This is a genomic window from Glycomyces endophyticus, from assembly GCF_039531525.1.
Taxonomy (GTDB): Bacteria; Actinomycetota; Actinomycetes; order Mycobacteriales; family Micromonosporaceae; genus Glycomyces; species Glycomyces endophyticus.
In genome coordinates, this window is the sequence record NZ_BAAAQF010000011.1 from 1 (window position 1) to 114,611 (window position 114,611).

The 114,611-nt window shown below is 72.4% G+C and carries 96 protein-coding genes, 1 tRNA gene and 3 pseudogenes; 53 read left to right on the forward strand and 47 right to left on the reverse strand.

Annotation, left to right across the window (positions count from 1 at the left end; translation table 11 throughout):
- Positions 1–18: 18 nt before the first annotated feature.
- Positions 19–1,470, reverse strand: a complete 1,452-nt coding sequence (gene dacB, locus ABD419_RS15785) for a D-alanyl-D-alanine carboxypeptidase/D-alanyl-D-alanine endopeptidase (RefSeq protein ID WP_344488049.1) — start codon at positions 1,468–1,470, stop codon at positions 19–21.
- 55 nt (positions 1,471–1,525) lie between these two features.
- On the opposite strand from dacB, the gene ABD419_RS15790 reads away from it, so the two are divergent.
- The gene (locus tag ABD419_RS15790; protein ID WP_091048710.1) at positions 1,526–2,023 is read left to right on the forward strand and encodes an inorganic diphosphatase; all 498 of its coding nucleotides are present in this window, start codon (positions 1,526–1,528) and stop codon (positions 2,021–2,023) included.
- A 235-nt stretch (positions 2,024–2,258) separates the two neighbouring features.
- Here the strand turns inward: ABD419_RS15790 and ABD419_RS15795 are convergent, their stop codons facing one another.
- Positions 2,259–3,002 carry a YaaA family protein gene (locus ABD419_RS15795; RefSeq protein WP_344488051.1) on the reverse strand — a complete coding sequence of 248 codons (744 nt, stop codon included), beginning with the start codon at positions 3,000–3,002 and terminating at the stop codon, positions 2,259–2,261.
- Between the two features lie 431 nt (positions 3,003–3,433).
- Between ABD419_RS15795 and ABD419_RS15800 the strand changes: the two genes are divergently transcribed.
- The 3 genes from ABD419_RS15800 (at position 3,434) to ABD419_RS15810 (ending at position 4,405) form a co-directional block, all read left to right on the forward strand.
- A tRNA-Lys gene (locus ABD419_RS15800) sits at positions 3,434–3,508 on the forward strand.
- 270 nt (positions 3,509–3,778) lie between these two features.
- Positions 3,779–3,997, forward strand: a complete 219-nt coding sequence (locus ABD419_RS15805) for a hypothetical protein (RefSeq protein WP_344488053.1) — start codon at positions 3,779–3,781, stop codon at positions 3,995–3,997.
- A gap of 192 nt (positions 3,998–4,189) precedes the next feature.
- Positions 4,190–4,405, forward strand: a complete 216-nt coding sequence (locus ABD419_RS15810; protein WP_091048617.1) for a hypothetical protein — start codon at positions 4,190–4,192, stop codon at positions 4,403–4,405.
- 94 nt (positions 4,406–4,499) lie between these two features.
- Here the strand turns inward: ABD419_RS15810 and ABD419_RS15815 are convergent, their stop codons facing one another.
- The 3 genes from ABD419_RS15815 to acs all read right to left on the reverse strand — a co-directional run bounded on the left by ABD419_RS15815 (position 4,500) and on the right by acs (position 8,840).
- A complete protein-coding gene (locus ABD419_RS15815) occupies positions 4,500–5,642 on the reverse strand; it encodes an amidohydrolase (RefSeq protein WP_344488056.1) in 1,143 nt (380 codons plus the stop codon).
- A gap of 228 nt (positions 5,643–5,870) precedes the next feature.
- Positions 5,871–6,791 (reverse strand): alpha/beta fold hydrolase, encoded by a 921-nt coding sequence (locus ABD419_RS15820; protein ID WP_344488058.1) that lies wholly within the window; start codon positions 6,789–6,791, stop codon positions 5,871–5,873.
- Positions 6,792–6,881: 90 nt separating this feature from the next.
- Positions 6,882–8,840, reverse strand: coding sequence for an acetate--CoA ligase (gene acs / locus ABD419_RS15825; RefSeq protein WP_344488060.1), 1,959 nt, complete (start codon positions 8,838–8,840; stop codon positions 6,882–6,884).
- A 328-nt stretch (positions 8,841–9,168) separates the two neighbouring features.
- Here acs and ABD419_RS15830 point away from each other — a divergent pair, with 328 nt between their 5' ends.
- Positions 9,169–9,921: an oxidoreductase gene (locus tag ABD419_RS15830; protein WP_344488062.1), complete on the forward strand. Its 753-nt coding sequence runs from the start codon at positions 9,169–9,171 to the stop codon at positions 9,919–9,921.
- On the opposite strand, the gene ABD419_RS15835 is transcribed toward ABD419_RS15830, so the two are convergent.
- From ABD419_RS15835 to mqnE, 3 genes are read right to left on the reverse strand one after another with little or no spacing between them, the layout of a single operon-like run.
- A complete protein-coding gene (locus tag ABD419_RS15835; protein WP_344488064.1) occupies positions 9,918–10,163 on the reverse strand; it encodes a DUF4229 domain-containing protein in 246 nt (81 codons plus the stop codon). The two genes, ABD419_RS15830 and ABD419_RS15835, sit on opposite strands and share 4 nt — an antisense overlap.
- Positions 10,160–10,534: a hypothetical protein gene (locus ABD419_RS15840; protein WP_344488066.1), complete on the reverse strand. Its 375-nt coding sequence runs from the start codon at positions 10,532–10,534 to the stop codon at positions 10,160–10,162. The genes ABD419_RS15835 and ABD419_RS15840 overlap by 4 nt, the downstream gene beginning before the upstream one ends.
- Before the next feature lie 35 nt (positions 10,535–10,569).
- Positions 10,570–11,745 carry an aminofutalosine synthase MqnE gene (gene mqnE / locus ABD419_RS15845; RefSeq protein WP_344488068.1) on the reverse strand — a complete coding sequence of 392 codons (1,176 nt, stop codon included), beginning with the start codon at positions 11,743–11,745 and terminating at the stop codon, positions 10,570–10,572.
- A 307-nt stretch (positions 11,746–12,052) separates the two neighbouring features.
- On the opposite strand from mqnE, the gene ABD419_RS15850 reads away from it, so the two are divergent.
- The 6 genes from ABD419_RS15850 (at position 12,053) to mqnC (ending at position 19,441) form a co-directional block, all read left to right on the forward strand.
- Positions 12,053–13,435, forward strand: a complete 1,383-nt coding sequence (locus ABD419_RS15850; RefSeq protein WP_344488070.1) for a C40 family peptidase — start codon at positions 12,053–12,055, stop codon at positions 13,433–13,435.
- A gap of 107 nt (positions 13,436–13,542) precedes the next feature.
- Positions 13,543–15,906, forward strand: coding sequence for a zinc ribbon domain-containing protein (locus ABD419_RS15855; protein ID WP_344488072.1), 2,364 nt, complete (start codon positions 13,543–13,545; stop codon positions 15,904–15,906).
- Between the two features lie 199 nt (positions 15,907–16,105).
- The gene (locus ABD419_RS15860) at positions 16,106–16,402 is read left to right on the forward strand and encodes an HPr family phosphocarrier protein (protein WP_344488074.1); all 297 of its coding nucleotides are present in this window, start codon (positions 16,106–16,108) and stop codon (positions 16,400–16,402) included.
- 125 nt (positions 16,403–16,527) lie between these two features.
- Positions 16,528–17,343 (forward strand): menaquinone biosynthetic enzyme MqnA/MqnD family protein, encoded by an 816-nt coding sequence (locus ABD419_RS15865; protein WP_425556083.1) that lies wholly within the window; start codon positions 16,528–16,530, stop codon positions 17,341–17,343.
- Positions 17,344–17,407: 64 nt separating this feature from the next.
- The gene (locus ABD419_RS15870) at positions 17,408–18,178 is read left to right on the forward strand and encodes an FAD-binding oxidoreductase (RefSeq protein WP_344488078.1); all 771 of its coding nucleotides are present in this window, start codon (positions 17,408–17,410) and stop codon (positions 18,176–18,178) included.
- Positions 18,179–18,289: 111 nt separating this feature from the next.
- Positions 18,290–19,441, forward strand: coding sequence for a cyclic dehypoxanthinyl futalosine synthase (gene mqnC / locus ABD419_RS15875; RefSeq protein WP_344488080.1), 1,152 nt, complete (start codon positions 18,290–18,292; stop codon positions 19,439–19,441).
- A gap of 99 nt (positions 19,442–19,540) precedes the next feature.
- Here the strand turns inward: mqnC and ABD419_RS15880 are convergent, their stop codons facing one another.
- The 4 genes from ABD419_RS15880 to ABD419_RS15895 all read right to left on the reverse strand — a co-directional run bounded on the left by ABD419_RS15880 (position 19,541) and on the right by ABD419_RS15895 (position 24,899).
- Positions 19,541–20,782: a trypsin-like serine peptidase gene (locus tag ABD419_RS15880; protein WP_344488082.1), complete on the reverse strand. Its 1,242-nt coding sequence runs from the start codon at positions 20,780–20,782 to the stop codon at positions 19,541–19,543.
- A gap of 280 nt (positions 20,783–21,062) precedes the next feature.
- Positions 21,063–22,862, reverse strand: coding sequence for a potassium channel family protein (locus ABD419_RS15885; RefSeq protein WP_344488084.1), 1,800 nt, complete (start codon positions 22,860–22,862; stop codon positions 21,063–21,065).
- A 63-nt stretch (positions 22,863–22,925) separates the two neighbouring features.
- The gene (locus ABD419_RS15890; RefSeq protein WP_344488086.1) at positions 22,926–23,951 is read right to left on the reverse strand and encodes a GNAT family N-acetyltransferase; all 1,026 of its coding nucleotides are present in this window, start codon (positions 23,949–23,951) and stop codon (positions 22,926–22,928) included.
- Between the two features lie 72 nt (positions 23,952–24,023).
- On the reverse strand, positions 24,024–24,899 hold the full coding sequence (locus tag ABD419_RS15895) for a lytic transglycosylase domain-containing protein (RefSeq protein WP_344488088.1): 876 nt from the start codon (positions 24,897–24,899) through the stop codon (positions 24,024–24,026).
- A gap of 812 nt (positions 24,900–25,711) precedes the next feature.
- Here ABD419_RS15895 and ABD419_RS15900 point away from each other — a divergent pair.
- The 8 genes from ABD419_RS15900 (at position 25,712) to ccsB (ending at position 33,440) form a co-directional block, all read left to right on the forward strand.
- A complete protein-coding gene (locus tag ABD419_RS15900) occupies positions 25,712–27,349 on the forward strand; it encodes an adenylate/guanylate cyclase domain-containing protein (RefSeq protein WP_344488089.1) in 1,638 nt (545 codons plus the stop codon).
- On the forward strand, positions 27,346–28,650 hold the full coding sequence (gene hemL, locus ABD419_RS15905; protein WP_344488091.1) for a glutamate-1-semialdehyde 2,1-aminomutase: 1,305 nt from the start codon (positions 27,346–27,348) through the stop codon (positions 28,648–28,650). Before ABD419_RS15900 ends, hemL begins: the two co-directional genes overlap by 4 nt.
- On the forward strand, positions 28,647–29,300 hold the full coding sequence (locus ABD419_RS15910; RefSeq protein ID WP_344488093.1) for a histidine phosphatase family protein: 654 nt from the start codon (positions 28,647–28,649) through the stop codon (positions 29,298–29,300). The genes hemL and ABD419_RS15910 overlap by 4 nt, the downstream gene beginning before the upstream one ends.
- A 23-nt stretch (positions 29,301–29,323) precedes the next feature.
- Positions 29,324–29,893, forward strand: a complete 570-nt coding sequence (locus ABD419_RS15915; RefSeq protein WP_344488094.1) for a TlpA family protein disulfide reductase — start codon at positions 29,324–29,326, stop codon at positions 29,891–29,893.
- Between the two features lie 64 nt (positions 29,894–29,957).
- A complete protein-coding gene (locus tag ABD419_RS15920) occupies positions 29,958–30,122 on the forward strand; it encodes a hypothetical protein (protein ID WP_344488096.1) in 165 nt (54 codons plus the stop codon).
- Entirely contained in the window at positions 30,119–30,871 is a 753-nt protein-coding gene (locus ABD419_RS15925; RefSeq protein ID WP_344488098.1) for a cytochrome c biogenesis CcdA family protein, read from the forward strand. Before ABD419_RS15920 ends, ABD419_RS15925 begins: the two co-directional genes overlap by 4 nt.
- On the forward strand, positions 30,868–32,451 hold the full coding sequence (gene resB, locus ABD419_RS15930) for a cytochrome c biogenesis protein ResB (protein ID WP_344488100.1): 1,584 nt from the start codon (positions 30,868–30,870) through the stop codon (positions 32,449–32,451). Before ABD419_RS15925 ends, resB begins: the two co-directional genes overlap by 4 nt.
- Positions 32,448–33,440, forward strand: a complete 993-nt coding sequence (gene ccsB, locus ABD419_RS15935) for a c-type cytochrome biogenesis protein CcsB (RefSeq protein WP_344488102.1) — start codon at positions 32,448–32,450, stop codon at positions 33,438–33,440. Before resB ends, ccsB begins: the two co-directional genes overlap by 4 nt.
- Positions 33,441–33,587: 147 nt before the next feature.
- Here the strand turns inward: ccsB and ABD419_RS15940 are convergent, their stop codons facing one another.
- From ABD419_RS15940 to ABD419_RS15960, 5 genes are all read right to left on the reverse strand, one after another.
- The gene (locus ABD419_RS15940; RefSeq protein WP_344488103.1) at positions 33,588–35,210 is read right to left on the reverse strand and encodes a hypothetical protein; all 1,623 of its coding nucleotides are present in this window, start codon (positions 35,208–35,210) and stop codon (positions 33,588–33,590) included.
- Positions 35,211–35,212: 2 nt separating this feature from the next.
- Positions 35,213–35,920: a hypothetical protein gene (locus tag ABD419_RS15945; RefSeq protein WP_344488105.1), complete on the reverse strand. Its 708-nt coding sequence runs from the start codon at positions 35,918–35,920 to the stop codon at positions 35,213–35,215.
- Between the two features lie 11 nt (positions 35,921–35,931).
- A complete protein-coding gene (locus ABD419_RS15950) occupies positions 35,932–36,261 on the reverse strand; it encodes a hypothetical protein (protein ID WP_344488107.1) in 330 nt (109 codons plus the stop codon).
- Positions 36,262–36,456: 195 nt separating this feature from the next.
- Positions 36,457–37,521 (reverse strand): MHYT domain-containing protein, encoded by a 1,065-nt coding sequence (locus ABD419_RS15955; protein ID WP_344488109.1) that lies wholly within the window; start codon positions 37,519–37,521, stop codon positions 36,457–36,459.
- A 78-nt stretch (positions 37,522–37,599) separates the two neighbouring features.
- The gene (locus ABD419_RS15960) at positions 37,600–38,403 is read right to left on the reverse strand and encodes an MHYT domain-containing protein (protein WP_344488111.1); all 804 of its coding nucleotides are present in this window, start codon (positions 38,401–38,403) and stop codon (positions 37,600–37,602) included.
- Positions 38,404–39,039: 636 nt separating this feature from the next.
- Between ABD419_RS15960 and ABD419_RS15965 the strand changes: the two genes are divergently transcribed.
- The 4 genes from ABD419_RS15965 (at position 39,040) to ABD419_RS15980 (ending at position 43,806) form a co-directional block, all read left to right on the forward strand.
- Positions 39,040–42,174 (forward strand): sensor histidine kinase, encoded by a 3,135-nt coding sequence (locus tag ABD419_RS15965; protein WP_344488113.1) that lies wholly within the window; start codon positions 39,040–39,042, stop codon positions 42,172–42,174.
- Between the two features lie 45 nt (positions 42,175–42,219).
- Positions 42,220–42,618 carry a roadblock/LC7 domain-containing protein gene (locus ABD419_RS15970; protein ID WP_030161947.1) on the forward strand — a complete coding sequence of 133 codons (399 nt, stop codon included), beginning with the start codon at positions 42,220–42,222 and terminating at the stop codon, positions 42,616–42,618.
- Between the two features lie 216 nt (positions 42,619–42,834).
- Positions 42,835–43,212: a DUF742 domain-containing protein gene (locus tag ABD419_RS15975; RefSeq protein WP_344488264.1), complete on the forward strand. Its 378-nt coding sequence runs from the start codon at positions 42,835–42,837 to the stop codon at positions 43,210–43,212.
- A 6-nt stretch (positions 43,213–43,218) separates the two neighbouring features.
- The gene (locus tag ABD419_RS15980; protein ID WP_344488115.1) at positions 43,219–43,806 is read left to right on the forward strand and encodes a GTP-binding protein; all 588 of its coding nucleotides are present in this window, start codon (positions 43,219–43,221) and stop codon (positions 43,804–43,806) included.
- Positions 43,807–44,184: 378 nt separating this feature from the next.
- Here the strand turns inward: ABD419_RS15980 and ABD419_RS15985 are convergent, their stop codons facing one another.
- From ABD419_RS15985 to deoC, 8 genes are all read right to left on the reverse strand, one after another.
- Positions 44,185–45,720: an HNH endonuclease signature motif containing protein gene (locus ABD419_RS15985; protein WP_344488117.1), complete on the reverse strand. Its 1,536-nt coding sequence runs from the start codon at positions 45,718–45,720 to the stop codon at positions 44,185–44,187.
- Positions 45,717–46,199 (reverse strand): hypothetical protein, encoded by a 483-nt coding sequence (locus ABD419_RS15990; protein WP_344488119.1) that lies wholly within the window; start codon positions 46,197–46,199, stop codon positions 45,717–45,719. Before ABD419_RS15990 ends, ABD419_RS15985 begins: the two co-directional genes overlap by 4 nt.
- Positions 46,200–46,622: 423 nt before the next feature.
- Positions 46,623–47,048, reverse strand: a complete 426-nt coding sequence (locus ABD419_RS15995; protein WP_091048495.1) for a roadblock/LC7 domain-containing protein — start codon at positions 47,046–47,048, stop codon at positions 46,623–46,625.
- Positions 47,045–48,592, reverse strand: coding sequence for a hypothetical protein (locus ABD419_RS16000; RefSeq protein ID WP_344488124.1), 1,548 nt, complete (start codon positions 48,590–48,592; stop codon positions 47,045–47,047). Before ABD419_RS16000 ends, ABD419_RS15995 begins: the two co-directional genes overlap by 4 nt.
- Before the next feature lie 311 nt (positions 48,593–48,903).
- Entirely contained in the window at positions 48,904–49,752 is an 849-nt protein-coding gene (locus ABD419_RS16005) for a DNA primase (RefSeq protein ID WP_344488125.1), read from the reverse strand.
- A gap of 141 nt (positions 49,753–49,893) precedes the next feature.
- Entirely contained in the window at positions 49,894–50,769 is an 876-nt protein-coding gene (locus tag ABD419_RS16010; protein ID WP_344488126.1) for an aldehyde dehydrogenase family protein, read from the reverse strand.
- Positions 50,762–52,186 (reverse strand): aldehyde dehydrogenase family protein, encoded by a 1,425-nt coding sequence (locus ABD419_RS16015; RefSeq protein WP_344488127.1) that lies wholly within the window; start codon positions 52,184–52,186, stop codon positions 50,762–50,764. Before ABD419_RS16015 ends, ABD419_RS16010 begins: the two co-directional genes overlap by 8 nt.
- A 2-nt stretch (positions 52,187–52,188) precedes the next feature.
- A complete protein-coding gene (deoC, locus tag ABD419_RS16020) occupies positions 52,189–53,103 on the reverse strand; it encodes a deoxyribose-phosphate aldolase (protein WP_344488128.1) in 915 nt (304 codons plus the stop codon).
- 94 nt (positions 53,104–53,197) lie between these two features.
- Between deoC and upp the strand changes: the two genes are divergently transcribed.
- Positions 53,198–53,830, forward strand: coding sequence for a uracil phosphoribosyltransferase (gene upp, locus ABD419_RS16025; protein WP_344488130.1), 633 nt, complete (start codon positions 53,198–53,200; stop codon positions 53,828–53,830).
- 58 nt (positions 53,831–53,888) lie between these two features.
- On the opposite strand, the gene ABD419_RS16030 is transcribed toward upp, so the two are convergent.
- Together ABD419_RS16030 and ABD419_RS16035 are read right to left on the reverse strand one after the other, a co-directional pair.
- On the reverse strand, positions 53,889–55,547 hold the full coding sequence (locus ABD419_RS16030; RefSeq protein ID WP_344488131.1) for a phospho-sugar mutase: 1,659 nt from the start codon (positions 55,545–55,547) through the stop codon (positions 53,889–53,891).
- 56 nt (positions 55,548–55,603) lie between these two features.
- Positions 55,604–57,571: a serine/threonine-protein kinase gene (locus ABD419_RS16035; RefSeq protein WP_344488132.1), complete on the reverse strand. Its 1,968-nt coding sequence runs from the start codon at positions 57,569–57,571 to the stop codon at positions 55,604–55,606.
- Positions 57,572–57,784: 213 nt separating this feature from the next.
- Here ABD419_RS16035 and ABD419_RS16040 point away from each other — a divergent pair, with 213 nt between their 5' ends.
- Both ABD419_RS16040 and ABD419_RS16045 read left to right on the forward strand, forming a co-directional pair.
- A complete protein-coding gene (locus ABD419_RS16040) occupies positions 57,785–59,371 on the forward strand; it encodes an acyl-CoA mutase large subunit family protein (protein ID WP_344488134.1) in 1,587 nt (528 codons plus the stop codon).
- Between the two features lie 536 nt (positions 59,372–59,907).
- On the forward strand, positions 59,908–61,098 hold the full coding sequence (locus ABD419_RS16045; protein WP_344488136.1) for an amidohydrolase: 1,191 nt from the start codon (positions 59,908–59,910) through the stop codon (positions 61,096–61,098).
- 254 nt (positions 61,099–61,352) lie between these two features.
- On the opposite strand, the gene ABD419_RS16050 is transcribed toward ABD419_RS16045, so the two are convergent.
- Positions 61,353–61,796, reverse strand: a complete 444-nt coding sequence (locus tag ABD419_RS16050) for a gamma-glutamylcyclotransferase family protein (RefSeq protein ID WP_091048462.1) — start codon at positions 61,794–61,796, stop codon at positions 61,353–61,355.
- A 59-nt stretch (positions 61,797–61,855) separates the two neighbouring features.
- Here ABD419_RS16050 and ABD419_RS16055 point away from each other — a divergent pair.
- Positions 61,856–63,244, forward strand: a pseudogene (locus ABD419_RS16055) (NAD(P)H-quinone dehydrogenase); the annotation flags it as partial.
- Between the two features lie 61 nt (positions 63,245–63,305).
- On the opposite strand, the gene ABD419_RS16060 reads toward ABD419_RS16055, so the two are convergent.
- From ABD419_RS16060 to ABD419_RS16070, 3 genes are all read right to left on the reverse strand, one after another.
- Positions 63,306–64,313, reverse strand: coding sequence for an L-type lectin family protein (locus tag ABD419_RS16060; protein ID WP_486327379.1), 1,008 nt, complete (start codon positions 64,311–64,313; stop codon positions 63,306–63,308).
- Positions 64,314–64,486: 173 nt separating this feature from the next.
- Positions 64,487–65,242 (reverse strand): ABC transporter permease, encoded by a 756-nt coding sequence (locus tag ABD419_RS16065; RefSeq protein ID WP_344488139.1) that lies wholly within the window; start codon positions 65,240–65,242, stop codon positions 64,487–64,489.
- Positions 65,239–65,970 (reverse strand): ABC transporter ATP-binding protein, encoded by a 732-nt coding sequence (locus ABD419_RS16070; RefSeq protein ID WP_344488141.1) that lies wholly within the window; start codon positions 65,968–65,970, stop codon positions 65,239–65,241. Before ABD419_RS16070 ends, ABD419_RS16065 begins: the two co-directional genes overlap by 4 nt.
- Positions 65,971–66,079: 109 nt before the next feature.
- Here ABD419_RS16070 and ABD419_RS16075 point away from each other — a divergent pair, with 109 nt between their 5' ends.
- Positions 66,080–66,940: a sensor histidine kinase gene (locus ABD419_RS16075; RefSeq protein WP_344488143.1), complete on the forward strand. Its 861-nt coding sequence runs from the start codon at positions 66,080–66,082 to the stop codon at positions 66,938–66,940.
- Entirely contained in the window at positions 66,937–67,569 is a 633-nt protein-coding gene (locus tag ABD419_RS16080) for a response regulator (protein ID WP_344488145.1), read from the forward strand. Before ABD419_RS16075 ends, ABD419_RS16080 begins: the two co-directional genes overlap by 4 nt.
- Before the next feature lie 535 nt (positions 67,570–68,104).
- On the opposite strand, the gene ABD419_RS16085 is transcribed toward ABD419_RS16080, so the two are convergent.
- From ABD419_RS16085 to ABD419_RS16095, 4 genes and pseudogenes are all read right to left on the reverse strand, one after another.
- The gene (locus ABD419_RS16085) at positions 68,105–69,541 is read right to left on the reverse strand and encodes a GuaB1 family IMP dehydrogenase-related protein (RefSeq protein ID WP_344488147.1); all 1,437 of its coding nucleotides are present in this window, start codon (positions 69,539–69,541) and stop codon (positions 68,105–68,107) included.
- A gap of 209 nt (positions 69,542–69,750) precedes the next feature.
- A pseudogene (locus ABD419_RS24975) lies at positions 69,751–69,975 on the reverse strand (acyl-CoA carboxylase biotin carboxyl carrier protein subunit); the annotation flags it as partial.
- A 65-nt stretch (positions 69,976–70,040) separates the two neighbouring features.
- Positions 70,041–71,493 (reverse strand): annotated as a pseudogene (locus ABD419_RS16090) (acetyl-CoA carboxylase biotin carboxylase subunit); the annotation flags it as partial.
- Between the two features lie 192 nt (positions 71,494–71,685).
- Positions 71,686–72,357, reverse strand: coding sequence for a PadR family transcriptional regulator (locus ABD419_RS16095; RefSeq protein WP_344488151.1), 672 nt, complete (start codon positions 72,355–72,357; stop codon positions 71,686–71,688).
- Between the two features lie 122 nt (positions 72,358–72,479).
- On the opposite strand from ABD419_RS16095, the gene ABD419_RS16100 reads away from it, so the two are divergent.
- Positions 72,480–73,475, forward strand: coding sequence for an ATP-binding cassette domain-containing protein (locus ABD419_RS16100; RefSeq protein ID WP_344488153.1), 996 nt, complete (start codon positions 72,480–72,482; stop codon positions 73,473–73,475).
- Positions 73,476–73,477: 2 nt separating this feature from the next.
- Entirely contained in the window at positions 73,478–74,239 is a 762-nt protein-coding gene (locus tag ABD419_RS16105; protein WP_344488155.1) for an ABC transporter permease, read from the forward strand.
- A 238-nt stretch (positions 74,240–74,477) separates the two neighbouring features.
- Here ABD419_RS16105 and ABD419_RS16110 read toward each other — a convergent pair whose 3' ends face one another.
- Positions 74,478–75,824 (reverse strand): nucleotide sugar dehydrogenase, encoded by a 1,347-nt coding sequence (locus tag ABD419_RS16110; protein WP_425556081.1) that lies wholly within the window; start codon positions 75,822–75,824, stop codon positions 74,478–74,480.
- 272 nt (positions 75,825–76,096) lie between these two features.
- Here ABD419_RS16110 and ABD419_RS16115 point away from each other — a divergent pair, with 272 nt between their 5' ends.
- Positions 76,097–77,251, forward strand: coding sequence for a glycosyltransferase family 2 protein (locus tag ABD419_RS16115; protein WP_344488159.1), 1,155 nt, complete (start codon positions 76,097–76,099; stop codon positions 77,249–77,251).
- Here the strand turns inward: ABD419_RS16115 and ABD419_RS16120 are convergent.
- Genes ABD419_RS16120 through ABD419_RS16130 form a run of 3 tightly spaced genes read right to left on the reverse strand, consistent with a single transcriptional unit; the run spans position 77,165 to position 80,109 of the window.
- Entirely contained in the window at positions 77,165–78,592 is a 1,428-nt protein-coding gene (locus tag ABD419_RS16120) for a glycosyltransferase family 2 protein (protein WP_344488161.1), read from the reverse strand. The genes ABD419_RS16115 and ABD419_RS16120 overlap by 87 nt on opposite strands.
- 18 nt (positions 78,593–78,610) lie before the next feature.
- Complete coding sequence (locus ABD419_RS16125) at positions 78,611–79,207, reverse strand: hypothetical protein (RefSeq protein ID WP_344488163.1); 597 nt, start codon at positions 79,205–79,207, stop codon at positions 78,611–78,613.
- The gene (locus ABD419_RS16130; protein ID WP_344488165.1) at positions 79,201–80,109 is read right to left on the reverse strand and encodes a glycosyltransferase family 2 protein; all 909 of its coding nucleotides are present in this window, start codon (positions 80,107–80,109) and stop codon (positions 79,201–79,203) included. The genes ABD419_RS16125 and ABD419_RS16130 overlap by 7 nt, the downstream gene beginning before the upstream one ends.
- A gap of 163 nt (positions 80,110–80,272) precedes the next feature.
- On the opposite strand from ABD419_RS16130, the gene ABD419_RS16135 reads away from it, so the two are divergent.
- The 5 genes from ABD419_RS16135 to ABD419_RS16155 all read left to right on the forward strand — a co-directional run bounded on the left by ABD419_RS16135 (position 80,273) and on the right by ABD419_RS16155 (position 86,649).
- Positions 80,273–82,735 (forward strand): glycosyltransferase, encoded by a 2,463-nt coding sequence (locus ABD419_RS16135; protein ID WP_344488167.1) that lies wholly within the window; start codon positions 80,273–80,275, stop codon positions 82,733–82,735.
- 14 nt (positions 82,736–82,749) lie between these two features.
- On the forward strand, positions 82,750–83,082 hold the full coding sequence (locus ABD419_RS16140; RefSeq protein ID WP_344488168.1) for a hypothetical protein: 333 nt from the start codon (positions 82,750–82,752) through the stop codon (positions 83,080–83,082).
- Between the two features lie 142 nt (positions 83,083–83,224).
- Positions 83,225–84,085: an ABC transporter ATP-binding protein gene (locus ABD419_RS16145; protein ID WP_344488170.1), complete on the forward strand. Its 861-nt coding sequence runs from the start codon at positions 83,225–83,227 to the stop codon at positions 84,083–84,085.
- Complete coding sequence (locus ABD419_RS16150; protein WP_344488172.1) at positions 84,082–86,088, forward strand: CDP-alcohol phosphatidyltransferase family protein; 2,007 nt, start codon at positions 84,082–84,084, stop codon at positions 86,086–86,088. The genes ABD419_RS16145 and ABD419_RS16150 overlap by 4 nt, the downstream gene beginning before the upstream one ends.
- A 117-nt stretch (positions 86,089–86,205) precedes the next feature.
- Positions 86,206–86,649: a hypothetical protein gene (locus ABD419_RS16155; protein ID WP_344488174.1), complete on the forward strand. Its 444-nt coding sequence runs from the start codon at positions 86,206–86,208 to the stop codon at positions 86,647–86,649.
- Here ABD419_RS16155 and ABD419_RS16160 read toward each other — a convergent pair.
- The gene (locus ABD419_RS16160) at positions 86,646–87,533 is read right to left on the reverse strand and encodes a polysaccharide deacetylase family protein (protein WP_344488176.1); all 888 of its coding nucleotides are present in this window, start codon (positions 87,531–87,533) and stop codon (positions 86,646–86,648) included. The two genes, ABD419_RS16155 and ABD419_RS16160, sit on opposite strands and share 4 nt — an antisense overlap.
- Before the next feature lie 53 nt (positions 87,534–87,586).
- Between ABD419_RS16160 and ABD419_RS16165 the strand changes: the two genes are divergently transcribed.
- Together ABD419_RS16165 and ABD419_RS16170 are read left to right on the forward strand one after the other, a co-directional pair.
- The gene (locus tag ABD419_RS16165; RefSeq protein ID WP_344488178.1) at positions 87,587–88,186 is read left to right on the forward strand and encodes a UbiX family flavin prenyltransferase; all 600 of its coding nucleotides are present in this window, start codon (positions 87,587–87,589) and stop codon (positions 88,184–88,186) included.
- Between the two features lie 3 nt (positions 88,187–88,189).
- The gene (locus ABD419_RS16170; protein WP_344488180.1) at positions 88,190–88,441 is read left to right on the forward strand and encodes a hypothetical protein; all 252 of its coding nucleotides are present in this window, start codon (positions 88,190–88,192) and stop codon (positions 88,439–88,441) included.
- A gap of 103 nt (positions 88,442–88,544) precedes the next feature.
- On the opposite strand, the gene ABD419_RS16175 is transcribed toward ABD419_RS16170, so the two are convergent.
- Positions 88,545–89,939: a UDP-glucose dehydrogenase family protein gene (locus tag ABD419_RS16175; protein ID WP_344488182.1), complete on the reverse strand. Its 1,395-nt coding sequence runs from the start codon at positions 89,937–89,939 to the stop codon at positions 88,545–88,547.
- Positions 89,940–90,233: 294 nt separating this feature from the next.
- Between ABD419_RS16175 and ABD419_RS16180 the strand changes: the two genes are divergently transcribed.
- Positions 90,234–91,400: an acyl-CoA dehydrogenase family protein gene (locus tag ABD419_RS16180; protein WP_344488184.1), complete on the forward strand. Its 1,167-nt coding sequence runs from the start codon at positions 90,234–90,236 to the stop codon at positions 91,398–91,400.
- Between the two features lie 261 nt (positions 91,401–91,661).
- Here the strand turns inward: ABD419_RS16180 and ABD419_RS16185 are convergent, their stop codons facing one another.
- Together ABD419_RS16185 and ABD419_RS16190 are read right to left on the reverse strand one after the other, a co-directional pair.
- Positions 91,662–91,859, reverse strand: coding sequence for a hypothetical protein (locus tag ABD419_RS16185; protein ID WP_344488186.1), 198 nt, complete (start codon positions 91,857–91,859; stop codon positions 91,662–91,664).
- A gap of 111 nt (positions 91,860–91,970) precedes the next feature.
- On the reverse strand, positions 91,971–92,864 hold the full coding sequence (locus tag ABD419_RS16190; RefSeq protein ID WP_344488188.1) for a sulfite exporter TauE/SafE family protein: 894 nt from the start codon (positions 92,862–92,864) through the stop codon (positions 91,971–91,973).
- Positions 92,865–93,130: 266 nt separating this feature from the next.
- Here ABD419_RS16190 and mdh point away from each other — a divergent pair, with 266 nt between their 5' ends.
- From mdh to ABD419_RS16205, 3 genes are all read left to right on the forward strand, one after another.
- A complete protein-coding gene (gene mdh, locus ABD419_RS16195; protein ID WP_344488189.1) occupies positions 93,131–94,081 on the forward strand; it encodes a malate dehydrogenase in 951 nt (316 codons plus the stop codon).
- Positions 94,082–94,203: 122 nt separating this feature from the next.
- Positions 94,204–94,977, forward strand: a complete 774-nt coding sequence (locus tag ABD419_RS16200; protein WP_344488191.1) for a phosphatase PAP2 family protein — start codon at positions 94,204–94,206, stop codon at positions 94,975–94,977.
- A 37-nt stretch (positions 94,978–95,014) separates the two neighbouring features.
- On the forward strand, positions 95,015–96,250 hold the full coding sequence (locus tag ABD419_RS16205; protein WP_344488193.1) for an APC family permease: 1,236 nt from the start codon (positions 95,015–95,017) through the stop codon (positions 96,248–96,250).
- Between the two features lie 6 nt (positions 96,251–96,256).
- Here the strand turns inward: ABD419_RS16205 and ABD419_RS16210 are convergent, their stop codons facing one another.
- Positions 96,257–96,631, reverse strand: coding sequence for a DUF3263 domain-containing protein (locus tag ABD419_RS16210; RefSeq protein WP_344488195.1), 375 nt, complete (start codon positions 96,629–96,631; stop codon positions 96,257–96,259).
- Between the two features lie 15 nt (positions 96,632–96,646).
- A complete protein-coding gene (locus tag ABD419_RS16215) occupies positions 96,647–97,432 on the reverse strand; it encodes an HAD-IIA family hydrolase (protein ID WP_344488197.1) in 786 nt (261 codons plus the stop codon).
- Positions 97,433–97,583: 151 nt separating this feature from the next.
- Between ABD419_RS16215 and ABD419_RS16220 the strand changes: the two genes are divergently transcribed.
- On the forward strand, positions 97,584–98,174 hold the full coding sequence (locus ABD419_RS16220; protein WP_344488199.1) for a nitrobindin family protein: 591 nt from the start codon (positions 97,584–97,586) through the stop codon (positions 98,172–98,174).
- Here the strand turns inward: ABD419_RS16220 and ABD419_RS16225 are convergent.
- A complete protein-coding gene (locus ABD419_RS16225; RefSeq protein ID WP_344488201.1) occupies positions 98,171–100,489 on the reverse strand; it encodes a DEAD/DEAH box helicase in 2,319 nt (772 codons plus the stop codon). The genes ABD419_RS16220 and ABD419_RS16225 overlap by 4 nt on opposite strands.
- 144 nt (positions 100,490–100,633) lie before the next feature.
- On the opposite strand from ABD419_RS16225, the gene ABD419_RS16230 reads away from it, so the two are divergent.
- From ABD419_RS16230 to ABD419_RS16270, 9 genes are all read left to right on the forward strand, one after another.
- Positions 100,634–100,987, forward strand: coding sequence for an STAS domain-containing protein (locus ABD419_RS16230; protein WP_344488203.1), 354 nt, complete (start codon positions 100,634–100,636; stop codon positions 100,985–100,987).
- A gap of 101 nt (positions 100,988–101,088) precedes the next feature.
- On the forward strand, positions 101,089–101,505 hold the full coding sequence (locus tag ABD419_RS16235; RefSeq protein ID WP_425556082.1) for an ATP-binding protein: 417 nt from the start codon (positions 101,089–101,091) through the stop codon (positions 101,503–101,505).
- Positions 101,506–101,704: 199 nt separating this feature from the next.
- The gene (locus tag ABD419_RS16240; RefSeq protein WP_344488207.1) at positions 101,705–104,038 is read left to right on the forward strand and encodes a sodium-translocating pyrophosphatase; all 2,334 of its coding nucleotides are present in this window, start codon (positions 101,705–101,707) and stop codon (positions 104,036–104,038) included.
- 132 nt (positions 104,039–104,170) lie between these two features.
- Complete coding sequence (gene topA / locus ABD419_RS16245) at positions 104,171–106,924, forward strand: type I DNA topoisomerase (protein WP_344488209.1); 2,754 nt, start codon at positions 104,171–104,173, stop codon at positions 106,922–106,924.
- Positions 106,925–107,193: 269 nt separating this feature from the next.
- A complete protein-coding gene (locus ABD419_RS16250) occupies positions 107,194–108,363 on the forward strand; it encodes a glycosyltransferase family 4 protein (RefSeq protein ID WP_344488211.1) in 1,170 nt (389 codons plus the stop codon).
- 41 nt (positions 108,364–108,404) lie between these two features.
- Positions 108,405–109,157, forward strand: a complete 753-nt coding sequence (locus ABD419_RS16255; protein WP_344488213.1) for an IspD/TarI family cytidylyltransferase — start codon at positions 108,405–108,407, stop codon at positions 109,155–109,157.
- Between the two features lie 156 nt (positions 109,158–109,313).
- Entirely contained in the window at positions 109,314–110,009 is a 696-nt protein-coding gene (locus tag ABD419_RS16260) for a phosphocholine cytidylyltransferase family protein (protein WP_344488215.1), read from the forward strand.
- A 77-nt stretch (positions 110,010–110,086) separates the two neighbouring features.
- On the forward strand, positions 110,087–111,796 hold the full coding sequence (locus tag ABD419_RS16265) for a CDP-glycerol glycerophosphotransferase family protein (protein WP_344488217.1): 1,710 nt from the start codon (positions 110,087–110,089) through the stop codon (positions 111,794–111,796).
- 171 nt (positions 111,797–111,967) lie between these two features.
- Positions 111,968–113,653: a CDP-glycerol glycerophosphotransferase family protein gene (locus tag ABD419_RS16270; protein ID WP_344488219.1), complete on the forward strand. Its 1,686-nt coding sequence runs from the start codon at positions 111,968–111,970 to the stop codon at positions 113,651–113,653.
- A 51-nt stretch (positions 113,654–113,704) separates the two neighbouring features.
- On the opposite strand, the gene ABD419_RS16275 is transcribed toward ABD419_RS16270, so the two are convergent.
- Positions 113,705–114,514, reverse strand: coding sequence for a DUF3109 family protein (locus ABD419_RS16275; RefSeq protein WP_344488221.1), 810 nt, complete (start codon positions 114,512–114,514; stop codon positions 113,705–113,707).
- Positions 114,515–114,611: the final 97 nt, after the last annotated feature.

Below are 114,611 nucleotides of genomic sequence, written 5' to 3' on the forward strand. Positions count from 1 at the left end.
GGGGGGATCCCCTCGCTGCTAACAGCCGCACTGGGCCACGGCGGTCGAGATCTCGTCGAGCGCCGTCTCCACCGCCGTCTCGCCGGTCGTCGCGCCGTTGCTGAGGATCGAGAACACCAGCTGCCTGCCGTCGGCGGTGGTGAGCGTCCCGGTCAGCGAACTGACCCCGGAGAGCGTGCCGGTCTTGGCCCGCACCACGCCCTTGCCTGCCTCCGCCGTGCCGAAGCGGTCGTCGAGCGTCCCCGAGTACCCCGCGACCGGGAGCGACTCGAAGACCGAGGACGACGACGAGGACGCGGCGCCGAGGAGCAGCGCCGTGAACGCGTTCGCGGTCATCCGGTTGGTCGGCGACAGGCCCGAGCCGTCGTAGAACACGAGCCCGGTGTTGTCGACCCCGAGGCTCGCCAGGGTCGCGAGGTGCACCGTGGACATGGCCGCCCACGTCATCGCGCCCTCGACGACGAGCGCGGTCTGGAGTGCGACGGCGTCCGAGAGAAGGTTGTCGGAGGTGAGGATGAACGAGTCGACGAGCGCCGCCATCGGCGCCGAGTAGACCGTGGCGAGCTCGGCCGCGCCCGCCTCGGCGGTCCCGGCGGCGACCGTCGCGCCGCCGAGGAGCTCGGCGAACTGGTCGGCGGCGGCCTGCGCGGGGTCGGTGTAGTGCTCGGCGTACTTGGCCGTGTTGTCCTTGCGGCCGCCGTCGACCATGATCGGCGCCATCGGCGCGGTCATGTAGACGAGGTCCTCGGCGGGCACGCCTTCGGCCTTCGGGTTGTCGGTGAACGCGCTCGTGTCCAGGTAGACGGTGTTCGGCGCGGTCCCGCCGCGGGCTTCGAGCACGAGGTCGGCGAGCTCCTGGAGGCTCGCGCCCTCGGCGTACTCGTCGTAGTAGCCCTCGCCGTCGACGGTGAGCGTGACGTCGCCTCCGGCGACGAGCACGACGCTGTCCTCGGTCGGGCCCTCGACCACCGTGGTCGGGATCCGGTACTCGGCGCCGAGGTGCTCCAGGGCCGCCACGGCCGTGACCACCTTCATCGAGGAGGCGGGCGCGAGCGGCGTGGTGCCCTCCTGCTCGTACAGGACGTCGCCGGTCAGGGCGTCAGCGAACGACGCCGAGGTGCTGCCGTTGAGCCGTGAGTCGGCGAGCAGGTTCGGCAGGACCGAGGCCAGGTCCGGGACCGTCGCGTCGGCGTTCGAGCTGGCCAGCACCGGTGCCGGCTCGGCCGGCGGGTACGCCTCGGGAGTGGTGAGCGTGCCCGTGCGCGGAGCCGCGACCGCCGAGATCTGCCACACCAGGCCGCCCGCGGCGGCTACGGTGACCAGGACGGCGAGGGCCGCGAGCACGCCGGTCAGCACCCGGCGGCGGCGCCGCGGGCCCGGCTTCGGAGACCCGGCCGCGCCGGGCGCGGCGGGCCGGGCGTGTGGCGTACTACTCGCGACCTTGGGGTCGGCGTTGTCGCTGAGGGACATGCACAGAGACTAGGCCATTGAGAGCACTGCACAGGAGCCTGGAGGAGGTCGGCCGATGGAGTTCGACGTGACCGTCGAGATCCCCAAGGGGAGCGCCAACAAGTACGAGATCGACCACGAGACCGGTCGCATCCGCCTGGACCGGACGCTGTTCACCGCCACGGTGTACCCGGCCGACTACGGTTTCATCGACGACACCCTGGGCCAGGACGGCGACCCGCTCGACGCCCTGGTGCTGGTCGAGCCCACCTTCCCCGGCTGCGTCATCCGCGCCCGCGCGATCGGCATGTTCCGCATGCGCGACGAGAAGGGCGTGGACGACAAGGTCCTCTGCGTCCCCGCCGAGGACCCCCGCAAGGACCGCTTCAAGGACATCGCCGACGTCCCCGAGTTCGACCGCCTCGAGATCCAGCACTTCTTCACGGTGTACAAGGACCTCGAACCGGGCAAGAGCGTCGAGGGCGCCACCTGGACCGGCCGCGCAGAAGCCGAGGAAGAGGTCCGCCGCTCCTTCGAGCGCGCGAAGGCCGCCGGCTACCACTCGAACCACTAGACGACACGACGGCGGGGCGGTGCGGGCACATGCTCGCACCGCCCCGCCGTCGTTCGCTGCACGGACCTTCGCCTTCAGGTCCCCTTCAGCCACCCCGGTGCACCCTCGGTACCGGGGCCCTGCCTACTACACCCGAGGGTAGGTCGGGTCCTGCTTCAGGCGGGCTTCAGCTTCGTGCGGGCATCATCGGCACCGGGGGTGCTGCTTACTGCACGCGAGGGTAGCTTTCGGCCGGTCAGGCGTTCACGATGTCGAGGAGCCACGGCTTGGATCGGGTGGCGGGCTCGGAGAGCTCGACCTTCCAGCCCTGGCCGGCGAGGAAGTCACCGAGGTCGGCCGCGGACTCCGGGCGGGCGCCGCCCGCGAGGAGGGCCCGGGCGACCTCGCCGCGGGTCGCCTTAGCCATGTGGGTGACGACGCTGCGCTTGCCGTCGGCGTCCTCCTTGAACACGCGCACGGAGACGCCGCGGTCCTTCGGGCCCCACACCTGCGCGTACGCGCCAGAGCGGAGGTCGACCACGAGCTCGTCGCGCGCGCCGAGCACCTCGGCGACGGCCGGACGCCACAGCTTCGCCAGCGCCTCGGTGTCGGGGAGCCGCGCGCTCATCGGCATCCGGTACGGCGGCACCCGGTCGGAGGGCCGCAGCAGCCCCCACAGCGGCGAAGCGATGAGCACCTGCTCGCCGTCGGGCAGGTCCCCGAGGCCGAGCCGGTCGTAGAGGACGCCGTTGTAGAGCTCCCAGGCGGCGAGGGTCGGGGCGCTGCGCAGCGCCCGGTTCGCCTGGACGTAATGCCGCTGGGTCGCAGGGAGTTTCAGCGTCCGCGCGGCGGCCTCCTCGTCGGCGCACAGCTCGACGAGCCGGTCGACCAGGAGTTCGCGGATGGGGTTCAGCGCCGGTGAGGAGAGTCGCCCGAGGTCGAGGGAGGGACCGTCGCCTTGGACGGCCTTCCCCTCTGACGGCGGCAGCAGTATGAGCACAGCAGGCGAGTCTACCTGCCCGTCCGCCTGGTGCCGCCGGGGCCGCACCCGCGCGCCCGACCTCCCGGGTTTTCACCCGACCGGGGGTGCACGGCGCCACCGCGATCCGCTATAGTACATATGTTCGATTCCAGCGGGAGCGGGCCCGCCCCCACCGAGGGCTACGTGTGACGCGGGAGTCGAATAGGCGCGGCGGCGGTTCTCCGCGACTGCCGCCGCGCCGTCCAAGCGGCTGGGTCGAGCCCACACCGACCGCCGCGGGTTCCACCGCCACCGGCCCGGCGGTGGAACTTGCCCGAAACCTGCGGCAGCGGATGCGGATCACGCCTCCACCCATCCTGCCGCACCCCTCCGACAATCCGAGTGCCGCAGGCCATCCGGGCCCCGCCACCTGCGCACCGTCCGCTCTGATGCGGTAAGGTCGCGCGCAAGGGCCTCTAGCTCAATGGCAGAGCTGCGGACTTTTAATCCGTAGGTTCTCGGTTCGAGTCCGAGGGGGCCCACCAGACATCCAGTGCACACGGGCGCGGCACGCCGGGCGAGCCCGGGCTCCCGCCCGGTACGGCACCGGAGTGCAGCGGCTGCCCCGACTCTCCGCGCCGGGCCGTTGCACGGCCTCCAAAGTGACGCTGTCGGCGACGCTGAAGTCCGCCAGCGGTTCTCGTTGAGATTCTGGGCTCGGGCGGTCGACGGCCGTTTGATTCAGGCGGTTGTCGCGGGGTTCCATGCGGATGGCTTGTGGCAAGGGGCGGTGGGGGAGAGCGAGTGGGATTCGCGTGCTGGTGCGCGATCACGGCGGGTACCTGATCGACCGGGGCGCCGCGATGATCGTGCTGTCGCTCGGCATGGAGGAGCGGCTCCAGGTCGATCCGGCCACGGTCGTGCTGCTCGACCCCCTCGGCGTGCCCTACCGGGCGGCGCAGACGCTGGAGGCCGCTGCGATCTACAACGCCGCCGAAGTCCCGGTGGGCGGGCTGTTCCACTCGACGTGCTGACCGTGGCGCCTGTGAGCTGGGACATGATCGGCACCTTGGTGTTCACGAGGCTTGCCCGAGGGTTTGCTGGGGCGTAATGAGCCGGTGACAAGCGCCGGGAAGAGTGGGGTTCGAGGCCGCCGGGGGACCGGAGGGGCCTCATGCCGCACCGGCGCGGCACGCATCTCGCATCACCGCCCGGAAGGAAACACCATGGACCCGTACGCGTTTCTCGCAGTGCAACTGATCAAGTCCGAGGCCGGCTCCGCGCTGCCCGACGCTCCGGTCGTTCCAGACCGGCCGTCGCTGATGGACCGCATCGTCGGGGGCTTCACCGCCGCCCGCCACGGCTTCCTCGCCCGCGAACTGCGGGTGCGCGGCGAAGCCGCCGTGCTGCCCGCGCGGGCCGACGTCCGCCGCGCCGCGTAGCGCGGATCGAGCAGAAGGGCGGGGAGCGGATGCCCCCCAGCCCCTCGCCGTCCGGGGCGGCGGTCGTGCCTCCACGCCGCCGTCCCGGGCTCGACTAGCCGACCCGCACGCCGTCGATGTACGCGCGCTCCACCGTGGAGTAGTAGTCGAGCGGGTCGCCCGACCAGACGCAGAAGTCCGCGTCCTTGCCCGCATCGAGGGACCCGAGGCGGTCGGCGACGCCGAGGACCTCCGCCGGGTTGATCGTGACGGACCGCAGCGCGGTGTCGCGGTCCAGGCCCGCCTTCACGCACTCCATGACCTGCACGATCAGGTACTGGATCGGGACGACGGGGTGGTCGGTCATGATGACGAGCTTGACGCCGGCCTCGGCCATCCGGACCGCGTTCTCGGGGAACCGCTTCGCGGTCTCGACCTTCGCGCGGGCGGTGAGCAGCGGCCCGAACAGGACCGGGATGCCCTTCTCCGCGATGACGTCGCCGAGCAGGTGCGCCTCGGTGCCGTGGTCGAGGACCAGCTCGTAGCCGAACTCGTCGGCGACGCGGATCGCGGTCGCGATGTCGTCGGCGCGGTGGCAGTGCTGGCGCCACGGGATCTCGCGGTTCAGGACCTTCACGAGGTTCTCGAGCTTCAGGTCCCGGTCGGGGCTCTCGGCGTCGCGGTGCTTCTCCGCGGCGATGAACGCCGACCGGAGCACGCCCGCGGTCCCCATGCGGGTCTTGGGGGTCTGGCCCTTCTCGCCGTACACGCGCTTCGGGTTCTCGCCCAGCGCCGACTTGATGCCGGCGGGGGAGCGGACCACGAGGTCGTCGACGCGGTTGCTCCCGGCGGTCTTCACCACGACGCACTCGCCGCCGATGACGTTGCCCGAACCGGGGTTGACGCAGGCGGTGAGCACGCCGCCGCGGATCGCGTCGGCGAAGCCCGGCTCGGTCGGGTTGATGCCGTCCAGGGCCCGCACGTGCGCGGTGTTCGGGTCGGTCATCTCGTTGGTGTCGTCGCCGGCCCAGCCCTCGCCGGTCTCGTGCACGCCCAGGTGCGTGTGGGCGTCGATGAGGCCCGGGACGATCCACTTGCCGGCCGCGTCGATCCGCTCGACGCCGTCCGGCACCGCCAGGTCCGGGCCGCCGACGGCGCTGATGCGGCCGTCCTCGACGATGACGACGCCCTGCTCGATCGGAGCCGACGTGATGGGGACGATGGTCGCGCCGGTGAGCGCGAACGCGGCATGGGACATGGACCCGCCTTCGGATTCGACAGCAGCTTGCCGCCCAATCCTGCCCCAGGAACTAGCCGAGCGACTAGTTGTTGACCGTATTGTGACCGGGGCTCGGGACGCTTGCAGCTGCCTTGTCTTCGGCGCGGTGACCGGGGCTCGGGACGCGTGCGGCCACCTCGTCTTCGGCACGGTGACCGGGGCTCGGGACGCTTGCCCGGTGGCCTCCGCCGGCACTGCGACCCGTACTCAGGACGCCCACCGGATGATCTCCTTCGTCACCGCCTCCGGCGCCTCCTGCTGCGGGAAGTGCCCGACCCCGTCGAGGAGCTTCCACTCGTACCGCCCCTGCACGTACCGGCCCGAGCCCTGCGCCGTCCGCGGCAGCACGCACGAGTCGAGCGCGCCGTGCAGCTGGAGGACCGGCACCGGCGTCGGCCGCTGGAGCAGCTTCACGAACCGCCGCCCCGCCAGGCCCACCGACGTGCGGAACGGCCACCGGAACGCCTCCAGCGCGCAGAACGCCGCCTGCGGGATCTGGATGACGTCGCGGCACGCCCGCACGTACTCCTGGAAGTCCCGCGAACCCCGCCAGCCCGGCCCCGACCACGAGTACATGAGGTCGGCGACCTTCCGCGCGTCCCAAGCGGTCAGCCGGTGCTCGTAGCGCGGCATCTGGAACGCGAACAGGTGCCGGGACGCCGACAGCTGCCCCTTCGGGTCGACCGCGAGCGCCGCGCGCTGGCGCAGCGGGTGCGCCGCCCCGAGGACCACGAGGGACTTGAACTGCCTGGGGTGGAACGCCGCCGCCGCGAACGCGAGGATGCCGCCGAGGTCGTGGCCGACGACCGTCGCCTCCCGCTCGCCCAGGGCCCGCACGAGCCCGACCACGTCGGCCGCCATCGTGTACGCGTCGTACCCGTTCGGCGGCTTGTCCGACGCCCCGTAGCCGCGCAGGTCGGCGGCGACGACGCGGAACCCGGCGTCGACGAGCGCCGGCATCTGGTGCCGCCACGCCCACCAGAACTCGGGGAAGCCGTGCAGGAGCAGGATCAGGGGGCCTTCTCCGGCCTCGGCCACGTGGAAGCGCGAGCCGTTGGCGTCGACTTGCCGGTGCGTCCAGGGGCCCTGCTTGAGGGCGGCGCTGTCGGCGAAGGTCTTGCGGGTCACGCGCACAGCGTACGAGGTCGGGCCCGCGCGTCGCGGACCCGACCTCGTCACGTGTCGCCTGCGGCTTCGGCCTGATCCGCAGGACCGGCCCTAGTCCTCTTTGCCCGCCTGCAGACCGGACTTGATGCGGCTCATGACGGTGTTGTCGGCGAGCGTGGTCACGTCGCCGATCTCGCGGTCCTCGGCGATGTCGCGCAGGAGCCGCCGCATGATCTTGCCCGAGCGGGTCTTCGGCAGCTCCGCCACGACGATGACCTGGCGGGGCTTCGCGATGGGCCCCAAGGTCTTCGCGACATGCTGACGCAGCTCCGCGAGGTGCTCGGGGCTCGACTCGGCCTGGCCGCGCAGGATCACGAACGCGACGATGCCCTGGCCCGTCACCGGGTCCGAGGCCCCCACGACCGCCGCCTCGGCGACCGTGGCGTGGCTGACGAGCGCCGACTCGACCTCCGTGGTGGAGATGTTGTGCCCGGAGACGAGCATGATGTCGTCGACGCGGCCCAGGAGCCACAGGTCGCCGTCGGCGTCCTTCTTCGCGCCGTCGCCGGCGAAGTACATGCCGTCGAAATGCGCCCAGTACGTGTCCAGGAACCGCTGGTCGTCGCCCCAGATCGTGCGGAGCATCGACGGCCACGGCTCGCGGATCGTCAGGAACCCGCCGCCGCCGTCCGGCACCGACTCGCCCTGCTCGTCGACGACGTCGACGCTGATGCCCGGGAGCGGCCGCTGCGCCGAGCCCGGCTTCGTCGCGGTGACGCCCGGCAGCGGCGACACCATGATCGCCCCCGTCTCGGTCTGCCACCACGTGTCCACGACCGGGGTCGTGCCGCCGCCGATGTGCTCGCGGTACCAGACCCACGCCTCGGGGTTGATCGGCTCGCCGACCGACCCGAGGACCCGCAGGCTCGACAGGTCGAACCGCGCGGGGACGTCGTCGCCCCACTTCATGAACGTGCGGATCGCCGTCGGCGCGGTGTACAGGATCGTCACCCCGTACTTCTGCACGATCTCCCAGAACCGGCCGGTGTGCGGCGTGTCCGGCGTGCCCTCGTACATGACCTGGGTGGCGCCGTTCGACAGCGGCCCGTAGACGATGTACGAGTGCCCGGTGACCCAGCCGATGTCGGCGGTGCACCAGTACACGTCCGTCTCCGGCTTCAGGTCGAACACCGCGTGGTGCGTGTACGACGCCTGCGTCAGGTACCCGCCGGAGGTGTGCAGGATGCCCTTCGGCTTCCCCGTCGTCCCCGACGTGTACAGGATGAACAGCGGGTGCTCGGCGTCGAACGGCTGCGCGGTGTGCTCCGCGGACGCGCCGCCGACGGCGTCCTCCCACTTCACGTCCCGGTCGCTCCACGCGACCTCCTGGCCGGTGCGGGTGACCACCAGGACCTTCTCCACGGACGGGCACGACTCCAGCGCCTCGTCCACGGTCGGCTTGAGCGCCAGCGGCTTGCCGCGGCGGAACCCGCCGTCGGCGCAGATCACCAGCTTCGCGCCCGCGTCGTCGATGCGGCTCGACAGCGCGGCCGCGCTGAACCCGCCGAACACCACCGAGTGCGGGGCGCCGATGCGCGCGCACGCGAGCATCGCCACCGCGGCCTCGGGGATCATCGGCATGTAGACGACGACCCGGTCGCCCGCCTCCACGCCGAGGTCCGTGAGCGCGTTCGCGGCCCGCTTGACCTCGTCGAGCAGCTCGGCGTACGTGACGGCGCGCGTGTCGCCGGGCTCGCCCTCGAAGTGGATCGCGACCCGGTCGCCCAGGCCGTGCTCCACGTGCCGGTCGAGGCAGTTCGCGGCGACGTTGAGCTCGCCGCCGGTGAACCACTTCGCGAACGGGGGGTCGTCCCAGTCCAGGACCCGGTCCCAGTCCTTCGACCAGTCGAGCCTGCGGGCCTGCGTCTCCCAGAACGCGAGGCGGTCGGCGGCGGCCTCGTCGTAGGCGGCCGCGGTGACGTTCGCCGACTTCGAGAACTCGGAGGACGGCGGGAAGGTCCGCTCCTCCGACAGGAGATTGGCAAGCGTCTCTTGCGGGGTTTCTGCCACGGGTATTGGCTCCTTACAGATCTACGCGCCGATGCGCTGCTGTGAGGCGGGTCTATGTCGCGTAACACTACCGCGAACCAGCCGACACGGAACGTGCCCCTGAGGCGGCACCGGCATCTGGGAACACCCCGCGCCGAACGGCTCGCGAGCGGCCGCCGGGCGGCCGCCGAGTGGTCGGATTCGCCCGACTCGGGGACCCAGGGGCGCCGATTCGAGAGGTATCGTCGGACCGGTGCATCCCTGCGTCCTGGTTTACGATTCTGTGACTGCCCTCTAGCCCGCCCGGTGCGCCGTTTGCGTGCTCCGCACTAAAGGTAAGGTTCCGCCCGTGGATCCTCTCGCGCCTCTCCTCGAGCTCTCCGAGGTCGCCGACGCCCTCGAGAACGCCCGAGCCAACGTCGACCGCATGCTCTGGCACGAGGCCCTGCGCGGCGGGGAGAAACTCGTCGAGACCGAGGTGGGCCTGCACAGCGCCTCCGCGACCCTGGCCCTGGACGGGTACGACTGCGACGTCGAGCGGCTCCGCGAGGGCGACTTCGACGACCCGGTCGTCTCCGGCGTCCTCGCCGTCACCGATGCCCTGCCGTCGCTCGCCGACGTGTGGCCGGTCTCTCCCCGGTACGTCCTCGCGAAGCTCCACCTGCTCGCCACCCGCGACCTCCCCGACGCCGGCGTCGACTTCGAGCCCGGCCGCATCGAGGTCGACGACAACGGCTCGGCCCGCATCAACGCCCTGTGCGCGCTCGTGACCAACCCCACGAAGGAGATCCCGGCCGCGATGGCCGCCGCCGTCGTCCACGGCGAGCTCCTGTCCGTGCGGCCCTTCCCGGTCGCCAACAACGTGGTCGCCCGCGCCGCCGCCCGGCTCGCGCTGGCGAGCAAGGGCCTCGACCCGAAGCTGCTCATCACCGTCGACGCCGGGCACCTGGAGCGCCAGCCGGAGTACGTGGGCGCGCAGCGGGCGTGGTCGACCGGCACGCCCGACGGCGTGCGGTCCTGGCTCAAGCACTACGGCAAGGCCCTCGAAGCGGGCGCGGCCGAGACGCTGCAGATCTGCTCGGAGCTGATGAAGGACGCTTAGGCGTCGTCGCCCGCGAGCTCGGCCCGCAGCCGCCGCTTCTCGTCCTGGCGGCGCTTCACCGCGCCGTCGATGTGCGCGATCATCGCCTCGCGCTGCTTCTTGAGCAGCACGAACCCCAGGACCATCGACACGAGGATGCCCACTGCGAGCGCGAGCAGCGCGTTGATGAAGAACATGAGGGGCACCGCGACGACGGCGACGAGCGCCAGGCGGGCGAGGTAGAACTTCCAGACCGGGTTCATGCGACCCGCTCCTCTCCGAACGTGCGGGCCCCTGCGAACCACAGGGGCGCGTAGACGAGTGCGGCGGTGAGCCCGCCGAGGCCGCCGGTGAGCATCGGCGGCCAGGTCGGGGGCAGGAGCACGCCGACGGCGAGCCCCGCCCCGAGGCCGAGGACGACCCCGGTGAGCATGACGCCCCAGCGGGCGGCGCCGCCGTAGCGCCGGAACTGCTCGGTGAACGCCCACACGGTCGGCAGCGCCGCGATCCACCCGGAGGTCTCGCCGAACGGCCGGCCGCTGGGGAACACGAACAGCAGGTCGATGACGGCGAGGACGACCGCGCCCATGACGAAGTAGGCGAGTGCGGTCCCGATGAGCTGCCCCAGCGTCATCGGGGCCCTCGGCCCGTCCGGCTTCGCCTGGACCACTAGAACTTCACCGACTGCGGCGCCGCACGGCGCTCGGCGATCGTCTGGGGGCCGTCGTACTCGCGCACGACCTCGTAGCGGGTGTTCCGCTCCACGGGCTGGAAGCCGGCGTCGCGGATGAGCTCCAGGAGGTCGTCGCGGGTCATCTTGTCGGGGGTGCCGTAGTCGTCGGCGTCGTGGGTGATCTTGTACTCGACCACGGAGCCGTCGAGGTCGTCGGCGCCGAACGACAGCGACAGCTGCGCGACGTCGAGGCCGTGCATGACCCAGAAGCACTTGACGTGGTCGAAGTTGTCGAGCAGGAGCCGCGAGACCGCGAACACCTTGAGCGACTCGGCCGGGCTCGCCATGGTGGTGCGGGCCTGCAGCCTGTTGCGGATCTTCCCGTCCTTCGCGTCGTGGAAGTCGTGCTGGTAGCGCAGGGGGATGAACACGGCGAAGCCGCCGGTCTCGTCCTGCATCTCGCGCAGGCGCAGCACGTGGTCGACGCGGTGGCGGGGCTCCTCGATGTGGCCGTACAGCATCGTCGCGGGCGTCCGCAGGCCCTTCTGGTGGGCGAGGCGGTGGATGCGCGACCAGTCCTCCCAGTGGCAGTCGTGGTCGACGATGTGCTGGCGGACCTCCCAGTCGAAGATCTCGGCGCCGCCGCCGGTGAGCGACTCCAGGCCGGCCTCGATGAGCTCGTCGAGGATCGCGTCGGCGGTGAGCCCGGAGATCTTCTCGAACCACTGGACCTCGGTCGCGGTGAACGCCTTCAGGTTCACCTCGGGGAGGGTCTCCTTGAGCGCCTTGAGGACCCGCGGGTAGTAGCGCCACGGGAGGGTCGGGTGGAGGCCGTTGACGATGTGGAGCTCGGTGGGGGCGTCGCCGCGCATCTGCTCGGCGAGGGCCACGGCCTGCTCGACGCGCATCGTGTACGCGTCGGTCTCGCCGGGCTTGCGCTGGAACGAGCAGTACGCGCAGGACGCGGAGCACACGTTGGTGAGGTTCAGGTGCCGGTTGACGTTGAACATGGTCCGCTCGCCGTTCTTGGCGGTGCGCACCCCGTGCGCGAGGCGGCCGAGCCAGGCGAGGTCGTCGACCTCGTACAGGCCCACGCCGTCCTCGAAGGTCAGCCGCTCGCCGGCCGCGAGCTTCTCCTCGATGCCGGCCTTGAACTCAGCCTGGTCGTCCATGGCGCTCCTGACGTAGTCGGTTCCCCGCCAGCGTAGCCCCGCCGCCGCACCGGCGCCTGCGGGCGGTTTGCGCGTGTGAGGCCGTGAACGCGCGACGCGCGGGGCCGCCGCGGCGCGGGGGACGGGACCGGACGTGCACGGAGCGCCCGGCGGGCCGGACGGCCGGGAGCCCTCCGGTCCAAGTCACTTGGCGGGTGCGACATCGAGTGTCGCCCAACACGATCCGTGCCCGCGGGCAACCACGGATGCGAGGGTTGCGTGTCTTCGGTACAGTATCCGTGGCTTCCCCCACAGAAGGACACCTCACATGCGCGTTTCACGGTTCGGTGCCCGCGTGATCGCCGCCGCAGGTGCGGCGGCCGTCGTCTTCGGCGGGGCGCTGCCCGCATTCGCCCAGCCGGGCGTGACGGTCCCCGACGACGGCGGACGGCCCCTCGGCGGAGCCGGCGACGACACCCCGGTCACCAATCCCGAGACGGCCGACGGCCCCCTCGGCGACCGGATCACCGCCGCCCAGATCGACCTCGCGCAGCTCGCCGAGGAGACCACCGCCGCGCAGGACGAGTGGCTCGCCCGCGAGGACCGCCTCACCGGCGCCCAGACCTCCTGGGCCGCGTCCACGACCGAGCTCCAGACCGCGCAGGACGCCCTCGACTACGCCGCCGGCGAGGCCTACGCCGACACCGCCGGCGTCCCCGACACCGAGCTCCCCGACCTCTCCGGGCTCACCCCGCTCGGGAACGAGTGGGACCTGCCCGCGCTCTCCGCCGACCTCGACGAGGCCGCGACCGCCGAGTCCGTGGCCCGCGCCGCCTACGACGCCGCCGTCCTCTCCGCCGACCGCGCCGAGACCCGCTACCTCGCCCTCGACACCGAGTTCGACGCCGCGCAGACCGCCCTGAACACGCTCATCGCCGACAACCGGGAGGCCCTGGAGCAGCTCGAGCGCGAGCGCGAGGCCGCCGCGGCCGAGTACTCCGGCGACTTCTCCTCCGAGGTCGACGGCTGGGACGCCGCCCCCGCCGCCAAGAAGGCCGTCGAGTACGCGCTCGCCCAGCTCGGCGACCCGTACATCTGGGGCCACGAGGGACCGGACTCCTTCGACTGCTCCGGCCTGGTCCAGTCCGCGTACGCCTACGCGGGCGTGACCCTCCCGCGCGTCGCCGCCGACCAGTACAACGCCACCCGCGACAAGCCCGTCGACGTCGAGAAGCTCCTCCCCGGCGACCTCCTGTACTGGTGGGACGACCCGGGCAACTGGCGGTCCGTCTACCACACCGGCATGTACCTGGGCGACGGCAAGATGATCCAGGCCCCCCGATCGGGCGACGTCGTCAAGATCAGCTCCATCTGGTTCGAGAACTTCGCCGGGGCGCACCGCGTGGTCGACGCGATCCAGACCGACCCCGACGCCGAGGACCCGACGCAGACGCCGGACGACGACCCGACCACGACGCCCGACGACGACCCCACGACCACGCCGGACGACGACCCCACCACGACGCCCGACGACGACCCCACGTCAGAGGACCCGGACCCCACGCCGACCGAGTCCGAGGAGCCGTCGGAGGAGCCCACGCCGTCCCCCACGGACGACCCGCAGACCCCCACCGACGACGAGGGCGAGTCGCCGTCCGAGACGCTCGCCGACACCGCCGCGGCCGTCCTGACGCGCCAGACCGAGGCCTGAGGGGCGTCGCCGACTAGTGGGAACGCGTGCACGCGCCGCGACGGGTTGATGGCACGATGGATATCGAGGTGCCCGATTGACGACGCTCCAGCCCCGAGGAGGCTTCCGTGGACGGAAACAGCTGTAGCTCCTGCGGTCAGCGACTGACGTCCGGGCAGCGCCGCTGCCCCCAGTGCGGCGCCCCCCTGCCGCCCCCCGCCGGGGGCTTCGCGGCCGAGTCGCCGTACCCGCCGCCGGCCGCGTCCTACGGCGCGCCGTCGTACGCGCCCCCCGGGTCGCCCCAGGCCTACGGCGCCGCCGCCGTGCCGCAGTACGCCCCGCCCGGCGAGCCCCAGGGCTACGCCCCGCCCCCCGAACCCCAGTACGCGCCCCCGGGCGCCTACCAGCCGACCGCGCCGCCCGCCCCGCCCCCGAACCAGGGCTACGCCGCCGTCCCCCCGCCGAACCAGCCCGGGTACGGCGCCCCGCAGCAGTGGGGCCCGCCGCAGGGCTCCGCGCCCGCGCACCAGCAGGGCCAGGCCGCCGTGCCCCAGTACGGCGCCGCCCCGGTCCAGCCCCCGCAGCCGCCCGCGTACGGCGCCGCCCAGGTGCCCGCGTCCTACCCGCCGCCGCAGCCGCAGGGCCAGTACCCGCCCTACCAGCCGCCGCAGCCGCCCCCGCCGCCCTACCAGTCGGCCCCGCAGTACCCGGCGCACTCGCTGCCGCCGGTCGCCGCCGCCCCGCCGACGGTCCCACCGGTCTCCCCGCCGCCCTCCTTCGCGGCCCCGCCCGCGAACCCGCCGTTCGCCGAGCCGCCCGCCGCGTCCTCGCCCGTCACCGGCCCGCCCTACGCGGCCCCGCCCGCGAGCAGCGCCTTCAGCCTGCCCTCGGCCGACTCCGGCATGTTCGCGGCGCCGGGAGCGAACCAGGGGCAGAGCGCTGGAGCGGCCCCCGTGCACAGCGCCCCGCCCGCGGCCCCCGCCGCGCCCGACCTGCCGCCGCCGGTCCCCGACGGCACCCAGATCCTGCGCCGCCAGCCGGCCGTCCCCGCGACCGAGGCCCCGTTCGCCGACCCCGGCCCGACCGCGCCCGCCGTCCCCGACGCGGCCCCGCCGGGATTCAGCGTGCCCTCCTCCGAGAGCAGCCCCGGTGCGGCCTACGCGCCCCTGGCCGAGCCCGCCGTCGCCTTCGGCGCGCCCGCCGCCGAACCGGTGGCGCCCGCGGTGCCCGACGCGGCCCCGCCCGGGTTCAGCGTGCCCTCCTCCGAGAGCAGCCCCGGCGCGGCCTACGCGCCCCCGGCCGAGCCGGCCGTCTCTTTCAGCGCCCCCGCGTTCAGCGTCCCCGCCGCCGAGCCCGAGCCCTACCGCGCGCCGTCCTTCGCCGCCGAGCCCGCGCCGCCCGCCGCGCCCGTCCCGGCCGAGTCCGCCGAGGACGACGACGAGGACGCCGCCTGGGACACCCTCCCCGACCCCGAGGACCCCGACGAGGACTTCGAGATCGGCGACGACGACGAGGCGGCGCTGGCCGGCCTCGGCGACGAGGTCCCCGGCGAGTCCCTGCCGCCGGCCCCGCCCGGCGCGCCCGGCCTCGCCGAGGACGGCGAGGCGCCCGAGAGCGTCGTCGAACCCGTCCTCGAGGAGGCTCTCGCGGTCGCCGCGGTCGTGGAGGCCCCGAGTCCCGGCGCGGCCCTCGTGGAGGGCGCCGACGCCGCGGCCGACGTCGTCGAAGCGGTCGGCCTCGCCGTGCCCGACGTCCCCGAGCCGGTGATCGACCTGGGCGCCAAGGCGTTCAGCGAGACCACCATCGAGGAGGCCACCGCCGCCGCGTCCGCCGCGCTGGAGGACGGGGCCACCGTCAACGAGCGCACCGAGCGGCCCTTCGCCGCGCCGGAGCCGGTCCCGTATCCCGAGCCGACCCCGCCGCAGCCGACGCCGCCCGCCCCCGACCCCCTGCCGCCGGCCCCGGAGCCGACGCCCGTCCCCGCGCCGGAACCGGTCCCGCACCCCGAGCCGACCCCGCCGCAGCGCCCCGAGCCCGGCCCGGCGCCCTCGCCCGTGGCCGACCCGGAGCCGCTGCCGCGCCCGGAGCCCACGCCGCCGCCGTCCTACCGGTACACCGACGACAGCCCGTTCTCCGACGCCGCCCCCTGGGACGACCCGGCCCCGGCGCCCGCGCCGGAGCCACCCGCGGTCTCCACCCCGCCGATCGAGGCGCCCGTGGAGGGCCCCGGGACCGAGGCCGAGTCGTCGCGCAAGAAGATCGTGAACGCGCCCGACATCAGCCTCTTCGAGGAGCCCACGACCAAGACCGGCGCCCACAAGCCGCCGCCCGCCTCGTGGCCTCCTCCCGCCGAGGAGGAAGAGGAGGGCTACCGGCCCGGCCGCGCCCGCGTCCGGAACCTCCTCGACCGCTCCGAGCTGCCCGAGCACATCCCGCTCCCGCGCCCCACTGTCTACGGTGCCAAGCCCGAGGAGGGCGAAAACCAGGGCTGAGTGCTCGGCTTACGGCGCCAAGCCCGAGAAGGGCGAGGACCGGACCTGACCGCTCTGTACCGCTTCCCGCTGCAATAGCCCGAAAACGCGCCGCCGTCCCCGCGGCCGGTCCATCCTGTCCTGGAGGGCCGCCGCGGCGGCCCGGCGGCGGCGACCACCGAGGTCCGGGCGCCGCGCGAACCGGGGGAGGGTGAGCAGCATGGCCGAGCGCCGTGTGAAAGTGACCACAGAGGTCGGGATCCAGGCGAGGCCCGCGACGGTCTTCGTCGAGACCGCCGCCGAGTCGTCGGGCGAGATCGCCATCGCGAAGGCCGGGGACGGCGGGCACGACGCCAAGTCGATCCTCCAGGTCCTCGTACTGGACGTGCGTCCCGGCGACGAGATCGTCCTGACCGGCGACGACGAGGACGTCCTCGACCGGCTCGTCGACCTCGTCACCGCCGAGACCGCCGACGCGGAGGGCGGGAAGGACCTCGCCGACATCGACGAGCGCTGACGGCCGTGACGCCGGCGACGCCGCCCCCCTCTCGGGACGGTCCTAGGACCCGGAGGGGGGATACCGTCGGGACTGTGAACAACGCGCGACGCCCGAGGGTCGGCCACATCGCCTTCCTCAACTGCATGCCCATCTACTGGGGACTGGCCCGGACGGGCGCGCTGCTCGAGTTCGACCTGCGCCGCGACGCGCCCGACGAGCTCAGCCGCCAGCTCGTCGAAGGCGACCTCGACATCGGCCCGATCACCCTCGTCGAGTACCTCCGCCACAGCGACGAGCTGCTCCTCATCCCCGACCCCGCGGTCGCCGCCGACGGCCCCGTCCTCAGCGTCAACCTCGTCACCCGGGGCCCGCTCGCCGACCTCCCCGCCGAACCGCGCGTCTCCCTCGCCTCGTTCTCGCGCACCGGCGTCCTCCTCGGCCGGATGCTCCTCGAGGAGCGCTACGGGCGCCGGCCCGAGTACCGGGTCACCGCCCCCGACCTCGACACCGCGCTCGTCGACGCCGACGCCGCCGTGCTCATCGGCGACGAGGCCCTCCACGCCTTCCACGAGCACGGCCACGGCAGCCCCCGAGGCCTCCACGTGCTCGACCTCGCCGCCGAGTGGAAGGACTGGACCGGCCTGCCCATGGTCTTCGCCGTCTGGGCCGTCCGCCGCGACTACGCCCAGGCCCACCCCGGGCTCGTCAAGGACGTCCACCTCGCGTTCCGCGACTCCGTGCGCCTCAGCCGCGAGGAGATCGACGCCGTCGTCGCCTCCGCCGCCCGCTGGGAGCCGTTCGCGCCCGCCGCGCTCGCCGAGTACTTCGACCGCCTCCAGTTCGGCCTCAGTGAGCGGCACCTCGCCGGCCTGCGGGAATTCGCCTCCCGCGCCGCCCGTTACACGGAAGTGAAGGACCTTTCGCCCGAAGGGCCCGAATTCTTCGACAGCGACCGCTGACCGGCGCCGCCGACCGCCGGCGCGCCCGCCGGACACCCCGATCGAGACAGGGAAGGACCGCCTCGTGGCCATCGAGCTGAAGCAGCCCCGCAAGTCCCGCCCCGCGTGGCACAAGCTCACCGTCAGCGGCGTGCGGGCCCTCACCGCCGACGCCGTCGAGGTCACCCTCGCCGTGCCCGAGCACCTGCGGCCCGCGTTCGACTTCAAACCCGGCCAGCACCTCACGTTCCAGCGCGTCGAGGCCGACGGCTCCGAGGTCCGCCGCTCCTACTCCCTCGCCTCCACTCCGCGCGAACTCGCCGCGGCCGGCACCCTCCGCCTCGGCATCCGCTCGATCCCCGAGGGCACCTTCTCCGGGTACGCGAACCGCAGGCTCCTGCCCGGCGACGTCCTCGAAGTCCTCCCGCCGCTCGGCCACTTCTGCACCGACATCCGGCCCGACCGCCACTACGGCTCCGTCGTCGCCGGCTCCGGGATCACCCCGATCATCGCGATCGCCACCGCCGCCCTCGAAGCCGGCGCCGTCGTCACCCTCCTGTACTCCAACCGCACCGAGGACAGCACCATGTTCGCCGCCGAACTGCGCGAACTCGAACGCGTCCACGGCGACCGCCTCCGCCTCCACCACGTGCGCACCCGCGCCGACGGCCCCACGCCGCTGCTCACCGGCCGCCTCACGCCCGAGCGGCTCCGGCAGGTCCTCGGCACCGCCGTCGACGCCGGCGAGGTCGACGAGTGGTTCCTCTGCGGCCCGTACGAGATGGTCCTCGGCGTCAAGGAGGTCCTCGAGGCCGCCGGGACCGGCGAGATCCACACCGAGCTGTACACGGTCTAGCGGAGCGCCGGGGCCCCAGCGGGCCTTTGCGAGGTTCACCGGGGAGTAACCCACGAGTCATCCGCTCGGCCGCACTGTCCCGGAGGGCCCTCTGGCGGATACGCTTCGTGCATGGCCGAGATTGACGACGTCCTCGCCCGCGCCGCCGACGGCGGCGCCATCAGCGCCGAGGAAGCCCTGCTGCTCTACACCGAAGCGCCCTTCCACCCCCTCGCCGAGGCCGCCGACGCGGCCCGGCGGCGCGTCATCGGCGACAACATCGTCACCTACATCATCGACCGCAACATCAACTACACGAACGTGTGCGTCACCGCGTGCAAGTTCTGCGCCTTCTACCGCGCCCCCAAGCACGACGAGGGCTGGGCCCACCCGATGGAGGAGGTCCTGCGCCGCTGCGGCGAGGCGGTGGGCCTCGGCGCCACCCAGGTCATGCTCCAGGGCGGCCACCACCCCGACTTCGGCGTCGAGTACTACGAGGAGCTGTTCTCCTCGGTCAAGGCCGCGTACCCCGAGCTGATGATCCACTCGATCGGCCCCTCGGAGATCGCGCACATGTCGAAGGTCTCCGGCGTGGAGATCGGCGAGGCCATCGGCCGCATCAAGGCCGCCGGGCTCGACTCGATCGCCGGCGCCGGCGCCGAGATGCTCCCGGCCCGCCCGCGCACCGCGCTCGCGCCGCTCAAGGAGTCCGGCGAGCGCTGGCTGGAGATCATGGAGGCCGCGCACCTCCAGGGCCTGGAGTCCACCGCGACGATGATGATGGGCACCGGCGAGACCGCGGCCGAGCGCATCGAGCACCTGCGGATGATCCGCGACGTGCAGGACCGCACCGGCGGCTTCCGCTCGTTCATCCCGTGGACGTACCAGCCCGAGAACAACCACCTCAAGGGCCGCACGCAGGCGACGACCCTGGAGTACCTGCGGCTGCTGGCGACCGCGCGGCTGTTCTTCCACAACGTGAAGCACCTCCAGTCGTCGTGGCTGACGACCGGCAAGGCCTCCGGGCAGCTGAGCATGCACCTCGGCGTCGACGACCTCGGCTCGATCATGCTGGAGGAGAACGTGATCTCCTCGGCCGGCGCCCGCCACCAGTCGCGCCTCTCGGAGCTCATCGGGCTCATCCGCTCCGCCGACCGCGTGCCGGCGCAGCGCAACACGCTGTACGAGCGCATGTCCGTCCACTGGACCCCCGAGGACGACCCGACCGACGACCGCATCCGCTCGCACTTCTCGACGATCGTCGCCGAGCTCCAGGTCAAGTAGGGTCCGCCGGGAATGTGAACGGCGTACATGACATGACGGCGGGGGGGGGGGGGGGCGGNCCGCCGCCGTTTCGCGAGTCCCGGGGCGGGGTCGCAGTCCCTAGATCAGGTGGCCGATCTCGGCGCGGATCAGCTGGGCGTTGACGCCGGAGTTCGGGCAGCCGCCGAAGTGGTGGAGCGCGACGACCTCGTGGGTGTCGCGGGAGATCACCGGGGACCCGGAGGACCCGAACTCGGTGTCGCAGAAGTACGAGACGTCGCTGCCGGCGACGTACCCGTCGTAGACGGGGTCCTTGACCACGCAGTTGCCGCCGTCGACCGACGACTCCATCGCGATCTCCGTGGGCCGGCCCGCCGGGTGCTGCGGGATGTAGATCGCCTCGCCGGCCGCGGCCGCGCGGTCGGACAGCTCCAGGTACCCGAACTGGTCGATCCGCGAGAAGTCCTCGACGCTGAACAACGTGTAGTCCAAGGGCTTCGAAGTCTTCAGGACCTGCTGCCCGGCGACCTTCACGGGGATGTTCGCGGTGTCCGCGCCGCAGGTGACGCAGTCGTACCCGAACCACACCTCGGTCTGCTTCGCCTCCCACGTCTCGGTGAAGCAGTGGTGGTTCGTCAGCAGCCGGTTCTCCTCGCCCACCCGGAACGCCGTGCACAGCACGGTCCCGTCGATGAGCAGCCGCGCCACCGGCTCCGCGTGCTCCACGACCTCCGGATACGAGGTCCGGTAGCAGGCGGAGCGGCGCTTCTCGTCGCCCGAGCACAGGCTCTCCTCGGGGCGCGCCGCGTCGGCCCGCTCGGCCGCGAGGGCGTCGACGACGTCAGCGGCGAAGCCGTACGCGGCCCGGTCGATGACCACGCCGAGCGCGTCGGAGACCGGGCTCGACTCGGCCCGGTGCAGCTCCACGACCGCGGTGTCGCCGGTGATCGAGGTCGCCCAGCCGTCCACCAGGGACTCCTCGTACCGGTACGACTCGGTCCCTTCAGGGTTCGACACCGTGACGTAGTCGCCCGCGTTCAGCAGCAGCCGCTCGAAGTGGACCTTCACGTACCCGGCGTCGGGGCCCGAGACCGTGACCGCGTCCTGCGCGTCGGCGTACGACAGGGACTCGGTGAGCTCCTTGACCTCGCCCACGTCGACCAGGCCCAGCAGCGAGTCGTCCACCGGGAGGATCTCGGCGGCGCCCGCCAGGACCTCGGTCACCGGGTCGTCGGCGAACGCCGTGGGGACCACCACCGCCGCACCGCCGAGGGCCAGCGCCCCCGCGCTCGCCGCCAGGACGGCCTTGCGGCGCCGCCGCTTCCCGTGCTCCGCCCGCGGTCTCCGCTCGCTCGCCGCCACTGCCGGCCCCTTCCGTGAGAGATGCTTCCACGGTTGAAACGAGCGAGCGGTCCGGAAGTTGCGCGCCGTCGCACGAACCGGCGAGGGTCACAGATGGTGTGGTGTGGTGTGGTCATGAACCGGTGGGGGTCACAGGCGGTGCAGCGCGGTGCGGTGCGGTCCGGAAGTTGCGCGCCCTCGCACGAACCGGCGAGAGTCACACGCGGCGCGGTGCAGTGCAGCGCGGTCCGGCGCCGGCCCGGCCCGGCCCGGTGCGCCGCCGCAAGGCTTTCAGTGAGCCCTAGTCGAGCACGTGCCGGTGCGTGCCGGCCGCGGCCGGGTCGCGCGGCTGGCAGAACTCCCGGATCTCGTTGAGGCCCCTGCGGGTCACCAGCATCAGGAGGGTGTCGCCGCAGATGATCTGGAACCCGTCGTCGGGGTTCCACCGGATGCTCCCGGAGGCTCGGCGCACCGCGAGCAGCCGCCGCGAGCCCGGGGCCGCGGCCTTGTGCGCGGGGACGTCGTCGAGCCACGCGCTCTCCTCGACGGTGACCTCGGCGATGTACGCGATCTGCCCGCGCACGGGGATGGTCTCCAGGATCTCGTCGTCGGTGAGCTCCCGCGCGAACGAGCCCGCCGCGACCTGCGGGGCGCTGTACGAGGAGTGCTGCGACGCCTCGTGCAGCGACCGGTTCTTGTTCAGGTTGCGCCGGATCAGGGACGCGAACTCGGGGTCGTAGATCCGCATGACCGTGCGCAGGTCCGGCCTGCACTCCAGGCCCGACAGGGCCGCCTCCAGGTTCGCCGAGTCCTGCTTCGCCATCGCCACCAGCGACCGCGAGTACTTCACCTCGGCCTCCTCGAGCGTCCCGGGCCGGCTCGCGTCGCCGAGGAGGACCTGCGCGCCCGCGGCCCGGGCCGCCCGCACGCCGATCGCCTCGCGGTCCTTCTCGATCGCGACCACCGGGATGCGCCGCTCCCGCAGCGTCTCCACCACGCGGGTCCCCATGTTGCCCAGGCCGACCACGATCACGTGGTCGCGGACCGCGCGCACCATGCGGCCCTCCGCGAGCGCGTACCGGCGCTCGACGACGGCCTGCACGATCGCGCCGGTGACGACCGGGATGAGCAGCGCGCCCGAGACGACCACGACGACGTGCGTCAGGCGCAGCTCCCAGTGGTCGGTCGTGTCCGGGTCGGCGCCGCCGGCGGCCATCATCGCGAGCATGTAGAGCGCGTCCCAGAAGTCGCCGTCGGTCTTGCGGGCCGCGTTGAGGCTGTTGACGGTCAGGAGGGTCGTCATGCCGCCGAGCATCACCGCCATGAGGACGGCCGCGGCCATCCACAGGCCCCTGCTGAACGTGCGCCGCAGCGTGTGGAGGGACTGCCGGAACCATCCGGCGGCGGCCTCCAGCATGGGCCCGACCCAGCGGCGGGCGGCGACCGGTTCCAGGCACAGCAGCCGGACGGCCTCGTCGGCGTCGACGGGGATCATGTCGACGCCGAACTCGTTGCCGGCGGCGACGACCCACTGCGCCTGGGCGCGCGGGTCGGCGGCGCGCGCGAGGTACAGGCGCCGCCCCCAGATGTCGATGTCGCCGGGCGGGATCTGCTCCAGGGCGGCGGCCGCGTACGTGCGGGCGACCATGTCGGCGTCGGACTTCACGAACACGCCGTCGTCGCCGAGGAGTTTCTGCATGTGGTCGCGCAGGCCGCGGTTGTACATGCGGATGACGAGGCGGGGGAGGGTCTCGTCGCCGAGGTAGTGGGACATCTCGCGGATCTTCAGCGCGAGGTGCAGGTTGCCGACGTCGTTCTGGTCCATGAGGGCCACGGCGTACGCGTCGGTGAGCCCGGCCTCGCGGATGGTGTCGGCGCCGACCTGCTGGGCCTCCAGGACCGACAGGCGCCGGTTCTCCTGGGAGGCGCGGCGGATCTCGTCGCGCTGGCCGCCGGGTCCGGTGGGGATGACGGCGATGACGTGGAACGCGAAGTTGTCGATGAGGTTCTTGATGAACCTGAGGGTGAGTCCGTTGTTGCCCACGACGATCACGCGCCGGTCGGGGCGCGCGTCCTCGAACCTGGCCTGCCGGGGGTGCATGACTCTCAGTGTAAAGAAGATTCGCAAACGGTTGCGGTACCGCGGGTCGCGGCGCGGCCCGGGTCAGGCCGGGCGGGTGAGGCGGGCGAGGAGCTTGTCGACGTCGGCCTCGTAGTCGTACCAGTCGACGTCGTGGACGAAGCCGAGCTCGCCGTTGATCCAGCGGACGTCGTCGGCGGTGTCGAGGGTCCAGGTCTGGACGTCGACGAGCTGGGGTTCGGCGCGGCGCAGCTCGGTGAGGAGGCGGGCCTTCATGGTCATGGCGAGCCCGTAGGAGCGGTGGGCGGGCGCGACGACGGTGTCGTACTGGTCGGCGCGGGTGGGCCGCTGCGCGGAGACGACGAGCTCGGTGAGGCCGACGACGTTCCCGTACGGTTCGGAGACGGCGACGGCGATGTGCGAGCGCATCCCGCGGGAGGCGAGGGTCTGGAACGAGTCGCGCAGGCCCGGGGCGTAGGCGGAGCCGCGCCATTCGGGCACGAACGCGACGTTCCCGGGCGCGGAGCGCAGGTTGGCCTTGACGTCGGCGTAGGAGTCCATGAGGCGGTCGGGGACGCCGCCGGCGTGGTATTCGAGGCGGTACCCGGCGGCGAGGCGCCCGGCGGCGTGCTCGATCTTCTCCCAGTCGATCTCGGCCCAGCGGAGGAGGTGGCGCTGCTCGACGGTGGAGCGGGCGAAGCCGTGCCGGTCGTAGAAGCCGACCGCGGGCGTGGTGGCGATGACCTCGACGGAGAGGGTCCGGCAGCCGCCGGCCTTGGCGCATTCGGCGACGGCGCGGAGCAGGCGGGTGCCGACGCCCTTGCCGCGCGCGGAGGGGCGGGTGGACATCTCGACGACGCCGGTGCCGGCCTGCTCGCCGCCGAACAGGATGAGGGCGGCGTGGCCGACGAGGTCGCCGTCGGCGTCGCGGTCGAGGAACAGGTGCCGCCGGTCCTCGGGCAGGGTCGCGGTCAGGTACTCGCGGAGCGAGTCGGTGCGCCAGCGGGGCTCGGCCGGCATGTCCGCGGCGGTCATGTCGTTGAGCACCGAGCACCAGTCGCGGAGGTCGTCGTCCGTCATCTCGCCGGGAGCGAGCTGCTTCAGGGGCATCTCTTATCCTTACCCGAAATCGTCACCGAACGGAACCCCCTGTTCACAGATCGCAGTGATCGGGGGGCGCCCTCAGGCGGTGCTCGCGCGGCCGTACTGGTCGGCGCGGTCGAACACCTTCTGCACGTAGTCGTCCCTGGGGTTGTAGGAGTGGACGGCGGCCTGCCAGCCGGCCGGGGTCGTGAGGTCGCGGCCGCCGTGGCAGAGGTAGTTCGCGGCGGCGGTGACCGCGTCGTCGATGTCGTCGGGGTTGAACAGGCCGTCCTTGTCGCCGTCGGCCTTCCAGGACTCCCAGGTGCTGGGGAGGAACTGCATGGGGCCCATCTCGTCGTAGCCGGAGCCGCGGATGGGGGTGACGGTGGTGCCGTCGGCCTGGATCCGGTTGCCGTTCGTGGTGCCGTGGGTGGTCTCGGTGGCGCCGATGCCGGCGAGGGTGGTCCAGGAGAGGTGGCAGCCGGGGTTCTCGACCGCGGAGACGAGCTCGGCGCGGCCGTAGGCGACGAGGGCCCGCTCGGGGATGCCGAGGGCGGCGAGGTCGCGCGCCCACGAGTCGAGGTCGGTGGCGCCGGCGGGCGTGGTGGTGGTGTCGCCGGGGGCGGCGGTGCCGACCTCCTCGATCGGGTCGGTCTCGGCGGGGCGGCCCCCGTCGGGCGCGTCCTCGGGGGTGAGGACGAGCGGGGCCTCCTCTGCCTCGGGCTCCGGCTCGGTGCCGAAGGACCAGGCGGGCCCGGCGCCGGGGACCACGAGCCATCCGGCGGCGAGCGCGCCCGCGACCGCGAGGGCCGTGAGGGACGCCTGGACTCCGAGGCGGCCCGCCGGGGCCCGCAGGGCGCGGCCGGCGGCGCCGAGGCCCCGTCGGGCGGCGCGTGCGGCGGCGCGGGCGCCCCTGCCGGCGGCCTTGAGGGCGCGCCAGGGGAGGAGGGCGATGCGGCGGAGGAGGTGCGGCACGGGAGCGGGTCGTCCTTTCTCGATCGGGGCGGCCCGATCGGGGGGCGGGAGTGCGCGCGGTGCTGGTGCGGCGGCGCGTCGGAGCGCCCAGTATGCACCCGGACGCCGGCGGGTGCGCGCCGCCGTGGCGGGACCGCGCTGAATGCGAGTATTCCCTAGTTTCGTTCCCGCGGGCAACGCCTGACGGGGAACAATTCTGTCGGCAGCCCGCTACCAGCGGGCGCTCGGATCGTTCCCTATAGCGGATCGGTGGTTGCCACGAGCAAACCCGCGTCGAGAAGGGCTCACGTCCGCGGAAGGGCAGGAGACACGGCCATGCGGAGTGCCAGTTCCCATCACGGCAGGTAACCGACTGAGATGGGGGTGACACTGTGAGGCCGCTGGGCAATTGTGCCCGCGCACCAGCGCGCCACAGCCCGGCATACGGGGGCTGAACGAAAGTTGACCGACACGTGGATACGACAACGGCATCGCACGCCGCACTCACCTCTCTTGAGCCGCTCGCGAATGAGACATCGGAATATCGGTATGCGTCCTTTATGGCCGGACCCCCGGGAGGTCCCGGCGGCGACGGCGCCCCTGGGACCTTTATGGCCGGACCCCCGGGAGGTCCCGGCGGCGACGGCGCCCCTGGGACCTTTATGGCCGGACCCCCGGGAGGTCCCGGCGGCGACGGCGCGCCTGGGACCTTTATGGCTGGACATCAGGGAGGCCTCGGCGGCGACGGCGCCACTAGGCCGTTTGCGGCCGGCCCTCAGGGAGGCCCCGGCGGCGCCGCCGGAGCGCGGCGGGAGCCGCTGCCCGCCGGAGACGTGACGTTCCTGTTCACCGACATCGAGGGCTCGACGCGCCTGGCCTCCGGGCTCGGCGCCGAGCGCTACCGGGTCGTCCTGCACCGCCACCGGGCCCTGGTCCGCGAGGTCCTGCGGGACGCCGGCGGCGTCGAGGTCGACACCGAGGGCGACTCGTTCTTCGTGGCCTTCCACGACGCGGCCGCGGCCTGCGCCGCCGCGGTCGGCATACAGGCCGCCCTCCACGGCTCGGACTGGCCCGAACAGGACGGCGCCCCGCTGCGCCCACCCGTCCGCATGGGACTGCACACCGGCGAGGCCTGGCCCTCCGCGGGCGGGTACGCCACCCCGGAGGTGCACCGGACCGCCCGGATCTGCTCCGCCGCGCACGGCGACCAGATCCTGGCGTCCGCCGACTTCGCCGCCGCCGCGGGGCTGCCGCCGGACGCGATGCGCCGCCTGGGCGACTTCGAACTGCGCGGGCTGCCCGGCGCCACCGAACTGGTCCAGATCACCGCGCCCGGACTGCCCTGGGACTTCCCGCCGCCGCGGGTCCGCCCGCGCCGCCACAACCTCCCGCACGCGCTGAAGCCCCCGGTGGAGCGGCCCGAGGACGCGCGCGAACTGGACCGGGCCTTCGCCGTCGGCCGCATGGTCGCCCTCAGCGGACTCCCCGGCTGCGGCAAGACCACGTTCGCGAAGGCCTGGGCCCGCAAGCGCCTGTCCTGCTACGAGCACGGCGTCTGGTACTCCGACGCCGGACCCGACCTCGGCCGGGCCCTGCTCGACGCCCTGGACCTGCGCTCGGAGCCGCTGCGCGCCCCGATCGACACCGTCATCGAGCACTTCCGCGACCGCCGCGCCCTCCTCGTCGTCGACGGCACCGACCAGCTCGGCGCCGAACGCCGCAACGACCTGCTCGTGCTCCTGGAGTCCTGCCCCGACCTGCACCTCCTCGCGGTCGGCCGTCGGCCCCTGGACCTGCCCGGGGCCGTCAAGCGCGCCCTCGACCCGCCCGCCGAAAGCGTCGGCGCCGCCATGCTCGCCGGGTTCTGCGCCGACCGGGGCGCGCCGTGGACCGCCGCCGACTGCCGCGGCCTCGCCGCCGCCGTCGAGAACTTCCCGCCCGCGCTCCTCGCGCTCGCCGACCTCGTCGCGCTCGCGTCGCCCCAGGCCGCCCTGCGGCGCCTGCGCGACGACCCGGTCGCCGTCCTCGACGCGGGCGGGCGCTTCCGGGAGGCCATCGACGCGGCCGTCGCCGCGATCTCCGGCCCCGCCCGCGCGGTCCTGCTCGAACTCGCCGCCCGCGAGCACGGCGCCAGCGTCGACGAGGTCCTCGACCTGTGCCGCCAGCGCGACGGCAGCCTCGAAGCACTCGTCGAGCTCGTCGACGCCGCGCTCGTGGTCATCGAGCGGCCCGCGATGGACCAGGCCGTGTACCGGGTCCCCGCGCCGCTGCGCTGGCTCCTCGCCGGCCCCGACCCGGAGACCGCGCCCGCGCCGATCGCCGCCCGGTTCGCCGACCGGCTGGTCCGCCCGGTCGCCTTCGAGCCGCCGCGGCTGCGCGCGGTCGCCTTACGCGGACGCGGCGCCGGGCTGCACGCCCGCCGCCGCCGCTCCCGCGCGCCCCGCGTCGCGTGTGCGATGCTGAGGCCGTGACTGACAGGCAACCGGAGCGCTCCGACCGCTCCCGCTCGAAGGCCGCCGCCGAACGGGCGGCCCGTGTCATCCCCGGCGGCGTGAACTCGCCGGTCCGGGCCTTCCGCGGCGTCGGCGGGACGCCCGTGTTCATCGCGGAGGCCTCCGGCGCCCGCATGACCGACGTCGACGGCAACACGTACATCGACCTCGTCGGCTCCTGGGGGCCGCTCATCCTCGGGCACGCCCACCCCGCGGTCGTCGACGCCCTCGCGCAGGCCGCCGCCCGCGGCACCTCGTACGGGGCGCCCACCACCGCCGAGATCGAGCTCGCCGAGCTCATCGTCGAGCGCACCCCCTGCGAGATGGTCCGCCTCGTGTCCTCGGGCACCGAGGCCACCATGAGCGCGGTCCGCCTCGCCCGCGCCGCGACCGGCCGCGACAAGGTGATCAAGTTCGCCGGCTGCTACCACGGCCACGCCGACTACTTCCTCGCCGAGGCCGGCTCCGGCGTCGCGACCCTCGGCCACCCCGACTCGCCCGGCGTCCCCGCCGCCGCCGCGGCCGACACGATCGTCGTGCCCTACAACGACATCAACGCCGTCGAGGCCGCGTTCGCCGCGCACCCCGGGCGGATCGGCGCGGTCATCACCGAGGCCGTCCCCGGGAACATGGGCGCGATCGAGCCGCTCGACGGGTTCAACGAGAAGCTGTACGCCGTCGCGCACGCCCGCGGCGCGCTCCTCATCTCCGACGAGGTCATGACCGGCTTCCGCGTCGCCCCCGGCGGCCTCGCCGCGCCCGCCGACCTGTACACGTACGGGAAGGTCATGGGCGGCGGCCTGCCCGCCGCCGCGTTCGGCGGCCGCGCCGACCTCATGTCGCGGATCAGCCCCGCCGGCCCCGTCTACCAGGCCGGGACGCTCTCGGGGAACCCGCTCGCGGTCGCCGCCGGGCTCGCCACCCTGCGGCTGTGCGACGACGCGGTCTACCGGACGCTCGACGACACGGCCGCCGAGCTCCAGCGGATGGCCGGCGCCGCCCTCGCCAAGGCCGGCGTCCCCCACTACGTGTCCGCGCCCTCGAACCTGTTCTCGGTGTTCTTCTCCGAAGGGCCCGTCACCGACTTCGCCGAGGCGAAGGCCCAGGACTCGGCCGCGCACGGCGCGTTCTTCCACGCCATGCTCGACCAGGGCGTCTACCTGCCGCCGAGCGCGTTCGAATGCTGGTTCACCTCCGCCGCGATCGACGAGGAAGCCCTGTCACACATCGAACAGGCGCTGGAACCGGCCGCCGAAGCCGCGGCTAAGGTGCGCTCATGAGCGGCTCCAAGACCATCGTCCACCTGCTGCGCCACGGCGAGGTCCACAACCCGGACGGCATCCTCTACGGGCGCCTCCCCGGCTACGGCCTGTCCGAGCTCGGCAGGGAGATGGCACTCGCCGCCGCCGAGCGCCTCGCCAAGCGCGACGTCGTGCACGTCGGCTCCTCCCCGCTGCAGCGCGCCCAGGAGACCGCCGAGCCCGTCGCCGCCTCGCACCGCCTCCACGCCGCCACCTACGACGGCATCGTCGAGGCCGGGAACTCCTTCGAGGGCCTCAAGGTCGGCGTCGGCGACGGCGCCCTCCGCGAACCCCGCTACTGGTGGCGCCTGCGCGACCCCTTCCGCCCCTCCTGGGGCGAGGCCTACCTCGACATCGCGCGCCGCATGATGGACGCCCTCGACAAGGCCCGCGCCGCCGCCGACGGCGCCGAAGCGGTCCTCGTCTCCCACCAGCTGCCCATCTGGACGGTCCGCCGCTTCGCCGAGCGCAAGCGCCTCTGGCACGACCCGCGCAACCGCCAGTGCTCCCTCGCGTCGATCACCAGCTTCGTCTACGAAGGCGAGTCGCTCGCCCGCATCGAGTACTCCGAACCGGCCGCGCACCTCGTGCTCAAGTCGGCGACGGCCCGGCGGGCCAAGGGCGCCTGACCGTGGGGCTCCGGCGGAGGACCGTGCTGGCCGCGGCGCCCCTGCTCGCCCTCGCGGCGTGCAGCGACACCGGGCAGGACAGCAACCGCGTCAACGAGATCAACCGCGACCGGTACGTCTCCGGCGACGGCTCGAACTACCGGTGGGAGGACCCCGCCGACCGCTTCGACGCCCCCCGCCTCACCGGCGACGACCTCCACGGGAACCCGATCGACACCGACGACTGGGCCGGCAGCGTCCTCGTCGTCAACTTCTGGGGCGCCTGGTGCCCGCCCTGCGTCGCCGAGGCCCCCTACCTCGTCGAGGCCGCCGCCGCCTTCGAAGGGCAGCCCGTCCAGTTCGTGGGCGTCGACATCCGCGACAACCTCGACGCCGCCAAGCAGTTCGAGGAGCGCTGGGGTGTCCCGTACCCGTCCATCAGCGACGAGGCCGGCCGCATCGCCGACCAGTTCATCGACTTCGGGCTCTCCCCGACCAACATCCCCGCGACGATCGTCGTCGACGCCGAGCACCGCGTCTTCTCCATCTGGCGCGACCGGTTCTACGACACCGAGACGATCGTCGCCGACGTGACGAAAGCCCTGGAGACCTGATGCGCGACCGGTTCTACGACACCGAGACGATCGTCGCCGACGTGACCAAAGCCCTGGAGACCTGATGCGCACGCCGTCCGACCCCACCATCCGCAAGGCCGCCAAGGGCGCCGTCATGGCCGGCACCGCCGCGCTCACCGCCGTGGCCGTCGGCGCGCTCGTCAAGCGCCGCCTCGACAACCCCTCCCGCAAGCAGCTCGAGCCCCGCGCCCGCGAGGAGGCCGAGTGAACCCCGCCGAGACCGCCGCCTCCGGCCCGCTCCTCCTCGCCTTCGGCGTCGCCGCCCTCGCCGGACTCGTCTCCTTCGCGTCCCCCTGCACCCTCCCCCTCATGCCCGGGTACGTCTCCTACGTCACCGGCATGAGCGGCACCGAACTCGACCGCGACGCCCGCGCCGACCGCCGCACCGGACGCGTCCTCACCGGCGCCCTCCTCTTCGTCGCCGGCTTCACCGCCGTCTACACCGTCGTCGTCTTCGCGCTCCAGAGCGCCGGACGCGCCCTCCTCCAGAACACCGGCGCCCTCGAGACCGCCGCCGGCGTCGTCATGATCGCCATGGGCCTCATGTTCATCGGCCTCATCCCCACCCGCGGCGGCTACGCCCCCAAATGGCGCCCCGCCGTCGGCCTCGCCGGCGCCCCCCTCTTCGGCGCCGTCTTCGCCCTCTCCTGGATCCCCTGCTCCTCACCGGTCCTCGCCGCCATCACCAGCCTCGCCGTCATCCAGGACGGCACCGCCCGCGGCATCGGTCTCATGATCGCCTACTGCGCCGGACTCGGCCTGCCCTTCGTGCTCTTCGCCGTCGGCATGCACCGCCTCGCCCGCGCCCTCGACTTCCTCAAACGCCACGGCCGCGCCATCGCCGTCGCCGGCGGCGCCATGCTCATCGCCGTCGGCCTCATGCTCGCCACCGGCGCCTGGGGCGAGTTCACCAACTGGCTGCGCGCCACCGCCGGCACCGGAACGAGCATCCTGTGACCGCCACGACCACGACACCGCGCAAACCCAAGGCCGCCAAGCGCCTCCGCACCTTCTGGCGCCGCTGGTGGCACCAGCTCACCGCCATGCGCACCGCGCTCATCCTCCTCCTCGCGCTCGCCCTCGCCGCCATCCCCGGCTCGACGTTCCCCCAGCGGTCCATCAGCACCGTCGACGTCGCCGGCTACTTCGACGAGCACCCCGACCTCGCCCCCTGGCTCGACCGCCTGTGGGCCTTCGACGTCTACACCTCGCCGTGGTTCTCCGCGATCTACCTGCTCCTCATGATCAGCCTCGTCGGCTGCATCGTCCCGCGCCTCGGCGTCCACTGGAAGGCCCTCCGCGCCGAGGTCCCCGACGCCCCCGCCCGCATGTCGATCCTCCCGTACCACCGCGTCCTCGACGGCCCCGCCAACCAGGGCCGCGCCCGCGCCGTCCTCAAGCAGAAGCGCTGGCGCACCGCCGTCCGCGAGCACGACGACGGCACCGTCGTCATCGCCGCCGAGAAGGGCTACCTGCGCGAGAGCGGGAACCTCGTCTTCCACACCAGCGTCATCTTCATCCTCGTCGGCGTCGCCGCCGGCAGCCTCATGAGCTGGTACGGCAACCGCATCCTCTCCGAGGACAAGTCCTACTGCAACAACCTCCAGCAGTACGACGAGTACGGTCTCGGCGCCTGGGTCGACGAGACCGAGCTCCCGCGGTTCTGCCTCACCCTCGACGCCTTCGACGCCGAGTTCACCGACGGCGGGCCCACCGCGTACGACGCCGACATCGCCTACGACATCGACGGCGACACCGGCGACTACGACCTCCAGGTCAACCACCCGCTGAACATCGACGGCACCAACGTCTTCCTCATCGGCCACGGCTACACCGCCGTCGTCACCTACACCGACCGCTACGGGCAGACCCAGACCCTCCACCAGGAGTTCCTGGCCATGGACGCCGCCCTGAACTCCGAGGGCGCCTTCAAGTTCCCCGACGCGAACGTCGACCCCGCCACCGGCGCCGTCGACGAGAACGCCGAAGTCGGCTTCGACGCCATCCTCGTCCCCACCTTCGACGACTCCACCGCGATGCTCCTCGGCACCGAGCCCGAACTGAACAACCCGGTCCTCGCCCTCACCGCGTACACCGGCGACCTCGGCCTCGGCGACGGCGACCCCGAGTCCGTGTACGCCGTCAACGAGGAGCAGATCGCCTCCGGCGCACTGGAGCAGGTCAACGACGAGGTCGAGGTCATCGGCGTTGGCGACAGCTTCACCCTCCCCGACGGCAGCAGCCTCGCCTTCGACGGCGTCGAGCAGTACGCCGTCCTCCAGGTCCGCCACGACCCGGGCGGCCCCGTCGTCCTCGCCGGCGCGGTCCTCCTCCTGCTCGGCCTCCTGCCCGGGCTCGCCGTGCGCCGCAGGCGCTACTGGATCCGGTGGAACCCCGACGGCACCGTCGAGACCGCCGGCCTCAACCGCAACGACTTCGACGGCCTCGACGAGGAGTGCGACGAGCTCACCGCCGCCATCGCACCCGACTCCGCGCCGCCGGGAACCCACACCGACAAGTCCGGGAGCGACCAATGACCGGTGCCGAAGCCGCGAACGCTCTGTTCGTCGCCACGATCCTCGTCTACGCGGCGGCGATGTTCGCCTACGCCGTCGAATACGCCTTCGACAAGCGGGCGCCCAAGCGCGCCAAGGCCCTCGTCACCGCCGGCGGCACCGCCGACGACGACACCGGGGCAGAAGTCACCGGGACCGGCGCCGAAGCCCCCTCGCCCGCCGAGGCCCCCATCAGCCCCGCCGCCGCCCGCGGCGCCGGCCGGCTCGGCCTCGTCCTCACCTACCTCGGCACCGCCGCCCTCGCCGCCAGCATCGTCGTCCGCGTCGTCTACACCGGGCGCTGGCCGTGGGGCAACATGTTCGAGTACACGGTGGGCGTCGCCCTCGCGGGCATGGCGACCTGGCTGGTCCTCGTCACCCGCGGCGCCGTCCCCCGCCGCCTCGGCCTGTTCGCGACGTTCGCGGTCACGATGGTCCTCGGCACCTCGGTCCGCGTCTACACCGAGGCCGGGCCCCTGGTCCCGGCTCTGGACTCGTACTGGATCATCATCCACGTCACGGCCGCGATCGCCGCCTCCGGCATCCTCATGATCGGCTGCGTCTTCGCGATCCTGCACCTGCTCAAGCGCAGCCATGACCGCCGCGTCTCCGACGGCAAGCGGGTCCGCTTCCCGCTCAGCATCGCCGAGCGGCTCCCGGACGCGACCGCGCTGGAGCGCATGACGTTCAAGATCCACGTGTTCGCGTTCCCGCTGCTGACCTTCGGCATCATCGCCGGCTCGGTCTGGGCCCACCTCGCGTGGGGCCGCTACTGGGCGTGGGACCCCAAGGAGGTCTGGGCGTTCATCGCCTGGGTCGTTTACGCCGCCTACCTGCACGCCCGCGTCTCCGGCCGGTCCGCGAAGGCGAACGCGCCGTGGATCGCGATCCTCGGCTACGCGGTCATGCTCTTCAACCTCACCGCCGTCAACCTGGTCTTCTCCGGGCTCCACTCCTACGCCGGAGTCTGACGGACCCGCTGCCTCACCGCCGTCAACCTGGTCTTCTCCGGGCTCCACTCGTACGGTCCACTGCTACGCCGGAGTCTGACGACCCGCTGCACGCGGATCGGGCCCCTCGCACCTGCGTGCGAGGGGCCCGATCGCCGTCTCACGCGGTCACGCCAGCGGGTCGTCCTCGTCGTCGAAGCGCGCCAGGCCCCAGACGTCCTCGTCCTCGGTCAGCCAGGACTCCTTGCCCTCGCCGTCCTGGTCGCTCCCGCCGCCGGGCCGTCCACCGGCGCCGCCCATCATCCCGGCCCCGCCGACACCGGCGGTCTTGCCGAACAGCCCCTGGCCCTTCCCGAGCCCGGCGCCGCCCCTGGCCCCGCCGACCCCGCCGGCGCCTCGCCCGGCACCGGCCCCCGCACCGGCCGCGGGACCGAACAGCCCCATGCCGCCGCCGCCGCGGCCGCCGCCGTCGCCGCCGCGGATCTCGGGCGCGCCGCCGCCGGCACCGCCTCCGGGCAGCCCGCCGCCGCCGAGTCCGCCGCCCGCCAGACCACCGGACACCTCCTCGTCCCCGCCGGTCGTCGGCGTCCACGAGTTCCCGCCCGCACCGGTCGACCCGCCGCCGAACGGCGTCGTCGTCGCGGGCGGGGTCAGCCCGGCGGAACCGGAGCTCGACGGCATCCCGCTGAAGTCCCCGCCGCTCGGCGGCGAGTACCCGCCCCCGTCGAGGTCCTGGCCCGACTCGCGGAAGGTGGTGTCCTGCACGGTCTCGACGGTGGGGGAGAATTCGGACGCGGCGATCTCGGCGTCCTCCCAGCGGGCCAGGACGGTGTCGTTCTGCTCGGCCGCGCGGGCCTGGTAGTCCTGGGAGCCGGAGTCGTAGTCGCGCTTGGCCCGGGTGTCGCCGTCCTGGGTGGCGAGCTGCTCGGCCTGCGGCCGCAACTCCTCCTCCGTGGCGTCCGGGTACTCGCGCTTGAGCCGCGAGAGGTGGCGCTCGGTTTGGTCCGTGACGTACTGGCCCAGTTCGTTGGCGTAGTCGCCGTCGAACCCGCCCAGCTCCATCGCGCGGTTCGCCGAGTCGTCTTCGCCGTCCCACGAGCATCCGTCGGTGACCTCGCAGTCCCCCTCCTTGAAGGGGACCCGGTGGTGCACGGTCGGGTCGGAGAACAGGCCGCCCTCGTCCTCCACCCAGTACTGCGGTGCGGGGTAGGGGAGCTCGTACGACTCGCCGCCCTGCAGCGCGAAGATCTCCTCGGCCTTGTACTCCAGGAGCCCGATGAGCCCGGAGGTGTTGTCGCCGATGTCGGTCTGGATCTGCGCGCAGTTGGTGAAGACCGTCTCCATCTGCTCGGCGAAGGCGTCGAAGTCGCTGCCCTGCCAACCGTTCGACAGCTCGGTGAGCCGCTGGTCGAGGATCTTGGCGACGGCCTCGCTCTCATCGACGGCGAACAGCCGGTTGAACTCGGCCCAGTGGCGGGAGATCTCCCGGAGTGCGAGCTTGTCCTCGTTCTGCGGTCGGACCTGCGCGACCAGTCCCCGGACCTCTTCCGGTGTGGGAGCGGCGGTCCCGGCCGCGACGCAGGTGAACCGCTGCACCTGTCCGATCACGGGGATCGCAGAGACGAGCTTGATCCAGGCCTCTTCGAAGGTGGTGTCCGTGTTGGTGCAGCTCGAGTTCGAGCACGGTGTCCGGCTGCGGTAGACCGCGTCGGCGGAGGCGTCCTGGCCGTCGATCTCGTTCTGGCCGGTCACGCCCCCGTAGGCCTCACCGGCGAATTCGATGTCGCCCATGGTCACTGCACCTCCGCTATCTCGGCGTTCACGGTCTGCTCGACTTCCGGCGCATAGGTCCCCGCGAACCATTCCGCGAGCTCGCCGCTGGTGAAGGAGTACGCGGGCTCGCCGTCCTCCTCGCCGAAGTTCTGGTCGTAGTTCAGCTGGATGTGGAGGACCCACTGGCCGCTCTGGCCGATGGCCTCCAGGTAGTGGGCGCCGGCGCTGCCGGTCCACCCGTACAGGGCGCTCTGGTCCCAGTTCCCCGCGAGTTCGGACTCGGTGTAGCCCTCCTCCGCGGAGCCGGCGGCCTGGGCGCTGCCTGCGCGCGACTCGAAGGCCGTGGCGGCCGCGTCGGCGCTCTCGGTGGGCACGAGCTTGACCTTGAGTTCGCCACCGCCGCCGAGGTTGACGTAGTCGCCGGAGCTGGTGATGTTGAGCAGGCTGCCGCAGCCGATGGCGTCCGGGTCGAAGGTGTTGCCGAGTTCGGACGGACCCGGTTCGCCCCCTTCGGCATTGGTGCCGCCCCAGCCTTCGATGCCCATCTCGTCGGTGATCGGCTGGAGGTTGCCGAGCACCTCGCACACGTTCCACGTGGACATCTCGGTGTAGACCGGGTCCGATGCGGCGTCGTCCGCCCCGGCGTCGGCGCTGTCGGCGGCGTTGCAAGCGGACAGCAGGAGTCCGGCCGCGGCCGCGGCGGTGCAGGTCTTGGCGATTCGGTTCATGGTGAGGGGTCCTAGCTCTCGATGTCGGCGCCGGGCGCGCTGAGGATGTTGACGTTCAGCTCCTCGGACTCCAAGTGGAGGCCGAGGGCGTCGTTGAGCGTCACGATCGCACCGTACAAGTCCTGCCGGAGCTTCTGGAGGTTGTTCCACACCTCTTCATGCGCGCGTCCGTAGTCGGCCCTCGCCTGCTGCGAGGACTCGAGCAGCCCGAATCCGGGCTCGTAGCCGAGGTCGTTGCCGGGCTGCAGCGCCTCGGTCAACGTCGTCACGTGGTTGAGCCGGTTCACCAGCTCGTCGCGGAAGGCTTCCAGGTATGCGGGATCGAGGATCCGTTGGGCCACGACGGGACCTCCGGGGTAAATCGGGATTTTTGACTCGGAACATCATGGTATCGGTTCGTCACCATGCGTGCGGTACACCGGAAGTCGGCCGCGCCGTGTCGACGTTGTGTAGCGGCCCATATATATAAGGTATGCGGGAACGGCCCCCGTCCGTGTCGGACGGGGGCCGTTTCGGCTGCTTGCCGGGTGCGAGGGTCAGTGGCCCCGCGTGTTCCGCGTGACGTCGTACCGCTCGGCGGTGGCGTCGAGGTCCGCCTGCTGGAAGGAGTGCTGGGTGCGGGGGTGGTCGGGGACGATGCGGGGGAGGTCGTCCTGGCCCTGGGGGGCCGGGACGGGTGCCGGGCGCTGGTCCGGGACGTAGCCGGTGCCGCGCTCGGAGCGGTTGCGGACGCGGCCGGGGGCGCGGGCGGCGCGCTGCTGCTGGGGCCGCATGCGGTCCACGGGGATCGCGCCGGTCGCGGTCGGGAGGACCTCTTCGTCCTCGACGTGGATGCCGAGCTGCTCGCGGCGGCTCACGGTCTTCGGCGTGGTTCCCATGAGCGCGAACAGGAGCACGATGATGCCGAGCGTGGCGACGCCGAGGATCGGGAGGATGAGCATGATCGGGTCGATGCCCTCGACGGTGTCGCGGCCCCGGTTGTAGAGGGTGACGCGGACGCCGGCCATGCCCGTGTAGTGCATGCCGCACACCGCGATCGCCATGACGACGCCCGCGGCGGTGTGCCACTTCCAGCCGTCGAGGAACATGCCGCAGAAGAGCGCGGCGGTCGCGGCGACGACGGCGATCGCCACGGAGGCGACGAAGTAGGTGCGGTCGTGGCTGATGTGGCCGGAGACGTTGATGGCGGCCATGCCCGAGTAGTGCATGACGACCACGCCGAGGCCGGTGAGCGGGCCCGCGATGAGGATCTTGCCGACGGTGCCGCGGCTGCCGGTGCCGGCGACCAGGAGGCCGAAGAACACCGAGCCGACGGAGGCGACCAGGGACAGGAAGGTGGTGAGCGGGTCGTACGCGATGTCGGAGTCGAGCACCTTGAACCCGATCATCGCGGTGAAGTGCATCATCCAGATCGCGGTGGCGCCCAGCGAGAACGAGGCGAGGGCGATCCACCGGACGCGCTTCCGGGCCGACTTGACCGTGCCGTCCTGCCGGCGGGCCTGGGTCATGCACATCAGCGCCAGGATCGAGCCCGCGAAGGCGAATCCGAACGACATGATGGGGTTGATCCACCCGTAAGTGAAATGACTCACATGTTCCATCAGTGGTCTTCCTCCTCAGGCAGGTGCCCGTATCCGGAATGTGGCGCGGTCGATCTGCGCGATTCGAAACTTATACGACTACTGTCCGGCGGCATCCGCAAGACGGACAGTTGCACTAGGACGGTCATTTCGGTCGAGTCGGTCCAGGTTCGGCGACGCGAGCACGCCGAAGACCATGCCGACGATGGCGATGAGCGCCAGGATCAGGATGGGCAGCAGCAGGATCAGCGGGTTGATGCCCGAGACGTCGGCGTTCGCGACGCCTTCGATGCGCACCGCCGACATGCCCGTGTAGTGCATGCCGACGACCGCGACGCTCATGACGCCCGACGCCAGGGCCATCGAGCCCCGCCGGTCGACCACCGCCGTGAAGCGCAGGGCCACCGTCGAGGCGACGACCGCGACGGCGGCGGAGGCCGCGACGAGGGCCGGGTCGTAGACGACCCGGCCGCCCGTCGCGACCGCCGCCATGCCGGTGTAGTGCATCCCGACCACACCCGCGCCGCAGAGCAGTCCGCCGAGGAGCAGGCGCGGCCAGCCAGCGCGCTTGCCCCCCGACACGAACAGCCCCGTTCCCACCGCGAGCACCGCGAGCCCGAACGACAGGGCGGTGAGCGCGGGGTCGTACGCGATGTCCGCACCGGTGACGGTGAAGCCGATCATCGCGATGAAGTGCATCATCCAGATGCCGATCCCGCCGATGGCCAAGGCGGCCATGAGGATCCAGCGGAGGCGACCGCCGCCGGTGGCGGCGGCGCGGGCGTAGCGGGACGCCGTCAGGCCGAGGAAGGACCCGGCCGCGGCGAAGGCGAGGCCCATCGCGGGGTTGAGCCAGCCGTACGTGAAGTGGTGGTGCTCGAGGGTGACCGCTAGCGGGTCCATGGGGCTTCCTCCTGCCGGGCGTCGTAGGACAACCGTGCCCGAGCGGGGGGCGCCGACCGTCGCACAGGATGTGCGAGTTGTCCCGGACGCGGCCGCCGTATCGCGGGATCTGTCCGGAACGCGCGCCCGTCCGGAGGCGCCCGCGGAACGGACCAAGACCGCGAATCGGGCACTACCCAACGTGCGCGACCTGCGCCGTTCGGTGGCGGTGCGTTTCGTCTGAGGAGGTGACGGCCGTTTGGATCGAGGCTCATCGGCCGAGTAGTCGGACTTCTCAGCCGGACGGCCGAATACCAAGTAGGCGTGTGTCCGAAAGATCAGCGTTTCTTGAGATTCGCCCTGTAACACGGTGCGATACGGGGCCGCTTTCAGTACTCCGGTACGCCCCTGGATTTCAACGCCGTCTTTCGTCATGATGGAATCTGCTGGGCTTCACATGCCGCCCCCGCCGCCCCCGGCGGCAGGACGGCAGCCGGCGCGCGCCGTCGGCCCGAGACCGAGCCCGGCCCGGCACGGGCCCGTCGGTCTGACACAGAGGACCACCCCAGGAGGCTAGACAAGGTGAGCAAGCGCAGCTCGAACCGTGCGGGTTCAGCGGCTCGACGAGGACCGCTCGGCCTGCCCCGCATCGCCGACATGCGAATCCGGTCCAAGCTGGGACTGATCCTCCTCGTGCCCCTCGTCGTCCTGGTCGCCGTCGCAGGCCTGCGCCTGTACGACCTGGCCGACCGGGTGTTCGAGTCGGCCGACATGGTGGACCTGGTGGACTTCAACGCCGTCACGGCGGAACTCCGCTACGACCTCCAGGTCGAGCGGTCCCTCCTCGTCACCAACCTGCGGCTCGGCGAGGACCACGTCGAAGGCATCGACGAGGCCGACTACGACGAGTCCGCCGTGGCCGCCCAGCAGGCCGCCACCGACGAGGCCCTCGACCAGTTCAACACCAAGGCCGAGGCCCTGCCCGACGTCTCGGACGACATCTCGAACCGCATCGACGCCGTGCAGACGAACTACGAGAGCCTGCTCCAGATCCGCCAGGCCGCCGCCGACAACCCCGACGGCGTCTCCATCGACGCGACCTCCCGCGTCTACCAGCGGCTCGTCGACGAGCTCGTGACGATCACCGACATCTCCTCGCGCATCGTCAACGACCCCGAGATCGCCCGGAACCTCCAGGCCATCGCCGCCGCCACCACCGTCCTCGAGACGCTGGAGGAGGAGCGCGCGATCGCGATCAACGTCGGCAACGAGAAGCGGTTCATCAACAACACGCGCTGGCAGAACTTCATCGGCTACGCGAAGCTCCGCGAGAACGCCGCCGACGAGTTCAAGACCGTGGCCGACCGCGACGAGCAGCTCGCGTTCTTCTTCAGCCCCGGCGGCCTGAACACCGCCGAGGCCGAGGCGGCCCTGACGTTCGAGAACCAGGCCGTCAACTCCGGCACCACGCAGCCGCTGCAGGTCAACGCGGCCGTCATCGACTCGTACAACGCGATCCTCCAGAACGGCCTGGAGTACGTCAACAGCGAGTCCGAGGAAGTCCTCGACGACGCGACCGCCGACCTGAACCGGCAGATCTTCCAGCTCCTGCTCGAAGCCGTGCTCATCCTCGCGGCGTTCGTCATCGCGACCGTGATCGCCCTGCTCATCGCCCGCAACATGGCGACCGGGCTGCGGCGCCTGCGCGAGGGCGCGCTGGACGTGGCGCACGTGTCCCTGCCCCAGGCGGTGGCCCAGATGCGCGACGCGGAGAGCATCGGCAACCGGACCCCGGACGAGGTCGCCGCCGACACCGGCGCGGTCATCGACATCGACCAGCGCGACGAGATCGGCAACGTGGCGCACTCGTTCAACATCGTCCACACCGAGGCCATCCGCATCGCGGCCGAGCAGGCCGCCCTGCGCGCCAACGTCTCGCAGATGTTCATCAACCTGGCCCGCCGCTCCCAGAACCTGGTCGACCGGCTCATCGGCCACCTCGACCACCTGGAGCGCGGCGAGGAGAACCCGGACCGCCTGGCCGAGCTGTTCCAGCTCGACCACCTCGCGACCCGCATGCGCCGCAACGACGAGAACCTCCTGGTGCTCGCCGGCGCGGACTCCACCCGCCAGGAGCGCTACCCGGCCCCGATCGGCGACATCCTGCAGGCCGCCCAGTCCGAGGTCGAGCAGTACACCCGCATCGACTTCGGCAGCCTGGAGGCCGAGCGGGAGATCCGCCCGGCCGCCGTCAACGACCTCGTGCACCTCATCGCCGAGCTCATGGACAACGCGACCGCGTTCTCCCCGCCGGAGTCCCCGGTGCTGGTCGAGGCCGAGCAGATGCGCACGGCCGGCAGCCCGAACGGCGCCATCCGGGTCCGCATCAACGACGTCGGCATCGGCATGCCGCCGGCGCAGATCGAGGACATCAACCGGCAGCTGTCGGAGTCCGCTGACGCCATCGACCTCGCGTCCTCGCGCATGATGGGCCTGGTCGTGGTCGCGCGCCTCGCGAAGCGCCACGAGGTCCACGTCGAACTGCGCCCGGGCGAGCAGCGCGGCACCGTCGCCGAGGTGATCCTGGGCGACGCGGTCCTGACCGAGCCGAAGCTCCCCGAGCGCGGCCTGCGCAGCGGCATCCCGCTGGAGGGGGCCAACGGCACCCGCGGCGAGCTGCTGTCCGGCATGGAGGCCACCGGCGCGCTGCCGCGGGTCCCCGAGAGCCCGGCCGGCCTGTTCGACACCGCGGCGCCCCAGGCCCCGCACTCCCCGCCGCCGCCGCAGCCCACGCCGCCCGCGTGGCAGCCGAGCGCGCCGCAGATGCCGTCGCGCCCGAACGTGCCGCCGGTCGTCGAGCCGGTCACCGGCGAGTACTCGGTGCACCGCCCGCAGCAGACGCAGGCCTTCCCGCAGGCGCAGCCGTTCCCGCAGCAGCGCCCCGCCGAGGAGGAGCCGGGCTTCATGTTCCGGCCGGGCGGCCTCGCCGACGAGCGCAAGGCCAACGGCAAGGTCATGGAGGTGACCGGGGAGATCGTCTCCTCCGAGCACGTCGCCCTGCCGAAGATCCAGCTGGAGGCGTGGACCCCGGAGCCCGAGGCGGCCCCGCCGTCCTGGCCCGACGTCGCCGCGGCCCCGTCCGGCACGGAGGCGCCGCGCGCCGCCCGCCGCGACCGGGTGTCGGCCGTCGACGCCACCACCGAGCTCCCGATCTTCCGCGAGGTGGAGTCCGCCTGGTTCAAGGCGGTCACCCCCGCGCCGAAGAAGGTCGAGGACGAGGCGGCCAAGGTCGAGGACTCGCCCGAGTCCTCCTTCCGGGCGGCCCCGCCCGCACCTGCAGAGGTGGCGGAGGCTACGCCGCCGCGCTACGCTGACCAGTCAGGTGCGGCCGAGTCCCCCGCCCCGTCTTGGGACGCGGCGCCGACCTCCCCTCCGCAGCCCACGGAAGGCCCGACCATGCAGAGCACCCCCGCCGCCGACGAGTCGCCGGCCGCCTCGGGTCTCGAACGACGCCGCCTGACCTCCCCTGAGTCCGACACCGGGTCCTACGCGTGGCGCACCGCCGCCGACGACGGGTGGTCCCGTGTCGACGACGCCTTCGCCGAGACCATCGAGGAGACGACCACGGTCGGCCTCCCGAAGCGCCGCCCCATGGAACGCCTCGTTCCCGGCGCGGTGGAGGAATCTCAGGAGACCGTCAGCGCGCAGAAGCGCAACCCCGAGGGCATTCGGGGCCTGCTGTCGGCCTATCACCGTGGGGTGCAGCGAGGACGTGGCAATGACGGCAACTGAGTCGCTGATCCGCAACACGGCAGACGCTACTAAGGAGCGCAAACGATGAGCACTGGTGGAACCTCGGTCCAGGACCTGGGCTGGCTGCTGGCCGGCTTCGCCGAACGCGTGCCCGGCGTGGCCCACGCCGTCGCGGTCAGCGCCGACGGTCTGCTGCTGGCGTCCTCCCGGGACCTGCCTAGGGACCGCGCCGACCAGCTGTCGGCGGTGACCTCGGGTCTGGTGAGCCTGACCCAGGGCGCGTCCCGCTGCTTCGAGGGCGGCGCCGTCCTCCAGACGGTGGTCGAGATGGACCGTGGATTCCTGTTCCTGATGTCCATCAGCGACGGCTCGTCGTTCGCGGTGCTGGCGTCGAAGAACTGCGACGTGGGCCAGGTCGGCTACGAGATGGCCCTCCTGGTCGACCGGGTCGGCCAGGCCCTGACGCCTTCGGCCCGAAGCTGATCCGGGCCGCTTCCGGTGCGCGCTTGGCGCAACGGGTTGCGGCACGGTAGGCTCCATTCGAGCGGAACGCAGCACGAGTGGGACGAACTGAACAAGAACCCCTCCGTCGCATCCCCAGGCGACGGGCCGGTGCCTCCCCGGGCACGCGGTACATGGATAACTGACAAGACTGCGGCACAAGGATTGTGGGATCAAGTGCCGTGGTTGGAGGTAACAATGGTCCTCGGTGGTGATGAGCCTACTGGCTCACTCGTCAGACCGTACGCGGTCACGCGCGGCCGCACGCGGCCCCAATTGGAGATCGCCCTCGAAGCGCTGGTGGAGACCACCGCGCGCGGCAGGTCCGGGCAGTTCCTCGGCGGCAGGGAGCAGAAGGTGATCGTCGACCTGTGCGGCGGCCGCCTGCAGTCCCTGGCCGAGATCGCCGCACGCATGGAGGTGCCGCTCGGCGTCGCCCGCGTGCTGGTCGCCGACATGGCGGCCGACGGTTTGTTGGCAGTGCACGAACCCACCGGTTTCGACGCGGACGGCGTGGACGGATCGGTCGGAACCGAGCTCCTTGAGCGCGTTCTCAGTGGACTCAGGAGGCTATAGACCCTAATGAACTCACCCGCAGACACCTCTCGTGTGACCTCTGCCAAGATCGTCATCGCCGGTGGCTTCGGCGTCGGCAAGACGACCTTGGTCGGCTCGGTCTCCGAGATCACCCCGTTGACGACCGAGGCGATCATGACCTCCGCCTCTGAGGGCGTCGACGACAACAACCTGGTGCCCGACAAGGCCACGACCACGGTCGCGATGGACTTCGGCCGCATCACGATCGACCAGGACCTGATCCTGTACCTGTTCGGCACCCCGGGCCAGACCCGATTCTGGTTCATGTGGGACGAGCTGGTGCGCGGCGCGATCGGCGCCATCGTCCTGGTCGACACGCGCCGCCTCGCCGACTGCTTCTCGGTCATCGACTTCTTCGAGCACCGGAAGCTCCCGTACCTGGTGGCCGTGAACTGCTTCGACGGCAAGCAGCTCCACGAGATCCAGGACATCCGCGACGCGCTCCAGATCTCGCAGGACGTGCCCGTGACGTACACGGACGCGCGGAACCGCGAGTCCACCAAGCAGGTCCTCATCAAGCTCGTCGAGTACGTGCTGTCGATGCGGCGCACCCGCACCGTCGGCGTCCACTAGTTGCCCACAGACGGACGCACGACGACAACCGAGACCCGCGCCCGTGCGCGGTGACCGTCTAGGCTGACCCGAACCACCTGGACCATAGCGAAGGCCCGAGGCGAACGCCTCGGGCCTTTTGCTGTGCAGGGCGGATTCCCGGGTAGGGCCGGTCCTGTGTATCCGGACCCGGATCCGGATCCGAGTTCACGGGCTTCTGCGCTGTGCGGGTGCTGGTTCCGAGGCGACGAGGGCGGGTGGGTCTAGGGGCGGCGCTCTCGGCTTTCCGCGCTGCGTGAGTGCAGGTCTTGAGGCAGCGAAGGCGGGTGGGTCTCAGGGGGCGTTCTCGGCCTTCTGCACTGCGCGGTTGCGGGTCCTGAGGCAGCGAAGGCCGGCGCACTAGGGGCGGCGTCTTCGGCTTTCCGCGCTGCGTGAGTGCAGGTCTTGAGGCAGCGAAGGCGGGTGCGTCTCGGGGCGGCGTATCAGGTTCTCGCCTCGCTCCGGTGCAGGTGCTGCGGCGACGAAGACGGGGTAATTCCGGGCGGGACATTCGGCCTTCTGCGCTGTGCGGGTGCAGGTCTTGAGGCGGCGAGGATGAGGTGGGTGGTGAAGCGGGCTGGTACGCCGGGCCTGGGCGTGGTGGAGGGCCGGACCTGATGGGGCCCGAGCTGGGAGGCATTGCATGTGCGGGCCTTCCCTTCCCCCGCCCCGGCCGGTCCGGAGCGGGCGGCCTAAGAAGGGCGGGTCGCCGAGGTCCTCGGGATCGACCGGTCGCGCCGTCGATTCGGCAGGGCCGGGCGCTTCAGGTGGTGCCGCCTTCCCCGAGGCCTCGGGTGCTGTGGTCTCGCCTTGCGCCTTCGGTGGTGCGAATCTGTCTCGGCATCTGGCTCTCGCCGCTCTGACCGCATCCAGGGCCCGCTGCCTCTCGGCCGCTTCGGCTCTGGCATCGAGGTCCGGCTTCAGCACCTCGGACCATTCGGATCGGTAGAGCCCGGTCGGGAACACATCCCAGTCGGAGCCCTGGTTCTCGGCGTCGAGGTCGGCATCGCTGCGCCAGTCCGCGCATCCGCACTGCCCGGCATCCTCGTCTGCGATCGGAAGGTGATCGTGGTGGGTGATCACCGCCCGGCCGGGGCCGGTCTTCTCGACGGTCCAGCCAGTAGTGTGGATGCGGCCGTGGTGGAAGCGGCACAGCAGGATCAGGTTGCCGGCGTTGGTCTCGCCGCCGTCCGCCCAGTGCACGATGTGGTGCGCCTCGGTCCAGGCCACCGGCCGCGAACAACCGCTCCAAGCGCACCCTTCGCGCTGTTCGAGTTCGAGCTTTCTGCGCAGTGCGACGCCCGGGAGTCGGGCGGCGTGGCCGAGTTCGAGGGCTTCGCCTGTGCCGTAGTCGAAGACCGAGGGGATGATGCCGGCCTCGCAGGCGAGGAGACGGGCCTTGGCGATGCTGATCGGCTGGCCCTCCAGCAGCGGCATGCGGTCGGGGGTGTCGCCTCGCTGCGGTTCGGCATTGTCCGCGCCGGTCTCGGGGCGGCCCTGCAAGGTCTCGATGTCCACGACCAGGTCGAGCGTGGCGGTGTGGCCGTGCCGCTTGGCCGCTTCGGAGGAGGAGCCGTACCCCGCGAGAAGCTGGTGCAGGGCTTCGGCGTGGCGGTTCGGTGCAGCGGGCAGGATCCCGTCGGCATCGGTCTGGTCCTGGCGGGGTGGGGGAGTCGCGGTCTTCAGGTACTTGTCCAGCAGCAGGCCGGTGTCCCAGGCGAGTTCTCCGGAGAGGGCCCACATGCCGGTGCCGGTCTCGGCCAGTTCGATCCACTGGAGGGACTGCTGACCGAGGGCGTCGAGGAGTTCGTCCTCCTCGGCGAGGTGGGCGGCGAGGGAGTCCAGGTGGCGCTGGAGGTCTTTGAAGGGTGCGTGGGCGCAGTACTGGGCGATCAAGTCTTCCGGTGTCGCGCAGAGAGTGTCGGGGTCGAAGGGGGGGCGACGGGCTCCCTGAACGGTGTCCGGGCGAACAGGCGCATCGCCGGGGTGCGGTCCAACTGCCGCACCGCGTAGGCGACCTGGTCGATCCTCGCCCGCCCCGACACCGCCGCCTCTGTCAGGGCCCGGAACTTCGAAGAGAGGCGCGCGATGGCAGCGATGTCCGAAGCGGTGCGATGGGTGAAGTCGAACTGGGAGAGCAGGAGGTCGCGCAAGGCGGAGTATCCGAACGCGGTGCGGTGGAGGTTCGCCTCCTTCATCGCGATGACTGCCGACAGCACCTGCGAATGCTGGGCGTTGATGAGATCGGCGGCGGACTCCAGAGTGGTCCTGATGGCCGTGGCTTGGTCGTGGACACCGCCGGTGCGGGAGGCGAGGCGTGCGGGAGTGGGGGAGGGGATCGGGGTGGTGATCCGGTGGGCGGTGGTGGTGTCCATGGGGGTGGCCTCCCTTCTCGCTGTTCTCGAATGTCTTGCTGTTTTCCGTGTTTCTGTTCGAAGGTTGTGACTCAATTGTGACTGATGGTGATGGGGGTGCCAACACTCTGAAGAGTGAACTTTGATGAGGATGATTCGCCCCGGTCCCGAGTCGAACTCCAAGGCCGCCAACGCAACCCGAGTTCCCTGCCGCCTCTTCGTCGCCGCCGCACTGACCTCGCCCCGTCGACACCCGCGAGTCGGCAACGGAAGCCGAGTCCCAATCCCATCCCCGTCGCTGCCGCTCTGACCCAGACGCCACCCACACCGCAAAGCCGCCAACGCAATTCACGCCACAACGCAAGCCCCCGTTCCAAGCGGCAACGCAAAGGCCCCGAGGCGCACACCCCGGGGCCGTGCACGCGTTTGCTTCGAAGACCCGCCTCAGACGACCTTCGGGATCGAGCCGGTGTTCGTCAGGGCCTCGTTCAGCAGCGGCCCTACCTGCATCGTGAACTGGCCCAGCTCGTACCCGAGCTGCTCGCGGTCGCACTGCGACACCGCCAGGAGCGTCAGGCAGATCTGCGGCCCGACCGGGGCGGCCAGGAGCACGCCCTCGGCCATCTCGACGATGACCTGCTGCGCGGGGCCGTGGTCCATGGAGCGGCCGGCGCCCTCGCCGATCGACAGGAGGCCGGACCCGATGCCCGCCAACTGGTCGGCGCGCTCCTTCGGGAGTCCGGCGGACACGGCGAGCGGCAGGCCGTCGACGCTCACCAGGACCGCGTGCGACAGTCCCGGGGTGCGCGCCACGAGCGAGCCGAGCAGCATGCTCAGCGAGCGCTCGTAGACGCCGAGGTTGGCGCTCATCGGGTCGCCATCCTCTCCGTCCGAGAGGCCATGCCGGGACGCCCGCCGCGGGCGCGGCCCCAGCCCCGGAAGTAACCGGCGGTGTTCTGCGCCAGCAGCTCCGGGTCCCGGTCGATCGGTTCGTCGAAGCGCGGGTGCTCGTCGGCGACGACCGCGCCGGGGACGAGGTTCGCCTGCGGCTTGCGCCGCGGCAGGCCGGCCGCCGTGGTCGGCGCCTCGGTCTGGGGGGACTCGGTGGCCGAGCGGGCGGAGCGCCAGCCGTCGTCGCCGGGAAGGTTCCACGACTCCGCTTCGGGCTCTTCGCTCTCGGGCCGCTTGAACCAGGCGCTCTTGGCCTGGCCGAAGATCAGGAGGCCGTCTTCGTCGGCGGCGAGGCTCGCCACGTCGACGATGCTGACGTCCTCTTTGGGCTGCCACGGGTGGCGGCGCGGCTCCTCGGTGTGGGGGAGCTCGGCCGGCTCGGCGCGGCGGCGCCGGATGGACCTGGTGTGCCCGCCCTCGCCGTCGACCGGCTGCTGCATCGACGGGGACGAGAACGAGTCCGAGACGATCTGCGTCGCTTCGAGGTCGGGCAGGACCGAGTGCAGCTGCGAGGCCGGGTCCAGGGCCCGCAGGCTCTGGCGGTCGGGCAGGTCGCCGGGGAGGCGGACCGTCCGGTGCGTGTCGGTGTCGTGCCCGCGGCCGCGGCGGCGGGCGGCCGCGGAGCGGTCCTCCTGCTGCGGGGGCTCGTGGTGCGGCTGCTGCGGGAGGTGGGGCGCCGCCTCGGGCTTGGGCCGCTTGGCCTGGAGCAGGCCGATGAGCCCCTCCAGCGAGCGGTCCCACGCGGAGACCGCGTCGGCCGTCGCGGAGACGGACGGGGCCACCGACGGGTCGTCCCCGCCGCCGATCTCCCGGATCGCCTCGGTGAGCGCGCCGGCCATCGCGGCGACCTGGCCGGGGTCGGCCACGGTCGCGAGGTCGGCGGCGAGCTCCTCGGTCGAGATGGACTGGAGGGCCCCGGGCTGGGGGAGGCGGGTGAGGATCGCGACGGCGTTGGCCTCGCTCGGGTCGTCCCAGGCGGCCAGCGCCGCGGGGAAGACCGCGCGCAGGAGGCACGTGAGGGCCTCTGCCGCGTCGTGGCGGGCCCTGGCGGCCGAGGCCACCGTGTCCAGGATCGGGCGCAGAGCGGCGACCTCAGGGCGCGCGGCGACCGGCGGCCCGGCGACCTCACCGGTGGCGAGGCCGCGCGCGATCGCGATCGCGTCGTCGAGGGCGTCCTTGGAGCGGGAGGCGGGTATGCCGGCGCGGACCACGAGCTGCCCGGCGGCGGCGGCGAACTCGGCGAGCTGGACGACGTCGCCGTCGACCGCGACCGAGACCGACTGGCCGGGGGCCGACCTCGCGAGGAGGCTGTTGAGGCGGACCCAGCCGCGCGGATCGTCGCCGAACGTGTCGGTGGCGATGAGGCTGCCGCCCGCGGCGACGAGGGCGACGGCGCACGCGGTGTCGCCGTGCCCGGCCCCGGACACCTGCTGGTCGGTGGTGATGCCGCAGAACACTTGCACCCGCGGAGCTCCTCTCGTAGGGCGCGCAGCCGGCGCTGTCCCCTGTCGCCGGGGCTGGAGCCCGGCCCGTTTTTACCAGTCCGTTATCAGTTTTCCGCAGAATACTCGGTTCTGCAAGCGGACGCCCAGTCCGGGTTCTCCTACGGAGCGAAGGTCATAGCACGCATACCCGTCAATTCGCTGGCGGTCCCGACCTGGCCGTTCTCTTGTGGAATAACGCAGCGGAGCCGCCGCGGAACAGACGCGGCGGCACCGGAATTCGGACTCGGCGGCCCATGCTCGATGGGCTGTTCGGTGGATTGACCGGAGTGCTAGCCCCGCCATTCCACGTGGTCGTTGATCTTCGCGATGACGCCGCGCCAGGCGATGGCGGCCTGCTGCGCGTCGTTGCGCTTCAGGCGCCGCTTCGCGAACTTCCCCTTGAGGCCGCCGTCGACGACGACGCGGAACGTCTCGTCGAGGTCGTCCAGGGGGGAGCCGGAGGCGAGGGCGGCGACGATCGAGTCGTTCTTGAGCGCGTACCCGAGGTCGCGGCCGACCTCGGCGGCCTTGATGAGCAGCTCGGGCTCCCAGCCCTCGTGGCCACCGCGGAGGTTCGCGACGACGAGGTCGAGCTCGTAGATGTCGTTCTCGTCACAGACGATGTCGTCCTCGGCCACGCGCTCCTGGAGGTCGGCGTACTCGTCGATCGCGGCGAGGTCGTGGTCGTCGTGCTCCCTGACGTACGCGACGAGGGCGGCCGGCTCGCGGAACACGAGCAGCTTCCCCTTGCGGGTCAGGAAGACCGGGACCTCCTCGGGCTCGGCGTCGAGGGCGTCCTCCTCTTCGTCCGCGGCCTCGGGCTCCTCGTCGGCGAAGTCGGCCGGGTCGGGCTCGGCGGCGTCCGGGTCTTCGGGAAGCACGGTCTCGGCGTCGTCGGCGATGTCGGGGCGCTCGTCGGCGTCGTCCGCGACCTCGTCCTCGGCCTCGTCGGGCGTGTCGGCGTCGTCGTCGCCGGCCTCGTCCGCCTTCGCGCCCGGCAGGGTGTCCGACATCCGGTAGGCGCGCAGGGTGTACCCCGAGTCCTTGCCCAGGTGGAGCTCGACCGGGTCGACCCCGGTCTCGTTCCAGAGCTTCTCGGTCCCGGCGTCGCGCTCCGGCGCGTCAGATTCGGCCGCCATGTCGCGTCCCTCCCGTAAGTCGTCTAGCTGGGGAACAGCCTACGACCCGGGTGCGCGGCGCATCGCATCCGGTGCGCGCTTTCCCTGCGGGCGGCGCGAAGGGCCCTGCCGCCGCGGCGGCAGGGCCCTTCGTTTCGACAGCTAGTAGGCCCCGCCCGCGCCCGCGGCCATGCCGGCCGGGTGCCACACGGTCTTGTACTCGGTCCACTGCCGCAGCAGGTCGAGGGAGGTCCCGTCCCTGCCGGGGCGGCGGACGACCTTGAGCGTCCCGGCGGCGGCGGCCTCGAGCTCGGCGGCCAGCGCCGCGTCGGCGACGCCGCCCAGGTCGATCCCGTCGACGTCGGCGTGGGACGCGAGGTGCGGCGCGACCTCGGCGGCCTTGCCGCTCAACAGGTTCACCACCCCGCCGGGCAGGTCGGAGGTCGCCAGGACCTCGCCGAGGCTGAGCGCCGGCAGCGGCTTCGCCTCGCTGGCGAGGACCACCACGGTGTTGCCGGTGGCGATCGCGGGCGCGAACGCCTCGACCAGGCCCAGGAGCGGGTCGTCCTGGGGTGCGACGACGGCGACGACGCCGAGCGGTTCGGGCGTGGTGTGGTTGAAGTACGGCCCGGCGACGGGGTTCGCCCCGCCGAGGACGGCGGTGTACTTGTCGGTCCAGCCCGCATAGTGCACGAGCCGGTCGATCGCCTGCTCGACGGTGCCGAGCGCCTCATGCGGGTCGCCCGCGGTGGCGTCGGCGAGCTCCTCGGCGAACTGGCCGGCGCGGCCCTCGAGCATCTCGGCGGCCCGGTACAGGATCTGCCCGCGCAGGTACGCGGTCTGCCCGGCCCACGGCCGCTGCGCCTTGCGGGCGGCGGCGACGGCGTCGCGAGCGTCCTTGCGGCTGGCGAGCGCGGCGTTCGCCAGCTCGGTCCCGTCGGGGCTGGCCACCGGGTAGCTCCTTCCGGACTCCGAGCGGGGGAACTTCCCGCCCACGTACAGCTTGTAGGTCTTCTTGACCCGCAGTCGGTCAGACATCGAGGTACGCCTCCAGTCCCTGGCGGCCGCCCTCGCGGCCGTATCCGGACTCCTTCAGGCCGCCGAAGGGGCTGGCGGCGTCGAACCGGTTGAACGTGTTGGCCCACACCACGCCCGCGCGCAGCCGCTCGGCCGCCCACAGGATCTTGGAGCCCTTCTCGGTCCACACCCCGGCGGACAGCCCGTAGGGGGTGTTGTTGGCCTTGGCGATCGCCTCGTCGGGGGTGCGGAACGTGAGGACGCTGAGCACCGGCCCGAAGATCTCCTCCTGCGCGATCCGCATGGACTGCTGGACGCCGGTGAACACGGTGGGGCGGAACCAGAACCCCTGCTCGGGCAGGTCGCAGGCGGGCTGCCACACGTCGGCGCCCTCGCCGCGGCCGGCCTCGGTGAGCGCGGTGATGCGCTCGAGCTGCTCGGCGGAGTTGATGGCGCCGACGTCGGTGTTCTTGTCGAGCGGGTCGCCCACGCGGAGGGTCTCGACGCGGGCCTTGAGCCGCTCCAGGACCTCGTCGGCGACGGACTCCTGCACGAGGAGGCGGGAGCCGGCGCAGCACACGTGCCCCTGGTTGAAGAAGATCCCGTTGACGACGCCCTCGACGGCCTGGTCGATCGGCGCGTCGTCGAAGACGATGTTGGCGGCCTTGCCGCCCAGTTCGAGCGTGACCTTCTTCTTCGAGCCGGCGACGGCCTTCGCGATGGCGCGGCCGACGGCGGTCGAGCCGGTGAAGGCGACCTTGTCGACGTCGGCGTCGACGACGGCGGCGCCCGCGGCGCCCGCGCCGGGGAGGATGTTGACGACGCCCGGGGGCAGGTCGGCCACCTGGCACAGCTCGGCGAACATGAGCGCGGTCAGCGGCGTGGTCTCGGCGGGCTTGAGCACCACCGTGTTCCCGCACGCGAGCGCGGGCGCGATCTTCCACGCCAGCATGAGGAGCGGGAAGTTCCAGGGGATGACCTGGCCGACGACGCCGAGCGGGCGCGGGTCGGGCCCGTGGCCCGCGAAGGCGAGCTTGTCGGCCCAGCCCGCGTGGTAGAAGAAGTGCTGCGCCGCGGTCGGCACGTCGAAGTCGCGGGTCTCCTTGATGGGCTTGCCGTTGTCGAGGGACTCGGCGACGGCGAACTCGCGGGCCCGCTCCTGGAGGAGCCGGGCGATGCGGAACAGGTACTTGCCGCGCTCGGTGCCGCTCATCGGCCCCCACACGGTCTCCTGGGCGCGGCGGGCCGCGGCGACGGCCTTCGCGACGTCGGCCCCGCCCGCCTCGGCGACGGTGAACAGGGTCTCCTCGGTGGAGGGGTTCACGGACTTGAAGACGGCGCCGTCCTCGGCGTCGACGAACTCGCCGCCGATGAACAGGCCGTAGTGCTCCTTGATGGAGGGCCGCACCGACTCGGGCGCGGGGGCGTACTCGAACATGGCTAGTCCACCGTCACGTAGTCGGGGCCGGAGTAGTGGCCGGTCTTGAGCTTCTGGCGCTGCATGAGCAGGTCGTTGAGGAGGCTGGATGCGCCGAAGCGGAACCACTCGTTCGACAGCCAGTCGTCGCCGAGGGTCTCGTTCACGGTGACCAGGTACTTGATCGCGTCCTTCGTATTGCGGATGCCGCCGGCGGGCTTGACGCCGACCTGGACGCCGGTGGCGGCCCGGAAGTCGCGCACGGCCTGCATCATCAGCAGGGTCACCGGGAGGGTCGCGTTGACGCCGACCTTGCCGGTGGAGGTCTTGATGAAGTCGGCGCCGGCCCACATCGCGAGCCAGGACGCCCGGCGGACCGCGTCGTAGGTGGCGAGCTCGCCGGTCTCGAGGATGACCTTGAGCCGGGCGTCGCCGGCGGCGGCCTTGACGGCCTTGATCTCGTGGAAGACCCGTTCGAGGTCCCCGGCGAGGAACGCGCCCCGGTTGACGACCATGTCGATCTCGTCGGCGCCGGCCCGCACCGCGGCCTCGGTGTCGGCGAGCCGCACGTCGAGGGGGACCTGCCCGGCGGGGAAGCCGGTGGCGACGGAGGCGACCAGCACGCCGGAGCCGGCGAGGGCCTCCTTCGCGGCGGCGACCATGGAGGGGTAGACGCAGACCGCGGCGGTCGCGGGCGCGTCGCCGTCGGGCCGCCGCGCCTTCGCGGCGAGGGACCGCACCTTGCCGGGGGTGTCGGCGCCCTCGAGCGTGGTGAGGTCGATCATGCTGATGGCGAGGTCGATCACCTGCGCCTTCGACGTCGTCTTGACCGAGCGGGTCGAGAGCCCCGCCGCGCGCGCCTCGAGGCCGACCGCGTCGACGCCCGGGAGGGCGCGGACGAGGGAGGCGGCCTCGGCGCCGCTCAGAATTGATCCCATGACCCGATCGTATCCGTATCTGCGAGACCGCTCAATCAGACTGTGGTGACCGGCTCACATTACCGCGGCGAACTGGGCGTTAAGGTTATGAACCGTGGATGTCAAGATCGTCGAACACCCGCTCGCCGCCGAACGGCTCACCGCCATGCGCGACGAGCGCTCGGACTCACCGCGCTTCCGGGCCGCCCTGCACGAGCTCACCATGATGCTCGTCTACGAGGCCACGCGCGACGTGGCCGTAGCCGAATACGAGATCCGGACCCCGGTCGCGCCCGCCAAGGGCTACCGCCTGGGGAACCCGCCGGTCCTCGTCCCCGTCCTGCGCGCCGGCCTCGGCATGGCCGACGCCGCCCAGGCCATGATCCCCGACGCGTCGATGGGCTTCGTCGGCCTCGCCCGCGACGAGGAGACCCACGAGCCCTACGCCTACATGGAGTCGCTCCCCGACGACCTGGCCGACCGCCACGTCATCGTCCTCGACCCCATGGTCGCCACCGGCGGCTCGCTCCTGCGCTGCTGCGAGATGATCGCCGCCCGCGGCTGCACCGACATCGACCTCGTCTCCGTCCTCTGCGCCCCCGACGGGATCGCGAAGCTCGCGGACTCCGGGATCGCCATGCGCATGACCACCGCGGCCGTCGACCCGGTCCTCAACGACAAGGCCTACATCGTCCCCGGCCTCGGCGACGCCGGCGACCGCCAGTTCGGCGCCTACCGGCGGTTCTGACCTCGACGCTGAAGGGGGCCGGGCGCATCGCGCCCGGCCCCCCGCTCGTCGGGCCCGCCTAGTGCGGGACGCCGAGGACCGCGGCGATCTCGGCCTTCAGGGCCTCGACGCTCGCGCGGGCGCGCTCGCGCGCCGCCTGCAGGTCCCCGCCGACGTCCTCGCGGACCTCGAGGTACGCCTTCAGTTTCGGCTCGGTGCCCGACGGCCGGGCCACCACGCGCGCGTTCGCCGTGGTGATCGTGACGACGTCCGCCTCCGGCAGCCGGTCCAGGTAGTCCACCACCGGCTCGTCCAGCAGCGACGCGGGACGGTTGGCGCGCAGGCGCTTCATGCACGCCGCGATCTCCGCGAGGTCCTCCACGCGCACCGACAGCTGCCCCGTCTCGTACACCCCGAACTCCTCGGCCAGCTCGTCGAGCCGGTCCTGGAGCGTCGCGAAGCGCGCCGCCTGGCCCGCCGCGATCTCGGCGACGACCAGCGCCGCGGAGATCCCGTCCTTGTCGCGCAGGAACTCCGGCGCCACGCAGTACCCGAGCGCCTCCTCGAACGCGAACGCGAGGTCGGGGCTGGTGCGCGCCAGCCACTTGAAGCCCGTGAGGGTCTCCATGTACGCGAAGCCGCGCGCGGCGCACATGGCCTTCAGCTGCGTCGTGGACACGATCGTGGTCGCATACGTGCCCTTGCGGCCCTTGCGCATCCAGTGGTCCGCGAGCAGCACCCCCACCTCGTTGCCCGACAGCTGCCGCCAGCCGCCGTCACCGGTCGGCACCGCCACCGAGCAGCGGTCCGCGTCCGGGTCGAGCGCCAGCGCCACGTCCGCGCCCTCGTCGACCGCGAGCGCCTTGAGCAGGTCGATCGCGCCCGGCTCCTCGGGGTTGGGGAACGCGACCGTCGGGAAGTCCGCGTCGGGCTCGGCCTGCTCGGCCACCAGCGACGGCGCCGGGAACCCCGCGCGCACCATGGCCTTCACGAGCGTGGCCCCGCCGACGCCGTGCATCGGCGTCGCGACCGACGCGAGCCGCTTCGGGTCGTCGGGGTCGACCACCGAGGCCACCGCCGCCAGGTACTCGTCGAGGACGCCCTCGTCGAGGGTCTCGCCCTCGTCGCCGAGCGGGATCTCCGAGAGCGGCCCGAGCGCCTCGATCGCCGCCTCGATCTCCGTGTCCGCGGGCGGCACGATCTGCGCGCCCGCACCGAGGTCCCCGCCGAGCTCCCGGCCCAGGTACACCTTGTACCCGTTGTCCTGCGGCGGATTGTGGCTCGCGGTCACCTGCACCGCGGCCGCGCCGTCGAGGCGCGTCACCGCGAACGCCGTCACCGGCGTCGGCAGCGGACCGGGCATCACCAGCGCCCGCCGCCCGGACCCGGTGACCACGCGCGCGGTCTCGAGCGCGAACTCGCGGCTGCCGTGCCGCGCGTCGTACCCGACGACCACGGGCCCCTCGGCGCCCTTGGCGTCCAGCCAGTTCGCGAGTCCGGCCGCGGCGGCGCGCACCACCGCGAGGTTCATCCCGTTGGGGCCCGCCCGGAGCGGACCGCGCAGCCCGGCGGTGCCGAACTTCAGCCGCCCCGAGAAGCGGTCGGCCAGCTCGTCCGCGGTCTCCGGCAGCCCGTCGAGGAGCCGGTACAGCTCGTCGCGGCCCGCCTTGTCGGGGTCGTCGGTGATCCACTGGAGCGCTTCGGCCCGCAGCGCATCGAGATTCGTCTGGTCGGTCATGGGGAAATGGTCGCATATCCGCAGCCTGGGAGACCGGTGTTGCGGACGGTGTGGCCTCAGCCGGTAGCGAACGAAGCAGTCGCGGTGTCGTAGACGCCCTGTGATAGCTCCCAGACGTCGGCGTCCCCCGAGATGAAGATCCCGAAGCTCGTGCCGTCGCCGGCGTCGACCACCGCGAACACCGAGTGCCGTTCCGCCCCCGCCTCATCGGTGTTCGTGCCCGTGTACTCCAGCACGTGGCCGCCCATCCCGGCGATCTCGACCGCCTCGAGCCGCACCTGCTCCAGGTCGGTCATCTCGCTCGGCAGGCCCTCCCAGATTCCGTCCAGGTACGCCTCGGTGTCGGGGAGCCCCCGGTCGGACCCCGCGTAGAAGCGGACCCACTGGGTGTCGTCCTCGGGGTTGACGAACTGCTGCGAGTCGTCCCCGGTCTCGCCCTCGGTCCACGCCGCCGGATAGGCGACGGAGAAGCCGTCCCCCTCGTACGTCGCGGTCTCGAACGGCGCCGCCCCGCCGTCGGCCGGCGACTCGCCGCCGTCCGCAGGGGACTCGCCCCCGTCCGCGGCCTCCTCGCTCGTGCCCGGGTCCTCCGCGCCGCCCCCGCCGCCGTCGCCCCCGCCGGTGAGGAACTTGTAAGCGCCCCAGCCCAGCACGAGCACCAGCATCACGCAGATCGCGATCACCGACGCCGACTTCCACGGGTTCGACCGCGGCTCCGGCTCCTGCTCGCGCACCCGCGGACGCGGCCCCGTGCGCGGCGGCGACACCTCCCGGTAGCCCGAGGACTCGCCCGCGCCGCCGCGGTACGGCGGCGACTGGTGCCCCGGCCCGCCCGGGCCCGCGAGCGGGCCGGCGAGCAGCGCCTGCAGCTCCTGGCGGACCTGCGGCAGCACCATGCGCTGGCCCGGGTCCTTCGCGAGCATCCCGCCGAGCAGCGGCGTCAGCGGCCCGGCGCTCCGCGGGCTCTCCGGCGGCTCTTGCACGACCGCGCGCATCGTCGAGACGGCGTCGCCGCGGTCGAACGGCGGGCGCCCCTCCACGGCGGCGTACAGGGTCACGCCGAGGCTGAACACGTCGGACGCGGGCTCGGCCGGATGCCCGACCGCCCGCTCCGGCGCGATGTAGTGCGCGGACCCGAGGACCTTCCCGGGCGTCGTCCCGCCCGACACCTGGTGCAGCTGCGCCGCACCGAAGTCGGAGAGGACGCACCGCCCGTCGGTCGAGATGAGCACGTTGCCGGGCTTGACGTCGCGGTGGATGATCCCCGCGTCGTGCGCCGCCTGCAGCGCCCCGACCAGGGCCAGGCCGATCTTCGCGGCCACGCGCGGCTGGAGCGGCCCGTCCTGCGACAGGATCTCGGCCAGGCTCCGGGACTGGAGCAGCTCCATGACGATCCACGGCAGGCCGCCGTGCTCGACCACGTCGAACACGCGGATCACCGCCGGGTGCGAGAGCCCGGCCGCGATCTGCGCCTCGCGCCGCGACCGGTCGATGAGCTGGGACCGCTCCTGCGGCGGCAGGTCCGGCGGGAGGAACACCTCTTTCAAGGCCACCTCCCGTCGCAGCACCGTGTCGTGGGCGCGCCACACCGACCCGTTGCCGCCCTTGCCGACCAGGTCCTCGAGCCGGTAGCGGTCGCCGACGAGGTCGCCGGGGCGCGCCCGGTTGCCCGGACCGCCCGCGGCGGGGCCGCCCGGCCCCGGCTCGCCGCCGACGGCGAAGCTCTGCCCGAGGTTCCCGTAGTTGCCGTACGAGGAGCTGTGCCGGTACGAGGAGTCCCCGTAGGAGTCGCCGCCGTACGGGTCGCGGTTGTACCCCTGCCGGCTCGAGTCGTACGGGTCCGCCCCGGCGGGCTCCCTCCAGGACCGGCCGCCCGGCTCCGAGCCGTACGCGGCGCCGTAGCCGTGGCCCGGCTGCGGGCGCGACGGCTCGCCGGGGGCGTACCGAGGGGACGGCTCCGGCCCGGATCGGGGGTCCTCATAGGCGCCGGGACCACCGCGACCGTAGTCAGATGAGTACGTCATGCAACCACTCCTCGCGAGGGATCCCCCCTAGTCTGCCGCGTCCCGGCCACCGACGCTGTACCGGGCCCGCTTACGCATCGCACGCCCCGCACCGACCGGGACCGCACGCGCCCCCGGCGGCGGAACGGGCGGACCCCGCCCCGGGAGCGCGAAGGCGCCGCCGGAGAGCCCAGGACTTCCCGGTGGCGCGACGCACCACCTAGGATGGCAGCCATGCAGTCGTCACCGCAAGGCCGGGACGGGATCGAGATCCGGCCCGTCTACGGCCCCGCCGACACCCCGCCGGACCTCGCCGAGCGCCTCGGCGAACCCGGGTCCTTCCCCTACACGCGCGGCGTCCACCCCACCATGTACACCTCCCGGCCCTGGACCATGCGCCAGTACGCCGGCTTCGCCACGGCCGCCGAGTCCAACCGCCGCTACCGGGACCTCCTGGCCGCCGGCACCACCGGCCTGTCCGTCGCCTTCGACCTGCCCACCCAGATGGGCTACGACTCCGACGCGCCCGAGGCCGCCGGCGAGGTCGGCAAGGTCGGCGTCGCCGTCGACTCCCTCGCCGACATGCGCGCCCTCTTCCAGGACATCCCCCTCGGCGAGGTCTCGACCTCCATGACGATCAACGCCCCCGCCGCCGTCCTCCTCGTCCTCTACCAGCTCGTCGCCGAGGAGCAGGGCGTCGACCCCGCCGCCCTCCGTGGGACCATCCAGAACGACATCCTCAAGGAGTACATCGCCCGCGGGACCTACATCTTCCCGCCCGCGCCCTCCCTGCGCCTGGTCGCCGACACGTTCGCGTACTGCGCCGCCGAACTGCCGCAGTGGAACACGATCTCCATCTCCGGCTACCACATGGCCGAGGCCGGGGCGACCCCCGCGCAGGAGCTCGCGTTCACCGTCGCCGACGGCATCGAGTACGTGAACTGCGCCCTCGCCGCCGGCCTCGACGTCGACGCCTTCGCACCGCGCCTCTCCTTCTTCTTCGTGGCCCGCTCCACCCTCCTCACCGAGGTCGCCAAGTTCCGCGCCGCCCGCCGCATCTGGGCCAACGTCATGCGCGACCGCTTCGGCGCGAAGGACCCCCGCTCCCTCAAGCTCCGCTTCCACACCCAGACCGCCGGCGTCGAGCTCACCGCCCAGCAGCCCGAGGTCAACCTCGCCCGCGTCACCGTCCAGGCCATCGCCGCCGTCCTCGGCGGCACCCAGTCCCTCCACACCAACGCCTACGACGAGGCCATCGCCCTCCCCACCGACACCTCCGCGCGCCTCGCCCTCCGCACCCAGCAGGTCATCGCCGCCGAGACCGACCTCACCGCCACCGTCGACCCCTTCGCCGGCTCCTACGCCGTCGAGGCCCTCACCGACGAGATCGAGGCCGAGGCCCTCCGCCTCATCGACGCGGTCTTCGCGCACGGCTCCGCCGTCGCCGCCATCGAGGAGGGCTTCCAGAAGAGCGAGATCGAGCGCAGCGCCTACGAGACCGCCAAGCGCATCGACGCCGGCGAGCAGACCGTCGTCGGCGTCAACAAATACGTCCTCAACGGGGACGAAGCGCCCTACAGTCCGCTCAAAGTGGACCCCGCGATCGAGGCCGCGCAGGTCGACCGCCTCGCCGCCCACCGCGCCGGAAGGGACGCCGACGCGCTCGGCGCCGCCCTCACACGTCTGCGCCGCGCCGCCGCGGGCACCGACAACGTGCTGTACCCGCTCAAGTCGGCGCTCGCCGCGGGCGCCACGGTCGGCGAGGTGTGCACCGCGCTCGCCGCCGAATGGGGGCGCCACGTCCCCGCCGACAACTGGTGAGCGAATAGACGCGAGGGGCGAAGCGCACAGGATGTCTGTCGCCGGACTCGCGGGACGGGGAAACACTTGACCGCGGCGGCGTCATCGACCGGCGACGCCGCCGCCGTCCGTGCAAAAGTCGGATCTCGGCCGTAACTAATCGGCTCGGCAAGCGTTATGCCTTATGACAGCGGGTTCGGCCCACAGGGCCGTGACCGGCTGTCGCGCGGCCGTGACCCCGGGCTCGCCAACGTGCGTCCGGACGCGCCGCCGGGCGTCGCAAATCACGGCGCTAGCCGCAACGGAGTGCGATCGGATTAAGCTTGCCGGATCGCCCTCCATTGGCTTTGATCCTCGAACGCGAATTGCGAGGCGCGAAGGAAATGTACACGCTCACTGCGGAGAAAGTCGTCGAGATGGGTACCGCCACGAAATCGAATGAACCGCTGCCGAGTGCGATCGCACCGGAGGCGTGTCGCGTGGTACCCGCCGCCTTGCCCTCGCACGACACCGCAGCCGGGAGCGCTTCGCCCGGCACCACCGCTTCGGAGCAGGCCATGTCCACATCGCTGCCGGACTTCCTCGACGGGTGGCTCCACGCCCACGCCGCCGAGGTCGTCGCCGCACGCCGCCACATCCACGCGAACCCGCGCCTCTCGCGCCAGGAGCACGACACGGCCGAGTACGTCGCCGCGCGCCTCGCCGAAGCCGGGCTCGAACCGCAGCTCATCCCCGACGGCACCGGCCTGACCTGCGACATCGGCACCGGCGACCACGTGATCGCGATCCGCGCGGACATGGACGCCCTGCCGATCCACGACCCGAAGCAGGTCCCGTACCGCTCCTCCGTCGAAGGCGTCTGCCACGCGTGCGGCCACGACGCCCACACCGCGATGCTCCTCGGCGTCGGCCGCGTCCTCCACGAGCTGGAGCGCCGCGAGGGCCTCCCGGGCCGCTTCCGCCTGATCTTCCAGCCGTCAGAGGAGCAGTTCCCCTCGGGCGCGCCCACGATGATCAAGTACGGCGCGCTCACCGACGTCGCCGCGATCTTCGCCTTCCACTGCGACCCGCAGTTCCAGGCCGGGCAGATCGGCGTCCGCAACGGGCCGCTCACGGCCGCGTGCGACGTCATGGAGGTCCGCATGAAGGGCCGCGGCGGGCACACCTCCCGCCCGCACCTCACCAGCGACCTGGTCAACGCCATCGGGCGCGTCGTCGTCGACGTCCCCGCGCTGGTGAACCGCCGCCTCGACCCGCGCCAGTCGGTCGCGATCGTGTTCGGCGCGGTCCAGGCCGGGGAGGCCGCGAACGCGATCCCGCAGGAGGCCCTCGCCCGCGCGACGGTGCGCGTCCACGGGCGCGAGACCTGGGACATGATCCCGGACCTGGTCCAGGAGATCACCCGCTCGGTCGCCCGCGCCTCGGGCGTGGAGTGCGAGATCGACTACCGCCGCGGCGTGCCGCCGGTCGTCAACGACCGCTCCGCCTCCGCGATGTTCGCGGGCGCGGCGGCCGCGGCGCTCGGCCCCGAGGCCGTCGTCGAGGCCCCGATGTCCATGGGCGGCGAGGACTTCGCGTACTACCTGGAGCAGATCCCCGGCGCGATGGCCCGCCTCGGCGTCGGCCGCCCGGGCGAGCGCCTCGACATCCACCAGGGCGACTTCGACATCGACGAGACCGCGCTCTCGCACGGCGTCCGCGTCATGGTCCACACCGTCCTTGCGGCGGCGCAGAGTCCGGCCTTCTGAGCCGAGCTGAGCGAAACACGACGGCGGGGCGGGCGCGGCGAGCGCCCGCCCCGCCGTCGGCGAAGGTGAACGGAGCGTCCGGGGCGAAACGGACATTCGAAGCGCCCCTATCCGAACCGTATCCGGCGGGTGCGACACCCGTGCCGGGACGGCCGGCGCCCTCCCGGTCCGGGACGGCCGCCGCGGTCGACGATGGCCGCCGAGATCGGGGACGGCCGCCGCGGTCGGGGGACCGCGGTCGCCGGCCGGTGCCGCTATTCGGCGGTCGGGCGCTTGCGGAGCGTCTCGACGTAGTCCTGCGGGGCGCCCGCGGCCTCGGCGGCGCGGAGGATCTCGTCGAGGTACCACTGGCTGGGGAGACCGCCCTCGAAGCCCTCGAAGACGTACAGCCACACCTGGCGGTTCGCCTCCAGGGTCGCGGCCTGGGTGTGCATCTTGCGGTAGAGCTTCGAGTTGAAGCCCTCCAGCTCGTCGAGGACCTGCCGGTCGGCCGGGTCGAGGTCGTAGAGCGACACGAAGACCCGCTCGCCGGGCGCCTCGACGACGGTGGCGACCGCGGACTCCCAGCCGAGGTCGGCGCCGCCGAACGTCAGGCGCCACCCCTCCAGCCAGCCCGTGCCGACCAGCGGCGACCGCGGGCAGGTCGCGCGCATTCGGGCAGGGTCGAGATTCGAGCCATACGCGGCATAGAGATGCACGACTCGAAGATACCCTTAAACGAGCCCGCACTGAAGCATCCCGAACACCGAAAGGCGCACCCGTGGCACGAGTAGCGATCATCGGCGGAGGCCCGGCCGGCTACGAGGCCGCCCTCGTGGCGGCCCAGCTCGGCGCCGACGTCACCCTCATCGAGGCCACCGGGGCCGGCGGGGCGTGCGTCCTCTCCGACTGCGTCCCCTCGAAGACGTTCATCGCCGCCTCCAACGTGCTCACCGAGATCCACGAGTCGAGCGAGCTCGGCGTGGCGGCCAAGGAGGCCGCCACCGACCCCGTCGCCGTCAACGGCCGCGTCCGCCGCCTCGCCACCCAGCAGTCCGCCGACATCGCGCAGAAGCTCGTCAACCAGGGCGTCAACATCGTCTACGGGCGCGGCGCGCTCCGCGTCGACAAGGGCTACAACTACGTCCACGAACTCCACGTGGTCCCCGTCGAGGGCGAGCCGTTCGACGCCGACGCCGACGTCGTCCTCATCGCCACCGGCGCCACCCCCCGCACGCTCACCTCCGCGCCCGTCGACGGCGAGCGCATCCTCACCTGGCGCCAGCTCTACGACCTCAAGGAGCTCCCCGAGCACCTCGTCGTCGTCGGCTCCGGCGTCACCGGCGCCGAGTTCGCCTCCGCGTACCTCGCCATGGGCTCCCAGGTCACCCTGATCTCCTCCCGCGACCGCGTCATGCCCCACGAGGACGCCGAGGCCGCCGAGACCGTCGGCCGCGTGTTCGTGCGCCGCGGCATGGACGTGCGCAACCACTCCCGCGCCGCCGCGGCCCGCCGCACCGACGACGGCGTCGAAGTCGAGCTCGACGACGGCACCGTCATCGAGGGCAGCCACGCCCTCATCTGCGTCGGCTCGATCCCCAACTCCGACAACCTGGGCCTGCACGCCTACGGGATCACCGTCGACGAGCGCGGCTTCATCCCCGTCGACAAGGTCTCGCGCACCAACGTCCCCGGCGTGTACGCCGCGGGCGACGTCACCGGCGTCCACGCCCTCGCCTCGGTCGCGGCCATGCAGGGCCGCATCGCGATCTGGCACGCCCTCGGCGAGGCCGTGCGCCCCATCAAGCTCGCCCACGTGGCCGCGAACGTGTTCACCGACCCCGAGCTCGCCTCCGTCGGCGTCACCCAGGCCGACGTCGACTCCGGCAAGGTGGACTGCCGCGGGGTGCTGCTGCCGTTCGCGTCGAACCCGCGCGCGAAGATGCTCGACCGCACCGAGGGCTTCGTGAAGCTGTTCGCGTGGAAGTCCTCCGGGATCGTCGCCGGCGGCGTCGTGGTCGGCTCCCGCGCCTCCGAGCTCATCACCCCGATCGCGCTCGCCGTGGAGCAGCGCCTCACCGTCGAGCAGGTCGCCCGCACGTTCACGATCTACCCGTCGCTGTCGGGCTCGGTCGCCGAGGCCGCCCGCCAGCTCATGGAGTTCTGAGCCCGCACGCGAAGGGGCCCGCGCCGGAGGGCGCGCCCCCCTTCCACTGCTCGAAGCGCGGTCACTCCACGAAGGTCTCGACGCGCAGGTGGCGGATCAGGTGGACGTCGGTGGCGCGCCCGGTGGAGGACGCAAACCCGATCTTGAACGTGTCGGGAGCCTCGAACGGCATGGTGGTCTCGAGGACCCGCTCCCAGCCGTCGCCGTCGAGGAAGTCGATGTCGACGGTGACCGTCGGGTGCTTCCCTTCGGTGATCTTGAGCTTCACGAGCCGCTTGGCGTCCTCGAGCGTGTCGGTGCTCAGGGTCTCGGTGAAGTCGGTGCCGTAGAGGTCGCCGTACTTGTAGGTGCCGATCTTCTCGTCGGTGGCGGTGGTCGCGAGGAGGCAGTAGCCCTCGTAGCCCTGGCCGGGCCCGCGCAGCGCCACATTGTCGGGGGCGCGGTTCAGCGGCACCTGGAGGTAGTCGGGCGCCTGGTAGTCCTCGGGGCACCCGGCCCCGCGGCCCTCGGTGTCGGCCGAGAAGTTGCCCCAGGCGTCCAGGCCGAGGCCGAGATAGCCGCCGTCGACACCGGGCCGGTTCGTGTTCTGGGCGTAGCCGAGGCTGCCGCCGTACGCACCGGCCTCGGTGAGGCTGGTGTCGCCGTCCACGAGGAAGAACGAGATGCCGTCGGCGTGGGTGCCGCCGTACTGGTACTGCGCGAACGTGACCTCGATGCCGCCGACGTTCTGGAGCGCGTGGTCGTAGATCGCGGCGCCGGCGTCGTACTGCCCGGCGTCGGTGAGCTGGAGGAACCCGGGGGACTTCCCGGACTCGGGGACCGGGCCGAGGTTCTGGTCGGCGCACGAGTCGAACTCGTTGACGCCCTTGAGCTCCGTTGCGGCGGTCAGGCACGCGTTGAGCGACAGTGCGTCCGGCGGCAGGTTGTCGCCCTTGCCGGTGAACGGTGCGTTCACCAGGACGACCTTCTTTTCAGGGGCCGGGGCCTGCGCTCCGGCGGTCGCGGGGACCGCGGCGAGGGCGGCGGCGAGCAGCATCGAGCCGGCGCCGAGGATGGCCATGCGATTCACAGGTGCTCCTTCGTGTCTGTCGCGGACCGTCGCCCGCTGGACCTGCGGCCCCCGAAACACAGGCCGACTACAGAGCGAAGCTATATGAGAACCGTGTGCGACCGTGGGATCTTCCCTCAAAAAGGGACGGTCCACAGGGGTGCGGGACGGCCGCTCGCCGCCCCGCACCGGTTTCAGGCGTCCCTGCGGCGCATGGCGAACCATCCGCCCGCGAGCGCCGCCGCCGTCCACAGCACCAGGATCGCGATCCCTTCCCACGGCCCGTAGTCCCGCCCGAACCGCGGATCGCCCGGCACCGTCAGGTGCATGATGACCATCCCGACCTGGTCGGGCAGGTACTGCGCCACCGGCCTGATCGCATCGATGTTCCCCAGCCCCTGCGAGCCCAGGAACAGCACCGGCAGCAGCACCGACAGCGCGAGCACCGTGCTGCGCAGCATCACCGCCACCGCCGCGGTGAACACGCTCAGCAGCGTCAGGTGGAACCACCCGCCCAGCAGCGCCTGCACCGTCCACCACTCCGACAGCGGCGCCGCGTCCTCGCCGATCACCAACCTGACCAGCCCGAACACCGCCGCCTCCACCAGCAGCGCCGCCGCCCCGGCCGTCACCCCGATCCCCGTCATCTTCGCCGCGTACCACCGGCCCCGCGACGGCACCGCCGCCAGCGACGCCCGGATCGTGCCCGTCGAGAACTCCGCCCCCGCCGTCGCGACCGCGAACGTCACCAGCACCAGCTGCGCCGTCAGCAGCCCGAAGAACACCGGCTGCACCGCGTCCGTCTCCGGCCCGCCCGGACTGAACCCCTGCGCGATGAGCGCGCTCAACCCCGCCGCCACGGCCGCGAACAACCCCAATGTGACCACAGTGGACCGCACGGACCGGATCTTCACCCACTCCGCCGACACCGCCCGCGCGAACGCGCTCATCGCGCACCCCCCGACCGGAACTCCACCGACGCGCCCGTCAACCGCATGAACGCCTCCTCCAGGCTCGAACCGTCGTGCGCCGCCACGAACGCCTCCGTCGACAGGTCCGCGAGCAGCCGCCCGCGCCCGATCACCACCAGATGCGCCGCCGTCAGCGCCATCTCCGACATCAGGTGCGACGACACCAGCACCGTCCGCCCCTCGCCCGCCAACCGCTTCGCCAGGTTCCGGATCCAGATCACCCCCTCCGGGTCGAGCCCGTTCACCGGCTCGTCCAGGATCAGCACCTCCGGGTCGCCCAGCAGCGCCGCGGCCACCCCGAGCCGCTGCCGCATCCCCAGCGACAGCGTCCGCGCCCGCTTCCCCGCCGCCGCGGCCATCCCGGTCTCCTCCAGCACCTCCCCGATCCGCCGCTCCCCGATCCCGTTGCTGCGCGCGAGCCACCGCAGATGCTCCCGCGCCGTCCGCGTCGGATGCAGATCGCCCGCCTCCAGCAGCGCCCCGACCACCGTCAGCGGCCGCGCGAGCGCCGCATACGGCCGCCCGCCGATCAGCGCCCGCCCGGCCGACGGCCGTGCGAGCCCCAGCATCATCCGGATCGTCGTGGACTTCCCCGCGCCGTTCGGCCCGAGGAAACCGGTGACGCGCCCCGGCTCCACAGTGAAGGTCAGATCGTCGACGGCCGCGCCGCCCCGATACCGCTTGGTCAGATTCTCGACTTCGATCACCCGGCCACCGTAAGGAGACCGGACGGCGCGAGCCCAGTCCCCGAACGTCGCGGCCATCAGCGACGAAAGTGAACGCCCGCCCCCGGCGCCCGATGCGTACCCTGGCCCTATGAGAGGCCTCCTCGCGGCGATCGCGATCGTCCTGATCGAGTTCGCCGTCTTCGCGATGCTCCCCGCCGGACCCGTCCCCGCCGGCGTCCTCGCCCTGCTCGCCGCCGCGGTCGTCGTCGCCCTCTGGCAGCGCTTCCGCCGCGCCGAACGCGAACGCGAGGCCGCCGTCCACCGCGAACGCCTCCGCCTCGCCCGCGACATGCACGACCGCATCGGCCGCCGCCTCGGCCTCGCCGCCGTCCAGGCCGCCGCCCTCGAAGTCCGCGAGACCGACCCCGCCCGCCGCGCCGAGGCCCGCCGCGTCGGCGACACCCTCCGCGGCGCCGTCGACGACCTCCACGGCCTCGTCACCGTCCTCCGCGGCGCCGACCGGCCCGGCCCCGACTTCGACTCCGGTGCCGCCGCGGCCCTCGCCGCCCAGTTCGTCGCCGCCGGCGTCCCCGTCGACCTCCGCCAGCGCGGCGAACCCGGCCCCTTCCCGCCCGCCGGCTCCCGCGCCGCCCACGCCGTCCTCGAACAAGGCCTCGCGAACGCCGCCAAGCACGCCCCCGGCGCTCCCGTCACCGCCACCGTCACCTGGGAGGACGACGCGCTCCTCGTCACCGTCGAGAACCCCCTCCCCGCCGCCGCGCCCCCCGCCCTCGCCGGCGGCCACGGCCTCACCGGCCTCCGCGAGCACGTCGACGCCGCCGGAGGCCTCCTCGACCACCGCACCGAGGACGGCCGCTTCCGCCTGAGCGCCATGCTGCCCCGCACCCCTGCCCCGCGCGCCGCGCCCCGCGTCCGCGCCGCCGCGTTCGCGACCCTCGTCCTCCTCCTCGTCCTCGTGCCGCTCAGCTCCGTCGCGGGGGTCCGATGACGACGGTGGTCGTCGCCGACGACGAGCCGCTCGTCGTCGAAGGGGTCCGCACGGTCCTCGAGGCCGCCAGCGTCACCGTCGTCGCGACCGCCGGCACCGGCCGCGAGGCCCTCGACGCGGTGGAGCGGCACCGCCCGCAGGTGGCGCTGGTGGACCTGCACATGCCCGGCCTCGGCGGCCTGGAGGTGGTCGAGCGCCTGGCGCCGGGCACGCGGGCGCTGGTGCTGACCTCCTTCGGCGACCAGGAGAACGTCCTCGCCGCGGTCGAGCGGGGCGCGGCCGGGTTCGTGCTGAAGACCTGCACCCCGGACGAGCTGGTGACCGCGGTCCGCGCCGTGGCGGCGGGGGAGGCGTACCTGTCGCCGGTGGTCACCCGGATGGTCCTCGGCCTCGTCGCCCCCGGCGCGGCACCGCGCCGCCGCGACGCGGCCGCCCGCGTGGGCCGGCTCGCCGCGCGCGAGCGGGAGGTCCTCGACCTGCTGGCGGAGGGCCTGGCGAACGCGGAGATCGCCGCGCGGGCGCACATGAGCGAGGCGACGGTGAAGACCTATGTCAGCCGCATCCTCGCCAAACTCGAATGCGCGAACCGGGTCCAGGCCGCGCTCCTGGCCCGCGACGCCGCGAGCTGAGCCGGGTCTCGGGCAGAGTTGTCCACAGGTGAGAAACCGGTAGTGGCCGGTCGGTGGCAAGGCTGCCAAAGTAGAGGGATGAGCAGAGGAAACCCCAGCTCCAACCCATGTCAAGGCCACCACGCAGACCAAGGCGCGGCTGCCGCGCCCCGGGCAGCCGGTTCCCAGGCAACCCTCCGCTCGAAGAGTTATCCACAGGCCGGAAACCGGATCTTGGCAACCCCGGCCGGACCTGTGATTGTTGGTAGAGAAAAAACGTCTGCTCCGGTGGAAGTGCGGAGCGGAGGTTCGGTCCCGGCAGGACCGGCGGCGAAAGTGGGAACCCCGGGGGCCGCCCCCGAAGACCGGGCGCGGATGCATCCGCGCCCGGCTCCTGCCGGGACACCTCGCGAGCAACACCGCGGGCGCCCGCCGAAAGGCGGACGCCCGCGGCCTCGCACAAGATCAGACCGGGCATCGAGCACCGGACCGGCTCACCGGCAGCACACCCGCCGGCGACCGGCCTCAGCCGAGATCCGGAACGACCGGCGCAGGCCTACCAGCTGCTCGGGACCGGAGCGCCCTCGGTGTACCCGGCGGCGGACTGGACGCCGACGGCGGCGCGCTCGTGGAACTCCTCGAGGTTCGTCGCTCCGGCGTAGGTCGCGGAGGACCGGATGCCGGCGATGATCGAGTCGAGCAGGTCCTCCACGCCGGGCCGCTGCGGGTCGAGGTACATGCGGCCGGTCGAGATGCCCTCCTCGAACAGGGCCTTGCGGGCCTGGTCGAAGGAGGTCTCGCCGGCGCTGCGGGCCTTGACGGCGCGGGCCGAGGCCATGCCGAAGGACTCCTTGTAGGGCTTGCCGTTCGAGTCGTAGTGCATGTCGCCGGGGGACTCGTGGGTGCCGGCGAACCAGGAGCCGATCATGACGTTCGAGGCGCCCGCGGCGAGGGCGAGGGCGACGTCGCGGGGGTGGCGGACGCCGCCGTCGGCCCAGACGTGGCGGCCCATGCGGCGGGCGGTCGCGGCGCATTCGAGGACGGCCGAGAACTGGGGGCGGCCGACGCCGGTCATCATGCGGGTGGTGCACATGGCGCCGGGGCCCACGCCGACCTTGACGATGTCGGCGCCGGCGTTGATGAGGTCCATCGCGCCCTCGGCGGTGACGACGTTCCCGGCCGCGACGGGCAGGCCCGGGGCGGCGTCGCGGACGAGCTTGAGGGCGTCGAGCATCTTCTCCTGGTGCCCGTGGGCGGTGTCGACGACGATGACGTCGGCGCCGGCCTCCACGAGGGCGGCGGCCTTGCCGGTGACGTCGCCGTTGATGCCGATGGCGACGGCGACGCGGAGCCGGCCGTCGGCGTCGGTGTTGGGCCGGTAGATGGTGTTGCGGAGGGCGCCGGCGCGGGTGATGACGCCGTGGAGGCGGCCCTCGGCGTCGAGGACGGGCGCGAGCTTCACGTTCGCCGCTTCGAGGGTGCGGAACGCCTCGGCTTCGGAGGTCCCGATGGGGAGGGTCACGAGCCGGTCGGAGGCGACCTGCTCCAGCTGGGTGAAGCGGTCGACGCCGCGGCAGTCGGCCTCGGTGACGACGCCGAGGGGGCGGCGCTCGGAGTCGATGACGATGACGGCGCCGTGGGCGCGCTTCGGGAACAGCGCGATGGCCTCGGCGACGGTGGCCGTCGGGGGGAGGGTCAGGGCGGCGTCGCAGTCGAGGGGGCGGGACTTGACGCGGGCGATGACGTCGGCGACGACGTCGACGGGGATGTCCTGGGGGATGACGGCGAGGGCGCCGCGGCGGGCGAGCGTCTCGGCCATGCGGCGGCCCGAGACCGCGGTCATGTTCGCCGCGATGATCGGGATCGAGTTGCCGGTGCCGTCGCCGGTCGACAGGTCGACGTCGAGTCGCGAGGCGACGTTCGACCGGTTGGGGACCATGAACACGTCGGCGTAGGTGAGATCGTGCTCAGGAGTTCCGTCGATGAAGCGCATGGCAAGCCCCCTGTAGGGAGTGGTCGGGTCCGGCGGAGGATTTCCGCCGCCGGGAACCCTAACCCGGTTTCGGTCGTGGGCAGCAGTGCATGTGGTGCTACGCACAGCAACGTCAATTGTCCCCCGTTCGGGGGTCGCCTGTAAGTCTTGCACCCGACAGATCCGTTACGGCTTCCCGTCACCGGAGGCTCTTGACGGCGCGGGGCCGGCTACTCCGAGATCTGGCAGATCGGCGCGCCGGCCGCGACGACGTCGCCGATGGCGACCTCGAGGCCCGAGACCGTGCCCGACTTGTGGGCCTCGATGGGCTGCTCCATCTTCATGGCCTCCAGGACCACGATCGTGTCGCCCTTGACGACGGACTGGCCGTCGGCGACGGCGACCTTGACGATGGTGCCCTGCATCGGCGAGGGCAGCGAGTCGCCGCCGATCGCCGGGCCGGAGTCGGACTGCCTCTTCGCGGCGCGCTTCTTCGGCTTGCTGGACGCGACCGGGTTGAGCAGCCCGGCGGGGATGGACACCTCGAGGCGCTTCCCGCCGACCTCGACGACGAGGCTGGTGCGCTCCTCGGCGTCGCCGCCCGCGCCCGCGCCCGCGTCGAACGGGTCGAGCGTGTTGTCCCACTCGGTCTCGATCCAGCGGGTGTGGACGGTGAAGTCCTCGGCGAACGCCGGGTCCTCGACGACGAGGCGGTGGAACGGGAGCACCGTGGCGATGCCCTCGACCTCCATCTCGGCGAGGGCGCGCGCGGAGCGGCGCAGGGCCTCCTCGCGGGTGGAGCCGGTGACGATGACCTTGGCGAGCAGCGAGTCGAAGTTCCCGTCGATGACGGACCCCTCCTCGATGCCGGTGTCGACGCGCACGCCGGGGCCGGCCGGGAGGCGCAGCTTGGTGACGGCGCCGGGGGCGGGGAGGAAGCCGCGGCCGGGGTCCTCGCCGTTGATGCGGAACTCGATGGAGTGGCCGCGCGGCGCGGGGTCCTCGGTGAGCGGGACCCGCTCGCCGGAGGCGATGCGGAACTGCTCGCGCACGAGGTCGAGGCCGCTGGTCTCCTCGGAGACGGGGTGCTCGACCTGGAGGCGGGTGTTCACCTCGAGGAAGGAGATGGTGCCGTCGACGGCGACGAGGAACTCGACGGTGCCGGCGCCGTGGTAGTCGGCCTCCTTGCAGATGGCCTTGGCGGCGTCGTGGATGACGGCGCGCTGCTCGTCGGTGAGGAACGGCGCGGGCGCCTCCTCCACGAGCTTCTGGTGGCGGCGCTGGAGGGAGCAGTCGCGGGTGCCGACGACGATGACGTTGCCGTGCGTGTCGGCGAGGACCTGGGCCTCGACGTGGCGGGGCCGGTCGAGGTAGCGCTCGACGAAGCACTCGCCGCGACCGAACGCGGCCTCGGCCTCGCGGACCGCGGACTCGAACAGGTCGGGGATCTCGTCGCGTTCGCGGGCGACCTTGAGGCCGCGGCCGCCGCCGCCGAAGGCGGCCTTGATGGCGACGGGCAGGCCGTGCTCGTCGGCGAACGCGAGGATCTCGCCGGCGTCCTTGACGGGGTCCTTGGTGCCGGGCACGAGCGGCACGTTCGCCTTCATGGCGAGGTGGCGCGCGGTGACCTTGTCGCCGAGGTCCCGGATGGACTGCGGGGTGGGACCGATCCAGGTCAGCCCGGCGTCCATGACGGCCTGGGCGAACTCGGCGTTCTCGGAGAGGAACCCGTACCCGGGGTGCACGGCGTCGGCCTCGGACCGCTCCGCGATCCGGATCAGCTTGTCGATCCGCAGGTAGGTGTCGGCGGCCGTGAGGCCGTCGAGGGCGAACGCCTCGTCGGCCAGGAGGGTGTGGGGCGCATCCCGGTCGCCGTCGGCGTAGACGGCCACGGACTCGAAGCCGGCGTCACGGCAGGCCCGGATGACTCTCACTGCGATCTCGCCGCGGTTGGCGATCAAAACCTTGCGCACGTCCCGCAGTGTAGTGGTCGCGTATCCGGGCTCGGGGGGACGGCGAGACACCAGGGGTGGAAGAACCGGGACGAACAGGACCGTGGTTATGGGGTCTCCACAAGACTGGTTGTGGTTTTTTTAGCGTGATCGACTGAACGATCGTTCAAGTGCGGTGGATTTCTCGCGTGCCGCGAGCGGCTCGGAGCGGCGCTAGTCGGGCCGGGACTGCCACTGGGTCACGGCGTCGATGAACCGCTCGCCCTTGATGGCCTCGCGCCAGTGGGCGCCGTGCTCGGCGTCGAGGTCGGGGCCGACGACGAGCTCGCCGGCCTCGATCCGCGCGGCGGTGGCCTCGCACCATTCGGCGTCGGTGTTCCACAGGTCGGTCTGGCGCTTCATCATGGCGCGGGCGTGGGCGGGCACGAACTCGCCTTCGCAGCCTTCGACGAACTCGGGCGTGGTGGCGGCGAGCAGGGCCGTGACCTGGTCGATGCGGGAGTAGAGCTCGTCGGCGCGGTGGCGGAGCATCGCGGCGTTCTCGGCCGGGGTGAGCACCTGCGCGAACGCCCAGGCGGTGGCGAACGGGTCCTCGGCGGCGGCGACCTCCCACAGCTTCTCGCGCAGCGTCCGCTGGAACTCGGTCTCGCCCTTGGCGGTGATGCGGTAGGTGGTCCGGGCGGGGCGGTCGTCGACCGACTCGGTGGCGACGACCGCGAGCTGCCCGTCGGCGGTGAGCCGCTTGAGCGCGTGGTAGATCGAGCCCGCGCCGATCTCGGAGGAGCCCGGCATCCGCCACGAGTCGAGCTCCCGGCGCACCAGGTAGCCGTGGACGGGTCCGAGCCACCGGACCAGGCCGAGGACGAGTAGGCGCGTGCTCCACATGCCGCTGATGTTACTCCGGTGTTGACTATGGCGCAGCGGGCGCCGAATCCGAGTTGCGGTCGTCTCACGCGGCTGTATATAGTCAAACTTGAACAAGGAAACAGGTTCATCAACACCTGCTCATGAACCCAGTCACCCGCGAGGTACCAATGCTCATCGAGACCAAGGGGCTGAAGAAGACCTTCAAGTCCCGCGGCAAGGAGGTCGAGGCCGTGCGCGGCGTCGACCTCGCCGTGAAGGAGGGGGAGGTCTTCGGCCTCCTCGGCCCGAACGGCGCCGGCAAGACCACCACGATGCGAATGCTCTCGACCCTCATCGAGCCCACCGCCGGCCAGGCCGCGGTCTGCGGCCACGACCTGGCGAAGGAGGCCGGGAAGGTCCGCCGCGACATCGGCTACGTCGGCCAGGCCGGCGGCACCTGGGGCGAGGTCACCGCCCGTGAAGAGCTCGTCATGCAGGGCCGCCTGTACGGCATGTCGAAGCGCCGCTCGCAGGCGCGCGCCGTCGAGGTCCTGGAGTCGTTCCAGCTCGGCGAGTACGCCGACCGGAACGTCAAGACGTACTCCGGCGGCCAGAAGCGCCGCCTCGACATCGCGCTCGGCATCATGCACGAGCCGAAGCTGCTGTTCCTGGACGAGCCGACCACCGGCCTCGACCCGCAGTCGCGCGCCCACATGTGGGACGAGGTGCGGGCCCTGCGCGAGCGCGGCACCGCGATCTTCCTCACCACGCACTACCTCGACGAGGCCGACGCCCTGTGCGACCGGCTCGCGATCATCGACCACGGCGAGATCGTCGCCGAGGGCACCCCGATCGAGCTGAAGAAGGAGGTCGCGGGCGACGTCGTCGCCGTCGGCGTGGCCGACCGCGCCGCCGAGGCCCGGGACCTGTTCGAGGCCAGGGCGTTCGTCCGCGAGGTCGAGTCGGGCGCCCCGGACCCGGCGACGGGGATCGCGGTCCTCCGCCTCTACGTCGACGACGGCGCCGCGGCGCTCCCCGAGCTGCTGCGCGCCCTCGACGGCGCCGACATCTCCCCGGCCTCCATCGAGCTGCACCGGCCGAGCCTCGACGACGTCTTCCTGAAGCAGACCGGCCGGTCCCTGCGAGAGGAGAAGTAGCGGTGAAGGTCATCCGCGACACGTGGCTCGTGTACTCCCGGGCCATGAAGCTCAACCTGAAGCAGCCGGTCTGGCTCATCGTCATGCTGGTCCAGCCGATCTACTTCCTGTTCCTGTTCGCGCCGCTGCTGGAGCCCATGGACGGGATGCCCGGGTTCGAGAACGGCGCGATGGAGACGTTCGTGCCCGGCCTCATCATCATGATGGCGCTGTTCGGGTCCGCGTTCGTCGGCTTCGGCCTCATCGCCGAGCTGCGGCAGGGCGTTATCGAGCGCATGCGCGTCACCCCGGTCAGCCGGGTCGCGCTCATGCTGGGGCGCACGCTCTCGACGGTGACGACGACGGTGTTCCAGTCGCTCGCGCTGGTGCTGCTGGCGTCGGTGACGGGGAAGCTCGACGTGTACTGGCCGGGCGTGGCCCTGATGCTGCTCATCGTCATGCTGACGGCGTTCATGCTCGCGGCCGTCTCGCTCGGCCTCGCGATCATCCTCAAGAGCGAGGACGCGATGGCGCCGACGATCAACACGCTGGTCCAGCCGATCATGCTCATCTCCGGCATCATGCTGCCGATGGTGATGGCGCCGGCGTGGCTGCAGAACGTCGCCGACTTCAACCCGTTCTACTACGCCGTCCAGGCGTCCCGCGAGCTGTTCGCCGGGAACCTCGACAGCAGCGTCGTGTGGGAGGCGCCCGTGATCCTCGGGGCGCTCACCGTCGTGCTCGTGTTCTGGGCGACCCGGAAGTTCGCCCGCGCCGTGGCCTGACACCGGGAAACCGGGAACCGCCGCGAACCGATCCGGTTCGCGCCGGTTTCTTCACGCTTTCGGGTGACATGAACGGGTTACGACGGTAAGCACGGCCGGTTCTTGTCGGACCCGGGCGGGAGACTTGACATGGGGACGCCCCCCTGGGAGGGCGGGGGACTGCCCGCCCCGGCCGGAGCGTCGCAGCGCCCGCCCAGCGCGTCGAAGCGCCCCGAAGCAGCGCCAAAGTGCCCGGAGGTCAGAGCGTCTCGACGCCGTCGGCGCCGCGGAGCGCGCCCCTGGTGTCGAGGACCGGGACGCCCGCCGGGAGGGACTCCGGCGTGTACTCGGCGTGGTGGGTGAGGAGCACGATGAGGTCGGCTTTAGCGGTCGCGAGGTCGGCGACGCGCTCGACCTCGTGGCCGGCGACGTTCCAGGCGGCCACGTGCGGGTCGTGGTACGCGAGCTCCGCGCCGGCCTCGATGAGCTTGCGGCCCACCGGGGTCGCGGGGGACTCGCGCTGGTCGGCGATGTCGGGCTTGTAGGTGACCCCGAGGAGCAGCACCCGGGCGCGCGAGAGCGCGATGCCGGCGTCGTTCAGCTTCGCCATCGCCCGCGTCACCGTGTACTCGGGCATCCGGTTGTTGATCTCCTGCGCCAGCTCCACGAACCGGAACGGGTAGCCGAGGGTCCGCACCTTGTAGGACAGGTAGTTCGGGTCGATCGGGATGCAGTGCCCGCCGACGCCCGGCCCCGGGTAGAACGCCTGGTAGCCGAACGGCTTGGTCTTCGCGAGCGCGATCGCGTCCCACAGGTCCACGCCGAGCTCGCGGCAGAACACCGCCATCTCGTTGACGAGCGCGATGTTCACGTGCCGGTACGTGTTCTCCAGCAGCTTCGCCATCTCCGCCTCGCGCGGGCCCTTGGCCTCCACGACGGTGTCGATGAACCGCGAGTACAGGGCCGTCGCGGCCGCGGTGCACGCCGGGGTGAGGCCGCCGACGACCTTGGGGGTGTTGACGATCCCGTAGACCGGGTTGCCGGGGTCGACGCGCTCGGGCGAGAACGCCAGGCAGAAGTCGACGCCCGCGGCGAGCCCGGACTCCTCCTCCAGGATCGGGGCGACGACCTCCTCCGTGGTGCCCGGGTAGGTCGTGGACTCCAGGACGACGAGCGCGCCGCGCTGGAGGTGCTTCCCGGCGGCGCGGGACGCGCCGATGACGGCGGCCAGGTCGGGCCCGCCGGCCTCGCCGAGCGGCGTCGGGACGCAGATGACGATGGCCTTCGCGCGCGCCTGCACCGACGCGTCGGTGGTCGCGGTGTAGCCCTGCTCGATCATGAGGGCGAGCTCGGCGTCGGCGACGTCGTCGATGTGGCTGACCCCCGCGTTGAGCGCGTCGACCACGAGCTGCGTGCGGTCGAGGCCGACCACGGTGAGGCCCTTGGCGGCCGCGGCCTGCGCGAGGGGCAGGCCGACGTACCCCTGGCCGACGACGACCAGGTCGACCGGGGCTGCAGATGCCACGTCGTTGACAGACACAGTGGAGTCCTTTGCGATTCGGCGGGGTGCGCGGGAGCGGTCGGCCGAGCGTAGCAATGGGAACATTTAAGGGCCTCACCAGGGCGAACGTCAATTCGTGTTGGCGATTCGTTCATTCATCGGCCATGTAATGTGCAGGAAATCGTCGATCCCGCATTCTGTTCACCGTTTGATGGGCGAATGTTCACCATTCCCGGACGGGGCCCGCGGTGCCCCGGGCGGCCGCGGACCGGTCTCCGAAATCCGCCGTTCACATGCGGTTTCGCGGGGGCGGCGGGGTGGCCGCGGTCCTATTCGGCGGTGAAGCCGAGTGTCCCCCTGGGGCTACCATCGGGGGCATGCCCTCTTTGAGCATCGTCATCCCCGTCTACGAGGCCGAGGCGTACCTCGCCGGCTGCCTCCGGACGATCGTCGGCGGGGGAGACCGGCTCGAGGTCGTCGTGGTCGACGACTGCTCGCCCGACGGCTCCCGCGCCGTCGCCGAGCGGTTCGCCGCCGCCGACCCCCGCATCCGGATCGTCTCCACCCCTGAGAACGCGGGGTCGGGCCCGGCCCGGAACGTCGGACTGGCCGCGGCCGCCGGCGACTACGTGTGGTTCGTGGACGGCGACGACGAGCTCAAGCCCGGCGCCGTCGAGCGCGTGCTCGCCGCCGTCGAGGGCCCCGGCCGGCCCGACGTGGTCCTCGTCCAGCACGAGAAGGTCCGCGACACCGGCGTCGTCGAGATCGGCGAGCTCGCCGGCCTCGCCGAGCGCAGCCCCGCCGACCCGGCCGGGTTCACGCTCGCCGAGTGGCCGCAGATCGTCGACTACACCCACACCCCCTGGACGAAGGTCTCCCGCCGCGGGTTCCTCACCGGCATCGGCCTCGGCTTCCCCCAGGGCTGGTACACCGACATCCCCTGGACCTACGGGCTGCTGCGCCGCGCCGAGCGGATCGCCGTCGTCACCGAGTGCTGCTACCAGTGGCGCCAGCGGGCCGGGTCCTCGATCACCCGCACCCGCGACGACCGCCACTTCGACGTGTTCACGCAGTGGCAGCGGGTCTGGGACGACTTCGAGGACGTCGAGGACCAGGGCGTGCGCGTCGCGCTGTTCAACCACATGGTCTGGCACCTGCTGCTCGTCATCGGCAACACCGAGCGCGTCGACCCGAAGAAGCGCCGCGAGTTCTTCCGCCGCACCTCGGCCCTGTACCGCCGGTACCACCCCGGGCACGACGCCTGGCACCCCGCCGAGGGCGTCACGGGTCTGAAGCAGCGGCTGCTGGCCGCGCGCGCGTACATGGGGTACGAGACGCTGCGGCTGGTGTACCGGATGGCGCAGCGCCTCAGGGGGTCCGACGCCAAGCGGGTCGCGGCCGAGCGCGCCGAGGCCGCGCCGGACGACGACGACCGGCCCGCGGGGTCAGCGTCCGAGGCCGCGTCTGACGGCGCGGCGGAGCGTGCCGCCGAGCCCACCGTCCCGGCCGCCTCCCGCGTCGCCGGGGGCTGAGGGCGCGAACGCGTCCGCGAGCGGTCCGGTCTCGACGAGGTCGGCGCCCCACACGTCCGCGACGGTGAGGCCGAGGTGCGCCGCGCGCGCGGCGGCCGCGGTCCGCTCGAGTCGCACGGTCCCGTGCGGCAGCGCGATCTCCACGGCCCCGAGCCGGTGCTCGTTGGCGTGCGCGACGAGCGCGGCGACGGCGTCCGGTCCCGGTTGCAGGTCGGCGGGGACGTCGATGCGGTAGGGGACGCGGGGGTCGGCCGGGGCCTCGGCGGCGAACCGGACGCGGGGTTCGCCCCGGTAGGCCTCCTGGAGGTTCCGCGCGTGGAGGTCGGGGTCGTCGAGGGGGGCGCGGCGGCCGGTCGCGGGTTCGGGCCAGGCGCCGGTGACGGTGACGCGCACGTCGCGGGCGGACCCGCTCAAGATGGCGTCCACACAGGACTCGGTGCCGGGCCCGGCAGGGACGGCGACGTCGGCGAGCGGCGTGTCCCAGGAGCGGTTCGCCCTGGGCCGCTTGAGGTCCAGTTCGGGGACCCGGTTGGCGATCTGGGGCCGCCGGTACGATTTCGCGAGCTCGCCGCGGGTGGCGATCTGGCGCGGCCCCAGGTGCCAGGACGAGGAGTCGCCGTCGGGCACGAACACCGCGCCGGCCTGGTGGAGCCGGTACCCGAAGACGGTGTCGGAGCCGAGCGGCATGTCGGCGTCCATGCCGCCGGCGGCCTCGAACATGCTGCGGTGCACGGAGAACGAGGCGCCGACGAGGACGCGGAACGCGCGGTGGTCGGCGTCGCGCAGGCCGCCGGTGGCGTCGATGATCCGCTCGATCCACTGCGGTTCGGCGCGGTCGAACAGCGACGCGGCCTTCCCGGCGCGCACCGCCTCGTACACGTCGACGGGGTCGAGGTCGCCGGTCCGGTAGTCCACGAACCGCTTGTGGCCCAAAACCGCCAGGTAGTCGGCGGCGTGGTGCCAGCGCAGCTGCGACGCGACGTGGTCGTCGAAGACGAGCATGTCGGCGTCGAGGCGCAGGACGACGTCGCCGTCGCTCTGCGCCGCACCGGAGTTCGTGGCGTGCGCGGACGCCCAGCCGCCCGGGAGCGGTGCGGCGATCCGGGTCGACTCGGGCCGGATCTCGGGAAGGCGCAGCGGCGGCGTCGAGCCGTCGTCGACCACGACCACCTCGAGGAGCCCGGGCGGGTACGTCTGGGCCGCGAGGGATGCGAGCGTGACGTCGAGCTTGTCCTGGTGCCCGTGCGCGGGGATCACCACGCTGACGCTGAGCGCGGGGGGCCGGTCGGCGCCGGGCCGGTCGAGCGGGCCGTAGTCGTTGCGGCGGAGGACGGCGTTCACGTGCGCTCCCAGAGGTGTCTAGCGCTTGAGCAGGGCGCGCAGCCGGGCGCGCTGGCGGGCGTCGAAGTACTTGCGGGCGAAGCGGCGCGCGAGGTCGGCGGGCGGCGGGGCGAACACGGTGCCCTCGGGTTCGGGGGCGGCGAGGTCCGCGAACACGGTGGCGCCCCAGATCCCGGCGACGACCTGGTCGAGGGCGGCGTCGCCGGCGATGTGGCGGGCGCGCGCGAACGCGGCGGTCCGCTCGAGCCGGGCGGGGGGTCCGCCGGGGAGGTCGGCGAGGACGAGTCCGGCGTCGACGCGCTCCATGGCCTGGAGGATCCGGCCGACGCTCCTGGCGCGCAGGGGGACCGGTCGCGGCAGCAGCAGCCGGTACGGGACGGCCGGGTCGGCCTCGGGGGCGCGGGCGGTGATCCGGACCCGGGATTCGTGGCCGTACAGCTCCTCGACGAGGCGGAGCTGCGCGCCGTCGCCGGCGAGGATCGCGGCCCGGTCCCGGGGGGCGGGTCCGGCGCCGGCGACGAGGGTGATGCGGACGTCGCCGTCGGGGCCGCCGAGGACGGGGGCGACCGCGGCGTCCACTTCGGCCACGTTCGCGCCGGCGATGTCGATCACCATGTCGACCAGGGGGACCCGCCAGGCGCGGGGGCGGCGGTGCGGCGCCAGCCGTGGAGGGGGACGCGCTGGGCGATGTAGGGGACGCGCTGGCGGCGGCCCTCCTCTTCGCGCTCCTGCATCTGCGGGATGCCGAGATGCCATGCGGAGGAGGTGGTCTCGGGGACGAACACGGCGCCGGCCTGGGCGAGCCGGTACGCGAACTCGGTGTCGCTGCCCAGGCGCAGGTCGGTGTCGAGGCCGCCGGCGGTCTTGAACAGGTCGCGGTGGAGCGAGCCGGTGGCGCCGATGAACACCCGGTAGTTCGTGGGGTGGTGGGCGGTCAGGCCGTCGGTGTCGGCGATGACCTTCTCGATCCAGTGCGGGGTGGAGTCCTCGATCGCGAACAGGGCGGCGCCCTCGCCGACGAGGACCTTCTCGTGGACCTGCTCGGGGGTGAGCCGCCCGGGCTCCCATGCGACGAACCGCTTGTGGCCCAGGACCGCCAGGTAGTCGGCGGTGTGGTGCCAGCGCATCTGGGCCTCGACGTGGTCGCGATGGGCGACCATGTCGGAGTCGAGGCGGAGCACGACCTGGCCGTCGGCGTGGGCGACGCCGGTGTTGACGCCGTGGGCGGAGCCCCACGAGTCGGGGGTGGTGGTGACGAGCCGGGTGTGCTCGGGGCGGAGTTCGGGGAGGCGCAGGGGCGGGGCGGAGTTGTCGTCGACGACGACGACCTCCATCAGGTCGGCCGGGTACGTCTGGGCCGCGAGGGCGGCCAGCGTGAGGTCGAGTTTCTCCTGCGCGCCGTAGGCGGGGATGACGACGCTCACCGCGAGACTGGGCTGCCATGCCGCCGCCGTGGGCGGGTGGAGGGCCTTATAGTCGTTGCGGACGATGCGCGGGCGTTTCGGTGAGTCGCTCATTTCGCGCTCACGATAACCCGGCAGCGGCGGCGGACATTGACCGGCTTCCCAGTTCAACATCTGTTTACGCAGGTGAGGGTGTCCGTTCGCTTTCAATTCAACTTCCGAGCCACTGGGCACGCGAGGATCTGGGCTGAATGCGACGCAGAGATGAACGGACGAGATGACCCCAGCTGACGAGGGCTCGCGATATCCGGCCCGCCTGATCGACGACCAACTGGCGCAAGCGAGGGCCCGCCGGCGGGGCTCGCTCGTGTCGACCGCGCTGCGGACCCGCTCCCCGGGGGGCCGGCACCTGCTCGCGGCGGCCGCGACGCGGGCGCTGGCGCTGCCGGAGCTGCTGGACGCGGCCCGGGAGGGGCGGCGGGTGGACGCGGACCCGGAGGCGCTGTGCGACCTGGCGTACGTGGTCGGGCTCCAGTTCGGGACGGCGGAGGACCGGCGGGACGCGCTCGCGCTGTTCGACCTGGCGCTGGAGCTGGGCGGCCCGAAGCGGGTCGCGCCGCGGCGCGCGGCCGTGCACGCGCAGCTCGCGTACGAGTCGGGCGACCTCGACCGGGTGCGGCGGCTCCTGCGCCGCTACCGGCACCTGCCCGAGCTGGAGCGGGACGCGCTGCTGGCCGACCTGGAGCATCCGGACGCGGGCGGCGACGAGCGGGCGTGGATCGCGCGGCTCGGCGCCCTGTGCGGGCATCCGGAGCTGCGCCTCGACCCGGACGCGTCCCTGCCGTGGTTCGACCGGCTGGCCGCCGCGTCGGCGCCCGCGAGCGTCGACGGCCCGAAGGTGTCGGTGGTGGTGACCGCGTACCGGCCGGACCGGGCGCTGCTCACCGCGGTCCGCTCGCTCCTCGCGGGCACGTGGGCGAACCTGGAGGTGGTCGTCGTCGACGACGCCTCCGGGGACGGGTTCGCGCCGGTGCTCGACGCCGCCGCGGCGCTCGACGAGCGGGTGCGCGTCGTCCGCGAGGACGTCAACGCGGGCACGTTCGCGGCCCGCAACACCGCGTTCGGAGCGGTCACCGGCGAGTTCGTGACCGGTCTGGACGCCGACGACTGGGCCGCGCCCGACCGGATCGCCCGCTCGGTCGCGCCGCTGCTGGCGGACCCGGCGCTGCAGTTGACGTACGGCGAGGCGTTCCTGTTCACCGAGGACCTCCGGGCGACCCGGCCGGGCCGGGTCCTCACCACCGCGTCGACCGCGTCGATGGCGTTCCGGCGCAGCGCGCTCGACCGCCTCGGCCACTACGACGAGATCCGCAAGGGCGCCGACACGGAGTTCCTGCACCGATTCTCGGCCGCGTTCGGGGAGGCCGCGGTGCGGCGCCTGGACGGGGTGCGCGACACGCTGATGCGGCAGGCCCCCGGCTCGCTCTCGCGCGAGGAGTTCGGGCCCGGCTGGAAGCACCCGTCCCGGCGCGCCTACCAGTCGTCGTACCCGCTGTGGCACCGGCAGATCGCCGCCGGGGAGGCCGACCCGTACCTGCCGCGCCGCCCCGTCCGGCGCCCGTTCTGGGCCCCGTACCACGCGGCGGTCGCCCGCGCCGACCAGCGGCGGCGCCGCTTCGACGTCGTGTTCTGCCTCGACTGGCGGCCGTTCGGCGGCCCCCAGAAGTCCGCCATCGAGGAGATCCGGGCGCTGCGCGCCGAGGGCCGGTCCGTCGCGGTCATGCACCTGGAGTCGTGGCGGCACATGACGACCGAGGACCGGCCGATGTGCGAGCCGATCCAGCGGATGGTCAACGACGGGGCGGTCGACCAGGTCCTCGCCACCGACGACGTCGAGTGCCGGCTCCTCGTGCTCCGGTACCCGCCGATCCTCCAGTTCCGGTCCGGCGAGCGGTCCTCGGTCCGCCCCGAGCGGATGGTCGTCCTCGCGAACCAGGCCCCGGCCGAGCGCGACGGCTCCGACGTCCGCTACGACCCGGACGGCTGCCACGCCAACGCGACCGACATGTTCGGCACCGCGCCGCTGTGGGTCCCGCAGGGCCCGCAGGTCCGCGAGGCCCTCGGCGGCCTCACCGCGGGGCGGCTCGCGGACTTCGACATGCCCGGCATCCTCGACACCGCCGGCATCCACCCGGCCCGCACCGGGTTCCGGTCGAAGCTGCCCGTCGTCGGCCGCCACTCGCGCGACGACCGCACCAAGTGGCCGACCGCGGCCGACCTCCCGCTCGTCTACCCCGGGGACGGCCGCTGGGACGTGCGCGTTATGGGCGGCGTCGCGTCCGTCGCCGCGATCACCGGCGCGCCCGTGCCCGCCGAGTGGACCTGCTACGGCTTCGACGAGACCGACGTCGACTCGTTCCTGTACCAGCTGGACTTCTGGATCTACTTCCCGCACCCGATGCAGTACGAGGCGTTCGGGCGGGCCGTCCTGGAGGCGCTCGCCGCCGGGTGCGTCACCGTCCTGCCGCCGCGGTTCGAGCCGGTCTTCGGCGACGCGGCCCTGTACTGCGAACCCCCCGAAGTGGTCCCATTGGTGGACGGCCTCTACGCCGACCCCGAGCGGTTCCTCGCCCAGAGCGCCCTCGCCCAGCGGCGGGTGCGCGAGCGGTTCAGCCACGACTCCTACCGGGAGCTCGTGGCCGGACTGCTCGTCGACGACCGCGACCACACCGCCGCCTGACCGGGAGTGCCCACATGAAGCAGCTGCTCAAAGCCATCCACCGCCGCCTCGGCCGGCCCTCGCCCGCCCGCGTCGCCGCCGTCGCCGCGGTCCTCGCCGCCGCCGCGCTCGCAGCGGTCGCGCTCCTCGGACCCGCCCGCCTCGTGTGGGCCGCGTCATTCGCGATGAGCCTGATCACGTTGGGAGGCTTGGCCGCGGTGTGGAACGAGGCCCGCCGGGCCCGCCTCGAGGCCCGCGCCTCCGCCGAGCGCGCCGAGGTCACCTACCGCAGGATCCTGGCCGCGTTCGAGGTCGAGCGCCTGGCAGCGGAGCGCAGGCACGCCGAAGGGGACGGCCGCGTCCCCTAGCCGCGGGGCGGCCCCGCCGGGCCCGGGAGCGCCATGACGCTCCTCTCGGATCGGCCCTGAACCGGTCGGCGCGACCGGGCGGTAGTATTGGCGCGCCATCGACTTGCAGCTCAGCAACCACTGTTCCGGGAGGGCCGCCCCCATGGAGGAGCCGATCATTCAGGCTCGTGACCTCGGGATCTGCTTTGCGAAAGGCAAGCAGAAGAAAGGCCGGGTCAAGGACCTGTTCGTGCGGCGCGCCGCCAACAAGCAGGGGACCTCGACCCAGGACTTCTGGCCCCTGCGCCACGTCAACTTCGACATCTTCCCCGGTGAGGCCGTCGGCATCATCGGCCGCAACGGCACCGGCAAGTCCACGCTGCTGCGCCTCATCACCGGGGTCCTCATCCCCGACGAGGGCTACGTCCGCCGCGAAGGCCGCGTCGCCCCGCTCATCGCCCTGTCCGCCGGGTTCTCCGGCGAGCTCACCGGCCGCGAGAACGTCAACCTGGTGGCCGCCCTCCACGGCATGACCACCCGCGAGATCAAGGCGAAGTTCGACGAGATCGTCGACTTCTCCGAACTCGAGGACTTCATCGACACGCCGGTCAAGTACTACTCGTCCGGCATGAAGGTCCGCCTCGGCTTCGGCGTCATCACCCAGCTGCCGCACCCGATCCTCCTCGTCGACGAGGCCCTCGCCGTCGGCGACGCCGCGTTCAAGCGCAAATGCCAGCAGGTCATCGCCGGCCTCCTCGACGAGGGCCGCACCCTCGTGTTCGTCTCCCACTCCGAAGGCGACCTGAAGAAGTACTGCAAGCGCGGTATCTTCCTCGACGCCGGCACGCTCGTCACCGACGGCACCGTCCAGGAGGCCCTCGACTCGTACAAGCTCGCCGAGGAGCGCGACCGCGAGGCCTACCAGGCCCGCAAGGCCCGCCGCGCCGCCGCCGCAGCAGCCGAGGCCGCCGCCGCGGCCCCCGCTCCCGTCCTCGTCCCGGGAGCGGCCGAGGCGGGCGCGTGAGCCGAGCCGTCATCCTGCCGGCCCCGGGCGGCTTCGTCGAGATCGAAGAGGACCGCACCGTCCTCGACCGGCTCATCGCGCAGATCCGCGACGCCGGCTGCGACGACGTCACCGTCCTCACCAGGCCCGGCACCGACCGGCCCGTCAAAGCCACCCAGGTCCTGTCGGCCGACGCCGACGCCGACCTCGCCCACCTCGGAGAGATCGCGTTCGCGCAGGACGGGCCCCTGTTCGTCGCCTGCGCCGACCTCGTGGCCTCCCAGACCACCGTCGCCGCCGTCCTCTCCGACTCCTCCCGCCGCTCCGGCGTCCTCGTCGGCGCCGACGACCCGTCCGCCGCCCCCGTGCAGGTCGAACGCGGCCTCGTCACCGGGCCCGGCCCCGGGCCGACCCGCCTCGGCGGGCTCGCGAAGGTCTCCGCCGCGCACCTCGAACGGCTCGAGCGGCACTGGCCGCGCCAGACGCAGGGGGACGCCTTCGAGGGCGTCCTCGCCGCCCTCCACGCCCGCGCCGTCCCCGTCAACGCCTACCGCACCGGCGGCCTCGAGCACCGCCAGGTCGCCGGCGCCGACGAGGCCCGCGAGGTCATGGCCGCGTTCGAAGCCGTCGACATGGACGCGTGGCGGCTCGCCAACGCCGTCAAGCACGACGACGACCTCTTCGCCACCTACGCCGTCTCCACCTGGTCGCCGAAGCTCGTCAAGCTCGCCGCGCGACTCGGCTGGACCCCCACCCCCATCACGTGGGTGTCGATCGCGCTCGCCGTCGCCGCCGCCGGGATCTTCGCCGCCGCGCCCGCCGTCCTCGCCGACAATCTCGTGCCCTGGACGTACCTCGGCGCCGCGGCCCTCATGTACTTCAGCTTCGTCTTCGACTGCGTCGACGGCCAGCTGGCCCGCTACACCCAGAACTTCTCGTCCTTCGGCGGCTGGCTCGACATGATGGCCGACCGCTCCAAGGAGTTCCTCATCTACGCCGGGCTCGCCGCCGGCGCCGTCGCCGGCGGGACCCCCGCGGCCGCCGCATGGGGCCTCGCGCTCGCCGCCATGGCCACGCAGACGATCCGCCACACCGCCGACACCTGGTACGCGGTCCTCCTCGACACCGCCGTCGTCCGGCAGGCCCGCCGGCGCGAGTCCGCGCCGCCCTCGGGCCGCGCCGCGCACCTCGGCGAACGCCTCGGCTCCGCGTCCGAGCAGGTCATGGGCGCCCACCGGTCGGCCCTGTACTGGGCCAAGCGCACCATCGTCGCCCCCGTCGGCGAGCGGTGGCTGCTCCTCGCCGTCGCCGCCGTCGCCTTCGGGCCGCAGGCCGCGCTCGCCGCGCTCCTGTGCTGGCAGCTCCTCGCCCTCGGGTACACGACCGCGGGCCGCACCCTCCGGTCCCTCGCCGCCCGCACCGCCGCCCTGCGCCGCCCCGACCGGGCCGCGCACCGCGACGACGGGCCGCTCGCGCGGATCGCCCCGCGCACCCGCCTCGGCGGCGACATGACCCCGTTCGCCGCGACCGCCGCCGCGGTCCTCGCCGCCGGCGCGGGCGTCCTCGCCGCCGCCCTCGGCACCCCGCCGTGGATCCCGTTCGGGCTCGCCGCCCTCGCGCTCGTCCTCGCCGGGTCCGTCGCCCGCACCGACCACGAGGGCATCCTCGACTGGTACATCCCCGCCGGGCTCCGCGCCGTCGAACTCGGCGCGGTGTGCGCCGCCGGGATCGCCGCGCAGGTCGCCTGGCCGGTCCTGTACCTGCTGCTCACCGTCATCGCACTGTACTTCTACGACCTCGCCGCGGGCCTCGACAAGGCCGCCTCGCCGGTGGCCCGCCGCGACCTCGGCCTCGGCTGGCCCGCGCGGAGCCTCATCGCGATCGCCGCCGCCGCGGTCGCCGTCGCGACCTCCCCGGTCGTCGCCACCGCCGTCTACGGCGCGCTCGCGGTGTACGTCGCGGCCGTGTTCGTCGGCGCGGTCGTCGCGGGCACGGTCCGCGCCTCCCGCGCCGCCGCCGCGTAGGACCCGAGCCGCACACGCGGTCCGCCCGCCGATCCCCGTTGACCGTCAAGCGAACTCGTTCGGACTACATGCCAAGACGGGCGAGCGGCGGCGGCGGCGCGCGACTAAGGTGTACGTGTGCGCAAGTGTGGGCTCCGGCGTCTGGTGCTCGTCGCGTCCGTGGTCGGGGCGGCGGGGCTGCTGTCCCTGCCCTGGTACGGCGGCGAGGCCCCGCGTGACGAGCCCGCGGTATCCGAAGTGGACTGGGTGAACGCGGACGAGACCAATCCGTGGCCGCCCGGCGCCGACGCCACCGAGAGCCCCAGCTACGACGGCGACGGCACCGCCGACAGCCCCGACGGGGACGGCGACGGCGACGGGGAGGACGGCTCCGGCGGGGACGGTCCCACCGGCGAGGCGGGCGAGCCCGGCTCCGGGCCGGTCGGCGGCGACGGCGGGAACGACTCCGACGGCATCCTCGGCCTCGCGTTCCCCGTGCAGGCCGGCATGAGCGTCGGCCTGCTGGCGCTCGCGTTCCTGGCGCTCCTGCCGGGCCGCCGGATGCCCGCGAACCTCCGCTAGAGCGCCGAGTACGCGTATCCGCGGTCCTCGAACTCGTCGAGGATCGACGTCAGCGCCCCGCACATGTCCTGCTGGTTCGACGCGCCGTCGTGCAGCAGGACGATCGCGCCGGGCCCGGTCCGGTCGAGCACGTGCTCGCGGATCTGCCGTTCGGTGGTCTTGTCGTCCCAGTCGGAGGGGTCCACCGCCCAGTGCAGCGACTCCATGCCGAGGTCGGCGGCGACGCCGATGGCCTTGTCGGTCCACTGGCCGCCGGGGTGGCGGAAGTAGGCGACGTCGGCGCCGGGCGCGGCCTTGAGGATCGCGTCGTTGGTGCGCTGGAGGTTCGCGCGGATCTCCTCCTCGCTCCACGTGCCGAGGTCGAACTCGTGGTACCAGGAGTGGTTGCACAGCGTGTGGCCCTCGCGGGCGATGTCGGCGACGAGCTCGGGGTACGCCTCCGCGTACGCGCCGATGACGCAGAACACGGCCTTGATGCCGCGCTCGCGGAGCATGTCGAGGACCTTCGGGGTCCACTCGGGGGAGGGCCCGTCGTCGAAGGTGAGGGCGACCGAGTCGTCCCCGGTGTGGTTGCGGGTGCCCAGCGGGCCGTCGTACGCGTTCGACGCCGGCTCGGCCGCGGGCGGCGGCGACGTCGAGGCGGGCGCCTCGGCCGACGGCGACCCGGCGGGCGTGGTGCCGGCCCCGCCGCTCGTCTCGGGCGCCTCGGGCGCCTCCTCGGTGGCGGGCGCCTCCTCGGCGGCGGAGGACGCGGGCGCCTCCGTCCCGGTAGGCTCGGTCGCGGTCAGGGTCCCCGACGGCGGCGTCTCGCCCTCGGGCCACATCCAGGCGAGCAGGAGCAGCGCGAGGAGCGCGGCCGCGATGCCGAACTTGTGGCGTCCCATGCCGTGATTGTAGGTGTCCCGGGCCATCTGTCCGGTGATTCGAGGAGGCGCGGATGCGGCTGGTCGTGGGAATGACGGGGGCGACCGGGGCGGTGTTCGGGGTGCGGATCCTGGAGGCCCTCCGCGAGACCGGGACCGTGGAGACGCACCTGGTGATGAGCCGCTGGGCGCGCACGACGCTGCGGCTGGAGACCCCGTACTCGCCTGCCGAGGTCGCCGCGCTCGCCGACTTCACGTGGGGCCCGAGCGAGCAGGGCGCGCCGGTCTCCTCCGGGTCGTTCCGCACCGACGGCATGATCATCGCGCCGTGCTCGATGAAGACCGTCGCGGCCGTGCGCACCGGGTACACCGACGGCCTCATCGGCCGCGCCGCCGACGTCACGCTGAAGGAGCGCCGCCGCCTGGTGCTGCTGGCGCGCGAGAGCCCGCTCTCGGAGATCCACCTGGAGAACCTGCTCGCGCTCTCGCGCATGGGCGCGGTCGTGCTCCCGCCGGTGCCCGCGTTCTACAACCGGCCCGAGACCATCGAGGACGTCGTGGACCACGTGGTGGCCCGCACCCTCGACCAGTTCGGACTCGACCACGCCAAGGCGCGGCGCTGGGACGGCTTGGGCGACAATGGTTCCACTGAACCCGCCCCCGAGGAGGAGTAGCCGGTGGACACCCTGATGTGGGAGGCGAAGGCCGCCGAGGGCCGGGGCGCGGCGCTGCTGCGCTGGGTCCTCGACGACGGCGTGCACGCGATCGCGGACCCCGCCGTCCGCACCGAGGTGTTCGTCTCGGGCGACCGGGTCGTCGTCGTCGCGGTCGGCGACGCACCGCCCCGGCGGCTCCCCGATCCCCCGGAGGAGCTCGTGGCGCGGCCGCCGCACGCGTGGCCCTTCACGCGGGTGAACGCCGCGAGGTGACCCGCAGGTTCGCGAGGAGGCCTCGCGGCCTGTTCGACGAGCGGCCTGTCGGACCCCTGTGTCAGGATTGATCCAGGGGTCCCTTAAGGGGCGAAATGTGGCTTTAGCGGCCGATGCCCTGGTATGTCCAGCCGTGTTTGCGCCACTGCTCCGGGTCGTAGGCGTTCATGCCGTCGAGGAGGCGGCGCTCGGCGACCTGGCGGCCCAGGGCCTCCGGGTCGAGGATGCGGAACTCCTCCCACGGCACCATCGCGCACACCACGTCGGCGCCGGCCACGGCCTCGGCGAGCGTCTTCACGAAGCTCAGCTCGGGCGCGGCCGCCTGCGCGTTCTCCAGCCCCTCGGGGTCGTAGACCACCACGTCGGCGCGCGCGGCGCGCAGCCGGCGGGCGATGTCGAGCGCGGGCGAGTCGCGGATGTCGTCGGTGTCGGGCTTGAAGGTCGCCCCCAGGTACGCCACGCGCACCCCCGACAGGTCCGGCCCGTTCGGCCCCGGCGGGCGGCCCACCAGGTTCGCCACGGCCCGCACCGTGTGCGTGCGGCGGCGGGTGTTGATGCCGTCGACCTCGTCGAGGAAGCGGAACGACTCGCCGACCCCGAGCTCGCCGGCCCGCGCCGAGAGCGCCCGGATGTCCTTCGGCAGGCAGCCGCCGCCGAACCCGATGCCCGCGCGCAGGAACTTGTTCCCGATGCGCTGGTCGTACCCGATGGCCTTCGCCAGGTCGGCCACGTCCGCGCCGGCCGCCTCGCTCAGGTCGGCCATCGCGTTGATGAAGGAGATCTTCGTCGCCAGGAACGCGTTCGCCGCGACCTTCACCAGCTCGGCCGTGGCCAGGTCGGTCTCCACCACCGGCACCTCGCGGTCCTCGACCGCCGCCAGCTCCAGGATGCCGCGGTGGACGTCCTTGAGCAGCTGCGAGGCCCACGCCGACTGGGAGGCGTAGACGATCCGGTTGGGGCGCAGCACGTCGTGCATCGCGTTCGACTCCTGCAGGAACTCCGGGCTCCATCCGACCTCGACCCCGAGCCCCTCGGGGGCGTGGCGGTCGAGCAGCTCCTGGACCCAGGAGGCGGTGCCGACGGGCACCGTGGACTTGCCGACGATGAGGACCTTGCGCGTCAGGTGCTTGGCGAGGTCGACCACGGCCGCCTCGATGTAGGAGAGGTCCGCGCCGTGCTCGCCCTTGCGCTGCGGGGTGCCCACGCAGATGAAGTGGACGTCGGCGAAGTCGGCGACGGCCTGGACGTCGGTGGTGAACCGCAGTCGGCCCGACTCCAGGTTCTTCTTCAGCAGCTCGGGGAGGCCCGGCTCGTGGAAGGGGACGGTGCCGGAGGCGAATGACTCGATCTTCGCGGTGTCGACGTCGTACCCGACCACCTCGTAGCCCAGCTCCGCGAAGCAGATCGCGTAGGTCGCCCCGAGGTAGCCGCATCCCAGGAACGAGATGCGCGGACGGGTCGTGGGGTTCTGCGAGGGAGTCTGGTTCGCGTTGGCCATCAGATGCGTGCCCTGTCTGTGAAAGGTCCAGTGCTGGTCGAGTGCGGGTCCGGGGGTGCGGCGGCGCCCGTACGAATCATCCCGCATCGCGCGGCGACCTCGAATTGTACGTGAACGCCCCTATGGCCTGCGCCATCGTATATTCAGCTCCACGCATGAACGTCGGGTGACGTTGCGGGGAAGCGGCGGATAATTCACCGTGGCGGCCATCACCGGGACGGCCCGCCATGGGCTAGACTCACCGTGTATTACTCGTCAGTAACAATAGTCTTCGACCACCGCCGGGAGCCGTCGATGTCCACCGGGTTCAGCCCCTACCAGCTGCCAGACGACTACGCCGACATCCGCGCCGCCGCGCGCGGCGTCTGCGACGCCGGGGTCGCCCCCCACGCGGCCGAGGCCGACGAGACGGCGACCTTCCCCGAGCAGTCCTACGAGGCGCTCAAGTCCGCCGACCTCCACGCCCCGCACATCCCCGCCGAGTACGGCGGCGCGGGCATCGACGCGCTCGGCACCGCCATCGTCATCGAGGAGGTCGCCCGCGCCTGCGCGTCGTCCTCGCTCATCCCGGCCGTCAACAAGCTCGGCTCCCTGCCGGTGATCCTCGACGGCTCCGAGGAGCTCAAGCGCCGCTACCTGCCGCCCGTGGCCGCCGGCGACGCGATGTTCTCCTACTGCCTGTCCGAGCCCGAGGCCGGCTCCGACGCCGCCTCCATGACCACCCGCGCCGTCCGAGAGGGCGACGAGTGGGTGCTGAACGGCGTCAAGCGGTGGATCACCAACGCGGGCGTCAGCGAGTACTACACCGTCTTCGCCGTCACCGAGCCCGGCAAGGGCGCCAAGGGCATCTCCGCGTTCGTGGTCGAGAAGGCCGACGCCGGGGTCTCCTTCGGCAAGCCCGAGAAGAAGCTCGGCATCAAGGGCTCCCCGACCGCCGAGGTCTACTTCGACTCGGTGCGCATCCCCGCCGACCGGCTCATCGGCGCGGAGGGCCAGGGCTTCGGGCTCGCCATGCGCACCCTCGACCACACCCGCGTCACCATCGCCGCCCAGGCCCTCGGCATCGCCCAGGGCGCGCTCGACGCCGCCACCGCGTACGCCGCCGAGCGCGAGCAGTTCGGGAAGCCGATCGCCGCGTTCCAGGGCGTCCAGTTCCTCCTCGCCGACGCCGCCATGAAGATCAGCGCCGCCCGCGAGCTCACCTACGCCGCCGCCGCCCGCTCCGAGCGCGGGGACGCCGACCTCACCTACTTCGGCGCGGCCGCCAAGTGCTTCGCGTCCGACGCCGCCATGCAGATCACCACCGACATGGTCCAGGTCCTCGGCGGCTACGGCTACACCCGCGACTTCCCGGTCGAGCGCATGATGCGCGACGCCAAGATCACCCAGATCTACGAGGGCACCAACCAGGTCCAGCGCATCGTCATCGCGCGGGAGCTCCAGCGCGGCAACGCGTTCTAGGCTTCACTGAGGGAGCGGGCGGGTCCTTCGGGGCCCGCCCTTGCTGCAGGTTCGGTCGTCCCGCGGTGCGCAGGCGAGAGGTATGCCGGTGAACAGGATCGAGTTCAGGGTCGAAGCCGCTGGTCCGGAGCAGCCGGGGGCGCCTCGATTGGCGATCCTGGTCGACGGAGTGCGGCTGCAGGAGCTGGTGCGACCCGTCGAGCGGCCGCAGGCGCTGGCGGAGGCCGACGGGGATGAGGATGAGGCGCCCCCCGCCGGAGGCTACGTCGGCTTGGACTCGTCGGACGGGGTCTTCTGGCCGAGCCCGCATTTCCTCGGGGAGCCGGAGTTCTCGTTCGGCGACGACGGCGACACCGTGCTGCTCGGCTGCCCGTGCGGGCTGTGGGGCTGCTGGCCGCTGTCCGCGCGCGTCGACGTGACCGATGCAGAGGTGACCTGGTCGGGGTTCTTCAACGGCATGCGGAGATCGTGGGACCTCGGGGCATTGGGGCCGTTCGTCTTCGACAGGCGCCAGTACGAGTCGGCGCTGCGAAGCACCGGGCCGCACTCGACGGCGCGGTTATCCGTCGCTCACGCGTCGGCCTCGACGGGGGCGGGGCGTTGCCCGGGGATCCGAGCGGCGGGGCGCTTGCGGCGGCCGGTGAGGGCGAGGGCCCAGAGCGCGGCCAGGACGAGGTACAGGCCCGCGACCGCGGGCCAGGGGAGCGGGGCGCCCGCCAGGAGTGCGCGGAGGTGGAGGGCGACGGCGAGCATGCCGGCGCAGGCGGTGAGCTTCGCGGCGGGGAGGCGGCCGGTGAGCCAGGCGGCGACGGGGGCGGCGACGGCCGCGCCGACGGCGAGGCCCTCGGCGAGGGGCACGGCGACCGCGAGGGCCTGTGGGGCGGAGATCCAGAACCCGAGGAGGGCGCCGGCGGCGGCGAGGGCCTGGCCGACCGCCGCGGAGCCGATCGCCTTGCGGGGTTCGAGGCGGGAGACGGCGAGGAGGACGGGGACGGCGACGGGGCCCCAGCCGCCGGACACGGCCCCGGCGAAGCCGCCGACGAGGCCGGTCGGGACGGCGAAGCCGGTGCGGGCGGGGCCCTGGGGGAGGTCGCCGCGGAAGCCGCGCCGGGCGAGGACGGCGCCGACGGCGAGGAGCGCGGCGCTCGCGACGGGGGTGGCGGCGTGGAGTCCGGCGAGGGTCGAGAGGGCCCAGGCGCCGGTGAAGGCCCCGGCGGCGCCGGCCGCGCCGAGGCGGACCGCGGTGGGCCAGTGGACGTTCCCGAAGCGGGTGTGGGCGGCGGCGGCGACGGTGCCGCCGACGAGGGAGGCGGAGGCCGCGGCGGCCGCGACGACGACGGGGGCGAGGCCGAGGCCGGCGAGGAGCGCGGTGGCGACGGTGCCGAAGCCCATGCCGAGGCCGCCGTCGAGGAGCTGGGCGACGAGCCCTGCGGCGACGGCGGTGGCGACGGCGATCGGGGTCATGACGCGTGGCTCCCTCGGATTCGGACGGACTCAGGATAGACGCCGCCGGGGCCCGTCCCGGAGGCGTCTCGCACCGGCCGCGACCGGGGGATATGGAGGCCTCCGCCACCCGGTGAGGGGTCGGATGCGCTGGGCGAGACCAGGGTCATAGCGTGGGGGAACGGTCCTGGTTACGCTCGCGTAGCCCCTACCGGCAACCACCGCATTGCCTGCGGCGACGCACGGGCGTCCCCGCAGCGCTTCCTAGAGATGCAGAGGAGCATTCGATGGGTAAGAAGGTCACGGTCGTCGGCGCCGGTTTCTACGGCTCCACCACCGCCCAGCGCCTGGCCGAGTACGACGTCTTCGACGAGGTCGTCCTCACCGACATCGTCGAGGGCAAGCCCGAGGGCATCGCCCTCGACATGAACCAGTCCCGCACCATCGAGGGCTTCGAGACCAAGGTCGTCGGCGCCACGACCGACAACGACGGCAACGGCTACGAGAAGACCGCCGGGTCGGACGTCATCGTCATCACGGCGGGCCTGCCGCGCAAGCCCGGCATGAGCCGCATGGACCTCCTGGAGGTGAACGCCCGCATCGTGCGCGGCGTGACCGAGAACCTGGTCAAGCACTCCCCGAACGCCGTCATCATCGTGGTGTCGAACCCGCTCGACGAGATGACCGCGCTGGCGCAGCTCGCGTCCGGCTTCCCCAAGCACCGGGTGCTCGGCCAGGCCGGGATGCTCGACACGGCGCGGTTCACGAACTTCGTGGCCGAGGAGCTGCAGGTGCCGGTGAAGTCGGTGACGACGCTGACGCTCGGCTCGCACGGCGACACCATGGTCCCGGTCCCGAGCCAGTCGTCGGTCGACGGCAAGCCGCTCGCGGACCTGCTGCCGGCCGACAAGGTCGAGGAGCTGGTGACGAAGACCCGCAACGGCGGCGCCGAGATCGTGGCGCTGCTGAAGACCGGTTCGGCGTACTACGCGCCGTCGGCCGCGGCCGCGCGAATGGCGAAGGCCGTCGCGGAGGACTCCGGCGCGGTGCTGCCGGTGTGCGCGTGGGTCGACGGGGAGTACGGGATCTCCGGCGTCTACCTGGGCGTCAACGCGAAGATCGGCGCCGAGGGCGTCAAGGAGGTCGTCGAGACCCCGCTCCTCGACGACGAGCTGGCGAACCTGAAGGAGGCCGCGGAGGCCGTGCGCGCCAAGCAGGCCGACGTCGCCGAGCTGTAGACCTCGCGCTCGGGGGGCGTCCGCGGCCGCGGACGCCCCCCGAGGCGTGTGCGGCGGGCGTGCCGCGCGGCGCTCTCCGACATGGCTCCGGCCCCGGATGCGGCGTCGCTAGGCTTACGCCCGTGACGGTCAAGAGGCAGCGCGCGGATCGGACCCCTCCGGGCGACTGGGAGCCCTTCGAGGCGGGGCGGCCCGGCTCGTGGTGGGTGGAGATCGCGATGCTCGTCCTGTTCGCGGCGTGCACGTGGCTGTCGGCGTTCCACAGCCCGCTCATCGACCTCGACATCTGGCTGCGGGACTTCTCGGACGCGCACCGGCCGCCGTGGCTCGGCACGCTTCTGGTGTTCACGAACAAGCTCGGGCAGGGCGGCATCCTCAGCGCGGTCGCGCTCGCGGTGGCCGCCGTGATCGCGTTCGGCCGCCGCTCGGTGCGGCCGATGGTGCTGTTCCTCTTCACGTACGGCATGGCGGGCCTGGTGCTGCTGCTGAAGCTGGCGTTCCCGCGGATCTACCCGCACTGGCCGCGGCCCGACCCGGGCCCGTACGCCGACGCGGGGGAGGCGCTGCTGTTCGTGCCGGACCGGTCGGAGCTGGGGAACCTGGGCGACTCGGCGGTCGGCGCGTACCCGTCGGGGCACGTGGTGAACACGCTGCTGTGGTACGGGCTGCTGGCGATGCTGCTCGGCGCGCACCTGGCGGCCTGGCAGCGGCGGGTCCTGCTGGTCGCGCCGGTCGTGATCGTGTTCTTCTCCACGACGTACCTCGGCTTCCACTGGCTCACCGACTCCCTGGCGGGCCTGTTCATCGGTGTCGCGCTGATGCGGATGATCCGGCGCATCCGCTGGGGGACAGTGGGTCTGCCGCTCTGGCTGGAGCCCGAGCGGCGCTATCGCTAGCCGTGCCGCGCCACCCGCGCGCGGTATCTTCACAGACATGCCCTCTCAGCCGCCCGCGCGGCCGCCCCTCGAACGCCGCCTCGGCCTTCCCTCCGCGGTCGCGATCGGCCTCGCGTCGATGCTCGGCGCGGGCGTCTTCGCCGTGTGGGGGCCCGCGACCCGGGCCGCCGGTTCGGGGCCGGGACTCCTTGCGGCGCTGGTGATCGCGGGGTTCGTCGCGTACTGCAACGCCCGCTCGTCGGCCCGGTTGGCGGCGCTGCACCCGCAGTCGGGCGGCGCGTACGCGTACGGGACGGCGCGGCTGCATCCGGCCGCGGGGTTCGCGGCGGGCTGGGCCTTCCTGGTGGGCAAGACCGCCTCGGGCGCGGCGATGGCGCTGACGCTGGGGGCGTACGTGCTCCCGGAGCATCCCCGGGCGCTGGCGGCGGCCGCGGTGGTCGCGTTCTGCGCGGTGAACCTGCTGGGCGTGCGCCGGACCGCGCTCGCGTCGGCGGTGTTCGCGGGGATCACGCTCGCGGTGCTCGCGGCGGTCGTCGTCGCCGGGCTGACCGGGCCGGTCGCGGCGCGGCCGCTGGGCGACACGCACCCGTGGGGGGTGCTGACGGCGGCGGGGTTCGTGTTCTTCGCGTTCGCCGGGTACGCGCGCATCGCGACCCTCGGGGAGGAGGTCGTGCGCCCGGAGCGGACGATCCCGCGCGCGATCGCGATCGCGCTGGGCGCCGCCGCGGCCGTGTACCTGGCGGTGGCCGTGACGGCGCTGAGCGTCCTCGGCGCGGGGACCCTCGCGGGATCGGACGCGCCGCTGACGGACCTCGCGGCGGCGGGCGCGCCCGCGCTCAAGCCGCTGGTGGCGGTCGGGGCGGGGATCGCGGTCGCCGGGGTGCTGCTGAGCCTGCTGGCGGGGATCGGCCGGACCGCGCTGGCGATGGCGCGGGACCGGCGCCTGCCGGGCGCCCTCGCGGCGGTGTCGGCGCGGTTCGGGGTGCCGTGGGCGGCCGAGGTCGCGGCGAGCGCCCTCGTCCTCCTCCTGGTGTCCACACTGGACTTGGCGGGGGCGATCGGGTTCTCGGGCTTCTGCGTCCTCGTCTACTACGCGATCGCGAACGCCGCCGCGACCACGCTCGACCGCCGGGCCCCGCTGCCGTGGCTGGGCCTGGCCGGGTGCGTGCTCGTCGCCGCGAGCCTGCCCCCGGCCGCGGTCCTCGGCGGCCTCGCGGTGCTCGCCGCGGGCGCCGCCTGGTTCCGGGTCACCGAGCGCCGCCGCGCGGCCTGACCCGCGCTACCGCGCGGCCCGGCGCTCGTCCCGGGCGGCCCGCAGCCGCCTGACGACCGCGGGCTGCTCCGCGGCGGCCTCCGGGTGGTCGATGAGCCGCGCCAGGTGCTGGTAGTACCGCTCGGGCGTGAGCTCCAGCTCGTCGGCGATGGCCTGCGTCTTCGCGCCCGACGCGCGCCACCAGCGCGCCTCGAACCCGAGGATGCGGCTGTCGGCGGCGGAGAGCTTCCCCTCCGGGGAGCGCTGGGGGCGCTGCGGGGCGGGCTGGCGCGGCGCGGCCCCGGACTCGGGGCCGCGGACGGGCCGCTGGGGCGCGGCGTCCTCCGCGTCCTCCCGGCGGGTGCGCGGGGTGCCGCTGGAAGGGCGTTGGCCGGGAGGCATGGGGGACTCCTTGCTCTACTCGATCCAGTCGATGAGGTCGGCGACCGAATCCTTGACGTGGTTGGGTCGGAACGGGTAGCGCTCGACCTCTTCCATACTGTCAGTGACCCCCGACAGGACGAGGACCGTCTCCAGGCCCGCCTCCAGGCCCGACAGCACGTCGGTGTCCATGCGGTCCCCGATCATGACCGTCGACTCCGAGTGGGCCCCGATGCGCCGCAAGGCGTTCCGCATCATCAGCGGGTTCGGCTTCCCCACGAAGTACGGCTCGGCGCCGGTCGCCGCGGTGATCATCGCCGCCATCGCGCCGCACGCCGGGAGGATGCCCTCCAGCGAGGGGCCCGTCGTGTCGGGGTTGGTGCAGATGAACCGCGACCCGGACTTGATGAGCCGCACCGCGGTCGTCAGCGCCCCGAAGTCGTACCGCCGCGTCTCGCCCAGCACCACGTAGTCCGGGCGGTAGTCGGTGAGCACGTACCCGATCTCGTGCAGCGCGGTCGTCAGGCCCGACTCGCCGATGACGTACGCCGAGCCCTTCGGGCGCTGCGAGTGCAGGAAGTCCGCCGTCGCCATCGCCGAGGTGTAGATGTTCCCCGACGGCACGTCCAGACCCGACTTCTTCAGGCGCGCATGGAGGTCGTTCGGCGTGTAGATCGAGTTGTTGGTGAGGACGAGGAACCCCCGCCCCGCCGACTGCAGCTTCTCGATGAGCTTGTTGGCGCCGGGGACGGGCACCCCCTCGTGGACGAGCACGCCGTCCATGTCCGAGAGCCAGTTGTCGAAGGGTCCAGGTGTAGTCATGGTCAACATCTTGCCATCGCATCGCCTGAACGGCGAGGTGCGGACGTAAAGTGGTGGCCGTGGAGACGGCATTGACCGCCGTACTCGTCATCGCCGCAGGCGCCATGGCGGGTGCACTCGGCTACTGGACCATCCGAACCGCGAGGAACAAATGAGCGAGCGCGACGTACCGGCGGAGTTCGCCTCGACCTTCGAGCAGGTCGAGCCGTACCCGTACGAGGAGACCGACGACCTCCGCAAGGGGCCGAACCTGCACGACGACCTGCTGCCGCTCCTGCCGCTCGTCGGCCGCTGGCGCGGCCGCGGGCAGGGCGGCTACCCGGACGCCGAGGACTTCCTGTTCGCCCAGGAGGCCTCGTTCACCCACGACGGCCGCCCGTTCCTCCACTACCGCTCGCGCTCGTGGATCATCGACCCCGACGGGAAGCCCGTGCGGCCCGCCGCGCAGGAGACCGGCTGGTGGCGCGTCGTCCCCGGCGACGACCCCAAGCGCCCCGAGATCGAGGTCCTCCTCGCCCACCCCACCGGCGTCCTCGACCTGTACTACGGCCGCGTCGACGGCACCCGCATCGAGATCGCCACCGACGCCGTCGTGCGCAGCCCGCAGGCCAAGGAGGTCACCGCCGGCAAGCGCCTCTACGGCATCGTCGACGGCGCCCTCATGTACGCCCAGGAGATGGCCGCCGAGGGCCACCCCATGAGCCCGCACCTGAGCGCCAACCTCAACCGCGTCGCCGGCTAGAAGTCGCCCGGCCAGAGGTCGTCCTCCGGGGCGGCGGGCCGCTGGTCGAACACGGCGGCCGTGACCGGGCCCTCGCCGGCCTCCAGGAGCCTGTTGAGGAGGACGAGGGCCCCGGGCTTGCTCAAGGGCTCGTTGCCGTTGCCGCACTTGGGGCTCTGGATGCACGAGGGGCACCCGGCGGTGCACTCGCAGCCGGCGATGGCGTCGCGGGTGGCGCGGAGCCACCCGGTCCACTTGCGGAACGCCTGCTCGGCGAAGCCCGCCCCGCCGGGGTGCCCGTCGTAGACGAACACCGTCGGCAGCTCGGTGTCCATGTGGGCGGCGGTCGAGAGGCCGCCGATGTCCCAGCGGTCGCACGTGGCGATGAGCGGGAGCAGCCCGATCGAGGCGTGCTCGGCGGCGTGCAGCGACCCGGCCAGGTCGCGCAGGCCCTCCAGGGACGCCGGGTCCACCGTCCACCACACCGCGACCGTGCGCAGCGTCTGCGGCGGCAGGTCGAGCTGCTGCGTGTCGATCACCTCGCCCGAGGGCAGCCGGCGGCGCTGGTAGGAGATGACGCACGACGTCACCTCCACCTCGCCGAGGCTCAGCGCGACGTCGCCCATCTCCAGGCGCTCGCGCGTCGAGAGGACCTCCAGGTGGGTGATCTCCTGCGCGCTCGTCGTCCACGGCGGCTTCGCGGCGTGCACCAGCGCCAGGCCCTCCTCCAGGTCCAGGTCGTCGACCAGGTACGACTCGCCCTGGTGGAGGTACAGCGCGCCCCGGTGGACGAGGCGGTGCGAGGCGGCGGCGTCGATCGTGCCGATCAGCCGGCCCGTGCTCGTCTCGGCGATGTCGACGCCCATCGGCCCCGACCCGCGCAGCGCCACCTGCGGCCGCTCGGACCCGACCCAGTAGTACCGGCCCCCGGCCCGCCGGCGCAGCAGCTTCTGCTCCACCAGCTGGTCGGCGACCTCGCGGCTGCCGGGGATCGACGCCAGGTCGGCCTCCTTGAGCGGCAGCTCCTCCGCGGCCAGGCACAGGTGCCCGGCGAGGACGTACGGGTTCGACGGGTCGCACACGCTCGTCTCCACCGGCCGGTCGAAGATCGCCTCCGGGTGGTGCACCAGGTACGTGTCGAGCGGGTCGTCCTTCGCGAGCATCACCGCGAGCGCCTCGGTGTCGCCGCGCCCGGCCCGCCCGATCTGCTGCCAGAACGAGGCCAGCCGCCCCGGGTACCCGCACAGCAGCACCGCGTCGAGGCCCGTCACGTCGATGCCGAGCTCCAGCGCGTTCGTCGTGGCCACCCCGAGCAGGCGGCCCTCGCGCAGGTCCGCCTCCAGGTCCCGGCGGTGCTCGCGCAGGTACCCGGCCCGGTAGGCCGCGATCCGGCCCGCGGCCGGGTCGGCGCCGAGGCGCGACTTCGCCTCGGCCGCCACGATCTCCGCGCCGCGGCGGGAGGGCACGAACGCGAGGGTGCGCACGCCGCGGCGCACCAGCTGCGCGAGCATCCTGGCGGTCTCGCTCAGCGTCGACGCCTGCTGCGGCTCGCCGTCGATCTCGTACGTCACCGGCTCCCACAGGGCGACCGCGGCGCCCGGCGACGGCGACGAGTCCACCGTGACCTCCGTCGCGGGCCGTCCGGTGAGGACCGACAGCGACCGGGCGGGGTCGGCCGCGGTGGCGCTGGCGGCGATCACCGTGGGACTGGCCCCGTAGTGCTCGGCCAGGCGCAGGAGGCGGCGCAGCGTCAGCGCCACGTGGGCGCCGAACACGCCGCGGTAGACGTGGCACTCGTCGACTACGACGTACTTGAGGTCCTTGAGGAGCGAGCGCCACATGCGGTGGCGGGGGAGCAGCGAGTGGTGGAGCAGGTCCGGGTTGGACAGCACCAGGTTCGCGAACCGCTGCGCCCACTGCCGGTGCTCGAACGGGGTGTCGCCGTCGACGATCGCCGGGATGAGCCCGGGGACGTCGAACTCGGCGACGGCGCGGGCCTGGTCGGCCGCGAGCGCCTTGGTGGGGGCGAGGTAGAGGGTGCGGCCGGGGCCGTCGGCGGCGGCCTCGGTGAGGACCGGGAGGAGGTAGGCGAGGCTCTTGCCGGAGGCCGTGCCGGTGGCGATGACGGTGTCGCGGCCCTCGTAGGCGTGGGTGGCGGCCTCGGCCTGGTGCGGCCAGGGGAGGGTGATCCCGGTGTCCTCCAAGGCCGTGCGGACCTCCTCGGGGACCCATTCGGGCCAGGGGGTGCGCACCGCGGCCCGGGGCGGGAGCCGCCGGAGGTGGCGGAGGCCGCCCTCGTCGGTGTCGAGGGCGGCGATGAGCTGGTCCGCGGGCATCATGCAATGATGCCGCAGCGGACCGACACCGCGCCTCCCGCGCGGACCCGTCCGCAATTCGGTCATACGCTCCCGGCTCCGGCCCACTCGGAACGCAGTACGCTTATGGGCCAAGACACACTCCAGCCAGGTAGGAGAGACGGCGTGAGGGGAACTTCAGGCGACGGTGAGCCCGAACTGGGACTGGGCCTGACGACCGTCGGCGAGTACGCGGTCATCAGCGTCACCGGCGAGATCGACATGTACACCGCCCCGCAGCTGCGCGAAGCCGTCCGACAGCTCTCCTCGGAGGGGCGCATGCGGGTCGCGATCGACCTGACCCCCACCGAGTTCTGCGACTCGACCGGCCTGGGGGTCCTCATCGGGGCCCGCCGCCGCCTCTCGGACGCCGGCGGCAGCCTGGTCGTCGTCTGCGCGAACCCCCGCATCCGCAAGCTGCTGGACCTCACGGGGCTCGACAAGGTCCTGGACGTCCGGGAAGCGGTGCCCGGCGAGTGAACGGCTCCAGGCACGACCGCTCCGGAGGAAGGCGGCCGGAACCCGCGACGGTCGGGTTCGCCTTCACGCCGGCCGCCGCCTACGTGCGGGCCGCCCGGCTCGTGGCCGCCGACGTCGCGGCCCACGCGGGCGTCGCCACGGGGCTCCTCGACGAGGTGCGCCAGGCCGTCGGCGAGGCGTGCACGCGCGCGGTCCTGCGGCACCGGGACCGGGGTCTGCGCGATCTCGTGCGCGTGGAGTTTTCGATCGGTGATCGTTTCGTTGCGAAAGTCACCGACAACGCGCAGGATCTGCGTGCACGGTCCGGGGACCGGGTCGGCGCGGGCGCGGTCGGCGGCGATGCGCGAGCGAACGACCACGACGCGCTCGAAGAGGACACCCTCTCCGAGGAGATCACCCTCATCGTCCTCGGCGGACTGGTCGAAGACCTGGTCGTGACCGGTCCCGGCGCCGACGGCGGCACCACCGTGAGCATGAGCTGGCCGCTGCCCGGCTCCGGTTCGGCGACCGACCACTGAGGTCCCGGCCACCCCGCCGGACCGGCGTGACCGAACCCACTCCGAAAGCCCTCACATCGTTACACTCCGCTCGTTATGCCAGCCGCGCCGCAAGGGTCGTCCCCCGGCGCGGCGACGGCCGCCCGCTTCCCCGGAGCGGCCCCCTACGTGTCTGCGAAAGCGCGCGCCTGCCTGCGCTGCTTTTCTATGGAGGAACTACATGCATACGTTGCTCGCCAACGGCGACGAGGGCGTAGGCGCGCTCGAGGGCGCGAACCTCAGCCTCGTCGTGCTCGCGGCCGTGCTGGCGCTCATCGCGCTCGGCGGCGCCGCGGCGCTCGTCAAGGGCATCCTGAAGGCCGGGACCGGCACCGACAAGATGCGGGAGATCTCGGGAGCGGTCCAGGAGGGCGCCTCGGCCTACCTCCGCCGCCAGTTCAAGGCCCTGGGGATCTTCGTCGTCATCGCCGTGGTCCTGCTGTTCCTGCTCCCGGCCGAGGGCGGCACCGACGTCCGCGTCGGGCGGAGCGTGTTCTTCATCGTCGGCGCCCTGTTCAGCTCGTTCATCGGCTGGGCCGGCATGAACATGGCGACCCGCGCGAACGTGCGCGTGGCCGCCGCGGCCCGCGACGGCAAGCCCACCACCGCGATGCACCTGGCCTTCCGCACCGGCGGCGTGGTCGGGTTCCTCACCGTCGGCCTGGGCCTGCTCGGCGCCGCGGTCGTGGTGTTCGTGTACCGGGGCGACGCCCCCGTGGTCCTGGAGGGCTTCGGCTTCGGCGCCGCGCTCCTGGCGATGTTCATGCGCGTCGGCGGCGGCATCTTCACCAAGGCCGCCGACGTCGGCGCCGACCTCGTCGGCAAGGTCGAGCAGGGCATCCCCGAGGACGACCCGCGCAACCCGGCGACCATCGCCGACAACGTGGGCGACAACGTCGGCGACTGCGCCGGCATGGCCGCGGACCTCTTCGAGTCCTACGCCGTCGTGCTCGTCGCGAGCCTCATCCTCGGCCGCGCCGCCTTCGGCGAGACCGGCCTGGTCCTGCCGCTGCTGGTCGCCTCCGTCGGCATCGTCTGCGCGATCATCGGCGTCGTCATCACCCGCATGCGCGCCTCCGACGCCTCGGGCCTGACCGCGATCAACCGCGCGTTCTACATCTCCGCGGTCGTCGCCGCGGCCCTCACCGCCGTCGCGGTGTTCTGGTACGTCCCGTCCTCCTGGTCCGAGCTCGGCGGCAAGATCGCCGCCGAGGACGTCGCCGACATCCCCGTGGGCCCGCAGGTCCTCGCCGTCGCCTCGGTCCTCATCGGCATCGCCCTGGCCGCCGCGATCCTCGCGCTGACCGGGTACTACACCGACACCCGCTACAAGCCCACCCAGACGGTCTCGGCCTCGACCCGCACCGGCGCGGCCACGAACATCCTCTCGGGCTTCTCGCTCGGCCTCGAGTCGGCCGTCTACACCGCGCTGACGATCGCCGCCGCGGTCCTGGGCGCGTACCTCCTCGGCGGCGGGGTCTTCCTCGTCAGCCTGTTCGCGGTCGCGCTCGCCGGCTGCGGCCTGCTCACCACCGTCGGCGTCATCGTCGCCATGGACACCTTCGGGCCCATCAGCGACAACGCGCAGGGCGTCGCGGAGATGTCCGGCGACGTCGAGGGCGACGCGGCCCGCACGCTCACCGACCTCGACGCGGTGGGCAACACCACCAAGGCCATCACCAAGGGCATCGCGATCGCGACCGCGGTCCTGGCCGCGACCGCCCTGTTCGGCTCCTACACCGACGCGGTGGCCTCCGAGGGCCTCGCCGGCGGCGCGCTGTTCGAGACCCTGAACATCGCCGACCCGATCAACATCGTCGGCTTCATCATCGGCGCCAGCGTCGTGTTCCTGTTCTCCGGCCTCGCCGTCAACGCCGTCGCCCGCTCCGCGGGCTCGGTCGTCAACGAGGTCCGCGACCAGTTCGCGCGCTTCCCCGGGATCATGGAGGGCACCCAGCGGCCCGAGTACGGCCGCGTGGTCGACATCTGCACCCGCGACGCCCAGCGCGAGCTGGTCACCCCGGGCCTCCTCGCGATCACCGCGCCCATCGCCGTCGGCTTCGGCCTCGGCGTGGGCCCGCTCGCGGCCTACCTCGCCGGCGCGATCGCGTGCGGCGTCCTCATGGCCGTCATGCTCGCGAACTCGGGCGGCGCCTGGGACAACGCGAAGAAGGACGTCGAGGACGGCAACCACGGCGGCAAGGGCTCCGAGGCCCACGCCGCCGCCGTCATCGGCGACACCGTCGGCGACCCGTTCAAGGACACCGCCGGCCCGGCCATCAACCCGCTCCTCAAGGTCATGAACCTGGTGAGCCTCATCATCGCCCCGGCCGTGGTCGTCTACACCGTCGACGGCGTCGGCGGCGAGGCCGGCGGCCCCGTCCGCTGGATCATCGCCGGTGTGGCGGTCGCCGCCCTCGTGACGGCGATCCTCGTCTCCAAGCGCCGGTCAGCGGTGGTGGAAGCGGGGGAAGCACGAGCCCCGGAGCAGCGTGAGTCGGTCGAGGTCGGCTAGCTTTCCGGGTCGCATTCCCGGCGTGTGCCCCGTTCCCCGGGAACGGGGCACACCCATACTCAGGGGACGCAGTGCGGAAGCGTGAGCTACCGTAACGATTCGAGTGCATTTTCCGAGTGAACGGTGGGAGCAGTGCCGGACATCAAACGCCTGGTCATCGTCGAGTCTCCGGCGAAGGCCAAGACGATCGCCTCCTACCTCGGTAGCGGGTACATCGTCGACTCCTCCCTCGGGCACATCCGCGACCTCCCCCGCAGCGCGAAGGAGATCCCGGCCAAGTACAAGGACAAGGCCTGGTCCCGGCTCGGCGTCGACGTCGACAACGACTTCGCGCCGCTCTACATCGTCAACCCCGAGCGCTCGGCCCACGTGAAGAAGCTCAAGGGCTACCTCGCGGAGGTCGACGAGCTCTTCCTCGCCACCGATGAGGACCGCGAGGGGGAGGCCATCGCCTGGCACCTGCTCGAGACCCTGAAGCCGAAGATCCCCGTCAAGCGGATGGTCTTCCACGAGATCACCCCGCAGGCCATCGCCGAGGCCGCCGCGAACCCGCGCGAGCTCAACCAGGACCTCGTCGACGCCCAGGAGGGGCGCCGCATCCTCGACCGCCTCTACGGCTACGAGGTCAGCCCGGTCCTGTGGAAGAAGGTCATGCCGCGCCTGTCGGCCGGGCGCGTCCAGTCCGTCGCGACCCGCCTCGTTGTCGAGCGCGAGCGGGCCCGGATGGCGTTCCGCGCCGCCGACTACTGGGACGTCACCGCGACCCTGTCCACCGCCGACGACCAGCGGTTCAAGGCCGTGCTCATCGCCGTCGACGGCGACCGGGTCGCCACCGGCAAGGACTTCGACGCCGCCACCGGCCGCGTCAAGGGCAACGTCGTCCACCTCGACGAGTCCGGCGCCCGCGGCCTGGCCCGGCGCCTGGAGGGCCGCGACTTCACCGTCCTCAAGGTCGAGAAGAAGCCGTACCGGCGCAAGCCGTACGCGCCGTTCATCACCTCCACGCTCCAGCAGGAGGCCGGGCGCAAGCTCCGCCTCTCCAGCGCCCAGGTCATGCGGGTCGCCCAGCGGCTCTACGAGAACGGCCACATCACCTATATGCGGACCGACTCGACGAACCTGTCCGCGACGGCGATCAACGCCGCCCGCGCCCAGGCCGCCGAGCTGTACGGCGCCCAGTACGTGCCCGCCGAGCCGCGCCACTACGCCCGCAAGGTCAAGAACGCCCAGGAGGCGCACGAGGCCATCCGGCCCTCCGGCGACCGGTTCAAGACCCCGAACCAGCTCAAGGGCCAGCTCTCGGCCGAGGAGCACCGGCTGTACGAGCTGATCTGGCGGCGCACGCTCGCCTCCCAGATGGTCGACGCCACCGGGAACTCCACGTCCGTGCGGACCCGCGCGACCACCGCCGACGGCGAGCAGGCCGACTTCGGCGCGTCCGGCAAGACCATCACCAACCCCGGCTTCCTCCTCGCCTACGTCGAGTCCATCGAGGAGGGCGACGCCGACGACGCCGAGAAGCGCCTCCCCGAGCTCGCCGAGCGCCAGCACCTCGCCGAACAGGGCCTCGAGGCCGCCGGGCACACCACCCAGCCGCCCGCCCGCTACACCGAGGCGAGCCTGGTCAAGGCCCTCGAGGAGCGCGGCATCGGCCGGCCCTCCACGTACGCGTCGATCATGCAGACCATCCAGGACCGCGAGTACGTCTTCAAGAAGGGCCAGGCGCTCGTGCCGGCCTTCCGCGCGTTCGCCGTCGTCGGCCTCCTCGAGCGCCACTTCCCGCGCCTGGTCGACTACGACTTCACCGCGGGCATGGAGGACGAGCTCGACCAGGTCGCCGCCGGGCAGGAGTCCCGCGAGGAGTTCCTGCGCAAGTTCTACTTCGGCGGCAAGGACAAGGAAGGCACCGTGGCCGCCTCCGGCGGGCTGCGGCACATGGTCGAGGACGAGCTCGCCAAGATCGACGCCCGCCAGGTCAACTCCATCCCGCTGTACACCGACGACCAGCAGCGGCAGGTCGTCGCCCGGGTGGGCCGCTACGGGCCCTACCTGGAGCGGACCACCGCCGCCCAGGCCGAGGCCGGCGAGCCCGGCGAGCGCGTCTCGGTCCCCGAGTCCGTCGCGCCCGACGAGCTGACCGCCGCGAAGGTCGAGGAGCTGTACGAGCTCGGCTCCGCCGAGGGCGAGCTCGGCACCCACCCCGAGACCGGGGAGCCCGTGTTCGCCAAGAGCGGCCGGTACGGGCCGTACGTCACCTCCGGGGAGAAGTCCTCCTCGCTGCTGACCGGCCAGAAGCTCTCCGAGCTCACCCTCGACGACGCCGTGCGCCTGCTCACGCTGCCGCGCCTGGTCGGGAAGGACGCCGAGGGCGAGGAGATCCGCACCGGCCTCGGCCCGCACGGACCCTACGTCAAGAAGGGCCGCGACTACCGGTCCCTCGACCGCGAGGAGCAGCTCTTCACGCTCACCCTCGAAGAGGCCGAGAAGCTGCTCGCGCAGCCGAAGACCCGCGGGCGCCAGCAGCGCGCCCAGACGCTCCTCAAGGAGCTCGGCCCCGACCCGGTCACCGGCAAGGAGGTCACCCTCAAGGACGGGCGCTTCGGGCCGTACGTGACCGACGGCGAGACCAACGCCTCGATCCGCAAGACCGACTCGATCGAGGACCTGACGATCGACCGCGCCGCCGAGCTCCTCGCCGAGCGCCGCGAGAAGGTCGCCTCGGGCGTCGTGCCCGCCAAGAAGACCGCGAAGAAGGCGGCCAAGAAGACCGCGGCGAAGCAGACCGCGAAGAAGGCCGCCGCCAAGAAGACGGCCGCCAAGAAGTCCACCGCGGCCAAGAAGACCACCGCCGCGAAGGCCGCCAAGAAGGCCGCCCCCGGCGGGTAGCCGACGCGTCCGGCCCGGTCCCGCATCAGCTGGGCCGGGCCGCTGCTTTGCCCGTTTTTGTGGCATGTCTGACATCCGGATGTCACCGGACACGCCTGGCCTCGGCGCGTCCCCCTACGGTTCAACCGGTCGTAAACTATTTTCTGCTTGGATGCAACCTGGTCCGGGTTCCGGCGCGTCAAGGCTGTGCGGACAAGTGCTCAGTGCGGAGCCATGCGATGTCCCATGTGGCTGAAGACGGCAATTCTTCGAAAGCGGGTTTCGAGTTCATGCGAATCACATTTCTGGTCCGGAACATCTGGGGTATCGGCGGCACCATCAAGACCACCCTCAACACCGCAGAAGCGCTGGCAGAGCTCGGTCACGAGGTGACGATCGCATCGTGCATCAGAAGCAAGAAGAAGGCCGACTTCCCCGCCGACGAAAGGGTGAAGGTCGTCAATCTCTGGGACACCAGAAAACCCGAGAACGGCGGCGAGAAGCTCAATTTCATCGAGCGCTGGCAAAGCCGCTCGCCGTCGGCACTCGATGCCGACAAGGTGAACAACATGGGCGAGTCTTCGAAACTGCTCGATGTCCGAGTGAAGAAGTTCCTGCGTGCACTCGACACCGACGTCCTCGTCGGCACGCAGATCAGCGTGAACCTGTACATGGCGATGTACGGCCGCCCCGAGCGGTACGCGATGGTCGCCCAGGAGCACCTGTACCTCGACCACTACGCCGACCGGCACCGCGAGCTCATCCTCGAGCACTACCCGCGGTTCGACGCGATCGTCACGATCACCGACGCCGACGCGAAGGCCTACCGCGAGGCGCTGCCGCAGGCCGCCGACAGGATCGCCTGCGTCTCCAACGCCATCCCCGCGAACCCGCTGCCGCCCTCGGAGCTCACCGAGCCGGTCATCATGACCGCCGGGCGCCTCACCGGCATGAAGGGCTTCGACATCCTCGTCCACGCCTTCGCGCAGGTCGCCGACGAGTTCCCCGAGTGGAAGGTCAAGATCTACGGCCGCGGCCGCGACCGCACCAAGATCACCAACCGCATCAAGGACCACGGCCTCGAGGACCGCATCCTGCTCCCCGGCCCGGTGACCCCGCTCGACGCCGAGTGGGCGAAGGCGTCGATCGCCGCGGTCCCCTCCCGGTTCGAGCCGTTCGGGCTCGTCATCGTCGAGGCGATGGCCGCGGGCCTGCCCGTGGTCTGCACCGCCGTCAAGCACGGCCCGCTGGAGATCGTCAAGGACGAGGAGAACGGCCTGCTCGTCGCCCCCAAGGACCCGACCGCGCTGGCAGGGGCGCTGCGCCGCCTCATGGGCGACCCCAGCCTGCGCCGCAAGTTCGCCGACGCCGGTCGCGAGACCGCCCGGCGGTACGAGCCGCAGCAGGTCGTCGGCGGGCACGTGGACGTCTTCGAGAAGGCCCTCGCCGCGCGCGGGTAGCCCGGCGGGGCCGCGCCGATCCGGGCCTCCGGGACCGTAGATTGGGGCGTCACACCGACGCCGAGGACCTGGAGACGACCGTGACCTTCGATCCGCCGACGATCGCGGCCGTGCTCGCGGGAGGGACCGGCGCCCGCATGGGCGCCGCCCTCCCCAAGCAGCTCCTGGACGTCGCGGGGCGGCCCGTCCTCCAGCACACCCTCGAGGCGTTCCAGGCGAGCCCCGCGGTCGACCGCATCGTCCTCGTCATGGCCGAAGGCCACCACGAAGCGGCCTGGACCATCGCCAAAACCGCAAATGTGACAAAACTCTCGGCAGTAATCGGCGGCGGCGCCACCCGCGCCGACTCCTCCGTCGCCGCCATCCGCTGGGCGCGGTCCCAGCCGGAGGTCGGCGACGACGCGAAGCTGCTCATCCACGACGCCGCCCGCATGCTCGTCACCGGCCGCATCATCGCCGACGTCGCCGCCGCGCTCGACGGCGCCGCGGCCGCGACCGCCGCGATCCCCTCCTCCGACACCGTGGTCGAAGTCCACGATGGACGGATCATCGCCGTCCCCGACCGGTCCGCGCTCGCCCGGGTCCAGACCCCGCAGGGCTTCCGGCTCGGCCTCATCGCCGCCGCCCACGACGCCGCCGCGGCCGACCCCGCCTTCACCGCGACCGACGACTGCTCGGTCGTCCTGCGCTACCGCCCCGACACGCCCGTGCGCACCGTCCCGGGCTCGGAGCGGAATCTCAAGGTGACCGGCCCGGCCGACCTCGTCCTGGCGGAGGCCCTGCTCAGAGCCTGATCCCGGCCGCGCGGTACCGCGCCGCGGCGGGCTCCGGGGACGTCCCCGGAACGTGTGACGCCCGCGTCCACCGCCCGTTGGGCTGTGCGTAATCGACTGTTCAGCTAGGTAAACTGCACGAATCCAGCATCCCAACCGAACGAGGTGGCTCTCGACATGTCCACGAACATCGTGATCCTGGCGGCCGGCGTCGGCTCCCGGCTCGGCAAACCGCACCCCAAGTCCCTCACCGCCCTCAACACCGGCGAGACCATCCTCGGCCGCTCGCTGCGCCTGCTCACCTCCCGGTTCAGCCGCCACTCGATCCACCTCGTCGTCGGCTACAAGAAGGAGATGATCATGGAGGAGGTGCCCGACGTCGGCTTCATCTACAACCAGGCCTACGGCGACACCAACACCTCCAAGAGCCTCCTCAAGGCCTTCACCATCCTCGGCCCGGGCGGCGTCCTGTGGCTCAACGGCGACGTCGTCTTCGACCCCCAGGTCCTCGACGTCCTCCTGCCGCACATCGCGATGGACCACTCCTTTGTCGCCGTCAACACCGCGAAGGTCTCCGACGAGGAGGTCAAGTACACCCTCGGCGCCGACGGGTACATCAACAAGCTCTCCAAGCAGGTCCACGACGGCGCCCTCGGCGAGGCCGTCGGCATCAACTACGTCTCCGCCGACGACCGCGCCCTCGTCGCCAAGCGCCTCGCCGAGGTCGACGACCAGGACTACTTCGAGCGCGGCATCGAGCTCGCCATCGAGAAGGACGGCCTCAAGTTCGAGGCGGTCGACATCTCGCAGCACAACGTCATCGAAGTGGACTTCGCGGAGGACCTGAACAGCGTTAACCAGCACTTCAAGTAATTGCAACCGGAAGCGTCGACCCGGCGGGATAGAACTACCGGCGACACAGCCACGCGAGACCGAAGAGGCACGGCGAGTTGAAGAGACTGCTCCAATCCTGGCCCATCCGAACGAACCTCCTGGCCGTGGCGGCGGTGGTCTCCGCGGTCGCCGTCCCCGGCGTCCCGTGGCTGACCGTCGGCCTCGCGCTCGCCGTGTTCGGGACCGCGGCCTGGCAGGACCGCGGCGGGGTGGCCGGATTCCGCATCCCCCGCACGCTCACCGCGCTCGCCCTGCTCATCCTCGCCTGGTACTCAGGCGGCCTCGACCGCTGGCCGATGCTGCTCGCCGGGTTCGGCGTCACCCTCTTCATCGCCTACGCCGACATCTTCAACCGGGCCCTGAACGTCGGCTACCTCCAGACCCACAACCTCGACATCGTGCGGACCCGCCGCCAGCGGCTCACCTCGCCCCCGGCGATCGGCACGCTCGTCGACACCGTGTCCCTGCTGTACGTCCTCGGATCGGTCCCCCTGGGGGCGTTCCGCTTCGGCGCCGACCTGATCGTCCTGGCCGCCACCGCCGCGGCCCTCGGCTGGATCGGCTCCGCGGTGCTCCAGAACCACCTGCACCGCCGCAAGGTCTCCCACCCGGTCGACATCCAGGTCATCAGCGCCGTGCGGCGGCTCCAGCCGCGGTACGTGATCCACTTCGCCGGCGGGCGCGAGTCCGAGTACCAGCTCACGATGTGGCTCGACCACTTCGCGGCCGTCGGCGACCCGTACCTCATCATCATCCGCGACCGGTACCTCGTCGACGGCATCGCCGCCCGCACCTCTGCCCCCATCGTGCTCGCCCCGGCCCAGTCGGTCCTCGACACGCTCCTCCCCTCCAGCGTCCGCGCCTGCTTCTACGTCAACCACGCGGTCAAGAACGCGCAGCTCATCAAGCTGGACAAGTACCTCCACGTGCAGCTCATGCACGGCGACTCCGACAAGGCCATCAGCCGCAGCCCGGTCTCGCTCATGTACGACCGGGTGTTCGTCGCCGGGCAGGCCGGCGTCGACCGGTACCACCGCCACGGCGTCGACATCCCCAACTACAAGTTCCGCCGCATCGGCCGACCCCAGCTGCACGCCATGCAGGTCGGGCGGCGCGAGAAGGCCGACGAGGACCGGCAGACCGTCCTGTACACGCCCACCTGGACCGGCCTCACCGCCGACGTCAACTACTCGTCCCTCAAGCAGGGCAAGGCGATCGTCAAGGCGCTGCTCGCGCGCGACGTCAACGTCATCTTCCGGACCCACCCGTACACCCGCACCAACGCCGCCTACCAGGCGCTCGCCGACGACATCAAGTCCGTCATCGCCGAGGACGCGGCCCGCACCGGCCGCCCGCACCTGTGGGGCGACCAGGCCGAGACCGCGGTGAGCCTCACCGACTGCGTCAACGCCGCCGACGCCGCGATCTCCGACATCAGCGGCACCGCCTCCGACTGGCTCTACAGCGGCCGCCCGTTCGCGATGACCGACCCGAAGGGCTTCCGCGAGCACTACCTCGACGAGTTCCCGCTCGCCAAGGCCGCGTACCTGCTGGAGCCCAAGGCCGGGAACATCGAGGCCGTCCTCGACGAGCTGCTCGTGCGCGACTCCAAGGCCGACCTGCGCGCCGCCGTGCGCGAGTACTACCTGGGCGACGTCAAGCCCGGCGACCTCGCCGACCTGTTCGCCGCCGAGGTCAGGGACACCTACGCGGCGCCGGTCCGCAAGACCGCGACCGGCGGGTCCGCCCTGGTCCACGCCGCCTGACGCCCCGTCCCGACCCGTCCGCGCCCCGGGCCCCCGCCGCACCGGCGGGGCCCGGGGCGCCGTGTGTCCCCCCAGGGCTCCGGTGATCCCTGCCACCGGAGGCAAACGGAAGACGTGTTTACTTCATCTTGAGTTAAGAGCCCGTTAATTCGTTCACTCGATGGAGAGCACATGTCCCGACTGTGGAGACAGCGGTACGAGATCGTCGCGATCGCGGCGGTCATCGCCGCCACCGCGGCGCACACGCACCTGCTGGCGTACGCCCTCGCCGCGGCCGTCCTTGCCGTCACCGCCTGGTACTACCGGGACGACCTCTCCGCGATGCGCACCGCGCGCCTCATCGCCGTCATCGCGGTCCTCGTCGCGGCCTGGTCCGACACCCCAGAGCGCTGGACCCTCATCACCGGCTGCGTGCTCGTCGCCGGCTTCCAGGCCGTCGCCGGGGCCATCCGCATCGCGCTCTCCCTGTCCCACTTGGAGACCGCGAACCTAGACGTGCGCCGCTCGCTGCGGAACCGCGCTGCCGCGCCCGTCCCGATCGCCCTGGTCACCGGGTTCACCGCAGTGGCCCTGCCCCTCGCCGCGGCCGTGCCCGCCGGGCTGCGGCCCGCCGCCGACACCGCCGCCCTCGTGCTCGTCCTCGGCTCCCTCGTGTGGGCCGGCGACGCCGTCCTCGCGAACCTGCTGCGCCGCCGCCGCGAGTCCCACCCCATCGACGAGGCCGTCGTCGCCGCCGTCGAGCGGCTCCAGCCGAAGTACGTCGTGCACTTCGGCGGCGCCCGCCTCTCGGAGTACCAGATCGAGATGTGGCTGCCGTACTTCGACCGGATCGGCGACCCCTACCTCGTCCTCGTGCGCGACCCGTTCCTCATGCGCGGCACCGTCGCCTGCACCACCGCGCCCGTGGTGCTCGCGCCCGGCCAGTCCGTCCTCGACAAGCTCCTCCCCGCGAGCGTGCGCGCCTGCTTCTACTCCAACCACGCGCAGAAGAACACCGCGCTCATCCGCCACGGCGAGCTCCTCCACATCCAGCTCATGCACGGCGACTCCGACAAGGCGATCTCGCGCTCGGCGCTGTCGCTCATGTACGACCGGGTGTTCGTCGCCGGGCAGGCCGGCGTCGACCGGTACCACCGCCACGGCGTCGACATCCCCGAGCGCAAGTTCCGCCGCATCGGCCGCCCGCAGCTCCACGGCATCGCGGTCGGCCCGCGCGAGAAGGGCCCCGACGAGGCGCCCGTGCTCCTCTACGCGCCCACCTGGACCGGGTTCACCGAGGACGTCAACTACTCGTCCCTCAAGGAGGGCAGGAAGATCGTGGAGGCGGCCCTCGCCCGCGGCGCCGCCGTCATCTTCAGGACCCACCCGTACACCAGCACCAACGCCGCCTACCAGGCCCACGCCGAGGCGATCCGCGCGATCCTCGCCGCCGACGCCGCCCGCACCGGCCTGCCCCACCGCTGGGGCGCGGCCGCCGAGTCGCAGGTCTCCCTCGCCGACTGCGTCAACGCCGCCGACGCGGCCGTCTGCGACATCAGCGGCGCGGCCTCCGACTGGCTGTACAGCGGCAAGCCCTTCGCCATGACCGACCCCCGCGGCCTCCGCGGCGACTACCTGGAGGAGTTCCCGGTCGCCGCCGGCGCCTACCTCCTCAAACCCGGCGCGAAGAACGCCGAGGCCGTCATGGCGGAGCTGTTCGACACCGACTCCAAGGCCGCGCAGCGGGCGGCCACCCGCGAGTACTACCTCGGCGACCACGCGCCCGACGAGCTGTTCGAGGTGTTCGCGGACGCCGTCCGCGAGACCTACGCCGCGCCGGTCGTCAAGTCCGCCGGCCTCGCCGGCTCGGCCGCGTAGCACCCGCGCACGACGCGAGCCCGGCCCTCGGGCCGGGCTCGCGACGCATGCTCAGATCCGCCGGGGCGCCGGCAGCCGCTCCGGGGACGGCGCGCTCGCCGGGTGCGGCGCCACCAGGCCCCGCTTCTCCCGCTCCGCGCACAGGTCCGCCAGCCGCTCGTACGCGGCCGCGCCCAGCAGCTCGGTCAGCTCCACCGCGTACGACAGGTACACCGGTTCCGACGCCGTGTGCGCCAGCGGCGAACTGGTGCACCACCAGTCGAAGTCGTGCCCGCCCGGACCCCACGAGGCCCGGTCGAACTCGGTGATGAGGGTGACCGACACGTCGGTGCCGTCGGCGCGGTGCTCGGTCTTGAAGTCGCGCTTGACCGGCAGCTGCCAGCACACCTCCGGCTTGTACTCCATCGGGTGGACGCCGTCGCGCATCGCCTGCTGGTGCAGGGCGCAGCCCGACCCCGCCGGGAAGCCCTCGCGGTTGTGGAAGACGCACGCCCCGTCGACGACCGCCGTCTTCTTCGCCGGCTCCTCCTCGCCCTCGTCGTTCTCGAGGGTGTCGTCGACGATCGTGTCCTTCCACTTCCGGTGCAGCTGCCAGGTCTCGGGCGTCAGCTTCTTGACGACCTCCCTGGTCCGGCGCACGTCGGCCGCGTCGGTGTAGAACGCGCCGTGCAGGCAGCACCCGTCGGCGCTGCGGCCGAAGTCGATCCCGGGGCACCCGCCCTGCTCGGGGTGGCGCCCGAAGATGCAGCCCCACCTGGACAGCAGCCAGGTCAGGTCGGCTCGCACCATCGTGTCGGAGTCAGCGGGGTCGAAGAACTCGACCCACTCGCGGTCGAAGCCCGCGGGCACCTCGTCGGTCATCCGTCAACGGTACCCGCACCGCACGTTCAGGACTGGTTCACGCCGCGCGCACCACGACGTCCTCGACCGGTTTCGGGCACGGCGTACCCTGGACGCC

Excerpts from the sequence above, each read along its gene's own strand:
- dacB (WP_344488049.1), bottom strand. The coding sequence starts at position 1,470 with ATGTCCCTCAGCGACAACGCCGACCCCAAGGTCGCGAGTAGTACGCCA.
- ABD419_RS15790 (WP_091048710.1), top strand. The coding sequence starts at position 1,526 with ATGGAGTTCGACGTGACCGTCGAGATCCCCAAGGGGAGCGCCAACAAG.
- ABD419_RS15810 (WP_091048617.1), top strand. The coding sequence starts at position 4,190 with ATGGACCCGTACGCGTTTCTCGCAGTGCAACTGATCAAGTCCGAGGCC.
- ABD419_RS15815 (WP_344488056.1), bottom strand. The coding sequence starts at position 5,642 with ATGTCCCATGCCGCGTTCGCGCTCACCGGCGCGACCATCGTCCCCATC.
- ABD419_RS15835 (WP_344488064.1), bottom strand. The coding sequence starts at position 10,163 with ATGAACCCGGTCTGGAAGTTCTACCTCGCCCGCCTGGCGCTCGTCGCC.
- ABD419_RS15840 (WP_344488066.1), bottom strand. The coding sequence starts at position 10,534 with ATGACGCTGGGGCAGCTCATCGGGACCGCACTCGCCTACTTCGTCATG.
- mqnE (WP_344488068.1), bottom strand. The coding sequence starts at position 11,745 with ATGGACGACCAGGCTGAGTTCAAGGCCGGCATCGAGGAGAAGCTCGCG.
- ABD419_RS15850 (WP_344488070.1), top strand. The coding sequence starts at position 12,053 with ATGCGCGTTTCACGGTTCGGTGCCCGCGTGATCGCCGCCGCAGGTGCG.
- ABD419_RS15860 (WP_344488074.1), top strand. The coding sequence starts at position 16,106 with ATGGCCGAGCGCCGTGTGAAAGTGACCACAGAGGTCGGGATCCAGGCG.
- ABD419_RS15865 (WP_425556083.1), top strand. The coding sequence starts at position 16,528 with ATGCCCATCTACTGGGGACTGGCCCGGACGGGCGCGCTGCTCGAGTTC.
- mqnC (WP_344488080.1), top strand. The coding sequence starts at position 18,290 with ATGGCCGAGATTGACGACGTCCTCGCCCGCGCCGCCGACGGCGGCGCC.
- ABD419_RS15885 (WP_344488084.1), bottom strand. The coding sequence starts at position 22,862 with ATGCACCCCCGGCAGGCCAGGTTCGAGGACGCGCGCCCCGACCGGCGC.
- ABD419_RS15890 (WP_344488086.1), bottom strand. The coding sequence starts at position 23,951 with ATGCCCCTGAAGCAGCTCGCTCCCGGCGAGATGACGGACGACGACCTC.
- ABD419_RS15910 (WP_344488093.1), top strand. The coding sequence starts at position 28,647 with ATGAGCGGCTCCAAGACCATCGTCCACCTGCTGCGCCACGGCGAGGTC.
- ABD419_RS15920 (WP_344488096.1), top strand. The coding sequence starts at position 29,958 with ATGCGCACGCCGTCCGACCCCACCATCCGCAAGGCCGCCAAGGGCGCC.
- ccsB (WP_344488102.1), top strand. The coding sequence starts at position 32,448 with ATGACCGGTGCCGAAGCCGCGAACGCTCTGTTCGTCGCCACGATCCTC.
- ABD419_RS15940 (WP_344488103.1), bottom strand. The coding sequence starts at position 35,210 with ATGGGCGACATCGAATTCGCCGGTGAGGCCTACGGGGGCGTGACCGGC.
- ABD419_RS15945 (WP_344488105.1), bottom strand. The coding sequence starts at position 35,920 with ATGAACCGAATCGCCAAGACCTGCACCGCCGCGGCCGCGGCCGGACTC.
- ABD419_RS15955 (WP_344488109.1), bottom strand. The coding sequence starts at position 37,521 with ATGGAACATGTGAGTCATTTCACTTACGGGTGGATCAACCCCATCATG.
- ABD419_RS15960 (WP_344488111.1), bottom strand. The coding sequence starts at position 38,403 with ATGGACCCGCTAGCGGTCACCCTCGAGCACCACCACTTCACGTACGGC.
- ABD419_RS15965 (WP_344488113.1), top strand. The coding sequence starts at position 39,040 with ATGCGAATCCGGTCCAAGCTGGGACTGATCCTCCTCGTGCCCCTCGTC.
- ABD419_RS15970 (WP_030161947.1), top strand. The coding sequence starts at position 42,220 with ATGAGCACTGGTGGAACCTCGGTCCAGGACCTGGGCTGGCTGCTGGCC.
- ABD419_RS15975 (WP_344488264.1), top strand. The coding sequence starts at position 42,835 with ATGGTCCTCGGTGGTGATGAGCCTACTGGCTCACTCGTCAGACCGTAC.
- ABD419_RS15980 (WP_344488115.1), top strand. The coding sequence starts at position 43,219 with ATGAACTCACCCGCAGACACCTCTCGTGTGACCTCTGCCAAGATCGTC.
- ABD419_RS15990 (WP_344488119.1), bottom strand. The coding sequence starts at position 46,199 with ATGGACACCACCACCGCCCACCGGATCACCACCCCGATCCCCTCCCCC.
- ABD419_RS15995 (WP_091048495.1), bottom strand. The coding sequence starts at position 47,048 with ATGAGCGCCAACCTCGGCGTCTACGAGCGCTCGCTGAGCATGCTGCTC.
- ABD419_RS16005 (WP_344488125.1), bottom strand. The coding sequence starts at position 49,752 with ATGGCGGCCGAATCTGACGCGCCGGAGCGCGACGCCGGGACCGAGAAG.
- ABD419_RS16010 (WP_344488126.1), bottom strand. The coding sequence starts at position 50,769 with ATGTCTGACCGACTGCGGGTCAAGAAGACCTACAAGCTGTACGTGGGC.
- ABD419_RS16015 (WP_344488127.1), bottom strand. The coding sequence starts at position 52,186 with ATGTTCGAGTACGCCCCCGCGCCCGAGTCGGTGCGGCCCTCCATCAAG.
- deoC (WP_344488128.1), bottom strand. The coding sequence starts at position 53,103 with ATGGGATCAATTCTGAGCGGCGCCGAGGCCGCCTCCCTCGTCCGCGCC.
- ABD419_RS16030 (WP_344488131.1), bottom strand. The coding sequence starts at position 55,547 with ATGACCGACCAGACGAATCTCGATGCGCTGCGGGCCGAAGCGCTCCAG.
- ABD419_RS16035 (WP_344488132.1), bottom strand. The coding sequence starts at position 57,571 with ATGACGTACTCATCTGACTACGGTCGCGGTGGTCCCGGCGCCTATGAG.
- ABD419_RS16040 (WP_344488134.1), top strand. The coding sequence starts at position 57,785 with ATGCAGTCGTCACCGCAAGGCCGGGACGGGATCGAGATCCGGCCCGTC.
- ABD419_RS16045 (WP_344488136.1), top strand. The coding sequence starts at position 59,908 with ATGTCCACATCGCTGCCGGACTTCCTCGACGGGTGGCTCCACGCCCAC.
- ABD419_RS16065 (WP_344488139.1), bottom strand. The coding sequence starts at position 65,242 with ATGAGCGCGTTCGCGCGGGCGGTGTCGGCGGAGTGGGTGAAGATCCGG.
- ABD419_RS16075 (WP_344488143.1), top strand. The coding sequence starts at position 66,080 with ATGAGAGGCCTCCTCGCGGCGATCGCGATCGTCCTGATCGAGTTCGCC.
- ABD419_RS16080 (WP_344488145.1), top strand. The coding sequence starts at position 66,937 with ATGACGACGGTGGTCGTCGCCGACGACGAGCCGCTCGTCGTCGAAGGG.
- ABD419_RS16085 (WP_344488147.1), bottom strand. The coding sequence starts at position 69,541 with ATGCGCTTCATCGACGGAACTCCTGAGCACGATCTCACCTACGCCGAC.
- ABD419_RS16095 (WP_344488151.1), bottom strand. The coding sequence starts at position 72,357 with ATGTGGAGCACGCGCCTACTCGTCCTCGGCCTGGTCCGGTGGCTCGGA.
- ABD419_RS16100 (WP_344488153.1), top strand. The coding sequence starts at position 72,480 with ATGAACCCAGTCACCCGCGAGGTACCAATGCTCATCGAGACCAAGGGG.
- ABD419_RS16110 (WP_425556081.1), bottom strand. The coding sequence starts at position 75,824 with ATGTTCCCATTGCTACGCTCGGCCGACCGCTCCCGCGCACCCCGCCGA.
- ABD419_RS16115 (WP_344488159.1), top strand. The coding sequence starts at position 76,097 with ATGCCCTCTTTGAGCATCGTCATCCCCGTCTACGAGGCCGAGGCGTAC.
- ABD419_RS16125 (WP_344488163.1), bottom strand. The coding sequence starts at position 79,207 with ATGGTGATCGACATCGCCGGCGCGAACGTGGCCGAAGTGGACGCCGCG.
- ABD419_RS16130 (WP_344488165.1), bottom strand. The coding sequence starts at position 80,109 with ATGAGCGACTCACCGAAACGCCCGCGCATCGTCCGCAACGACTATAAG.
- ABD419_RS16135 (WP_344488167.1), top strand. The coding sequence starts at position 80,273 with ATGACCCCAGCTGACGAGGGCTCGCGATATCCGGCCCGCCTGATCGAC.
- ABD419_RS16140 (WP_344488168.1), top strand. The coding sequence starts at position 82,750 with ATGAAGCAGCTGCTCAAAGCCATCCACCGCCGCCTCGGCCGGCCCTCG.
- ABD419_RS16145 (WP_344488170.1), top strand. The coding sequence starts at position 83,225 with ATGGAGGAGCCGATCATTCAGGCTCGTGACCTCGGGATCTGCTTTGCG.
- ABD419_RS16160 (WP_344488176.1), bottom strand. The coding sequence starts at position 87,533 with ATGGGACGCCACAAGTTCGGCATCGCGGCCGCGCTCCTCGCGCTGCTC.
- ABD419_RS16165 (WP_344488178.1), top strand. The coding sequence starts at position 87,587 with ATGCGGCTGGTCGTGGGAATGACGGGGGCGACCGGGGCGGTGTTCGGG.
- ABD419_RS16175 (WP_344488182.1), bottom strand. The coding sequence starts at position 89,939 with ATGGCCAACGCGAACCAGACTCCCTCGCAGAACCCCACGACCCGTCCG.
- ABD419_RS16180 (WP_344488184.1), top strand. The coding sequence starts at position 90,234 with ATGTCCACCGGGTTCAGCCCCTACCAGCTGCCAGACGACTACGCCGAC.
- ABD419_RS16185 (WP_344488186.1), bottom strand. The coding sequence starts at position 91,859 with ATGCCGTTGAAGAACCCCGACCAGGTCACCTCTGCATCGGTCACGTCG.
- ABD419_RS16190 (WP_344488188.1), bottom strand. The coding sequence starts at position 92,864 with ATGACCCCGATCGCCGTCGCCACCGCCGTCGCCGCAGGGCTCGTCGCC.
- mdh (WP_344488189.1), top strand. The coding sequence starts at position 93,131 with ATGGGTAAGAAGGTCACGGTCGTCGGCGCCGGTTTCTACGGCTCCACC.
- ABD419_RS16205 (WP_344488193.1), top strand. The coding sequence starts at position 95,015 with ATGCCCTCTCAGCCGCCCGCGCGGCCGCCCCTCGAACGCCGCCTCGGC.
- ABD419_RS16210 (WP_344488195.1), bottom strand. The coding sequence starts at position 96,631 with ATGCCTCCCGGCCAACGCCCTTCCAGCGGCACCCCGCGCACCCGCCGG.
- ABD419_RS16215 (WP_344488197.1), bottom strand. The coding sequence starts at position 97,432 with ATGACTACACCTGGACCCTTCGACAACTGGCTCTCGGACATGGACGGC.
- ABD419_RS16220 (WP_344488199.1), top strand. The coding sequence starts at position 97,584 with ATGAGCGAGCGCGACGTACCGGCGGAGTTCGCCTCGACCTTCGAGCAG.
- ABD419_RS16225 (WP_344488201.1), bottom strand. The coding sequence starts at position 100,489 with ATGCCCGCGGACCAGCTCATCGCCGCCCTCGACACCGACGAGGGCGGC.
- ABD419_RS16240 (WP_344488207.1), top strand. The coding sequence starts at position 101,705 with ATGCATACGTTGCTCGCCAACGGCGACGAGGGCGTAGGCGCGCTCGAG.
- ABD419_RS16250 (WP_344488211.1), top strand. The coding sequence starts at position 107,194 with ATGCGAATCACATTTCTGGTCCGGAACATCTGGGGTATCGGCGGCACC.
- ABD419_RS16260 (WP_344488215.1), top strand. The coding sequence starts at position 109,314 with ATGTCCACGAACATCGTGATCCTGGCGGCCGGCGTCGGCTCCCGGCTC.
- ABD419_RS16270 (WP_344488219.1), top strand. The coding sequence starts at position 111,968 with ATGTCCCGACTGTGGAGACAGCGGTACGAGATCGTCGCGATCGCGGCG.
- ABD419_RS16275 (WP_344488221.1), bottom strand. The coding sequence starts at position 114,514 with ATGACCGACGAGGTGCCCGCGGGCTTCGACCGCGAGTGGGTCGAGTTC.